The 110116-nt window shown below is 69.0% G+C and carries 108 protein-coding genes and 1 tRNA gene (1 of these 109 only partly in view); 64 read left to right on the top strand and 45 right to left on the bottom strand.

Annotated features, from left to right (window positions below):
* The 4 genes from ACSG06_RS11715 to ACSG06_RS11700 all read left to right on the top strand — a co-directional run.
* Positions 1-232, top strand: partial view of a winged helix-turn-helix transcriptional regulator gene (locus ACSG06_RS11715; RefSeq protein ID WP_440990466.1) — the final stretch only. It extends 281 nt beyond the left edge of the window; 232 of the gene's 513 nt are visible here — the last part of the coding sequence; its start codon lies beyond the left edge, outside the window; its stop codon occupies positions 230-232.
* A gap of 165 nt (positions 233-397) precedes the next feature.
* Positions 398-1696: a DUF7405 family protein gene (locus ACSG06_RS11710; protein ID WP_440990465.1), complete on the top strand. Its 1299-nt coding sequence runs from the start codon at positions 398-400 to the stop codon at positions 1694-1696.
* Positions 1697-1829: 133 nt separating this feature from the next.
* Positions 1830-2885 carry a DUF7350 domain-containing protein gene (locus ACSG06_RS11705; RefSeq protein WP_440990464.1) on the top strand — a complete coding sequence of 352 codons (1056 nt, stop codon included), beginning with the start codon at positions 1830-1832 and terminating at the stop codon, positions 2883-2885.
* Between the two features lie 43 nt (positions 2886-2928).
* A complete protein-coding gene (locus tag ACSG06_RS11700; protein WP_440990463.1) occupies positions 2929-3150 on the top strand; it encodes a DUF7472 family protein in 222 nt (73 codons plus the stop codon).
* On the opposite strand, the gene ACSG06_RS11695 is transcribed toward ACSG06_RS11700, so the two are convergent.
* Both ACSG06_RS11695 and ACSG06_RS11690 read right to left on the bottom strand, forming a co-directional pair.
* Positions 3151-4179, bottom strand: coding sequence for a DNA primase regulatory subunit PriL (locus ACSG06_RS11695; protein ID WP_440990462.1), 1029 nt, complete (start codon positions 4177-4179; stop codon positions 3151-3153). It lies immediately after the preceding gene.
* Positions 4180-4695: 516 nt separating this feature from the next.
* A complete protein-coding gene (locus tag ACSG06_RS11690) occupies positions 4696-5130 on the bottom strand; it encodes a MaoC family dehydratase (protein ID WP_440990461.1) in 435 nt (144 codons plus the stop codon).
* A gap of 87 nt (positions 5131-5217) precedes the next feature.
* On the opposite strand from ACSG06_RS11690, the gene ACSG06_RS11685 reads away from it, so the two are divergent.
* The 10 genes from ACSG06_RS11685 to ACSG06_RS11640 all read left to right on the top strand — a co-directional run bounded on the left by ACSG06_RS11685 (position 5218) and on the right by ACSG06_RS11640 (position 17403).
* Positions 5218-6063, top strand: coding sequence for an alpha/beta fold hydrolase (locus ACSG06_RS11685; RefSeq protein ID WP_440990460.1), 846 nt, complete (start codon positions 5218-5220; stop codon positions 6061-6063).
* Positions 6056-7735, top strand: a complete 1680-nt coding sequence (locus ACSG06_RS11680) for an AMP-binding protein (protein WP_440990459.1) — start codon at positions 6056-6058, stop codon at positions 7733-7735. The genes ACSG06_RS11685 and ACSG06_RS11680 overlap by 8 nt, the downstream gene beginning before the upstream one ends.
* 335 nt (positions 7736-8070) lie before the next feature.
* On the top strand, positions 8071-10065 hold the full coding sequence (locus ACSG06_RS11675) for a PKD domain-containing protein (RefSeq protein WP_440990458.1): 1995 nt from the start codon (positions 8071-8073) through the stop codon (positions 10063-10065).
* Positions 10066-10176: 111 nt separating this feature from the next.
* The gene (locus ACSG06_RS11670; RefSeq protein WP_440990457.1) at positions 10177-10881 is read left to right on the top strand and encodes a helix-turn-helix domain-containing protein; all 705 of its coding nucleotides are present in this window, start codon (positions 10177-10179) and stop codon (positions 10879-10881) included.
* A gap of 86 nt (positions 10882-10967) precedes the next feature.
* The gene (locus ACSG06_RS11665; RefSeq protein ID WP_440990456.1) at positions 10968-12371 is read left to right on the top strand and encodes an ABC transporter substrate-binding protein; all 1404 of its coding nucleotides are present in this window, start codon (positions 10968-10970) and stop codon (positions 12369-12371) included.
* A gap of 3 nt (positions 12372-12374) precedes the next feature.
* Entirely contained in the window at positions 12375-13211 is an 837-nt protein-coding gene (locus ACSG06_RS11660) for an ABC transporter ATP-binding protein (protein WP_440990455.1), read from the top strand.
* Positions 13208-13906 (top strand): ABC transporter ATP-binding protein, encoded by a 699-nt coding sequence (locus ACSG06_RS11655; protein ID WP_440990454.1) that lies wholly within the window; start codon positions 13208-13210, stop codon positions 13904-13906. The genes ACSG06_RS11660 and ACSG06_RS11655 overlap by 4 nt, the downstream gene beginning before the upstream one ends.
* Before the next feature lie 29 nt (positions 13907-13935).
* Positions 13936-14910 carry a branched-chain amino acid ABC transporter permease gene (locus ACSG06_RS11650; protein ID WP_440991427.1) on the top strand — a complete coding sequence of 325 codons (975 nt, stop codon included), beginning with the start codon at positions 13936-13938 and terminating at the stop codon, positions 14908-14910.
* 256 nt (positions 14911-15166) lie between these two features.
* A complete protein-coding gene (locus ACSG06_RS11645) occupies positions 15167-16345 on the top strand; it encodes a branched-chain amino acid ABC transporter permease (RefSeq protein WP_440991426.1) in 1179 nt (392 codons plus the stop codon).
* Positions 16342-17403, top strand: coding sequence for a 3-oxoacyl-ACP synthase (locus ACSG06_RS11640; protein WP_440990453.1), 1062 nt, complete (start codon positions 16342-16344; stop codon positions 17401-17403). The genes ACSG06_RS11645 and ACSG06_RS11640 overlap by 4 nt, the downstream gene beginning before the upstream one ends.
* Before the next feature lie 73 nt (positions 17404-17476).
* On the opposite strand, the gene ACSG06_RS11635 is transcribed toward ACSG06_RS11640, so the two are convergent.
* A complete protein-coding gene (locus tag ACSG06_RS11635; RefSeq protein ID WP_440990452.1) occupies positions 17477-17668 on the bottom strand; it encodes a hypothetical protein in 192 nt (63 codons plus the stop codon).
* Positions 17669-17854: 186 nt separating this feature from the next.
* Between ACSG06_RS11635 and ACSG06_RS11630 the strand changes: the two genes are divergently transcribed.
* The 4 genes from ACSG06_RS11630 to ACSG06_RS11615 all read left to right on the top strand — a co-directional run bounded on the left by ACSG06_RS11630 (position 17855) and on the right by ACSG06_RS11615 (position 23172).
* A complete protein-coding gene (locus ACSG06_RS11630) occupies positions 17855-18949 on the top strand; it encodes a TSUP family transporter (RefSeq protein WP_440990451.1) in 1095 nt (364 codons plus the stop codon).
* Positions 18950-19006: 57 nt separating this feature from the next.
* The gene (locus tag ACSG06_RS11625) at positions 19007-19441 is read left to right on the top strand and encodes a universal stress protein (protein ID WP_440990450.1); all 435 of its coding nucleotides are present in this window, start codon (positions 19007-19009) and stop codon (positions 19439-19441) included.
* A 74-nt stretch (positions 19442-19515) separates the two neighbouring features.
* Entirely contained in the window at positions 19516-21138 is a 1623-nt protein-coding gene (locus tag ACSG06_RS11620; RefSeq protein WP_440990449.1) for a tryptophan--tRNA ligase, read from the top strand.
* A gap of 69 nt (positions 21139-21207) precedes the next feature.
* The gene (locus ACSG06_RS11615) at positions 21208-23172 is read left to right on the top strand and encodes a hypothetical protein (protein ID WP_440990448.1); all 1965 of its coding nucleotides are present in this window, start codon (positions 21208-21210) and stop codon (positions 23170-23172) included.
* 18 nt (positions 23173-23190) lie between these two features.
* On the opposite strand, the gene ACSG06_RS11610 is transcribed toward ACSG06_RS11615, so the two are convergent.
* Positions 23191-23838 carry a class I SAM-dependent methyltransferase gene (locus ACSG06_RS11610; protein WP_440990447.1) on the bottom strand — a complete coding sequence of 216 codons (648 nt, stop codon included), beginning with the start codon at positions 23836-23838 and terminating at the stop codon, positions 23191-23193.
* Between the two features lie 138 nt (positions 23839-23976).
* Here ACSG06_RS11610 and ACSG06_RS11605 point away from each other — a divergent pair, with 138 nt between their 5' ends.
* Positions 23977-24732 (top strand): hypothetical protein, encoded by a 756-nt coding sequence (locus ACSG06_RS11605; protein ID WP_440990446.1) that lies wholly within the window; start codon positions 23977-23979, stop codon positions 24730-24732.
* Positions 24733-24750: 18 nt separating this feature from the next.
* On the opposite strand, the gene ACSG06_RS11600 is transcribed toward ACSG06_RS11605, so the two are convergent.
* Positions 24751-27105 carry an ATP-dependent DNA helicase gene (locus tag ACSG06_RS11600; RefSeq protein ID WP_440991425.1) on the bottom strand — a complete coding sequence of 785 codons (2355 nt, stop codon included), beginning with the start codon at positions 27103-27105 and terminating at the stop codon, positions 24751-24753.
* Positions 27106-27204: 99 nt separating this feature from the next.
* Positions 27205-27372 (bottom strand): hypothetical protein, encoded by a 168-nt coding sequence (locus ACSG06_RS11595; RefSeq protein WP_440990445.1) that lies wholly within the window; start codon positions 27370-27372, stop codon positions 27205-27207.
* 524 nt (positions 27373-27896) lie between these two features.
* Between ACSG06_RS11595 and ACSG06_RS11590 the strand changes: the two genes are divergently transcribed.
* Complete coding sequence (locus ACSG06_RS11590; protein ID WP_440990444.1) at positions 27897-30146, top strand: LamG-like jellyroll fold domain-containing protein; 2250 nt, start codon at positions 27897-27899, stop codon at positions 30144-30146.
* Positions 30147-30211: 65 nt separating this feature from the next.
* Positions 30212-30820 carry a DUF1684 domain-containing protein gene (locus ACSG06_RS11585; RefSeq protein WP_440990443.1) on the top strand — a complete coding sequence of 203 codons (609 nt, stop codon included), beginning with the start codon at positions 30212-30214 and terminating at the stop codon, positions 30818-30820.
* 21 nt (positions 30821-30841) lie between these two features.
* Here the strand turns inward: ACSG06_RS11585 and ACSG06_RS11580 are convergent, their stop codons facing one another.
* Positions 30842-31522: a class I SAM-dependent methyltransferase gene (locus ACSG06_RS11580; RefSeq protein ID WP_440990442.1), complete on the bottom strand. Its 681-nt coding sequence runs from the start codon at positions 31520-31522 to the stop codon at positions 30842-30844.
* Positions 31523-31568: 46 nt separating this feature from the next.
* Positions 31569-32768, bottom strand: a complete 1200-nt coding sequence (locus tag ACSG06_RS11575; RefSeq protein WP_440990441.1) for a hypothetical protein — start codon at positions 32766-32768, stop codon at positions 31569-31571.
* A gap of 156 nt (positions 32769-32924) precedes the next feature.
* Here ACSG06_RS11575 and ACSG06_RS11570 point away from each other — a divergent pair, with 156 nt between their 5' ends.
* From ACSG06_RS11570 to ACSG06_RS11560, 3 genes are all read left to right on the top strand, one after another.
* Positions 32925-33368 (top strand): DUF2391 family protein, encoded by a 444-nt coding sequence (locus ACSG06_RS11570; RefSeq protein WP_440990440.1) that lies wholly within the window; start codon positions 32925-32927, stop codon positions 33366-33368.
* A 135-nt stretch (positions 33369-33503) separates the two neighbouring features.
* Positions 33504-34082 carry a DUF7090 family protein gene (locus tag ACSG06_RS11565; RefSeq protein ID WP_440990439.1) on the top strand — a complete coding sequence of 193 codons (579 nt, stop codon included), beginning with the start codon at positions 33504-33506 and terminating at the stop codon, positions 34080-34082.
* 11 nt (positions 34083-34093) lie between these two features.
* Positions 34094-34405, top strand: coding sequence for a nucleoside triphosphate pyrophosphohydrolase (locus tag ACSG06_RS11560; protein ID WP_440990438.1), 312 nt, complete (start codon positions 34094-34096; stop codon positions 34403-34405).
* A 30-nt stretch (positions 34406-34435) separates the two neighbouring features.
* Here ACSG06_RS11560 and ACSG06_RS11555 read toward each other — a convergent pair whose 3' ends face one another.
* From ACSG06_RS11555 to ACSG06_RS11540, 4 genes are all read right to left on the bottom strand, one after another.
* Positions 34436-35218, bottom strand: coding sequence for a DUF7089 family protein (locus ACSG06_RS11555; RefSeq protein WP_440990437.1), 783 nt, complete (start codon positions 35216-35218; stop codon positions 34436-34438).
* 345 nt (positions 35219-35563) lie between these two features.
* On the bottom strand, positions 35564-36523 hold the full coding sequence (locus ACSG06_RS11550; RefSeq protein WP_440990436.1) for an OapC/ArvC family zinc-ribbon domain-containing protein: 960 nt from the start codon (positions 36521-36523) through the stop codon (positions 35564-35566).
* Positions 36523-36909, bottom strand: coding sequence for a divisome-positioning protein B (locus tag ACSG06_RS11545; protein ID WP_440990435.1), 387 nt, complete (start codon positions 36907-36909; stop codon positions 36523-36525). Before ACSG06_RS11545 ends, ACSG06_RS11550 begins: the two co-directional genes overlap by 1 nt.
* Positions 36910-36913: 4 nt before the next feature.
* A complete protein-coding gene (locus tag ACSG06_RS11540) occupies positions 36914-37561 on the bottom strand; it encodes a divisome-positioning GTPase DipA (protein WP_256401298.1) in 648 nt (215 codons plus the stop codon).
* Positions 37562-39305: 1744 nt separating this feature from the next.
* Between ACSG06_RS11540 and ACSG06_RS11535 the strand changes: the two genes are divergently transcribed.
* Complete coding sequence (locus ACSG06_RS11535; protein WP_440990434.1) at positions 39306-40829, top strand: Cdc6/Cdc18 family protein; 1524 nt, start codon at positions 39306-39308, stop codon at positions 40827-40829.
* 121 nt (positions 40830-40950) lie between these two features.
* On the opposite strand, the gene ACSG06_RS11530 is transcribed toward ACSG06_RS11535, so the two are convergent.
* The gene (locus tag ACSG06_RS11530) at positions 40951-42132 is read right to left on the bottom strand and encodes a S24/S26 family peptidase (protein ID WP_440990433.1); all 1182 of its coding nucleotides are present in this window, start codon (positions 42130-42132) and stop codon (positions 40951-40953) included.
* A 367-nt stretch (positions 42133-42499) separates the two neighbouring features.
* On the opposite strand from ACSG06_RS11530, the gene ACSG06_RS11525 reads away from it, so the two are divergent.
* Positions 42500-44233, top strand: a complete 1734-nt coding sequence (locus ACSG06_RS11525) for a DNA-directed DNA polymerase II small subunit (RefSeq protein ID WP_440991424.1) — start codon at positions 42500-42502, stop codon at positions 44231-44233.
* Between the two features lie 29 nt (positions 44234-44262).
* Here ACSG06_RS11525 and ACSG06_RS11520 read toward each other — a convergent pair whose 3' ends face one another.
* Positions 44263-44697 (bottom strand): hypothetical protein, encoded by a 435-nt coding sequence (locus ACSG06_RS11520; protein WP_440990432.1) that lies wholly within the window; start codon positions 44695-44697, stop codon positions 44263-44265.
* Between the two features lie 245 nt (positions 44698-44942).
* On the opposite strand from ACSG06_RS11520, the gene ACSG06_RS11515 reads away from it, so the two are divergent.
* From ACSG06_RS11515 to ACSG06_RS11500, 4 genes are all read left to right on the top strand, one after another.
* Positions 44943-46121: an aspartate kinase gene (locus ACSG06_RS11515; protein ID WP_440990431.1), complete on the top strand. Its 1179-nt coding sequence runs from the start codon at positions 44943-44945 to the stop codon at positions 46119-46121.
* Positions 46122-46193: 72 nt separating this feature from the next.
* A complete protein-coding gene (locus ACSG06_RS11510) occupies positions 46194-46409 on the top strand; it encodes a hypothetical protein (protein ID WP_440990430.1) in 216 nt (71 codons plus the stop codon).
* A gap of 198 nt (positions 46410-46607) precedes the next feature.
* Positions 46608-47948 carry a tryptophanase gene (locus tag ACSG06_RS11505; protein ID WP_440990429.1) on the top strand — a complete coding sequence of 447 codons (1341 nt, stop codon included), beginning with the start codon at positions 46608-46610 and terminating at the stop codon, positions 47946-47948.
* Positions 47949-47969: 21 nt separating this feature from the next.
* On the top strand, positions 47970-48608 hold the full coding sequence (locus ACSG06_RS11500; RefSeq protein WP_440990428.1) for a DUF2268 domain-containing putative Zn-dependent protease: 639 nt from the start codon (positions 47970-47972) through the stop codon (positions 48606-48608).
* Positions 48609-48722: 114 nt separating this feature from the next.
* Here ACSG06_RS11500 and ACSG06_RS11495 read toward each other — a convergent pair whose 3' ends face one another.
* Positions 48723-49382, bottom strand: a complete 660-nt coding sequence (locus tag ACSG06_RS11495; RefSeq protein ID WP_440990427.1) for a metallophosphoesterase family protein — start codon at positions 49380-49382, stop codon at positions 48723-48725.
* A 67-nt stretch (positions 49383-49449) separates the two neighbouring features.
* Positions 49450-50025 carry an IMP cyclohydrolase gene (locus tag ACSG06_RS11490; protein WP_440990426.1) on the bottom strand — a complete coding sequence of 192 codons (576 nt, stop codon included), beginning with the start codon at positions 50023-50025 and terminating at the stop codon, positions 49450-49452.
* 190 nt (positions 50026-50215) lie between these two features.
* Between ACSG06_RS11490 and ACSG06_RS11485 the strand changes: the two genes are divergently transcribed.
* The gene (locus tag ACSG06_RS11485) at positions 50216-51040 is read left to right on the top strand and encodes a hypothetical protein (protein ID WP_440990425.1); all 825 of its coding nucleotides are present in this window, start codon (positions 50216-50218) and stop codon (positions 51038-51040) included.
* 33 nt (positions 51041-51073) lie between these two features.
* On the opposite strand, the gene ACSG06_RS11480 is transcribed toward ACSG06_RS11485, so the two are convergent.
* A complete protein-coding gene (locus ACSG06_RS11480) occupies positions 51074-51961 on the bottom strand; it encodes a DUF7351 domain-containing protein (RefSeq protein WP_440990424.1) in 888 nt (295 codons plus the stop codon).
* A 74-nt stretch (positions 51962-52035) separates the two neighbouring features.
* Entirely contained in the window at positions 52036-54186 is a 2151-nt protein-coding gene (locus ACSG06_RS11475; protein ID WP_440990423.1) for a heterodisulfide reductase-related iron-sulfur binding cluster, read from the bottom strand.
* A 211-nt stretch (positions 54187-54397) separates the two neighbouring features.
* Between ACSG06_RS11475 and ACSG06_RS11470 the strand changes: the two genes are divergently transcribed.
* Positions 54398-54994, top strand: coding sequence for a conditioned medium-induced protein 4 (locus ACSG06_RS11470; RefSeq protein WP_440990422.1), 597 nt, complete (start codon positions 54398-54400; stop codon positions 54992-54994).
* 25 nt (positions 54995-55019) lie between these two features.
* On the top strand, positions 55020-55676 hold the full coding sequence (locus tag ACSG06_RS11465) for a hypothetical protein (protein WP_440990421.1): 657 nt from the start codon (positions 55020-55022) through the stop codon (positions 55674-55676).
* 18 nt (positions 55677-55694) lie between these two features.
* On the opposite strand, the gene ACSG06_RS11460 is transcribed toward ACSG06_RS11465, so the two are convergent.
* The 5 genes from ACSG06_RS11460 to ACSG06_RS11440 all read right to left on the bottom strand — a co-directional run bounded on the left by ACSG06_RS11460 (position 55695) and on the right by ACSG06_RS11440 (position 58481).
* A complete protein-coding gene (locus ACSG06_RS11460) occupies positions 55695-56159 on the bottom strand; it encodes a GyrI-like domain-containing protein (protein WP_440990420.1) in 465 nt (154 codons plus the stop codon).
* A 69-nt stretch (positions 56160-56228) separates the two neighbouring features.
* Entirely contained in the window at positions 56229-56813 is a 585-nt protein-coding gene (locus ACSG06_RS11455; protein WP_440990419.1) for an L-threonylcarbamoyladenylate synthase, read from the bottom strand.
* A 34-nt stretch (positions 56814-56847) separates the two neighbouring features.
* Positions 56848-57591 (bottom strand): M23 family metallopeptidase, encoded by a 744-nt coding sequence (locus ACSG06_RS11450; protein WP_440990418.1) that lies wholly within the window; start codon positions 57589-57591, stop codon positions 56848-56850.
* Between the two features lie 96 nt (positions 57592-57687).
* Positions 57688-58203 carry a redoxin domain-containing protein gene (locus tag ACSG06_RS11445; protein ID WP_440990417.1) on the bottom strand — a complete coding sequence of 172 codons (516 nt, stop codon included), beginning with the start codon at positions 58201-58203 and terminating at the stop codon, positions 57688-57690.
* Complete coding sequence (locus ACSG06_RS11440; RefSeq protein ID WP_440990416.1) at positions 58203-58481, bottom strand: glutathione S-transferase N-terminal domain-containing protein; 279 nt, start codon at positions 58479-58481, stop codon at positions 58203-58205. Before ACSG06_RS11440 ends, ACSG06_RS11445 begins: the two co-directional genes overlap by 1 nt.
* Positions 58482-58603: 122 nt before the next feature.
* Here ACSG06_RS11440 and ACSG06_RS11435 point away from each other — a divergent pair, with 122 nt between their 5' ends.
* Positions 58604-60010 carry a hemolysin family protein gene (locus ACSG06_RS11435; RefSeq protein ID WP_440990415.1) on the top strand — a complete coding sequence of 469 codons (1407 nt, stop codon included), beginning with the start codon at positions 58604-58606 and terminating at the stop codon, positions 60008-60010.
* 21 nt (positions 60011-60031) lie between these two features.
* Here the strand turns inward: ACSG06_RS11435 and ACSG06_RS11430 are convergent, their stop codons facing one another.
* On the bottom strand, positions 60032-61216 hold the full coding sequence (locus ACSG06_RS11430; protein ID WP_440990414.1) for an inorganic phosphate transporter: 1185 nt from the start codon (positions 61214-61216) through the stop codon (positions 60032-60034).
* Positions 61217-61328: 112 nt separating this feature from the next.
* Entirely contained in the window at positions 61329-62021 is a 693-nt protein-coding gene (locus ACSG06_RS11425) for a DUF5828 family protein (protein ID WP_440990413.1), read from the bottom strand.
* A 108-nt stretch (positions 62022-62129) separates the two neighbouring features.
* Between ACSG06_RS11425 and upp the strand changes: the two genes are divergently transcribed.
* The 3 genes from upp (at position 62130) to ACSG06_RS11410 (ending at position 66093) form a co-directional block, all read left to right on the top strand.
* Positions 62130-62807, top strand: a complete 678-nt coding sequence (gene upp, locus ACSG06_RS11420; protein ID WP_440990412.1) for a uracil phosphoribosyltransferase — start codon at positions 62130-62132, stop codon at positions 62805-62807.
* Between the two features lie 41 nt (positions 62808-62848).
* The gene (locus tag ACSG06_RS11415) at positions 62849-63058 is read left to right on the top strand and encodes a DUF7569 family protein (RefSeq protein ID WP_440990411.1); all 210 of its coding nucleotides are present in this window, start codon (positions 62849-62851) and stop codon (positions 63056-63058) included.
* 542 nt (positions 63059-63600) lie between these two features.
* Entirely contained in the window at positions 63601-66093 is a 2493-nt protein-coding gene (locus ACSG06_RS11410; protein WP_440990410.1) for a response regulator, read from the top strand.
* A gap of 6 nt (positions 66094-66099) precedes the next feature.
* Here ACSG06_RS11410 and ACSG06_RS11405 read toward each other — a convergent pair whose 3' ends face one another.
* Together ACSG06_RS11405 and ACSG06_RS11400 are read right to left on the bottom strand one after the other, a co-directional pair.
* A complete protein-coding gene (locus tag ACSG06_RS11405; RefSeq protein WP_440990409.1) occupies positions 66100-68190 on the bottom strand; it encodes a S9 family peptidase in 2091 nt (696 codons plus the stop codon).
* A gap of 128 nt (positions 68191-68318) precedes the next feature.
* A complete protein-coding gene (locus tag ACSG06_RS11400; protein WP_440990408.1) occupies positions 68319-68915 on the bottom strand; it encodes a cupin domain-containing protein in 597 nt (198 codons plus the stop codon).
* 146 nt (positions 68916-69061) lie between these two features.
* On the opposite strand from ACSG06_RS11400, the gene ACSG06_RS11395 reads away from it, so the two are divergent.
* Positions 69062-69601, top strand: a complete 540-nt coding sequence (locus ACSG06_RS11395; RefSeq protein ID WP_440990407.1) for a cupin domain-containing protein — start codon at positions 69062-69064, stop codon at positions 69599-69601.
* A gap of 61 nt (positions 69602-69662) precedes the next feature.
* Here the strand turns inward: ACSG06_RS11395 and ACSG06_RS11390 are convergent, their stop codons facing one another.
* Both ACSG06_RS11390 and ACSG06_RS11385 read right to left on the bottom strand, forming a co-directional pair.
* Positions 69663-70262 carry an IMPACT family protein gene (locus ACSG06_RS11390; RefSeq protein WP_440990406.1) on the bottom strand — a complete coding sequence of 200 codons (600 nt, stop codon included), beginning with the start codon at positions 70260-70262 and terminating at the stop codon, positions 69663-69665.
* Positions 70259-70798 carry a hypothetical protein gene (locus tag ACSG06_RS11385; RefSeq protein ID WP_440990405.1) on the bottom strand — a complete coding sequence of 180 codons (540 nt, stop codon included), beginning with the start codon at positions 70796-70798 and terminating at the stop codon, positions 70259-70261. The genes ACSG06_RS11390 and ACSG06_RS11385 overlap by 4 nt, the downstream gene beginning before the upstream one ends.
* A 338-nt stretch (positions 70799-71136) precedes the next feature.
* On the opposite strand from ACSG06_RS11385, the gene ACSG06_RS11380 reads away from it, so the two are divergent.
* The gene (locus ACSG06_RS11380) at positions 71137-71514 is read left to right on the top strand and encodes a hypothetical protein (RefSeq protein ID WP_440990404.1); all 378 of its coding nucleotides are present in this window, start codon (positions 71137-71139) and stop codon (positions 71512-71514) included.
* A 7-nt stretch (positions 71515-71521) separates the two neighbouring features.
* Here ACSG06_RS11380 and trpY read toward each other — a convergent pair whose 3' ends face one another.
* Positions 71522-72025 carry a TrpY family transcription regulator gene (trpY, locus tag ACSG06_RS11375; RefSeq protein ID WP_440990403.1) on the bottom strand — a complete coding sequence of 168 codons (504 nt, stop codon included), beginning with the start codon at positions 72023-72025 and terminating at the stop codon, positions 71522-71524.
* 48 nt (positions 72026-72073) lie between these two features.
* Positions 72074-72661, bottom strand: a complete 588-nt coding sequence (hisB, locus tag ACSG06_RS11370) for an imidazoleglycerol-phosphate dehydratase HisB (protein WP_440990402.1) — start codon at positions 72659-72661, stop codon at positions 72074-72076.
* Positions 72662-72996: 335 nt separating this feature from the next.
* On the opposite strand from hisB, the gene ACSG06_RS11365 reads away from it, so the two are divergent.
* Positions 72997-73254 carry a DUF8028 family protein gene (locus ACSG06_RS11365; RefSeq protein WP_502306429.1) on the top strand — a complete coding sequence of 86 codons (258 nt, stop codon included), beginning with the start codon at positions 72997-72999 and terminating at the stop codon, positions 73252-73254.
* 101 nt (positions 73255-73355) lie between these two features.
* Here the strand turns inward: ACSG06_RS11365 and hisA are convergent, their stop codons facing one another.
* On the bottom strand, positions 73356-74084 hold the full coding sequence (hisA, locus tag ACSG06_RS11360; RefSeq protein WP_440990400.1) for a 1-(5-phosphoribosyl)-5-[(5-phosphoribosylamino)methylideneamino]imidazole-4-carboxamide isomerase: 729 nt from the start codon (positions 74082-74084) through the stop codon (positions 73356-73358).
* A 102-nt stretch (positions 74085-74186) separates the two neighbouring features.
* Between hisA and ACSG06_RS11355 the strand changes: the two genes are divergently transcribed.
* The 4 genes from ACSG06_RS11355 (at position 74187) to ACSG06_RS11340 (ending at position 78036) form a co-directional block, all read left to right on the top strand.
* The gene (locus ACSG06_RS11355; RefSeq protein WP_440990399.1) at positions 74187-75422 is read left to right on the top strand and encodes an inorganic phosphate transporter; all 1236 of its coding nucleotides are present in this window, start codon (positions 74187-74189) and stop codon (positions 75420-75422) included.
* A 98-nt stretch (positions 75423-75520) separates the two neighbouring features.
* Complete coding sequence (locus ACSG06_RS11350) at positions 75521-76666, top strand: inorganic phosphate transporter (RefSeq protein ID WP_440990398.1); 1146 nt, start codon at positions 75521-75523, stop codon at positions 76664-76666.
* A 95-nt stretch (positions 76667-76761) separates the two neighbouring features.
* The gene (gene fer / locus ACSG06_RS11345; protein WP_440990397.1) at positions 76762-77151 is read left to right on the top strand and encodes a ferredoxin Fer; all 390 of its coding nucleotides are present in this window, start codon (positions 76762-76764) and stop codon (positions 77149-77151) included.
* Positions 77152-77328: 177 nt separating this feature from the next.
* A complete protein-coding gene (locus ACSG06_RS11340) occupies positions 77329-78036 on the top strand; it encodes a helix-turn-helix domain-containing protein (protein ID WP_440990396.1) in 708 nt (235 codons plus the stop codon).
* Here the strand turns inward: ACSG06_RS11340 and ACSG06_RS11335 are convergent.
* Positions 78019-79260, bottom strand: coding sequence for a M20 family metallopeptidase (locus ACSG06_RS11335; RefSeq protein WP_440990395.1), 1242 nt, complete (start codon positions 79258-79260; stop codon positions 78019-78021). The genes ACSG06_RS11340 and ACSG06_RS11335 overlap by 18 nt on opposite strands.
* Positions 79257-80552, bottom strand: coding sequence for a threonine synthase (thrC, locus tag ACSG06_RS11330; RefSeq protein ID WP_440991423.1), 1296 nt, complete (start codon positions 80550-80552; stop codon positions 79257-79259). Before thrC ends, ACSG06_RS11335 begins: the two co-directional genes overlap by 4 nt.
* A 536-nt stretch (positions 80553-81088) precedes the next feature.
* Here thrC and ACSG06_RS11325 point away from each other — a divergent pair.
* Positions 81089-82183: an A24 family peptidase C-terminal domain-containing protein gene (locus ACSG06_RS11325; RefSeq protein ID WP_440990394.1), complete on the top strand. Its 1095-nt coding sequence runs from the start codon at positions 81089-81091 to the stop codon at positions 82181-82183.
* On the opposite strand, the gene ACSG06_RS11320 is transcribed toward ACSG06_RS11325, so the two are convergent.
* The gene (locus ACSG06_RS11320) at positions 82180-82404 is read right to left on the bottom strand and encodes a hypothetical protein (RefSeq protein ID WP_440990393.1); all 225 of its coding nucleotides are present in this window, start codon (positions 82402-82404) and stop codon (positions 82180-82182) included. The genes ACSG06_RS11325 and ACSG06_RS11320 overlap by 4 nt on opposite strands.
* 169 nt (positions 82405-82573) lie before the next feature.
* Between ACSG06_RS11320 and ACSG06_RS11315 the strand changes: the two genes are divergently transcribed.
* From ACSG06_RS11315 to ACSG06_RS11295, 5 genes are all read left to right on the top strand, one after another.
* A complete protein-coding gene (locus ACSG06_RS11315; RefSeq protein WP_440990392.1) occupies positions 82574-83308 on the top strand; it encodes a DUF7504 family protein in 735 nt (244 codons plus the stop codon).
* A 66-nt stretch (positions 83309-83374) separates the two neighbouring features.
* A complete protein-coding gene (locus tag ACSG06_RS11310; protein WP_440990391.1) occupies positions 83375-84139 on the top strand; it encodes a DUF7504 family protein in 765 nt (254 codons plus the stop codon).
* Positions 84140-84214: 75 nt separating this feature from the next.
* Entirely contained in the window at positions 84215-86110 is a 1896-nt protein-coding gene (locus tag ACSG06_RS11305; RefSeq protein WP_440990390.1) for an SLC13 family permease, read from the top strand.
* Between the two features lie 55 nt (positions 86111-86165).
* Positions 86166-86238: transfer RNA gene (locus tag ACSG06_RS11300), tRNA-Pro, on the top strand.
* Between the two features lie 136 nt (positions 86239-86374).
* Positions 86375-87169 carry a group I intron-associated PD-(D/E)XK endonuclease gene (locus ACSG06_RS11295; protein ID WP_440990389.1) on the top strand — a complete coding sequence of 265 codons (795 nt, stop codon included), beginning with the start codon at positions 86375-86377 and terminating at the stop codon, positions 87167-87169.
* Here the strand turns inward: ACSG06_RS11295 and ACSG06_RS11290 are convergent.
* The gene (locus tag ACSG06_RS11290) at positions 87136-87990 is read right to left on the bottom strand and encodes an alpha/beta hydrolase (protein WP_440990388.1); all 855 of its coding nucleotides are present in this window, start codon (positions 87988-87990) and stop codon (positions 87136-87138) included. The genes ACSG06_RS11295 and ACSG06_RS11290 overlap by 34 nt on opposite strands.
* 84 nt (positions 87991-88074) lie before the next feature.
* Between ACSG06_RS11290 and ACSG06_RS11285 the strand changes: the two genes are divergently transcribed.
* From ACSG06_RS11285 to ACSG06_RS11260, 6 genes are read left to right on the top strand one after another with little or no spacing between them, the layout of a single operon-like run.
* Complete coding sequence (locus tag ACSG06_RS11285) at positions 88075-90171, top strand: minichromosome maintenance protein MCM (RefSeq protein ID WP_440990387.1); 2097 nt, start codon at positions 88075-88077, stop codon at positions 90169-90171.
* Entirely contained in the window at positions 90171-90467 is a 297-nt protein-coding gene (locus ACSG06_RS11280; protein WP_440990386.1) for a DUF7854 family protein, read from the top strand. Before ACSG06_RS11285 ends, ACSG06_RS11280 begins: the two co-directional genes overlap by 1 nt.
* A 38-nt stretch (positions 90468-90505) precedes the next feature.
* A complete protein-coding gene (locus ACSG06_RS11275) occupies positions 90506-90844 on the top strand; it encodes a DUF7855 family protein (protein ID WP_440990385.1) in 339 nt (112 codons plus the stop codon).
* Positions 90841-91713 (top strand): DUF7856 family protein, encoded by an 873-nt coding sequence (locus tag ACSG06_RS11270; RefSeq protein WP_440990384.1) that lies wholly within the window; start codon positions 90841-90843, stop codon positions 91711-91713. Before ACSG06_RS11275 ends, ACSG06_RS11270 begins: the two co-directional genes overlap by 4 nt.
* Before the next feature lie 25 nt (positions 91714-91738).
* Positions 91739-92236 carry a DUF7857 domain-containing protein gene (locus tag ACSG06_RS11265; protein ID WP_440990383.1) on the top strand — a complete coding sequence of 166 codons (498 nt, stop codon included), beginning with the start codon at positions 91739-91741 and terminating at the stop codon, positions 92234-92236.
* Entirely contained in the window at positions 92233-92922 is a 690-nt protein-coding gene (locus tag ACSG06_RS11260; protein ID WP_440990382.1) for a nucleotide-binding protein, read from the top strand. The genes ACSG06_RS11265 and ACSG06_RS11260 overlap by 4 nt, the downstream gene beginning before the upstream one ends.
* Here ACSG06_RS11260 and ACSG06_RS11255 read toward each other — a convergent pair.
* Positions 92876-93757, bottom strand: coding sequence for a transcription initiation factor IIB (locus ACSG06_RS11255; RefSeq protein ID WP_440990381.1), 882 nt, complete (start codon positions 93755-93757; stop codon positions 92876-92878). The genes ACSG06_RS11260 and ACSG06_RS11255 overlap by 47 nt on opposite strands.
* Positions 93758-93927: 170 nt before the next feature.
* Here ACSG06_RS11255 and ACSG06_RS11250 point away from each other — a divergent pair, with 170 nt between their 5' ends.
* On the top strand, positions 93928-94443 hold the full coding sequence (locus ACSG06_RS11250) for a DUF7858 family protein (RefSeq protein WP_440990380.1): 516 nt from the start codon (positions 93928-93930) through the stop codon (positions 94441-94443).
* A 6-nt stretch (positions 94444-94449) separates the two neighbouring features.
* Here ACSG06_RS11250 and ACSG06_RS11245 read toward each other — a convergent pair whose 3' ends face one another.
* Genes ACSG06_RS11245 through ACSG06_RS11235 form a run of 3 tightly spaced genes read right to left on the bottom strand, consistent with a single transcriptional unit; the run spans position 94450 to position 96585 of the window.
* Positions 94450-95298, bottom strand: coding sequence for a hypothetical protein (locus ACSG06_RS11245; protein ID WP_440990379.1), 849 nt, complete (start codon positions 95296-95298; stop codon positions 94450-94452).
* Positions 95299-95340: 42 nt separating this feature from the next.
* On the bottom strand, positions 95341-96111 hold the full coding sequence (locus ACSG06_RS11240) for a MinD/ParA family ATP-binding protein (RefSeq protein ID WP_440990378.1): 771 nt from the start codon (positions 96109-96111) through the stop codon (positions 95341-95343).
* Positions 96112-96159: 48 nt separating this feature from the next.
* Entirely contained in the window at positions 96160-96585 is a 426-nt protein-coding gene (locus ACSG06_RS11235; RefSeq protein ID WP_440990377.1) for an HIT family protein, read from the bottom strand.
* Between the two features lie 254 nt (positions 96586-96839).
* Between ACSG06_RS11235 and hisI the strand changes: the two genes are divergently transcribed.
* From hisI to ACSG06_RS11220, 3 genes are all read left to right on the top strand, one after another.
* Positions 96840-97211, top strand: coding sequence for a phosphoribosyl-AMP cyclohydrolase (gene hisI / locus ACSG06_RS11230; RefSeq protein WP_440990376.1), 372 nt, complete (start codon positions 96840-96842; stop codon positions 97209-97211).
* Entirely contained in the window at positions 97204-98307 is a 1104-nt protein-coding gene (locus ACSG06_RS11225) for a DUF7118 family protein (protein ID WP_440990375.1), read from the top strand. The genes hisI and ACSG06_RS11225 overlap by 8 nt, the downstream gene beginning before the upstream one ends.
* Positions 98308-98397: 90 nt before the next feature.
* Entirely contained in the window at positions 98398-99075 is a 678-nt protein-coding gene (locus ACSG06_RS11220; protein WP_440990374.1) for a hypothetical protein, read from the top strand.
* 12 nt (positions 99076-99087) lie between these two features.
* Here the strand turns inward: ACSG06_RS11220 and glmM are convergent, their stop codons facing one another.
* The gene (glmM, locus tag ACSG06_RS11215; protein WP_440990373.1) at positions 99088-100452 is read right to left on the bottom strand and encodes a phosphoglucosamine mutase; all 1365 of its coding nucleotides are present in this window, start codon (positions 100450-100452) and stop codon (positions 99088-99090) included.
* Positions 100453-100554: 102 nt separating this feature from the next.
* Here glmM and ACSG06_RS11210 point away from each other — a divergent pair, with 102 nt between their 5' ends.
* The 4 genes from ACSG06_RS11210 (at position 100555) to ACSG06_RS11195 (ending at position 104100) form a co-directional block, all read left to right on the top strand.
* Positions 100555-101439, top strand: a complete 885-nt coding sequence (locus tag ACSG06_RS11210; RefSeq protein ID WP_440990372.1) for an HVO_0234 family beta-propeller protein — start codon at positions 100555-100557, stop codon at positions 101437-101439.
* A gap of 489 nt (positions 101440-101928) precedes the next feature.
* The gene (locus tag ACSG06_RS11205) at positions 101929-102783 is read left to right on the top strand and encodes a ribose-phosphate diphosphokinase (RefSeq protein WP_440990371.1); all 855 of its coding nucleotides are present in this window, start codon (positions 101929-101931) and stop codon (positions 102781-102783) included.
* A gap of 69 nt (positions 102784-102852) precedes the next feature.
* The gene (locus ACSG06_RS11200) at positions 102853-103389 is read left to right on the top strand and encodes a heme NO-binding domain-containing protein (RefSeq protein WP_440990370.1); all 537 of its coding nucleotides are present in this window, start codon (positions 102853-102855) and stop codon (positions 103387-103389) included.
* A gap of 84 nt (positions 103390-103473) precedes the next feature.
* Positions 103474-104100 carry an FkbM family methyltransferase gene (locus ACSG06_RS11195; protein WP_440990369.1) on the top strand — a complete coding sequence of 209 codons (627 nt, stop codon included), beginning with the start codon at positions 103474-103476 and terminating at the stop codon, positions 104098-104100.
* Positions 104101-104135: 35 nt separating this feature from the next.
* On the opposite strand, the gene ACSG06_RS11190 is transcribed toward ACSG06_RS11195, so the two are convergent.
* The 4 genes from ACSG06_RS11190 to ACSG06_RS11175 all read right to left on the bottom strand — a co-directional run bounded on the left by ACSG06_RS11190 (position 104136) and on the right by ACSG06_RS11175 (position 110064).
* Entirely contained in the window at positions 104136-106250 is a 2115-nt protein-coding gene (locus ACSG06_RS11190) for a CARDB domain-containing protein (protein WP_440990368.1), read from the bottom strand.
* Positions 106251-106297: 47 nt separating this feature from the next.
* Positions 106298-109489, bottom strand: a complete 3192-nt coding sequence (ileS, locus tag ACSG06_RS11185; protein WP_440990367.1) for an isoleucine--tRNA ligase — start codon at positions 109487-109489, stop codon at positions 106298-106300.
* Between the two features lie 83 nt (positions 109490-109572).
* Positions 109573-109719: a hypothetical protein gene (locus ACSG06_RS11180; protein WP_440990366.1), complete on the bottom strand. Its 147-nt coding sequence runs from the start codon at positions 109717-109719 to the stop codon at positions 109573-109575.
* A 96-nt stretch (positions 109720-109815) separates the two neighbouring features.
* On the bottom strand, positions 109816-110064 hold the full coding sequence (locus ACSG06_RS11175; protein WP_440990365.1) for a DUF8151 family protein: 249 nt from the start codon (positions 110062-110064) through the stop codon (positions 109816-109818).
* Between the last annotated feature and the right edge of the window lie 52 nt (positions 110065-110116).

Raw genomic sequence — 110116 nt, 5'->3', positions numbered from 1 at the left:
GGCGACGGTCGCCGAAGCGGTCGGCATCGCCCGCTCGACGCTGGAGCACCACGTCGACAATCTGGTCGAGGCGGGGCTCGTGGAGAAGCGCCGGGACGCCCGGAACCGGGTCACGCTGGCGCTCGCCGCACCGGAACGCACCGGCGAGCTGCTCTCGGACGTGACGCCGACGCTGCCAGAGCGCCTCGTCGACCGATTCACGCTGCTGGTCGACGAGCTGCTCGCCGAGTGATTTATAGCGGAAGCCGCGGCCAGCCCCGGCGTGTCCTGACCGACGCGCGCCGGCGGCCTGGGCGGGAGTGCGACGACCCCCGGCGCGACGGCTGCTCGTCGCCTGCTCGCCCTTTCGACTCGTGCACCACGCCGTTTTTTGTCGGCCAGTGCCAACCGCAACGCAATGAGTCCCAGCGACAGCCGCGGAATCGACCGTCGCGAGTTCGTCAAGTCGGCGGTCGCCATCGGCGGCATGAGCGCCCTCTCCGCCTGCCTCGGCCGGTTCGGTGACGACGGCGAGTCCATCCCGGCGGGTGTCGACGACCCGGGCAGCCTGCCGGACCGACAGCACGCCTGGAACGCGGCCATGCCGAGCGACGACCACGGCAACCACGTCCTCGCCAGCCACCACGTCCTGCTGTACGCGGACTACGCCGGTGACGGGACGCCGACGGCCGACGAGCGCGAGACCGTCGAGTCCGCACTCCGGAGCCTCGAACGCGCCTTCGAGTGGTCGAACGAGGGGCTGCTGTTCACCGTCGGCTACTCGCCGCGCTACTTCGACCGGTTCGAGGAGTCCCTCCCCGACTCGGTGGACCTGCCCGAACCGGCGGCGCTCACCTCGTTCGAGGACCCCGAGCTCGACACGAGCGACGTCGTCGTCCACCTCGCGAGCGACAACGGGGCGGCACTGCTCGCGGCCGAGGAGGCCCTGAAGGGCAACAGCGACGTCGCAAACGGCGTCGAGATGTCGGCGCACCTCGGCGACGTGTTCGACCTGCCCGAGGAGTTCCCCGGCCGCCGGACCGGCTTCGTCGGTGCCGGGCTGCCCGCCGAGAACAGCGACGTGTCGGGCATCCCCGAGGAGGCCGACGTCCCCGAGGAGTCGCCGCTGTACATGGGGTTCAAGGCCGGGTTCGAGAAGACCCAGGCGACGGAGGACGACGTCACCATCGGCGAGGGGCCGTTCGCCGGCGGGACGACCCAGCACGTCTCGCGCATCCGGCTCCGGCTCGACGACTGGTACGTCGAGCAGGACCAGGAGGAGCGTGTGGCGGAGATGTTCTGCCCCGCCCACGCGGAGGAGGGAACCGTCGAAGGCGTCGGCGAGAACCTCGGTGACGACTCCGGCGCCGGCGCCTGTGCGGAGACGGTCAGAGAGGACGCCCGCTCGGCGGGCCGCGTCGGCCACGCACAGAAGACCGCCCGGGCACGCCGCGATGGGCGGCCGATCATCCTCCGGCGCGACTTCGACTCGACGGACCGCGGCGAGGCCGGCCTGCACTTCCTCGCGGTGCAGGAGAAGATCAGCGACTTCGTCGCGACGAAGAGCGCGATGGCCGGGGAGGACCTCACCGACACGCCGACCATCCGCCAGCGCGTGAACAACGGCATCCAGGAGTACACGTTCATCAAGCGGCGCGGCAACTTCCTGCTGCCGCCGCGTCGCCACCGCGCGCTCCCGACGTCGCGACCGGAGTAGGGCTCGCCGACCGGTTCGGCCCCCGATCGGCGGTGCCGACCCGGATCGGTTTCGACGCGTGAACCACCGCGAGACCGCCCGTTTCGACGGGTAAACCAGAAGCCGTTTTTCCGTCAGTCACCGAGGCACGCACATGAACAGACGCACGTTCCTCGCGGCGTCGGCTGGGGCCGCGAGCGCCGGGCTGGCTGGCTGTTCCGGGCTCCTGGAGACACAGACCGCCGGGCAGCCGCCGGTCCTCTCCGACAGACCAGACGCCGTCTACTATCCGACCCACGTCGAGGGCATGAAGATGGAGGACATGGGCATGTCCGGCGACTTCGCGGCGGGCGTGATGTACAGCTATCCGCACCGGTTCTGGACGGTCTCCGGAACCGACGTCACGAAGCAGTCCATCGAGTCGGGCGACTCGGCACACGTCATGGTCGCGGTCTGGGACCCCGAGACGCAAGTCGTCATCCCTGACGCCGGCGTCAGCATCGCCATCACGAACGCGGACGAGGTCGTCTCGGAGGAGGTCATCTACCCGATGCTCTCCCAGCCGATGGGCTTCCACTACGGCGCGAACTTCGGACTCGACGGCACCGCGAACTACACCGTCGAGGTCGACATCGGTGGCCTGAGCGGCGTCCGGACGACCGGCTCGTTCGAGGGGCGGTTCGAGGAGTCGACGAGCATCGACCTCGAACTCTCCTACAGCGAGAGCGAGAAGCAGAACATCTCCTACGAGAACACGCCCGACAGGGCGGGCGACAGGGCGGCCGTCGACGCGATGACGATGATGGACATGCCACTCGGCGTCGCGAAGTCGACCGACGAGCTGCCGGGGACGACCGTCGGGACGGCCAGCTCGGGCGACGCGCAGTTCGTCGTGCAGTCGGTCGAGGCGGAGCGGTTCGGGTCGGGGACCCACCTCGCCGTCTCGCCACGAACGCCGTACAACGGGATGCTCATCCCCCGGCTCGGGCTGGAGATGACCGTCACCCGGGACGGTTCGACCGTCTTCGACGAGGAGCTCGGTGCCGTCCTCGACCCCGAGCTCGGCTACCACTACGGCGCCGACCTCGAGACGCTGGCGTCCGGCGACGAGGTCGAACTCCGGGTGACCATCCCGCCGCAGGTGGCCCGCCACGAGGGGTACGAGACGGCGTTCCTGTCGTTCGAGCCGATGACGCTGTCCGTGGCGTAAGTACGACACGCTTTTGTCCCGGCCACTGAAACGCCGACACGAGATGGACGCTGATACCGTCAAGGAGGTCGTGGTCGCCGGCACCTCTGTCCTGGCCGTCATCGCTGCCATGGCCTACGTCGGGATGGCCTACGGGAGCGATACGGGCGTGCTGTCCACCCAGGGTGGCCAGATGCTCGCCTACGCCATCGCCGGCTTCGTCGTCCTGATGACCATCGTCGGCTACACGCGCCGCTACTGGCTCGACCTCGAAGACGAGGAGTGATCAGTCGTCGACCGTGAGCCGCGTCTCGTAGTACGATAGCGGGTGCGCGATGGTCTCGCAGGTCTCGTCCTTGTTCACGCAGTCACCGTAGGTCTGCATCGTCGCACACGATACCGGTGGGTACGCGATCTCGCCCTCCGACGTGCCGACGCGTTCGACGCCGTAGCGGATGCGTTCGGCGACCGTCTCGTCGTCCGGGTCGACGATGGCGACGATCTCCTCGGCGTGCATCCCGATCGTCGTACAGAACGACAGCAGCACGAACCACGAGTGGTCCGGCAGCTCGTCGCCGTCGCGGGCCCGCCCGAGCAGCGCGTCCATGCAGGGCGGGAACGCCGCCGGGTCGACGTCCGCGAACTCGGTCGGAATCGCGGGGTCCGAGAGCACGTCCTCGACGGCAGCGACGGCGTGGTCGAGGTGTCCGCCGATGGCATCGGGGACCGCGAAGGGGAGCCCAGCGGCGACGCGCTCCTCGATGGCGGCTCGGAGCAGTTCCAGCAGTTCCTCGCGGGTGACGGGGACGTCGCCGTCGGCGAGGCTCCGCCGTGGCAGCCGCCAGTCCGGATCGTCGAGGTCGCCCGCGAGCTGCAGATACCGGGTGACGGCGACCTCGTAGCCGTCCTCGGTCGGGGTCACCTCGCCGTCGAGGTCGAACTCCGTCAGGAGCCGCTCGACCGTGAGGTCGGTGTCGTTGCTGGTGAACTTCAGCCCGTCCCCGTCGTCGAGGTCCGCGAGCACCCGTTCGTGAGCGGTCGCGGCCTCCGCCTTCGCGTACGTCCGGGTGACGACCGGGTCGTCGACCAGCGAGACGATGACGCGGGCGACCGGGTACGAGAGCAGCTCCACCTCGTGCTCCCCGTGCGGGTCCCCGATGGTGTGGTCGGTGAGCGCCGACACCACCCGGTCGACAGCACGGTCGACCGCCGGCTCGTCGGGCCGGGCGACCAGCTCGCCGAGGTCGACGGCGGCCGCGTCGACCGCGTCGCGGGCGGCCGCGAAGAACGGGTACCGGGCGTGGAGACGCTCCATCGGCGTCACGTTCCCAGTGCGGGCGGATAAACGCGACGGTCGGTCTCAGGGAAGATTTTGGGCTCCGGGGTTTCGGGCTACGAAACGGCCATCAACATCTCGAATAAGCCTCTAGTCTGTGGGACTCAGCTGTCCCGACACCAGCCAGAAAGCCCCGAGTCGCTGGAGTCGGAGGCCTCGCTGCGTCCCCGGAAATCGGAGATTTCCGGTGGGCTCACGAGACGCTCGCGTCTCGTGACCGATGCTCGCTGGCGCTGCGCTTCTCATCCCTCGCACGTGTGCGGCTCGCGGCCTGGCGAGACTCCTCCGTCGTCTCGCTGCCCTCCGCTCGCAAGCTCGCGGAGACCTCGCTTGCGCTCGGCACGCTCGCCAGGGTGAGAGCGAGCTCTCACTGGCCATCGGAATCGCAAGCGATTCCGAGACAGCCGCGCGCCGGTCGGCTGGTCGGTCGTCGATTGCGGGCAAAAGTTTACAATAATTGTAAACCTTTCACGGTCGGACGTCGCCAGAAGAGCCTCAGTCCGCGCCGGCTTCGGCCTCGCAGCTGCCGTCGTCGGGTTCGTGGGCGAGCGAGAGGACGGTCGCCTCGCCGCCGAGGACGGTGGTGTCGTCGACCGTCGCGGTGGTGCGGACCCGGAGCTGGCCCTCCCCGAGATTCTCGACGACCTCGACGGTCGCTTCGACGGTGTCGCCGGGACGGACCGGGGCGCGGAACTCGAGGTCCTGGGAGACGTAGACGACGTCGCCGGGGAGCTCGGCGAGCGCGGCGCTGACGAGGCCGGCGGGGAGCATCCCGTGGGCGATGCGGCCCTCGAACATCGTCTCGGCGGCGTAGCCGTCGTCGACGTGCAGCGGGTTGTCGTCGCCGACGAGCGCGGCGTAGTCCTCGATTGCGTCGGTCGATACGGTCATGCGGGCCGTGGCGGAGTCCCCCACCGTCGCGACTGTCATATCGGTAGGGGCTGGCGGACCGGGTTCAAGCTAGGGGTTAACATGTAAAACGGGGTCTTTTCTATCCCGACAGGCGTTGTCACGGGTATGCCGACCGTGGACAACGACGGGGTGACCATCTCCTACGACGTGGACGGACCGCAGGATGCGACGGTGGTGGCCTTCTGTGAGGGGTTAGGCTACGCGCGCTGGATGTGGCGGTTCCAGCGCGAGCGACTGGCGGACTACCGGACCATCGCCTTCGACAATCGGGGGACTGGCGAGTCCGACGCCCCCAAAGACCCGGAGGCCTACAGCATCGACGCGTTCGCTAGCGACCTCGAAGCCGTGCTCGCCGCAGAAGAGATCGACGCGGCGCACGTCGTCGGCGCGAGCATGGGCGGGATGACCGCCCAGCAGTACGCCCGGGACTACGACCGGGCCATCTCGCTGACCCTGCTCTGTACCTCCCACGGGGGCGAGGACGCCGTGGAGACCCCGCCGGAGACACAGGAGTACATGTTCGACGTGCCCGAGGGCTACGACGAGCGCGAGGCCATCCGGTACAAGATGACGCCCGCGATGACCGAGGCGTTCGCCGACGAGAACGAGGCGCTGGTCGACCGGATCGTCGACTGGCGGCTGGAGTCGGACGCGCCGGAGGCAGCACGGAACGCACAGGCCGGTGCGGTCGCCGCCTTCGACAGCACGCCGTGGCTCGACCAGCTGACGCTGCCGACGCTGGTGCTCCACGGCACCGACGACCGCGTGCTCCCGGTCGAGAACGGCGAACGGCTGGCCGACGCGCTCCCGAACGCCGAACTCGAGCGCTACGAGGGGGGCTCGCACCTGTTCTTCATCGAGTCGGCGGACGCCGTGACGGCGAACATCCGGGGCCACGTGACGGTGCACGCCGGGGGCGCGCACGCGGGCGTGGAGGCGCACGATGGGTAGTTCCAGGGACGACAGTACAGGCGAGGGGTCCGACGGCCGGGACGTGACCGGTTCGCCGACCGGTCCGAGAGCCGGCGGCTGGGTCGGGGCGTGGTCCGAACGCCGGGCGTCGCTCTCGCCGGACCGCGTCGGTCTGCGAGACGCGACGACGGGCGAGGCGTACACCTACGCCGAACTCGACCGACGCGCGAACCGCGTGGCGCGCCTCCTGGGACAGCACGGCGTCGACGCCGAGGCTGCGGAGTCGATGTCGAACGTCGGCGGCGCCGGGCGGGCGACGCCGCGTGAGGGAGAACCGGGCGACGTGACCGTCGGCGGTCGGGTCGCCGTCGTCTCTCGGAACCGCCCCGAGCTCGTCGACCTGTTCTTCGCGACGGGCAAGACCGGCGGCGTGCTCGCGCCGCTGTCGCACCGGCTCGCCCCGCGCGAGCTGGGCGAGCTGCTCTCGGACGTGGCCCCGTCGCTGCTGGTCGTGGAGGAGCCCTTCGCGGACCTGCTGGAGGAGGCGATGGCCCACGACGCCTGCGACTACGACGGGCCGGTGCTCGGGGTGGGCGAGACGGAGTACGAGCCGTTCGAGGCGGCGGTGCCCGACGACGACGCTCCGGTCGACACGGTGACGGTCGACGAGGACCACGCCCACCTGTTCCTGCACACCGGGGGCTCGACGGGCACGCCGAAGGAGACGGTGCTGACCCACGGGAGCATCGCCTGGAACTCCGTCAACACCATCACGGCGTGGGGGCTGCGCCCGGAGGACGTGACGCCGATGGTGTTCCCGATGTTCCACACGGGCGGCTGGAACGTCATCACCGTCCCCCTGTTCCACCTCGGCGCGGAGGTCGTCATCGCCCGCGAGTTCGACGCGACCGAGGTGCTCTCCATCGTCGACGAGCGCGACGGGACCCTGCTCGTGGCGGTTCCAGCGGTCCTCCGGATGATGACCCAGGCCGACGCCTGGGACGACGCCGACCTCTCGACGCTCCGGTTCGTGAAATCGGGCGGTGGGCCCTGCCGCGCGTCGGTCATGCAGACCTGGTGGGACCGCGGCGTCGACCTCTCGCAGGGCTACGGCCTCACCGAATGCGGTCCGAACAACTTCACCATGCCGACGGACTGGCCCCACGAGAAGGCCGACAGCGTCGGCGTCCCCGCGATGCACGTCGACGTGCGCATCGTCGACGACGACGGGAGCCCCGTCGAACCGGGCACCGTCGGTGAGCTCGAACTCGCAAGCCCGCACGCCGCGGCGGGCTACTGGCGCGCCCCCGAGGAGACCGAGGCGACGTTCGGGCAGGGCTGGGTGTCGACCGGCGACCTCGCCCGGCGGGACGACGCGGGCTACGTCTACATCGAGGGGCGCAAGAAGAACATGTACGTCTCAGGTGGGGAGAACGTCTACCCCGCCGAGGTCGAGGACGTCGTCTCGGGCCACCCGAAGGTCGACGAGGTCGTCGTCGTCCCCGTCCCCGACGACCAGTGGGGGCAGGTCGGCAAGGCCGTCGTCGAGGGTGACGACTCCCTGACCCTGGCGGAGCTGACCGCGTTCCTCGACGGGAAGCTCGCCCGGTTCAAGCGCCCGCGCCACCTCGCGTTCGTCGACGAGATGCCTACCTCCGGCCCGTCGAAGATCGACCGCGAGACCATCACGCGGGAGTTCGGCGGGGAGTAGGCGGTGCCGGCGGCGCGAGTGCTCTTCTCTCCGTGGAACCGGGGTGCGCGGCCGCGGACATCGCGCACCGTCCCACCTCCTCACCGGAGAGAACGGGTCGGTGTCTCTGCCCGCGACACGGAGATCGGCGTCTGCCAGTGGTATGCTACACCACTCATAAATTTACTTTGCATACAATGGCGAAAGTTATTTTAATTCAAGCCCTAATCGGTAAGTAACTATACCGCGCGATCCGTGAGGCGACTCGCTGTCGGTGGTCTGGGGGCCACCGATGGCGCGGGGGGTGCGGTTGGGGGTCGATAATGACGATACGATACCGGAAGAGCGGGGGTAGCGTGGGGCAATCGAGACTGTGGCTCGTCTGTCTCGTCGTGCTGGCGGTGCTCGGTGCACCGCTGGCAGGCGCGGCGATTGGTGACGAGGCCACCAGCACCACCGGCCACGAGAGTGCCGGCGCAGATGGGCCGTCGGCACTGGCGAGTGCCGGCGCGGGCGGCACACCGACGCTTGTCGACGACGGCTCCCCCGTGGCGGGGATGACCGTCGGAGACGCCGAAGCCGGGCCGGACGGGACGGTGACCGTGAACATCACGACCGAGGGCGACGCCATCGCGGGCTACCAGGCGAACCTCTCCTGGGACCCGTCGGTGCTCCAGTTCGAGTCCGTCTCCGGCGTCGAGTTCGCCGACCCGGTGCGGAACGTGAACGACGAGGCGGGTTGGGCGTTCGTGACCCAGTCCCGCGCGAACGGGACGGCGTCGCCGACGGTGGCGGCGGTGACGTTCACCGTCGTCGGCAGTCTCGGGTCGACGTCGGCGCTGGCGTTCGAACCCGACGACAGCTCGGTCAACAACGAGTCCGCCCAGCTGACGACCGCCCTCGACAACGGCTCGGTGACCGTCGCGGACACCACCCCGCCGGTCGCCGACGCGGGCGAGGACCGCACGGTCGACGCGGGCACCGCGGTCGACTTCGACGCGAACGGCTCCACGGACGATGTCGGAATCGCCGCGTACGAGTGGTCGTTCGGCGACGGCACGAACGCGACCGGCGAGACGGTGGCCCACACCTTCGACGAACCCGGCACGTACGCGGTCACGCTCACCGCGACCGACGGGGCGGGCAACACCGACACCGACACCACGAACGTCACCGTCGAGGAGACCGATAGCGGCGGCGGCGGTGGCGGCGGTGGCGGCGGTGGCGGCGGTGGCGGTGGCGGCGGCGGCGGTGACGATGGCGACGACGGCAACGACGGCGACGACGGCAACGACGGCGACGACGGCAACGACGGCAACGACGACTCCGACGGCAACGACGGCAACGACGACTCCGACGGCAACGACGGCAACGACGACTCCGACGGCAACGACGGCAACGACGACTCCGACGGCAACGACGGCGACGACGGCGACGACGGCAGCGACGGCGACGACGGCGACGACGGCGGCGGCGCGGGCGACACGACGCCCCCCGTCGCAGATGCCGGTCCGGGCTACGTCGCGAACGTGAGCGAGCCGGTGGCGTTCGACGCCACGAACTCCAGCGACGACCGGGGCATCGCGAACGTCACCTGGCAGTTCGCGGACGGGGCGACGGCGAACGGCTCGACGCCGACGCACGCCTTCGAGGAGCCGGGCAGGTACAACGCGACCGTGACCGTCACCGACACGGCAGGCAACACCGACACCGATACGGCGAACGTGACGGTCCGGGCGGTCAACGTCGTCTCGACGAGCGGCTCGCTCGCCGACGGGCTGACCGTGCAGGTCGACCGGGCACGCGCCGGGTCGACGGTCACCGTGCCGCTCCCCGGGGGCGACCGGGCGGTGTCGATGTCGAACCTGACCCTCGCCGTCGAGCGGGCCGGGAGCTTCGCGCTGACGGTCCAGACCCACGAGGGGTCGGAGCTGAGCCTCTCCACGGGTCACCGGGCGCTGGGTGGACTCTCCGTCGATGGTGAGATGGACCACGTCGCGTCGGTCGACACCGAGCTCTCGGTCGAGGCAGGAGACGCGAACGGCAGCACCACGCTGCTCGAACGGAACGGGGACGGCTGGGACCGGGTGAACCAGTCCGTCCGGACCGGCGCGGACAACCGGACCACGGCCGAGGTAGCGATGGCCGAGGCGGGGACCGTCGCGGTCGCCGTCGAGCCGTCGCCTGCACCGGCCACGACGGCTGTCGACCCGGCACAGCCCCGGGAGCCCGGTACGCAGACGCCCGCCGGGTCGGACGCCGGTCCTCGGCCCTCGCTCGTTGGTATCATCGGCGCGGCGGCCCTGTTGCTGGGCTGCTTCGCGGTCGCGGCCCGTCTCGTGCGGGAGTGACGACAGCGCGTGAGTCGGCGGTTTTGTCCTGTTTCGGGCCGATCTGGGGCCACGGGACGGAAACGCTTATGAACTGACGTGCCGATGTGTGAACACTAGGCACGAACGAGTATGATAGATCTCTCGATGGACATGCAGCAGTACGACTGCCCGTTCATCGACACCACCGCGGACCACGACGTGGCGTTCGCGGCGGCGCACTGGGAGTTCCACCCGGTCGCGGAGGAGCTCGAATGTCGCATGGTCGTCGAAGGAGCGGACAGGGGGGCACTCGACAACGGCCTGCACGCACTGCAGGAGCACGACCACATGCACGACATCGACCTGCTGGCCAAGCGGGACGACGTGGCGCACCTGAAGACCGTGATGGGCCAGACGGACGCCATGGAGACGATCCGCCGCAACGACGGCTACATCACCGGCCCGTTCTACATCGAGGACGGCAGCGAGATGTGGCACGTCGGCTTCGACGACGAGGGGCGAGCCGACGGCACGCTCTCCGAGCTGGAGAAGGCGAACGAGTTCGACGTGGTCGAGCGCGAGACCGTCACGCTGCCGTCGATGAACGACATCGTCCAGAACGCGGGTGCCGCGATGACGCTCATCGGTGGCTGCCGCGACCTCTCCGACGTGGAGCGCAACACCCTGGAGACCGCGGCGAACGAGGGCTACTTCGAGAGCCCGCGGGAGACGACGCTGGGCGACCTCGCCGACGAGTTCGGCGTCTCGAAACCGGCCGTCTCGAAGAACCTGCGGCGCGGCCAGCAGAAGATGGTCGAGCGAGTCGTCGACGCGCTGTCGGACCTGGACGACTGACGGTTTAACATGTTAACCTCGTAATTCTTGCCGCTCTTGAGTCGATAGTGTCGAGTATGTCGCGCGTGAGCATCTCACGAAGACGAATGATGGCTACGTTGGGCGCACTCAGTTCCGGCGCACTGGCCGGATGCACGAGTGGTGGAGACGGCAACGGCACGGACACGCAAACGAACACAGCCACGGACGGGGGAACCACCGGTGGTGGACAGCAGACCACGACACAGGCCGACGTGTCGGCCTCGGGCACGGTCAAGGTCGGCATCATGCAGCCGATGTCGGGCGACCTCCAGTACTACGGGATGCAGTCCATCTGGGGCTTCCTCTCGGGGCTGGCCTACCGGACCGACTCGGACCCGCTGACCGACGTCCAGACCGGGACCCGGACCATCGAGGACGGCGACGTGAGCTGGGAGCTCATCTTCAAGGACACGCAGTTCTCGGCGGACGTCGCACAGACCGCCGCGACGGACCTCGTCCAGCAGGACGACGTCGACGTGCTGTTCGGCTGTTCCTCGTCGGGGTCGGCACAACGGGTCGCACAGACCGTCGTGAACACCTCCGGGGTCGACATCCCGTTCATCGCGGGGCCGGCGGCGTCGGCCGACATCACGGCGAACAGCGAGACCTGCTCCGCGCAGGTGTTCCGCGCCAACGAGAACACGGCGATGGACGCCCGCTCCGGCGGCACCTACGCCGCACAGGAGACCGACATCCAGCGCGTGTTCCTCATGGGTGCGGACTACTCGTTCGGCCGCGCCGTCGTGAACAACTACCGGACGGTGCTCGAGGCGAACGGTATCGAGATCGTCGGGGAGCGGTTCGTCCCGCAGGGCTACTCCGAGTTCGAGGGGCTGTTCGAGCAGGCCGTCAGCGCGAACGCCGACGCGGTCGTCGGCGGGTTCACGGTCGCGACGCTGCCGAACTTCATGACGACGGCGGCGAACTACGACCTGCGCATCTTCGGTGGCTTCGCCACGGAGATCACGAACGCGGTCGTCGGCCAGGTGCTGACGAACCTGCTCGGCGAGCCGCTGACCGCACAGAAGATCCGCGACGCCGAGATCGGGCCGTTCACGACGCGGTACCACTGGAACCAGTACGACAACGAGATCAACAGCTCGTTCGTCGACATGTACACGAGCGCCTACGGGAAGGTGCCGGACCTGTTCACCTCGGGGACGTTCACCGCAGCCTCCTCGGTCCACCAGGCCGTGCAGGCCTCGGGTTCGACCGAGGGCATCGACATCGCGGGCGCGATGCGCGGGATGACGGTCGCGGACACCCCGAAGGGGTCGGACGCGTACACCTACCAGGAGTACAACAACCAGGCGCGCTCCGAGATGACCGTCGCCTACCCCGTCCCGACCACGGACGAGTTCGCGGACAGCTGGGGTGCCGGCATCATGCCGGGCGAGCCCGTCGCCCGCGTCAGCAAGGACCAGACGACCATCCCGGCCGACGACCCCGGGATGGGCTGCGACCTGTAGGCGATGGCGGACCAGGTGTTACGCACCGACGGGCTGACGAAGCACTTCGGCGGCATCACCGCCGTCGACGGTGTCTCGTTCGGCCTCGACAGCGACGAGTGCTGCGCGCTCATCGGCCCGAACGGGGCGGGGAAGACGACGTTCTTCAACCTGCTCACCGGCGAACTCGAGCCCAGCGAGGGCAGCGTCGAGTTCCGAGACGACGGCGGGTGGCACGACCTCACCGGGCTCGCGCCGCACGAGACGGCGAGCGCCGGGCTCCACCGGTCGTACCAGATAACCAACCTGTTCCCGACGACGACCGTGCGTGAGAACGTCCGCGTCGCGGCACAGGCCCACGGGGACGCGACGACGCGCTTCTGGCGCAACGTCGACGCCTTCCCCGAGTACGTCGACGAGGCGGAGGCCATCCTCGAACGGGTGGGTCTCGCCGGGAAGGCCGACGACGTCGCCCAGAACCTCAGCCACGGCGAGAAGCGCCAGCTCGAGCTCGGCGTCGCGCTCGCGGGCGACCCCGACGTGTTGTTGCTCGACGAGCCCGCGGCGGGCGTCTCCTCGGAGAGCGTCGACGAGGTCGTCGAGCTCATCCGGAACGTCGCGGCCGACCACGCCGTCCTGCTCGTCGAACACAACATGGACGTCGTGATGGACCTCGCCGACCGCATCGCGGTGCTGCATCAGGGCGAGCTCATCGCCGACGGCCCGCCGACCGAGGTCCGGGACGACGACGCCGTCCAGGAGGCGTACCTCGGCGGCTACGACCCCGACGCACCGACCGCCGGCGACGACGGCGGTGAGGGCGCCGGGACCGCAGGCGAGGACGGGGGTGGCGTCGCGTGAGCCACCTGCTCGAACTCGAGGACGTGCACACGTACTACGGCGAGAGCCACATCCTCGAAGGGGTGTCGCTGCACGTCGACCCCGGCGAGACCGTCGCGCTCGTCGGCCGCAACGGCGTCGGCAAGACGACGACGCTGCGGACCGCACTGCAGCTGACCCCGCCGCGCGACGGGACGGTCAGCTACGACGGCGAGGACGTGACCGGCCGACAGACCCACGAGGTCGCCAAGGCCGGCATGGGCTGGATCCCCGAGGACCGCCGCATGTTCTCCCAGCTCACCGTCGAGGAGAACATCCAGGTCGCCGTGAAAGACGGCGAGGGCGTCGACGCGCATCTCGACCGCGCGTTCGAGGCGTTCCCCGACCTCCGCGAGTTCCGTGACCGGAAGGCGGGCAACCTCTCGGGCGGCCAGCAGCAGATGGTCGCCATCGCCCGCGGCCTCGTCGGCGAGAACGACCTGCTGCTCGTCGACGAACCCAGCGAGGGGCTCGCGCCGCAGATCGTCGAGGACGTGGCGAACGCGCTCCGTGCGGTCTCGGAGGAGGCATCGCTGCTGCTCGTCGAGCAGAACTTCCCGCTCGCGATGGACCTGGCGGACCGGTTCTACCTGATGGACCACGGCGAGGTGGTCCACTCGGACACGACCGAGGGCGTCAGCGCCGACGACGAGGAGATACGGAGGTACCTGACGTGATTCCGCTCGTCTCGCTCGTCGACGCGGTCATGCACTTCCTCGACCCGTCGGTGCTCGCGCGGGTGCTGTTCGACGGCCTCGCGAAGGCCTCGATCTACGTGATGATCGCGGCCGGCCTGACGCTCATCTTCGGCCTGATGGGCGTGCTGAACTTCGCCCACGGCTCGCTGACCGCCATCGGGGCGTACCTCGGCGGGCTCGTCATGGTGACGTTCGCGGCGAGCGCCGGCGGCAACGTCGGGCGCATCGCCCTGTTCTTCGTCGCCATCGGCGTCGTCTTCGCGCTGCTGACCGCGTTCGGCGGCGCGCTGGAGGTGTCGCTCATCCGGCCGCTGTACGACCGGCCGCCGCTGTACCAGATACTGCTGACGTTCGGCATCACGCTGGTCCTCGAGGAGCTGTTGCGCATGGTGCTGCTGTTCTACGACATCCAGCCGTCGACCGACTGGCTGGCGGCACAGGGCACCCGTCCGGAGATCATCTCGAAGACCCACGACGTGTTCGGTCTGGGCGTCGAGGGCCTGGAGGTGTTCCAGATACTGCTCGGCATCGCCATCACCGCCGGCGTCTGGATCTTCCTCACGCAGACCCGCTACGGGCTCTACATCCGTGCGGGCAGCGAGGACGGCGAGATGGCCCAGGCCCTCGGCGTGAACGTCCATCAGGCGTTCACCGTCGTCTTCGGCGTCGGCGTCGGCATCACCGGCGTCGCCGGGGCGCTGCTGATGTGGGACAGCGCGTGGGCGGCGAGCATCAACCTCGGTGCGGAGGTCCTGTTACCTGCGTTCGTCGTCGTCATCGTCGGCGGCCTCGGCACGTTCCGGGGCACCGTCGTCGCCGGCGTGCTGGTCGGCTTCGTGGACGCGTTCACGACGGAGCTGTTCACCAGCGACATCGTCGGCTTCTCCGCGCTGCCGGAGCTGTTCATCTTCCTCATCCTGGTGGGCACGCTCGTGCTGCGGCCGCAGGGCCTGTTCGGCGTCGAGGAGGTGGGCGGCCATTAGCGACCCCACCGACGCGCCCGACGAGGGTGCGACCGACGCAGACGGGTCGGAGAGCCAGGTGGCGGCCGGCGACGGCGCCACCGACGGCGGCACCGCGACCGCGGACTCCACCGACGTGGCGAGCGAGACCGCCACCGACGAGCACTACCTCGGCGAGTACCTCCGCGAGCACGTCGCCCACGCGTTCGTCGTCGCCTTCTTCGCGCTCTACCCGTTCGTCTACACGTTCCTCACCGGCTCGCTCGTCGCCGCGGAGATGGCGATGTTCCTGCCGCGCGTGCAGACGATGATAACCGTGTTCTACTTCGGCCTGTTCGCGATGAGCTTCGACTTCATCAGCGGCTACACGGGGTACCTCTCGTTCGGCCACTCGGCGTTCTACGGCCTCGGCGCGTACTTCGTCATCCTCGTCGCGAACGGGAAGGTGCCGCTGCTGGGGAGCGGGACGCCGTTCATGGTGCTGTTGCTCCTCGCCGGCGTCCTCGCGGTCGTCATGGCGCTGCTCATGGGGAGCGTCGCGTTCCGGCTCACCGGCGTCTACTTCGCGATGATCACGCTCGGGTTCGCACAGATCCTCTACGTGTTCTTCTCGAACTGGGACTACCTCGGGTCGAACCCGCGGGACGGCATCGCCGTCCTCGGCAGGCAGGACGGCTTCGCCATCGGCGTGCCGTACGTCGACTCGCTGAACATGACCATCGGCCAGCTCCAGGGCGACACGTTCACCTGGGGGATGGACTTCGTGCAGCTGACCGGCATCGGCGCGCTCTCGCCCATCAGTCACACCATCAGCCTCGGCCCCGGCGAGGTGTCGTACTACATGGTCGGGCTGGTCGTGCTCGTCTGCTACTTCGCGATGCAGCGCATCATCCACTCGCCGTTCGGACGGGCGATGATCGCCATCCGCGAGAACGAGGAGCGCGCCCGCGCCGTGGGCTACGACACCTTCCGCGTGAAGATGGGTGCGTTCGCCATCTCTGGCTTCTTCGGTGCCATCGCTGGCGGCCTGTTCACGGGCTACCGGACCTCCGTCGCACCGGAGAACTCCTTCTACTTCCTCACCGCCGGGGACGCGCTGCTGGCGTCCATCATCGGCGGCTTCGGCACCGTCGCCGGACCGCTGTTCGGCCGGCTGTTCCACGAGGGACTCCACGAGTTCCTCACGAAGGAGGGCGGCGGCCTGCTGCCGTACCTCCGCAACCACCTCGGCGAGGGGACGCTGAACACCGTCATCATCGACGGCTTCACCGTCGCCGAGGGCATCGAGGTGTTCCTCAACGGCCGGGCCGGGCTCTACATCGGCCTGCTGTTCGTCCTGTTCGTGCTGTACGTGCCCAACGGGCTGCTCGGGACGCTCCGGGGCTACCTCGGCGGGACCGTCGCCGGACAGGTCGCCGCGGCCGTGAAGGGCCGCGTCAGGGGGTGGAAGCTGTGAGCGGGCCCGGGCCCGACCGCGGCGGGCCCGACCCCGACGGCGGCTGCGTCGCGCTCACCGGCTACGGGACGTACGTCCCGGACGAGACCGTTTCGGGTGCAGAGATCGCCGCCGAGAGCGGCATCCCCGAGGACGTCGTCGTCGAGAAGATGGGCCTGCGCGAGAAGCACGTCTGTCCGCCCGACGGCGACCACGCCACCGACATGGCCGTCGAGGCGGGGCGCGAGGCGCTCGCCGACGCGGGGCTCGACGCCGCGGACCTCGACCTCGTGCTGTACCACGGCAGCGAGTACAAGGACCACGTCGTCTGGTCCGCCGCGGCCGCCATCGCCGAGGAGCTCGGCGCCGAGAACGCCTTCGCGAACGAGTCGTACGCGCTGTGCGCCGGCGCACCCCTCGCGATCCGGCAGACGAAGGCGCAGCTGCTCGCGGACCACGTGGACCGGGCGCTGCTCGTCACCGCCAGCCGCGAGGAGGACCTCGTCGACTACGGCAACGAGCGCTCGTCGTTCATGTTCAACTTCGGCTCCGGCGCGAGCGCGATGGTGTTCGAATCGAACCCAGACGCAGACCGCGTCCGCGCGACGGTCGGCGAGAGCGCGGCCGTCACCGACGGCTCGTTCGCCGACGACGTGGTGATGCCCGCCGGCGGCTCGAAGCGCCCGTCGAGCCACGACACCGTCGATTCGGGGCTGCACACGCTCGACGTGCCCGACCAGGAGGGCATGAAGGAACGCCTCGCCGAGGTGAGCCTGCCGAACTTCCGCGAGGTCGCCGAGACGGCGATGGACCGGTCCGGCGTCGACTCGGTCGACTTCCTCGCCGTGACGCACATGAAGCGGTCGTTCCACGAGTACCTCTGCGACGACCTCGGCTGCGACCCCGCATCGGACGCCTACTACCTCGACGACTACGGCCACGTCCAGTCCGCCGACCAGATATTGGCGCTGGACGAGGGGCTCCAGCGGGGGCGGCTCGAACCCGGCGACGACGTGCTCTTCCTCGCCGCCGGCACCGGCTACACCTGGGCCGCGACCTGTCTCAGCTGGCGGGGGTAGCGGCCACGACGGCGGCGGTCGCCGTCACGGCCGACGCTACTCGGGTCGAGAACTGCAGGAAGCGAGTCGACGGCTACTCCCGACGACCGGTTCGCGCCTCGACGCGCATCTCCACGTAGCGACCCGACCACGTCCGGAGGTGGCGTCGAATCGGTTCGAGCAGTCGCGAGAGCGGTCCGTCCGTCGGGGCAGGGTCGACTGCATCACCACTGTCGTCTACTGGCGTCCGCTCGCTCGGGTCGGGTTGCCCCTCTGGAAAACTCATACGTTACTCAATAGCACGACCCGTACAATAAATATTAGGAATTCTAGTATGTAACGGTGGTGGTGCCGTAACTTTTGGTCTCAGTCGCTCTCGCCCACGTCCTTCGAATTTCGCATTCCATCCAGTGGAATCGGCCGAGACGAAAATGCACTTATACCCCACTTCCTTACGTGGCCGGTACCCTCAATGACCGAACCGCCGTCGTCGTCCGCAGGAAGCATCCAGAAGACCTTCCTCAAGTACCAGCACGTGTTCGTGTTCCTCGCGCCGGTGCTGTTCGTCGTCGGTGTGTACCTCTTCGCGCCGACCGGCGGTGCCGGAACCGGTTACTGGCTCGAGTACTGGTGGATATTCTTCTTCTTCCTCACCGGTGCGACCATCGTCAACACGGTGGGTATCAGCGGCTCCGCGCTGTTCGTCCCGTTCCTCATCTTCATCTACCCGCTCATCACCGGCGAGGGACTCACACCCGAGACGCTGGTGAAGATCGGGCTCATCAGCGAGTCCTTCGGCCTGTCGAGCTCCTCGCTCGCGTTCATCCAGTACGGGCTGGTCGACCGCCGGCTCGCCACGTCGCTCGTCCTCGGCGCGGTACCGTTCGTCGTCGGCGGCGCGCTGCTCTCGTTCGTCATCCCCGAGCCGCTGTTCCACGCGCTGCTCGGTATCGCACTGCTCGCAGCCTCCTACCTCCTGTTCCGGGCCGACCTCGGCCACGAGGAACCGAGCGGCAGCACCGACGAGGCTGGGCAGGTGTCCGCCGACGGCGGCGCGGAGCTCCCGAACGACGACGACAAGCTCGGTCCGGCCGGCGTCGCCGTCGACGACGAGGGCACCGTCACGCGGGTCGACCGCGACGGCAACGACTACGAGTACTCCCGCGGCGGCTACGTCGAGCGGTTCGCGAACTACAGCATCGGCGGCATGTTCCAGGGCCTCGCCGGCTTCGGCATCGGCGAGCTCGGCATCATCTCGATGCTGCGGACGAAGGTGCCCGTCCGCGTCGCCATCGGCACCAACCACATCGTCGTCGCGACGACGGCCGTGCTCGCCTCCCTGGTCCACGTCTTCGGCGGCGGGCTCGTCCCCGGCGGCCACACGATGGACCTCGCGACCACCCGCTGGGACATCGTCGTCTGGACCGTGCCGGCGACGACGCTGGGCGGCCAGATCGCACCCTACGTCTCGGCGGCGCTGGACACGGGCACCATCAAGAAGGGCGTCGGCGTGCTCTTCGGGATCATCGCGGTCGCGCTGTTCATCATGGCGACCGGCGGGTTCTGAGCCACGACCGGCCCTCGCAATCCCGGGATTCAAGACGCTCCCGACGCGCCATCCGATATGTACGACGATATCCTGCTGCCGACCGACGGAAGCGACGGCATCGACGCCGCGGCCGAGCACGCTGCCACGCTCGCCGACCGGTTCGACGCGACCGTGCACGTCCTCTCGGTCGTCGACACGCGAAACCGCTTCGAGAGCCCGACGAGCGGTCTCTCGCCGGAGGCGTGGACGCAGGCCGAGCGCGAGCGCGCCGACACGGCCATCGACGGCACCCTGGCAGTGCTGCCCGACGACCTGCCCGTGGAGACACATCGACGCGAGGGCGTTCCCCGCAGGGAGATCCTCGGGTTCGTCGAGAACGAGCCCGTCGACATGATCGTGATGGGCACCCACGGGCGGACGGGGCTGGACCACTACTTCATCGGGAGCGTCGCCGAGCAGGTGGTCCGGAAGTCACCGGTGCCGGTCGTGACGGTTCGGCTCTCGGAGTAGCACAGCGCGAGACCCCGACGACGGCCCACAAGCGAACCTTTTTGCGCGCGCCACCGTCACCTACCGATATCAGAATGACGCGCGATACGGACGCACCCTCGACCGACGACGTGTTGCCGGACGGCGGCGACACCGTCGCGGAGGGGGCCGACGACGTGGCGCTGGACCCGTGGGGTTCCTCGACCGTCGCGGACTACCGGAAGCTGTTCGAGGAGTTCGGCATCGAGGAGTTCGACGAGCTGCTGCCCGAGATCCCGAAGCCGCACTACCTGATGCGGCGCGGGGTCATCTTCGGGCACCGCGACTACCGGCCCGTGGCGGCGGCGATGCGCAACGACGAGCCGTTCGCCGTGCTGTCGGGGTTCATGCCGACGGGGGACCCGCACATCGGCCACAAGCTGGTGTTCGACGAGATTATCTGGCACCAACAGCGCGGCGGCGACGCCTACGGCCTCATCGCCGACCTGGAGGCGCACTCCGCCCGCGGGCTGACCTGGGACGAGATCGACGAGCACTCGCGCGACTACCTGCTGAGCCTGCTCGCGCTCGGCTTCGACCCCGAGGAGGGCGAGCTCTACCGCCAGTCCGACAACCGCGAGCTGCAGGACCTCGCGTTCGAACTCGGCATCGAGGCGAACTACTCCGAGCTGCAGGCCATCTACGGCTTCGACGGCGAGACGGACGTGAGCCACATGCAGAGCGTCGTCACCCAGATGGCGGACATCCTCTACCCGCAGCTCGACGAGCCCAAGCCCACCGTCATCCCGGTCGGACCGGACCAGGACCCGCACATCCGGCTCGCACGCGACCTGGCGACCCGGATGCGCTTCTTCAAGGTGACCGAGGCGTACGCGAGCTTCGAGGCCGACGACGCCGAGCGCGAACTGCTCCGAGAGGCGTGGGACGCGCTCTCCGAACTCGCCGCCGACCGCGACGGCGACACGACCGTCCGCTGTGTCCACGCCGCGCAGTACCTCGCTCACGGCGAGAGCGCGGTCGACTTCGAGGCCGACCGCCCCAGCGTCGATGTGCCCGAGATCGAGGAGTCGGCCCGCGCCAGCGTCGTGAAGAAGCTCCAGTCCGCGGGCATGGAGCCGTTCCGGCCCCGCACGCGCTTCTTCGACCGGCAGGCGACCGACGAGGCGTTCGAGGCCCTCATCGACGCCGTCGAGGGCGAGAAGCGCGTCTACGAGGGCCACGTCGACTCGTTCGACCTCGCGCCCGAAGCGGCCGAGGAGCTGGCCCGGCAGGTCGAGGTCGACCACGGCGGCTACGGCTTCATCCCGCCGTCCTCGATCTACCACCGGTTCATGACCGGCCTGACGGGCGGGAAGATGTCCTCGTCGGTGCCGGCGAGCCACATCAGCCTGCTCGACGACCCCGAGGTGGGCTACGACAAGGTGAAGTCCGCGACGACCGGGGGGCGCGAGACCGCCGAGGAGCAACGCGAGCTCGGCGGCGAGGCCGACGACTGCCCCGTCTACGAGCTGTACGCCTACCTGCTCGCGAACGACGACGACGGCCTCGCGACCGAGGTGTACGAGGAGTGCGTCGGCGGCGAGCGGCTCTGTGGCGGCTGCAAGGAACAGGCCGCCGAGCTGATGCGGGAGTTCCTCGCGGACCACCAGGAGAAACGGGAAGAGGCGAGGGAGCTGCTGGCGGAGCTGGACATCGACCTCGACAGCGACCGCGCCTGACCAGGGCGAGCTATTTTCTTCAATAGCTAGCAAGAAATATTTAACCGCGTGCTCGGCCAACTCGGGACGATGACCTCCCGGTCCCGACGCGAGGACGAGCACGACGCGGTCGTCTGTGCCGACGTGCTCGGCTCGTTCGGCGTCTCGGTCGCCGACGTGCGCGCCCAGACGGACGTCCCGGACGCGTCGCTCGAGACCGCGCTCGCGAGCGCGCTCGAGGCGGCCGGCCACCCGACGGAGTTCCTGCGGGACGTCGTCGCGACCGCCGGGCGCGGCATCGACGCGCCCGCCCGCTACTGGAGCCACGCGCCGGCCACCCACCTCGCCGACGTCTTCGACGCCATCGACTGGTCGTTCTCGATGCGGGACGCCCACGGCAGCCCGGTCTCGGCCGACGGCGAGTCGCCCGGCCCGTACACCCTCTCGGTGACCGACGCGAACGGCATCACCCGCGAGGCACCGTTCGAGTACCCGGACACCCCGCTCGGCGACTACAACCTGCCCGCGCTCGTCGACGCGGTGAACGTCCGGCTGCTGTACGGGCTCGGCTGCGAGTTCGTCCAGCTCTCCGACGGCACCGACCGCTGGCGCTTCGCGCTCGTCGAGACCGACGAACGCGCGCGGCTCGACGAGTCCTACGGCCCCCGTGTGGAGGTGTTCGACCGGCCGTTGCTCGCGAAGTACCAGCCCGGCGCGTACGTCCCCGACGACGGCGACGACGTGCCGCTGCCGGACTGGGTCACCGAGACAGACGGCCCTTCGCTGGCCGAGCGCGCCCCCGACCGGGCGACGGGCGTCGCCGACCTCGAGGACCCGGTGGAGCCGGACCCCGACGCCGTGCTGGATGCCGAGGGCGGGTTCGTGGCGGACGACTCCGGGACGACGGACGACACGGCAGCGCTCATCGACTTCGTCGGTGACGATACGTCGGGAGCCGAACCCGGTGCCTCTGTCGACGTGGTCGAGGACGCCGACCCCGACTGGCTCGGCGCGGACGATGCGGGTGGCAACCATCCGGATGACGCGAGCGAGACGCACGACGACGGCCCGGGCGGGACGTCCGACGGCGCAGGCGAGGCCGACGATGACGACCGTCCGGACACCGACGACGACACGACGCCGTTCTGGGACGACGAGGACTGGGTGCTCGACCCGGGCGCGGACGACGACGCGGACGACCTCGGCGAGGACGAGTCCGGGGACGTCACGGACGACGACAGCCGACCGGACAGCGACGGTACGCCGGCGGACGGCAGTCGGACGGCCGACGAGCGCATGGCCGGCGACCCGGTGGCCGACGATGGCGTGACCGACGACCCGGTGGCCGACGATGGCGTGACCGACGACCCAGTGGCCGACGACGGCGTGACCGACGACCCGGTGGCCGACGACGGCTGGAGCGACGGGCTCCTGCCGGACATCGACGCCGGCGACGCCGACGACGAGCCGTCCGACAGCGACGACGGACCACGCACGGAGACCACGGCCGACACGGTGGCAGCGGGGAGCCGGGCTGCCGAAACGACGGGCGACGGCGGCGGTTCCGGGGGTTCGGGCACCGGCGGCTTCGAACTCCGCGGCGGCGGTCCAGCCGTCTCGCGGGCGGCCGACGACGCGCTCGGCGAGGTGTTCGACGAACTGGAGGAGGAGGCGGCGACCGAGTCCGTCGGCGACCCGGCCGACGAGGGCGCTGCAGACGACGGCTTCGACGTGGCCGAACTCGCCGGTGCCGACACGAGCCGCACCGAGGCCCGCATCACCGACGACGACTTTGGCGTCGACGTCGACTCCAGCGAGGACGACCGGCTCGCGGCCTACGGCGCCGCCATCCACGTCGGCGGTGGCATCTCCGTGAAGGGGCTGCTGGACGACGAGGAGTTCGTGCCGGAGTTCCCGGCGGCCGACCGCAACGAGGTCCGTATCGAGTTCGAGGAGACGTTCGACCCGGCGACGCCATCGCCCGCGAAGCGCCGGGAGACCGACGAGGGCTTCGTCTGGGTCAACGAGAACAAGCTCGCCGAGAACCGGCTCTGAGAACGGTCCCTGGGGCCCTCACGCTGGCTTCGTGACGTAGACCGCGGGACTCGACCGGCGGGCGTAGTCCGCGTCGCTCGCGCCGACGGCCGACCAGTAGCTCCGCGGCGTGCGGCCGAGCAGTTCCCGGATGCGCTCGTACGACAGCAGGTTCTCGCCGCGGCCGACCAGCTCGAACGCCTCGCGCCGCTGGTCGTCGGTGTCCTCGTTCACCCACGCCCGCGTGTGGCGGTTCGGGTAGTTGCAGACGAGCGTGCCGCCGGGCGCGACCAGCTCGTACAGTTCGGCGACGGCGCGCTCGGCGTCCGCGACGAAGTACAGCGTCGCCATGCAGTAGACGAGGTCGAACCGCCGGTCGACGCCGAGGTCGGGGAGTCCCGCGACCGAGAAGTGGAGGTTGTCGAGGTCCGCCTCGGCCGCGCGCTCTCGGTTCGCCGCCACGACCGACGGTGCCACGTCGTAGCAGTGGAAATCCGTCTCCGGGTACTCGGGCACGAGCTCGAACGGCACGAGCGCGGGACCACAGCCCACGTCCGCGACCGATCCGGGGACGCCGACGCGCTCGAAGAAGGTCTCCAGGTGGTCGGGCATCGCCTCGCCCCCGAGGTAGGCACCGCGGTCCCAGTCCGTGGCCGCGTAGAAGTCCCGCTCCCAGTCGAACGACATACCCGCGAGTGGCCGCCCTCGGCGGAAGTGCGTTCCGGTCATCCGGCCGGCGACCGTGCCACACGTTGACTGGCCAACAGGTTTCTGTTCGTATTCTGTTGGGAAAGAATTAACTGGAGCTGCTCCAGTATGAGATGTATGACCGTGGGCAGGTCCGATGGGCAGTCGACCGGCATCGGCGTCGTCAGTGCCGGACTCTCCGCCGTCTACGATGCGCTCGGGGTGGGGCGCGAAGACGGCGACGAGGAGGGGTCGGAGCCGTCCGACGACGACGCGACCTACATCGACGAGACCATCACCGACACCGACGACGAACAGACCGACGACGACCCGTTCGAGGACCTCGAACCGGACGCACTGTCGCTCCCGGCCGAGACTGACGCGAACCCGGACGAGGAGCCCGTCGCGGACGACGGCGCCGACATCGCCTGGGACGACGTCACCGACGACGAGGAGCTGGCGTGGTCCGAGGCCGATGACGACGACTGGAGCTTCGACGACGACGGCGCGGCGGAGACGTTCAGCTTCGGCGGCGAGAGCGAACCGGAGACGGTCCGCGTCGACAACGACTCCTTCGGGCTCGACGACGTGCGCTGTGACGACCCCGACGAGCACTACGAGACCGCCCACGACGAGTTCAAGGCCGTCGCCGAGGAGCTGGAGTTCTCCGGCACCGTCGACGACCTCGAGCTCGACGCGCTGACGCTCGGCGACTCCACGGAGATCCAAGAACTGGACGACGACATGGAGACCGTCGACCTCGACGATCTCACCCGCGAGGAGCCCGAGGAGCCCCCGACCGACGACCCCGACTGGGACCCCGGCTTCGACGGCGACGGTCCCGACATGGCCGGGTTCAACTTCGGCGTCGAGGAGTCCGACGGCTGGAGCTGAGTTCTTCGTCCGCCCCGGTTACCCCTGTTTCGACCAGAACCGGTCCAGCCCCAGGTCCAGCATGTCGGGGCTGACCGGCTGGAACTCCTCGCGCTCGGTCTCGGGGAAGAACTCGCGGACCGAATCCCAGGAGTCCCGGGCGTAGCGCGCGTCCACGAACACCCGGACGCCGACCTCCTCCGGGCCGCGGATGACCCGCCCGATGGCCTGTCTTGCCTTCCTGACCGCCGGCACCGTGAGGGCGTACTCGAAGCCGTCACCGAAGGTGTCGTCGTAGGCGCGCTTCAGGGCCCGCGTCCGTGGCGAGGCGGTGTTGATGAGCGGGACCCCGCAGACGACGGCGGCGGAGAGTCGGTCGCCGCGGTAGTCCACGCCCTCGGTGAGGGTACCTCGCAGACTCGTCACGAGCACCTTCCCGTCGCCGGAGAAGAACTCGTCCTTCAGCGACTCGGTGGTGCTGTCGGCGCTGGACTCGTCCAGCAGGACGGGCTTGTCGAGGCGCTCGTCGCAGACGCCCGCGATCCACTCCGCCTCACGGTAGTTCGGCATCCCGACGAGCACGTTGCCCGGCCGGCTCGCGACCGCACAGACCGCGTCCGCGTGCATCCGTCGCGTCTGGTTCTCCTCGCCAGGGTCGCCCCGGTTCTCGTAGGTGAACTTCGGCGCGTCGACCGCGAACGACTCGCGGTTCTCCTCGGGAAAGTGCAGCCCGTAGGTCCGTGTCTCGACGGGCCGTCCCTCGTTCTGGAGGTGTTTCAGACCCGTGACCTCCGCGAAGGCGTCGAGCGGTTCGAGCGTCGCGCTCATCAGCACGCCGCCGCCGAACTCGCCGAGGTGCTCGCCGATGACGCCCGAGGGCACGCAGTTCTGGATGGCCAGCCGGGCGTTGTACGCGCGTCGCCAGGAGTCCGCTGGCTCGGTGTCGTCCCAGGTGCGCTCGAGCTCGACCTCGCGGAAGTACTCGGTGTGCCCGCGGTGGTACCACGAGGCGAGCGTGCGTGCCATCCCCTCCACGGCTCTGGACTTCTCCTCGTCCTCGGCGTCGTTGAGCACTCTGGCGACCGCGGCCGCGACGCTCGGGAGGTTCGTCCAGTCCTTCGGACCGTAGCCCGCCCGTTCGGCCCACTCGGTGAGGTCGTCGGGCTGTGGCGTGTCGGGGTCCCGCAGCGGTATCTCGTCGTCGTGCAGCTCGGTGAGGTCCGCGCGCCAGGAGCGGTGCTCCCGGTCGAGGTGCGCGGTGACGCGGCGGTCCAGCTCCTCACGGATGTCGGTGACGAACGAGCGCGCGGCCTTCAGGTCCGAGAGGCCGACCTCGGCGTCGGAGAGCTCCGCGCGGACCAGCTCCGCGTCGGCGGTGGTGTGCCGGCTCGCCTCCCCACCGCCCTCGTCGAACTCCACGGGCTGGATGACCCGCGTCAGCTCGGCCTCGGCGTCGCGCAGCGTCGCGTCGGCCACGCGGTCGCTGACGAGGTCCCGGACGCGGGGTTCGAGCATGTGCGCCTCGTCGCAGACGACGAACGTGCTGTCGTCGAGCAGCGCGCCGGTGAACGAGCTCGTCGTCCGGGGGTCGAACGCGTGGTAGTAGTTGCCGACGACGACCTCGGCGTGACCGAGCAGCACGCCCATCAGCGAGTGCGGGCAGGAGCCGAACTCCATCCCCTTCGCGACGAGGTCGTCGGGACGCAACAGCCCGGTCTCGGTCAGGTCGAACGGGACCGCCTCGGCCGGGTCGCCGTCGTCGGGCAGGTCGGCGAGGAATCTGGCGTAGAACGGGCAGAACTCCACGTCCGCGCCGCCGGTGTCGTACTCGGGCATCGTCGGCGGGTAGGGCGACATCTCGCCCGCGCTCTCGAGGTAGGAGGCCGATGCGCCGCCCGGCCCCGAGCCCGCGAGGTCGATCTGCTGGCTGCGGGCCTCCGCGGCGAGTGCTTCGGCCGTCGTCGCACCGCCCTCACCGGCGAGGTCGCGGGTCCGTTCCCGCAGCGAGTCACACCGGTCGTAGACGTTCTCGTCGTCGATGCCGCCCGCGTTCTCGCGGTTGTACGGGCAGACGTCGGATTTGCCTACGAGGGTCAGCGCCGAGACGGGGTCCCAGTCGGCCGGCAGGTTCCCGTTGATCGTCTCGAGGTCCTGTTCGAACTGGCGGAGCTGTTGCTTGACGCTCGTGAGTACGAGGACGCGCTCGTAGCTGCTGTCGGGGTCCCTGACGAGGTGGATGCCCGCCGTCAGTGCGAGCATCGTCTTGCCAGTCCCGCAGGCCCCCTCGACGACCGTGAACCCGCCGTCGCGGGCGGTGTCGATGGCCGTCTCGATGCCGTCGACCTGCTCGTCGTACGGCGCCGCGTGTCCGAACACGTCCCGCCAGTCGTCCATCTGGATTGCGCTCATCGTCCCCCGTGCATAGACTTGTCGGAGGCTGGGTCGGCATCGGTTAAGAAGGGTGAGATTGGGGGTGGGTTCGGTGGTATCGTTTCACTCCCAGTCCGGGTCGAGGCGGTCGACGACGTAGCCGAGGAACGCACCGAGCCCGACCACGAGCGAGGACTGGGGCCACCACCCGAGCCCGGTGTGGGAACCGAGCAGCTGCCCGACGAGAACCGCCGGGACGACCGCCACGACGGTCCGGAGGAAGTCAGACATGATGCTTCGATGGACCGCGCCGCGGTTCCGCTCCCTCTGTTCCCTGCATGTCTCTATCGGGATGTGGGCCCTCACCTGATACAGGTTTTGATATATCGGCTGCCTGGTGGTGGAGCGGGGTTGCTGGTCCCACCGATGTCCGACGTTTCACCACCGGCGCACGGCCTGGCGAACGTGCCGAGTGCCAGCGAGGCCGTTCGCCGACGCTCGTGCGAGGGATGAGCACCGCAGCGGAGCGAGGAGCGCAAGAGGCTGGGGAGGCGTGAGGGCGGTTGCGGTGCTGTCGGGCGGGACTGAAAGGGGCGGCCGTCTCGACGAGCCCCGGCGAAGCAAGGACCGCAGGCACGAGGACCGCAGCGAGCCGCGGGAGTCGAGACGGCCGGGGCTTTCTGGCTGTTGCCGACACCAGCGAGTCCCACGAAACACGGAGAAGAAGCCCACGAACCGCAACAATCAGACCGAACAAAGATTTTCAGTAATCGGCCCGCACGCTCTTCTACCCCGATTCCGTACACGTCAACAGAATGAGGGGGGTCGTCGACCGAGGGAGCGACACGAACAGAGCAGCGACCAGCCCGATCGCGATCCTGCTCATCGTGGCGCTGACGCTGGTGGTCGCCGGTGCGGGCTTCGTCTTCCTCGGTGACGTGGTGGACATCGGCGAGACGACGCCACAGGCACGGATGACGGCGGACTACGACGCCGACAGGGGGCTCGTCCGCATCCAGCACGACGGCGGGGACACACTGACCCGGGCGAACACGGAGTCGCTGACGGTCCGCGTGCGTGACGCGAGCGACGGCAGCACCGAGGAGTTCGAGTGGCTCTCGGGGACGACGAGTCGCATCTCGGCGGGCGACGGGTTCGTGCTCGACGACGCGGGCGGGCTGCCCGTCGGCGACGCGGCGTTCTCGGGCCGGTTCGAGCCGGGCGACCGGGTACAGGTCGTCTGGCAGACCGACGAGCAGTCGACGATCCTGGCGGCGTACACCGTCGACCAGGCGGCCAGACCGTACCTCGGGTGGACCCTGGAGCCCCGCCGCGGGCTGCTCGCGCACTTCCCGCTGGACGAACGCGACCTGGTGGCCGAGGACAGCGTCGGGAACGGCGACGGGGAGCTGATGGGTGCGACGCCGGGGGCGAGCGGGCAGGTCGGAACGGCGTACAGCTTCGACGACGCGAACGACGAGTACGTCGCGCTGGGGCGCAGCTTCGACACGGACGGGGCGCTCCCGCAGGTGAGCGCCTGCGCCTGGTTCAACACCGACGAGTCCGGCACCGGGAACTTCGACAACTGGGCGCTGCTGGACTTCGACCGGTCGGAGTACTTCAACCTCTACGTCCGGGGCGACGACGGCCGGGTCGGCTTCTCCACGTCGGCGGAGCCGGGCACCGGGTCGCTCCACGACCAGTACTCGACCGGGAGCTACAACGACGGGAGCTGGCACCTCGCGTGCGGGGTGTACGACCGCAGCAGCAACGAGAAGCGCCTCTACGTCGACGGAACCCTCGAATCCACCGTCTCGGACCCCCACGACGGGAAGGCACTCGGGAGCGGCGCGACCCGGTACGGCTTCATCGGCGACGGCAGCGAGGCCACCAGCTTCGACGGGAGCCGGAACGGCTTCCACTACGACGGCCGCATCGACGACGTTCGGCTGTACGACGAGGCGCTCTCGGCGGGGGAGGTACAGGACCTCTACGACGCCGGCACCGGTGGGAGCGCGACCGCGCCGACGAGCGGGCTGGTCAACCACTGGCGACTCGACGAGCGCGACACCGGTGACGGCGACACCGTGCTCGGCGAGCGCGCGGACGGGAGCACCGTCGTCGCCGAGAACAACGGCGCGTTCGGCAACGCCAGCGGCGTCGACGGCACCGCGTTCGAGTTCCGCGACGGCGGCTACGTCGCCATCGACGACAGCTTCGACACCGCCGGCGAACTCCCCCAGATGACGGCCTGCTCGTGGTTCCGGACGAGCGAGAGCGGCGGCGGCGAGTTCGACAACTGGGCGCTCCTGGACTACGACCGCTCCGAGTACTTCAACCTCTACGTCCGGGGCGACACCGGCGGCGTCGGCTTCTCCACGTCGAGCCAGGGCAACTCGATGGCCGACCTGTCGACCACCGGCACGGACTTCGCCGACGGCAGCTGGCACTTCGCCTGCGGCGTGTACGACGGCTCGGAGAAGCGCATCTACGTCGACGGGTCGCTGGAGGCGAGCGCGAACCAGCACGGTGGGGCCCCGCTCGGCACCGGCACCCCCCGGTTCGGCTTCATCGGCGACGGCAGCGAGGCCGGCAGCTTCGACGGCGACCGCAACGACGAGTACTACGACGGCCGGGTCGACGAGGTCCGGCTGTACGACCGCGCGCTCGACCAGGCGGAGATCGAGGCGCTGTACACAGCCGACGGCGGCGGCTCGGGCAACCGCACCGTGACGACGGAGGCCCGGAGCTACCCGGCGACGTTCGACGCGGACGAACTCGTGCTCACGAACGTCGACGCGACGGTTCCCTCGGGGACGAGCATCACGGTCACCGTCGAGTCCGACCCCGACGGCGACGGCACGTTCGAGGAGTCCAGCGCACCGATAGCCCTGTCCGGTGCGACGGGCAGCGTCGACGTGACCGGGCTCGGCACCGACAGCGACACGTTCCGCCTGCGCATCGAGCTCGGAACCACCACGGGTACCCTCCCGACGTTCGGCGGCGCCGAGCTGACGACGGGCAACGCGACGGCGACCGCGGCCGCCCTCCCCGGGGTGGCCTGAGTCCAGCAGTCGGGACTGGATACCGGAGCGCAACAGCTACCCATCTCCACACGAAATCGAGGGGTATGACCGACAGCGAAGCCGATGCCGACGCCGGAACAGTCGCCGACTTCGACGTCGATACCTGGCGGGCGGAGCTCGAGGCGAAGCGCGCCGAGAAGGACGAGTTCTTCGCGAACCACCCGCACTCCCCGGTGCCGGAGCCCGACCGGGACGAGTTCGACGGGCTGGACTACTTCGAGCCGGACCCCGACTACCGCGTGACGGCGACGCTGCACCTCGTCGACGGTGACGACGACGAGATCGCCCGGATGGAGACGACGACCGGCGGCGAACAGCGCTACCGGAAGGTCGGCGAGCTGACGTTCGAGCTGCACGGCGGGACGCACGCGCTGGCGGCGTACCGGCCGACGGGCGAGGACCGCGAGACGCTGTTCGTCCCGTTCCGCGACAAGACGACGGGGCAGCAGACCTACGCTGCGGGCCGGTACATGGACCTCGAGGCCGAGCAGGAGCTGGCGGACGGGGAGTCGGTCGTCGTCGACTTCAACCTCGCGTACACGCCGTTCTGTGGCTTCAGCGACGCCTACGCCTGCCCGCTGCCGCCGGAGGAGAACTGGCTGGAGACCGTCGTCGAGGCCGGCGAGCAGAAGCCCGAGCTGGACGAGCACTGAGGACGAACGGGCGCGGCCGCGCTACGGCGCGACGCCGACGGTCAGCAGCGTCCCGTACGTGCGGTAGCGCTCGACCATGTCTTCGCGGGTCTCCCAGTCGTCGGTCGGGAACGCGTCCGCGTCGGGGATGTCGATGTCGTCGTCGGGGATGTTGTCCTGGGCGCCGACGTGGAGTCCCGCATCGCGGAACGCCTGCCGGTACTCCGACGCGCTCCAGCGGGTCATCTCGATCTCGATGAACTCCTGCCACTCGTGGGAGTGGACGTTCTCCTCGTAGTAGTTCACCGCGCAGAATAGCGTCCCGCCCGGACGGAGGATGCGGGCGATCTCCTCGAGGGTGTGTTCCGGATCTGCGGCGTAGTAGAACGCCTCCATCGACCAGACGTGGTCCACCGAGTCGGTCGCGAACGGGAGCGAATCGAAGTCGCCGACGAGGTAGTCGACCGCGTCGTCGTCGGTGTACGACCGTGCGTTGGCGACCATCTCCGGCGAGCCGTCCAGCCCCCAGACCCGGCCCGCATCCTTCGTGTCCCGCAACGCACGACCCGCGTAGCCGGAGCCACAGCCCAGGTCGACGACCGTGTCCCCGGCCTCGACGGGGATCCGCGCCAGCGCGTGCTTCGCGGTGTGCCAGTGGCGTTCCTCCATGCCGCGGTCCCGGCCGTCCTCGGCCCAGGCGTCGAACTCTGCTCTGACGCTCATACCCTGTGACTCGCGGGCGGGTACCCAAACGCTTGTGGATTCCAGGTCAGTTCGTGAACTCTGTCGTCCACTCCCGGCCGATGAACGGTGCCAGCCGGTAGTAGAACGTGCCGCCCACCTCGGACTGACTGGTCGACACCGACACCGCGACCGTCTCGTCCACCCCGATCTCCTGCTCGATGAACTGCTCGGAAGCCAGCGGTGTCCAGTCGTCGTTCCGGAACTCGGCCGACTGGGGCACGGCCTTCAGCGTCCCCCCGGCGTCGCCCTCGTTGTGCAGCCGGAACGTGATATCGTACTCCTCGCCCTTCGGAACGGTGGACGGCGCGTCGACCGACTCCAGCCTGAACGCCGGGAACGTCCGCTCTGAGGACGCGGTGAACTCCCACCGGTACTCCGGATCGCTGTCCGGCCGTCCCGTCCGGAGCGTGAGGGGTGCCTCCGTCTTCGCGACGTCCCGCGGGAACTGTGCGACCAGGTAGCCGGGCACCGCCTCGCTCGGTGTGAGCGTCCGTCGGATCCCGAGATACTGCGACTCCGGGATCCGTGGCCCCGAGCCGCCGTACAGCTCGCCGCCCTCCGCGCTCATCTTCGACGGTCGCCACCGCTCCTCGACCGTCCCGACGTTCTCCACACGAATCTGGTACACAGCGAGTACACGGCCGGTCGGGGCCGTGAACGCGCCCGAGACGTCGGTCCGACCGGTGAACACGACATCACGGAACTCGACGTCCTGGACGGTGAGCCTGAGGTTCTCGGACACCGCCACCGTGTCACCGGCGCTCCCCACGGCTGAGGTGACGGGGACGGTCGACGAGTCGATGGTCGTCGGTTCGGCGTCGTCGTCCGACGAGTCGTCCGGTTCCGACACCAGCTCGAACGTGTACTCGCCGACGCTGCCGAACGAGATGGAACGGCTCTCGACGGTCACGCTCTCACCCCCGGCGACGGTCTGGTCGATCCGCTGTTCGTACTCGAGGTCCGACGACGTCGCTCGTAGCTGCCCGGTGAACGAGCCCTCCCTCTCGCCACCGTTGCTCACCGTCACGGTCAGCGTCGCGGTGTCGCCGTAGGTGACCTCACCGGGACCCTCGACCGAACTCTCCTCGAAGTTCGGAGCCACGCTGTCGGTCGGCGTTCCGTCGCCACCCGAACCGTCGCCCCCCGCGCCGAGGAGACTGCTGCAGCCGGCACTCCCGGTGACCCCCATCGTTGCTGTCAACGCGAGAACCTTCCGCCTGTCCATATTCTGTAACACATTCTCGTCTTCAAATAAGTTTCGGGAGAGAAACATTTGGGACCGTTTGTGGGGATTTCTACCCCAGGAGCCGATACAGCCACCCTGCCGCCGACTGACCACGGGAGCGCAACCGTTTACTTCGGTGCCCGATTCACCCAGGGTATGGTCGGCACGCGACGGCGCTTCCAGGTCGCGGACAGCGCGCAGCAGGTCGTCGGCGGCTTCCTGCTCGCGGGCCCGTTCGTCGTCACCGAGGAGGTCTGGGTGCTCGCAGCGAGCATGAGCACCGCCCACGCCATCGTCGTCGTCGCCATCGTCTTCGCCATCGGCTACGGTGCGCTGTACAAGGCCGACGACGACCGCAACCCCGACCGCGAGGCCGAGGTCGGCGGCATCCCGCTCCGCTTCGTCTCGCTGATGGTCGTCTCCTTCGGCTCCGTCATCATCCTCGCGCTGGCGTTCGACGCGCCGACCACGTTCCTGGTCGACAACGAGATACTGACCGACCCCACGACGATGGACGTGGCGGAGACGACGCTCAAGGCGACCGCCGTCGGCGCCATATTCAGCGTCGTCGGGGCAGCGACGGCCGACTCGCTGCTGTAACGGACCCGGCCCAGACCCGATTTCGGCTCTCGCCAGCGGGTTCGAATCGACACCGCACAGGAACGAGTGTCCCCCGCTACCGTACCGCAATCGGCCACCCGCACGCTTAAGTTTACGCCACCGGTTCCCGCGTGTATGGACTACACGCTCGGTATCGATGGGAGCGACCGAACCGTCGCGGGTGGAACGAGCATCCTGCTGGTCCATCCATCGACAGGGGAGACCGACCGCATCGACACCAACTTCCTGCGCGACGACACCGACCACTTTCTCGTCATCTCGACACGAACCACTGCCCGCGAGGTACGCCAGAAGCTCGACTACTACGACGTCGACGACTCCAAGGCGGTCATCCTCGACACGCTGAGCGTCGAACGCGGCTACTCGCGCCGGTCCAGCGACCGCGTCCACTACGTCTCCGCGCCCGACGACGTCGCCGGCATCGTCGAACAGGCCGAGCGCTTCTTCGAAGACCACGACGGGAAGCTCCGCGTCAGCTTCGACTCCATCACCGAGCTCGCCTACTACGCCGGCGAGGACGAGGCCCGCGAGGCGGTCGAGCGGCTCGTCGCGCTCGTCGACGACCACGACGCCGTCGCCCTGTTCCACCTCTCCGACGAGGTCCACGACGACGACACCGAGACCGGCTACCGCGACCTGTTCGACGTGGTGGTCGACCTCGACGTCGACGGCAACGTCGAGATCAGGGGCTGACCGGCTCCGAGATGCGAGAGTACGACAAGCTCGTCCGCGACCGCATCCCCGAGGTGATACGCGAGAACGACGAGACGCCCGTCACGCACACCGTCGCGGGCGAGGCGTACCGGGAACGATTGCGCGAGAAGCTCGTCGAGGAGGCCACTGAGTTCCGCGACGACCCGAGCGTCGCGGAGCTTGGCGACGTGCTCGACGTGGTCGCGGCGATCCGCGAGGCCGAGGACATCGACCGGGAGGATCTCCAGCGGAAACGAAGGGCCAAACGCGCGGCCCGCGGCGGGTTCGAAGACGGTGTCGTCCTCGACCGGGTCGAGGAGTGACCCGCGTGCGAGCTGCCGAACCTGGGTCTGCTACTCGTCCAGTTTCTCGAACGTCTTCTCCGCCCAGCGGACCGCGTACGGCGCCCCCCGGTCGCGGTAGGCCTCGGCGTCGAGTGCACCGAACGGTGCCGGGAGCTCCAGCGCGTGCTTGATGGCGCTGCAGGCGAGCTCCGTGGCGTCGGCGAAGTCCGTCTTTCCCAGCGCGACCTCGCGTGAGAGCCCGTCCAGCCGCCCTTCGAGCCGGTTCCCCGCGTCCTGCCAGGCGTCGCCGAGTCCCGGCTCCGTCTCGAGCCAGCCGGCGAAGACGTCCCTGGTGTGCAGGCCCACCCAGCCGTCGTACAGCGCGGCCGCGACCTGATAGGTGGCGTTCGGGTCCAGCGAGACCGCGGCGTCGAGCTCGCGGTAGTGCTCCCGGAAGAAGCCGAGGAAGTGCTCCGGCACGTCGAGACCGACCTCGACCAGCGCCTCCGCGACGAGGAAGTCGATGAACTCGGTCGGCGACCCCTGCACCCGCGGTTTGACGATGACGACCGGTGGGTCGGTCTGGTGTGTCCACGCGACGCTGCCGTCGCCCGGTGCACCGATGGTGAACGTGGAGCCAGCGAGCCTGTCGAGTACGGCCGGGGCGTCCCCGGGGAGCCACTCCCGCGGGTACGTCTTCGGGTCCAGCGCGTCGACGAGCAGACCGAGATCCTCGGCCTGTGCGGGCGGCAGCGTCTCGAAATCGTTCGCCGCGTCGAGAACCAGTGCGTCGGGTGCGTGTCGCTCACGGACGGCGGCGACCTGCGGAGAAAGCTCCCGTTCTGTGAACATCAGATTCCGAGGCTGGCAGCGACCAGCGCGATCGACAGTGCCCCGGCGATTCCGACCGTCGCGAGTACGATCTTCGTGGCTTCGCTCATGTTCGTCACGAACGGGTGGGAGTGCTTAAAACTATCAGTTCCGGCCCTCGCCGAACACCATCGTTTCGACTGCAGCAGAAGAACGTCGTCGAGAGGACTTTCCACGGGTGGTTTGGCGTTCCAGAGTGGAAACGAAGGGGTGTGGTATCTGTCCCCACTCTGGGCGCCGTTCCGATACCACCCGCATCGGCGTCGTGAACGAGAGGATGGGACTGGACCCGCCCAGCGGTGGACGGGACTCGCTCGCGAGCCGAACTCAGTCGTCGCCGCGCCAGGAGTCCGGCACGTCGATGACGTAGCGACCGTCCTCGCGCAGCGAGATGATGTACTCCTCGCGGTCGTACAGCTCCATCAGGTTCAGCTCGTACTGACCCGGGTTGAGGATCTTGATGCTCTCGAACTGCTGGTTCAGCTCCTCCCGCAGCTCGTCGAGGTCCGGCCGGTCCTCGATCTGGGTGTCGGCCGGGTCCGCGACCTCGTGACGGCCGTCGGCGGCCTCCGGCGACGGGGCAGCGACGTCGGCCGCGCCGGCCTCCGCAGTCGAACCACCACGCCCGCCTGCAGCCGCCTCCGGTTCGGGTGCGCTCCCTGACTCGTCGGCCACCTCGGACGACTCCGCCGGCGGCGTCGCGGTACCGTCAGGGAGCTCGTCCGGCGAGACCACGTCCGACCGGGCGCTCGCCTGTGCGTTGTCCTCGTCACCCGTCGTCTGGCCCTGGATGGTCCCGTCGTCGCTGGACGGGTCGGTGTGGGTCGTGGACGCTGCCTCCGACTGAGCGTCGGCGGTCGAGGCACCGGCACTCGATGCCTCTGCTGTCGACGCCTCCGCGGAGGCGTCAGCCGTCGCCGCATCCGCACCCTCACCGCCGGACCGGGCGGCTGCCTTCTCTGCGGGCGTGTCGTAGTCCTCGGTGGCGGATTTGGGCCACTCGCTGGACGGCCGGTCACCGGTCGGTCGGTCTCCACCCGACGGCCGGTCGGCGTCGTCGCTCCCGCCACCGACCCAGTCGCGGACGGTGGTGGCGGCCTTGCTCACCGCGCCCGCCGAGGAGCTCCGGCTCGGTGGGTCCCCCGGCGAGTTGGCCTCGACCGACTCGTCGACGGCGTCGGCCGGGATGAACTGGAACTTGTTGCCGCCACAGTCCGGACAGCCCGACAGCATCTCCTTCGAGCCGTCCTCGAACGTGCGCCCGCAGTCGGTACACTGGTGGGGCATTATTTCCGGGAGACGAGTGCGCTGATGAGCGTTTCGTCCTTGTGCAACGTCTCGATCTGGTTCGCCGGACCGATGACGGTGAGCTTCGCCGTCTCCTCCTTGCCCATGATGCGGTCCAGGATCGAGGCGTCGTTGGTCTGGGAGCGTGGATAGGTCTCGATCTCGATGCCGTTGAACTCGTCCGGACTGATCTCCGTCATCGTCACCTCGATGAGCTTGGACTCCTCGTCGGGGGAGAGCCCCTCCTCGAGGATGACGATGTTCCCGTCGCGAACCCCGTCGAGGATGACGCGGATCTTCTCCATGCTCGCGAGGTTCTCCATGCGCTGCCCGCTGATGAGGTCGATCTGGACCCCGTCGTTGTCTGAGGTTTTTGCTTCCGGCATCTGATCACCCAAAGTACTCCGCTATCTTGTCGTACACTTCGTCCATGTTCTCGCCCTCGAGCGCCGAGAGTGGCACCGTCTCGTGTTGCGGGAACGCGTCTTCGATTCGCTTGATACTCGAGTCGTCGAGGTCGATCTTGTTAGCGAAGATGAGCACGGGCAGGTCCCGCGACTCGATGATGCCGATGAGCATCGTGTTCACCTGCGTGAAGGGGTCGGTCGTGCTGTCGAGCACGTAGATGACCCCGTCGACGTCCTCCCGAAGCCAGTGCATGGCCTCGGCGACGCCCTCGGTCGCCTCGCGAGACCGACGAACGGCCTCGTCCTGGTCGAACTCCTCGTAGTCGAGGAACTCCTCGTAGTCGACCTTCGTCGTCACACCGGGCGTGTCGACGATGTCGATGTTGACCGAACTGCCGTTGCGCTTGATCTCGACGTTCTCCTTCCGGCGGGCCCGTCGTGTCTCGTGTGGCACGTGGCTCTCCGGGCCGACGGCGTCGCCGGTCCAGTCACGGGCGATCCGGTTCGCGAGTGTCGTCTTCCCCGCGTTGGGTGGGCCGTAGATGCCGATCCGCTTCTGTTGATCCTCCTCCGCGAACAGCGTCTCTCGTACCTGCTGAAGACTGTCTTTGAGTCCTGAAATGAGTCCCATCCTATTCTGTCCTCCCACACGCGTCTCGAAGCTCCGATTCGCGTGCGTCTGGCAGTAGTACCGCACTCGATTCACTTAAGCGTACGTCAGACATGGGGTTTTGGGCCCCTCGCGCTGACCGTCCTCCAGTCGAAATGCGGGGGTGTTCTCAGGATGCTCTGTCCGCGCTAATGTAGATTTTGGCCGCCGAGAAGCTCGATTCAGACATTGATGGTCGATTCCTGAACCGTTTCACGTGGAGGTGTGATCTGGAATCGAACCGCGAGGAAGGAGACGAATATCGAGGCGAACGACCCCCCACGTCGGGCGATGGAGAGACGGAACTGGCTGTCACTTCGTCCGGTCACACACCGGGCGAATTTAGCTGCTCTTCGCACGTGCGGGTGGACTGACCACAGAGCACTGGCCCGAACGGGCGTCGCACAGAGCACCGGCCCGAACCCGAACGGTCGTCGTGCCTGGTCGATCGTCCCAACCGAGCCGGACCACCCAACCTCCACTGGCACACCTGGTCCCGGGCTGCGAGCTCCCGACCGACGGGGCGGACCACTGGAGAAGCACAGCACGTGACGTGCGGCTGTTAACAGTCATCATGTGGCGTGCTATCGTTGGCGGTCTTCTCGGGAGCCCCCCACCCCTTCGTTTCAACTGGAACGGGTGGCGACGGTGGGTGGGAGGGTTGACGAACTGGCGGTTTCGTTCTAGAAGGCGGACAGGAATGGACGAACGTCTAGTAATCAATATAGCTAGTAACTAGTAGAAGTTGGTTTTTCTCTGGTTCGCGGATACTGTTTCAGGAGAGTTGTATTAAAGATTGCCATGGCTAGACGGCCCCCTCCCCCACCCACCCATCGCCCGTTCCACCCGAAACGAAGGGGTGGGGGGGTTCGGGTGGTCGTGATAGCACACCACACGACACTCGTCGGGAACACCAGGACAGCCGCCATGGCGGCCTCTCGCCGACCCCTCGGCACCCCACCTGTGGCGCAGACCCCCCTCCGATTCGGGTCGAACGTGAACCATCCCGAAAACACCCCGACGCAGTCTGCCATTTCGAGACGTCCCGCCCGACCTCCACCCCCACCATTTCACGTCGACAGCCGAACGCCCGTGTCGAGTGTTCGCTGGATTCCCCGATGATCGGCACCGCTTCGACGACACCCGGCGTCGAGACGGACGGACTCCTCCTCCGCAGTGCAGCTGCGGGGGTCGACGCTGGCCGATCGGTGAGTCCACCGGTCAGTACGGGGTCCCGTGGGTGGAAACGTCTCCCATAGAGGTCTCCCATAGAGTCGAATCGTCCAAGCTCCGCGTCGGAAGTCTCCCCCCGTCGTACCGTCCACCCTCAGATCGGATCGTCCAGGTCCCAGGTCGGAACGTCCAGGCCCCGAGACGTATCGTTCACCCCCGAGTAGAACTACGACGGCTCTCCCTTGACAGCTCACCCGCGGGTATCGAGGTGAAACGGGCCTGTCCCGTACTTTTCGAGACCCGACTCCCGTCCGATGAACGGCGAGAAACCGCCAGAACGGCTTTCTCGCCCTCCATCGCGCGATGTAGTACTACTGACCGCTATTGCTGAAGGGCAACTATTATTACCCTCCTGTTCATCTGCTTCGTTTGCATCAACTGGACGGGGTATCGTCGAGTCGTTCGTCTCAGGTCCGACGTACGACGGGTACACGTCCGCTTACACGGGACCTCGTATCGAGTTCCAATCGAAACGAGGGGGTGAACCAAAGGGATGACAGACAACGATGACGACGACGCGGATACGGACGTAGCCGAGGGCGCAGGGCGATCGCCCCCGAAATCCTCGCGGGACTTCGAGGTCGACCTCGACGACGTCGTACTCGACGAATCTGACGACGAGGGAGCGTCACAGGGACTGTTCGACGACCTCATGAGCGGGGAGCCGATCTTCGAGAACAAGGAGGTCCTGCGACCGTCCTACACACCGCACGAACTGCCGCACCGGAAGGAACAGATCAACAAGATGGCGACCATTCTGGTCGCCGCGTTGCGTGGTGAGACCCCGTCGAACATCCTCATCTACGGGAAGACGGGGACCGGCAAGACCGCGAGTGCGAAGTTCGTCTCGAACGAACTCGAGAGCACCTCCAAGAAGTACGAGGTACCCTGCTCGGTCGAGTACATCAACTGCGAGGTGACGGACACGCAGTACCGTGTCCTCGCCCAGCTCGCGAACAAGTTCATCGACGAGAACCGGGCGTACATCGAGGACCGCGTCGAAGAACTCGAGACCCTCCTCGACGATATCGACGGCGACGCCGAACCCGACCCCCTCGCCGAGACCGAGTTCGAATCGCGCGGGGCGGTCTGCGAGCGCATCGACGACCTCGAGGCCGATGCCGAGGAGTTCGAGGACGTCCCGATGACCGGGTGGCCGACCGACCGCGTCTACAGCGTCTTCTTCGACGCGGTCGACTACGAGGAACGGGTCGTCGTCATCATGCTCGACGAGATCGACAAGCTCGTCGAGAAGTCCGGCGACGACACGCTGTACAACCTCTCGCGGATGAACTCCGAGCTGGAGAACTCCCGCGTGAGCATCATGGGCATCTCGAACGACCAGAAGTTCACCGACTTCCTCGACCCCCGGGTCAAGTCCAGCCTCGGCGAGGAGGAGATCGTCTTCCCGCCGTACGACGCGAACCAGCTGCGGGACATCCTCCAGCATCGCTCCGACGTGGCGTTCGAGGAGGGTGCGCTCACCGAGGACGTCATCCCGCTCTGTGCCGCGTTCGCCGCCCAGGAGCACGGCGACGCCCGGCGTGCGCTCGACCTCCTCCGCACGGCCGGCGAGCTCGCCGAGCGCTCGCAGTCCGAGGTCGTCGACGAGGAGCACGTCCGCCAGGCCCAGGACAAGATCGAGCTCGACCGCGTCGTCGAGGTCGTCCGCACCCTCCCCACGCAGAGCAAGCTCGTCCTCTTCGCCATCATCCTGCTCGAGAAGAACGGCGTCCACAACATCAACACGGGCGAGGTGTTCAACATCTACAAGCGGCTCTGCGAGGAGATCGACGCCGACGTGCTCACCCAGCGCCGTGTCACCGACCTCATCTCCGAGCTCGACATGCTCGGCATCGTCAACGCCGTCGTCGTCTCGAAGGGTCGCTACGGCCGCACGAAGGAGATCAGCCTCTCGGTCCCCATCGAGGAGACGGAGGCGGTCCTCCTCAGCGACTCCAGGCTCGGCGACATCGAGGAGGTCCAGCCGTTCGTGCAGGCCCGGTTCAACAACTGAGGCGGCCGTCTCGCTGCGACCCGACTGGTCGCGAGCGATCCCTTCTGCAGCAAGCGATTCCCGAACCCACTCGACGTGAAACGGGGGGCGACCGTCGAAACGACAAACGACCCCTGACAGCTTACAGCACGCCGCGTCGCCGCGCCACGACGGTCCCGACGCCTGCCAACACGACGCCGAGTTGGAGCCGAAGCATCCCGAGCGCGGTGGGGCCGGTCCCGCCGAACGTGGTGGCGAGCTGTGCGAACTGGAGGCGGATCCAGCCCAGCAGGGGGACGCGGACCTTCGCCTTCCCGCGGACCCAGTCCGGTTCCACGACGTCGCTGTTCATGCTCGCACCGACCTGGTCGTACCGTTCGTTCGCGTCCCCGAGCGTGACGAACCCGTCGTGGGGTGCGGGACAGGTCCGGACCTGCGAGCAGCTCTCCGCGCCGCCGAGGTACTGCTGGTCCGCCTTCCCGGTCCCGCCCTCGGAGGGCGGGTCGACCCAGTTCTCGTCCTCCGCGACCCAGAAGCGGGCCCGATGGATGATCGGGACCCGCTGGGGGTCGTCGTTGGGCTGGTAGACGATGACGTTGCCGTAGTCGCCGAAGCTCCAGTAGCCCTCGTTCTGCTGGGCGGCACGGTGTGTCACGACACCGGTGCCGGGCTGGGCGCTGTCGCCGACGAAGCGGCCCTCCTCGACGATGAAGACGAGGTCGTTCCGGTGCATGTGCGGCTCCATGCTCCCGCTCTCGACGGCGACGAGGGGCGGCCAGATGCCGCTGACCGCGAACAGCACGATGCCGATGAAGGCGACGGTGAGGAGACTGTTCCCGACGTCCCGAACCGTCACGACGAACGCGTCGTCGGTGTGGAGGAACCAGTCGACGGGGCCGTCGAACTCCTCGCGTCCCTCGTCGCCACCGGGGATGGGTGGTCCCTCGCTGTCCTGGGTGGTGCCGGCATCGACGTCGGTACCGGGTCCGCCCCCACCCTCCGTTTCGACTGGACCCAATTCGGCCACATCGACAGCGTCAGGAGGAGACGTGACCGAGTCGTGGGGGTCATCTCGACTCGAACCGAAGGGGGTCGGTTCGTCGGTGTCGGCGGCGCGCTGGCCGCGCTCGGGGCGCTCCCCGTCACTGTCGGCAGGAGTTCCCTCGCCCGGTGGTCCGTTCTCACCGACAGGTGGGTCTTCGTCGACCGGCGCGGTGGTCTCCGCGTCGTCGGCACCGGACCGGCCACGGTCGGTGTCGTGTGGGGGGGCGGCCCGCTCGTCGCGATCGTCGTCCGACTCGTCGTCACTGCCGGGTCCGCTCATCTGCGCGTCGATTGGACTCCCCCACCAATCAACTTTCTGATGCGGGGAACGGGGCCGTCGCGGATGCTGTCGGTCGGTTCGGCACCTGAGAGGTGGTTCGAGAACTGCGGGGGCGCTCACGGGTCCTGGGGAGACAGGCTCCGTGGGTGTCGTGGGCCGTGGCGGGGTCGGCCAGTGGCGGGTTCGGTCAGTAGCAGGGTCGACCGGTGGCGGGGGCGTGGTTGGAGAGAACCGCGATCTACCTCGACGGCGAACGAAGGTGGCAGGACGAACGGTCCAGGTCCCCTGTCGGCGGACCGACGCGACCACCGACGGCATCGGGGTCCCGTCCGGTACCCTTTTCTTGTCCGGGACGAACTACCGGTCCGTGCCACAGGAGGCGACCGCGCGTATCGTCGGTGAACTCGCGAGCCGCGGCTACAACGCCGAACGGGAGGCGGTGACGCTCATCGCGAGTTCCGAGGACCCGGACGCGACGCTCGCGGCGGTCGTCGACGCGACGGCAGCGGACGCGCTGAAGGTGACCGCCGACGACGTGCGTGCGGTCCAGGACGACACGGCCCCCCGTGGAGCGTCGGCTCGCGGGCGCGAGGACGACGGACAGCCATCCTCGACGGCCGACCCGGGCTCGCCTCCGCCCGGGGCGGAATCGCAGGACGAGGCGCCGGCCGACGCCGACGAACACCCCTCTGTTTCAACTGGAGAACGGAGCTCCCAGACGAGTTCGACGGGTTCTGATTCCGACGGTGTATCTCCAGTCGAAACAGAGGGGTCTGTAGCGTCGGCGGGCGACGCCGGGACGGACGCCGGAACCGTGCAGCGCTCCCGGGACGACGGGGCGGACCGTTCGGCTGACCAGCGCTCCCGGGACGGGACCGCGGACCGCTCGACGGACCAGCGGTCGGTGAGCGTCGAGAACGACATGACCGGCCGGAGCACCGGCACCGGCGAGTACAGCGATTTCGTCTCGGTGTTCCGCGACCGATACGACAAGCTCGCCTCGAAGCTCCGGGGCCGGGTGAACCACCGACCGACCGACGCCATCGAGTCGATGGCCGGCGGGAGCGAGGTCGCACTCGTCGGCATGGTCAACGACATCCGGTCGACGGCGTCGGGCCACTGGCTCGTCGAGCTCGAGGACACCAAGGGGACGTTCCCCTGTCTGGTGATGAAGGACCGGAACATCGCCGAGCTGGTCGACGAGCTGCTGTACGACGAGGTCATCGCCATCGAGGGGACGCTGGCCGACGACGCGGGCATCGTCTTCGTCGACTCGATGCACTTCCCGGACGTGCCCCGGACCCACCAGCCGAGCTACGCCGACCGGCACGTGCAGGCCGCGCTCATCTCGGACGTCCACGTCGGCAGCCAGGAGTTCATGCACGAGGAGTGGGACGCCTTCGCGGACTGGCTCTACACCGAGGAGGCAGAGGCCATCGAGTACCTCCTCATCGCGGGCGACATGGTCGAGGGCGTCGGCGTCTACCCCAACCAGGACGAGGAGCTGGACGTGGTGGACATCTACGAGCAGTACGAGACGTTCAACGAGAAGCTCAAGCAGATCCCGGGCGACATCGACGTGACGATGATCCCGGGCAACCACGACGCGGTCCGGCTCGCAGAGCCACAGCCAGGATTCGACGAGGAGCTCCGGGACATCATGACGGCACACGACCCGCGCATCGTGAGCAACCCGTCGACGGTCACCGTCGAGGGCGTCTCGGTGCTGATGTACCACGGCGTCTCGCTCGACGAGGTCATCGCGGAGACGCCCGAGCACACAGCGAGCTACGACGAGCCGCACAAGGCGATGTACCAGCTGCTGAAGAAGCGCCACGTCGCCCCGCAGTACGGCGGCCACACCCGGCTCGCACCCGAGGAGAAGGACTACCTCGTCATCGAGAACGTGCCCGACATCTTCCACACGGGCCACGTCCACAAGCTCGGCTTCGGGAAGTACCACAACGTGCTCGCCATCAACTCGGGCTGCTGGCAGCGCCAGACCGACTTCCAGAAGTCCGTCAACATCCAGCCCGACGCGGGCTACGCGCCCGTGGTCGACCTCGACACGCTCGACGTGACGGTCAGAAAGTTCTCCTGAGAACCACTCGTCTCCGGGCCGCTCCGCGGTCAGTCGCTCGTCGCGTAGCGGTACCGAACCGTCTGCTGGCGGTCGAACCGTGGCCCGGCCCCGGTCTGTTCGAAGCCGACCCGCTCGGCGGCGACGCCGGCCGGCTCGCCGGGGTCGGTGACGAGCAGCTCCACGTCCATCGATTCGTTGCGGGCGAAGCGGAGCGGCTCGGCGAGCAGCCGCTCGCAGGCGTCCGGTGTCCCGTCGAGCTGGGTCACGTAGACGACATCGGTCGCGGCGTCGAAGCTGACGAACCCGAGGAGTTCGGGCATCTCGGGCTCCTCGACGTCGACGTTCGGGTCGTTGGTCTCGTCCTCGGTCTCGGCGACACGGACCGTCCGGTCGTGGATGAGGTTGCGCATCACGTCGACGTGACCGTCGGCGATGGCGGCCATCGCGTCGGCGTCGGCTTCGACCGCCTCACGCACGTGCATCGGCCGACCATTGGCTCTCCGTAGGTATAAATCCAGCCCGGAAGACGGGCGTAGCGGGCCGAACGGCCGGCCGGGTCCGTCTGTCCAGGGTGTCGAACCCACCACGGCCACCGTGCCACCGACCCCGAAGCCCGGCAGGTATTTCCACTGGGGGACATAGTTATGGCCCCGAGTCGGCTACGAGGGGGTATGAGTGACGTCAGTATCGACGGGACGAGCGCGAACGGGACCGATGCGGTGGTCGGATGCGCGTAGTCGCGAAGTTCGGGGGGACGAGCCTCGGCAGCGGCGACCGGATCAACCGGGCCGCCGACTCGGTCGCGAGCGCGGTCCGCGAGGGCCACGAGATAGCCGTCGTCGCGAGTGCGATGGGGAACACGACGGACGAACTGCTCGACGACATCACGTTCGAGGCCGACGACGGCGACCGGGCGGAGATCGTCAGCATGGGCGAGCGCACGTCGGTGCGGATGCTGAAGGCCGCGCTGACGGCGCGGGGCATCGACGCGGTGTTCCTCGAACCCGGCCACCCGGACTGGCCGGTCATCACGGACGAACACGGCGAGGTCGACGTCGCGGAGACGACGAAGCGCGCGGCGAAGCTCGCCGCCGAACTCGACGGCGTCGTCCCGGTCATCACGGGCTTCCTGGCGGAGACGCCGGATGGCTCAATCGCGACGCTCGGTCGCGGCGGCAGCGACACGACCGCCGTCATGCTCGGCAAGTACATGGACGCCGACGAGGTCGTCATCGTCACCGACGTCGAGGGCGTCATGACCGGCGACCCGCACGTCGTCGAGGGTGCCCGGAACGTCGGCCAGATCTCGGTCGACGAGCTCCGCAACCTCTCGTTCCGTGGGGCCGAGGTCGTCGCCCCGTCCGCGCTCAGCTACAAGGACGACGAGCTGGCGGTCAGGGTCGTCCACTACCAGCACGGCGACCTGCTCTCCGGCGGGACGAGCATCACCGGCGAGTTCCGGCACCTCGTCGACCTGCGGGAGGAACCGCTCGCCTGCGTCACCGTCGCGGGACGGGCCATCCGCAACCAGTCCGGCGTGTTCCACCAGCTCGCGGCGTCGCTGGCGGAGTCGGGAATCAACGTCGACGCGGTCGCGAGCGGGATGGACACCGTCACGTTCTACGTCGACGAGAGCGAGTCCGAGCGCGCCGAGAACATCCTCCATCGCGAGGTCATCGACGACGAGAGCCTCTCCTCGGTCACCGTCGAGGACGACCTCGCCGTGGTGCGTGTCACGGGCGGCGAGCTCCCCAACGAGCCAGGCGTCATCGACGAGATCGTCTCGCCGATGGCCGAGGCGGGCATCAACATCCACGAGCTCATCACCTCCGCGACGAGCGTCGCCATCGTCGTCGCCTGGGACGACCGCGAGGAGACGCTGGAGATACTGCAGGAGCTGTACTGAACCGCGACCGCCCTCCCAGCCGAACTGACATTCACGTAACATTCTTGCCGCGGTAGTGTCGACGGTACAGACATGGCTGGAACCGAGCGCCTCGGCCCGTTCCGGCGCGGTACCGAGCGGTTCAGACTGGTCCTCGTCCTGCTCGCCATCGCGAGCGCGTCGGTGGCCTACGAGGCCGGGAGCGTCCTCGCAGGTGCCCCGCTCGAACTCGCGTGGCTCCTCCCCGTCGTCGGCTGCTGTCTCGCCTGTGTCGTGGCACTCGCGACCGTGGAGTACGCCGACGACTGAGGTAGGTCGGGACGCCACACGCGGGCTGTCGGACTCGTCAGCGACACCGCGAGACGCGTCCATCGCACGTCGGCCGGGAGCGGCGTCGGATAGACCTGTCTGCCGGTGCCCGTATCCGTACACTCTCCCTGCGTTCTGTCGTCCGACTCGCAGACAGCGCCACCTAGGACTTTCACGCTCTCGGCCCTCTCGTTGCCCATGACAACGTACAAGTCGAAGATGGTGGAGCGCATCCACCTGCCGGCACGCGAGGAGCGAGCGGCCAACCTCGAGGACGCGGGCTACAACCTGTTCAATCTGGACGCCGACGACGTGTTCGTCGACCTGCTCACCGACTCCGGTACCGGGACGATGTCCGACGAGCAGTGGGCCGCGATGTTCCGCGGCGACGAGTCCTACGCCGGCAGCTCGAGCTTCGCGAAGCTGGAGGACGCCGTCGCCGACGTGATGGGCTTCGAGCACGTCGTCCCCGCCCATCAGGGCCGCGGCGCGGAGAACGTGCTCTACGGCACCATCCTGGAGGAGGGCGACGTGGTGCTGAACAACACCCACTTCGACACGACCCGGGCGCACGTCGCCAACCAGGGCGCCGAGGCCGTCGACTGTCCCGTCCCCGAGGCCAGCGAGTTCGACAGCGAGGGCGACTTCAAGGGCAACTTCTCCGTCGACGAGGCCCGGCGCGTCGTCGACGAGGTCGGAGCGGAGAACGTCCCGGCGGTCATCCTGACCATCACGAACAACTCCGCCGCGGGCCAGCCCGTCTCCGTCGCCAACACCCGGGCAGTCCGGGAGTTCTGCGACGAGATCGACGCGATGTTCGTCCTCGACGCCTGCCGGTTCGCCGAGAACGCCTACTTCGTCAGCCAGCGCGAACCGGAGTTCGCCGACGCGAGCGTCGCCGAGGTCGCCCGCGAGCAGCTCTCCTACGCCGACGCCGCCGTCATGTCCGGGAAGAAGGACGGCCTCGTCAACATCGGCGGCTTCGTCGCCTGCAACGACGAGACGCTGTACGAGCACGCCAAGCAGCGCGGCATCCTCTACGAGGGCTTCTCCACCTACGGTGGGATGTCCGGCCGCGACATCGAGGCCATGGCGGTCGGCCTCCGCGAGGCCGTCGAGGAGGCGTACATCGCGGACCGCGTCGAGCAGGTCCGGTTCCTCGGCGAGCGCATGGCCGAGCAGGGTGTCCCGGTGTTCCAGCCGGTCGGCGGCCACGCGGTCTACCTCGACGCCGGCGCGTTCCTGCCGCACATCCCCGCCGAAGAGTTCCCCGGTCAGGCCCTCGCCGTCGAGATCTACCGCGAGGGCGGCGTCCGCTGTGTGGAGCTCGGCAGCTTCGCGTTCCCCGACAGCGACCGCCCCGAGCTCGTCCGGATGGCCGTCCCGCGCCGGATGTACCACAAGGAGCACATCGAGCACGTCGTCGACACCGTCGCGGGTGTCTGGGACCGTCGCGAGGAGATCGCCGGCTACGAGGTCGTCGACGAGCCGCCGATGAAGGAGATACGGCACTTCTCGGCCGAGCTGGCGCCGCTTTGAGCCGAGGGTCCGTCGACTCGCATGGCTCACGACATCCACCCCACACAGGAGGAGTTCGACGCGGCGCGAGCGACGGTCGCCGACGCGCTCGACCGTGCCGGCGAAGCGTTTCCACTGGAGCGAGAAATCGACGTGGAGCTCCGGTGGGACGGCGCCGCGTTCGTCACCGAGCAGGTCGACGGCGCGGCCGGGTTCGCCGACTACCCCGCGACCGTCGAACTCCGGTTCAACACCACTCCGGACGGGTGGCGGGACTCGCTGGCCTCGTCGGCGGTCCACGAGCACGCACACTGCTGGTTCTTCGACCGTCGCGGCCGCGAATCCGACCGGAAGTGGGAGTACGTGCTGGAGGAGGCGTTCACACAGACCGTCGCCGAGGCGCTGGTGCCCGAGTACGAGTCGCCCTGGTGGACGAGACACGACGACGCGACGCTCGCCGACTGGTGGCCGCAGGTCCGCGACGAGGAGTTCGACGCCCCGAGCGAGGACGCCGGCCCGGTGTTCATCGACCCCGAGGACGGCGGTTATCCGCACGGGCTCGGGTACTCGCTGTCGTACCGACTCGGGACCGAGTTGCACGAGGAGTACGAACTCGCCGCGTTCGTCGACGTGTCCCGGAACGAGCTCGCGACGGTCGGGAATCGGCTGTTCGGGCCGTAATCGGGGTTCTGTCTGCCGGGTGTTGGTTAACGAACCGCTTCGAAGTCGCGCGTGTTGGTTAACACTGGTGAGGGAGCCCCCGCCAGCCGGACACCGGTCGTGAGAAACGCGGCCTTACCGCCCGTCTTCGAGCCGGCTCCCGATGCGTTCGGGCAGGCCGGCCTCGCGAACCTGCTCCTGCACCCGCCTGATGTCGTACTCGACCCGTCGCTCCTCGACGGTGCCATCGTCCATGTCGAGCACGGCGTAGGCTGCCCGTGAGTCACCGTCCCGCGGCTGGCCGACGCTCCCGGGGTTCATGACGACGCCCTCGTCGTAGGTCTCGTGGTGCTGGACGTGGGTGTGGCCCATGACGAGGACGGCCTCGCCGCGGAGCAGGGTCGGCGAGAACTCGTGGGTCCGGGTGTAGTGGTCCGGGTCGTCGGGGTGACCGTGGACGAGCTTGACGTAGCCGTCGCACTCGCGCCGCTCGGTCGGGAGGTCGGCGAGCCAGGAGAGCTGGGCGTCGGTGAGCTGCTCGCGGGCGTACTCCACGCCGGCGCGGGCCATGTCGTTGAACCGGAACGCGGTGTCGGTGACGACCGCGCGGTCGTGGTTGCCCGACACGCTCGCCACGTCGCGGCCGGCGAGCTCGTCGACGCACTCGCCGGGTGCGGGCCCGTAGCCGACCACGTCGCCGGCACAGAGCAGGCCGTCGACGGGCGGCATGTCGTCGAGGACGGCGCGCAGGGCGACCGCGTTCGCGTGCACGTCGGAGATGACGCCGAAGCGCATGTCACGATGGGTGTGCCTCGCGACCGTTCAATCCTGCGGTGGTGTGGGAAGGGAGCCGGGAGTCGACTCAGGCGTCCAGACTCGCCAGCGAGAAGCCGTCACCGTCGCGGACGACGCCGGCGGCACAGACCGCGTGCTCGAACTCGGCGTCGAGCACCTCGCGGGCGGCGGCCTCGGCGTCGGTCGCGTCGAACTCGTACGCCTCGGGCGTGTCCTTCTCGTACGTCGCGACGAGCGTCGGCTCGCTGACCTCGTGGACGAGCAGGGCGTCGCGGCGGACGATTCCGACGTACGCCGATTCGTCGCCGACGACGCCGGCGATGCGGGGCGTGTCGTAGTCGTCCTTCTCGTAGTCCAGCGAGAGCAGCGCGGTCGCGAGCGCGTCGCGGGCCGGGTAGCCCATCGCCAGCTTCTCGGCGACGGGGTCGACGTGCGAGCCGTTGCCCAGCACCGCGCCGGCGTCGGTGACGCGGACGCAGTTGTACGCCACGTAGGGGTTGTCCGTCTCCGGTGCGTCCGCGGTGGGACCGACGGTCAGCGTGTCGTCGTCGCGTCGCGAGATCGTCCGGTTCGGGAACGAGCGCGAGGAGACTCGGTACGCGCCCACGTCGGGGCCGACCACCAGGAATCGTCCGATGTACATACACGGACGTGTGCAATTCGGCGGTAAGAAGGCGTCGATGTATGCACGAACCGTGCCATCTCCGCCACTCGGCGTCGGCACCCGCTGCTGGCCGACTAAGCTCAGCTTACCTGATGCGGCCGTCCGAACCTGTCACGTAACGCCCGAGTACTATTCTCGCCGGTTCTCGATGCCACGAGTCGTCCCACCCATGCCCACTCCACCCCCCTACGACGGTGGTCGACTCTCCCGTCGCCGCCTGCTCCAGCTCTCGGGTAGCACGGTCGCCGTGGCCGGCCTCGGCAGTGCCGGCGCGGCGACAGCCGGTCGGACGGACGCCGCGGCGACCGCCGCGACGGACACCCGTGACACGGTCCGCTGTCCGGACGCAACGTACCGCCCGAAGATGGTCCACTACGACGACTCGATCCACGGGACGTGTGGCGACTCCGAGGCGACGCGGCTGTTCCAGCGCTCGGTCCGGCGGTCGTTCGAGCGGAACTTCCCGACGGTCGGGGCGCTCATCGACGCCGGGTTCATCCCGTACTTCGACTTCTTCGCCGACAACGGTGCCTCGCACTGGATCAACCCGCGCTGGATCGGTAACGGCGGCATCATGGACGCGAGCCGCCCCGAGTCCGTCATCGTCGACCACGAGTACTGGCGGCCCGTCGGCGCGATGTTCATCGCGACCCGGAACGGCGACCGCATCGACCCGCCGCCGTCGGTGTACGACGACGACGGCCGGGAGTGCCGCCCGTGGCACACCCACGTCGGCTTCCCCGGCCGCTACGCCTGGTGGAAGTACCGGCTCGTCTACGACGACTACATCCGGTTCCCCTGCGACACGCCGTGGATGATGCACGTCTGGCGGTACGGCGACCCCGCTCGGGCCTACGACCACGCACCGCCGGCCGACGGCGGCCCGCCCGCCGAGCCGGCCGGCTTCGACACCGACGCCGACCCGCGCGAGGAGACGCTGGGCCCCGAGCACCTGCCGGACGCGGTCCGGCAGCTGGCCGAACGGCTCTGGTGACCAGCCGCCCCCGGAACCGCTCGACTCGGCTGGTCACTCGGCCGAATCGCCCGCGACGACCTCGGTCCGGACCACGTCGAGGTCGCCGTCGAGTTCCACCAGACACGTGTCGCCGTCGGCATGGAAGCGCACCCGAACACGCCACGGGTCGCGGGAGACGTACTCGACGTGCTCGTCGGTGACGTACTGGCTCACCTCCCAGTACGGCCGGTCGCGGAGCGAGGCGTCGCGCTCCCGGTGGAACCGTTCGACCGCCGGGTGTCGGTTCGCCAGCGCGCCGAAGGAGGTCATCGTCCGGCGACCGCAGACCGTGCAGTCGAAGACGGCCAGCGCGTCGTACCGGATCGACTCGTGGACGTCCTCGGTGACCGACGGCTCGACGACGCCGCCGCAGTCCGCACAGAGCCCCTGGGCCGCCAGTTCGGTGCCGAGGCGGGACCAGCGGTCGAACGCGTCGACCACCTCGTCGGGGTCGCGGCCGCGGACGACCGTCGGCGGGACCCGAACCGCGAGCACGGTCGCGTCGCAGTCGTCGCAGGTGACCGTGAACCGCTCGTCCTCGTAGGCCGCCGACAGCGCGGCCGCGCCGCAGTCGATGCAGTCGCCGTCGATGTCGAACGGTTCGAGGCGCTGCTCGTCCGTGTACGTCCCGGCGGAGACCGCCCGGGCGAGCCGTCGCCCCGCCGCCGTCAGCTCGTAGCCGTCGTCTCCCTTCGCGACGAACCGCGGCCGGAGCTGCTTGAGGTGGTAGTTGAACTTCGCGCTGTCGCGCACGTCGACCCGTCGGTGCAGCTCGGCGAACGCGAGCGGCGTGCCACGCGCCTCGTGGAGCGCGTCGAGGATCGCCAGGCGGCTCGCGTCGCCGAGCAGCGAGAACGCCGCTGCGGCCGCCCCTGTCTCGTCGGGGTCCTCGCCAGTCATCGGCTCACGTTGCCGCGGGAGCCACAAAAAACTCCGCCGGCGTCGGTCGCACGACGCCGCGAGCGCCGGGGCCGCTACAGCCCGGCCGTCTCGCTCTCGCCGATGGCCTCGACGACCAGTTCGGCGACGTCGACGATCTCGATGTCGTCCTCGTAGCCGCCGGTCTTCCGGCCGTCCTCGTACATCGTCATGCACATCGGGCAGGCGACGACGAACTTCTCGATGCCGTGGCCGGCCTCGGTGTCCTCCAGGGCCTCGCGGAGGCGCTCCTCGCTGGGTTTGGACTCCTCCTCCAGCTCCATCCAGAGGCCGCCGCCGCCGCCACCGCAGCAGAACGAGTCGTCGCGGTTGCGGGGCATCTCGTGGAGCTCACAGCCCGTGGCTTTCACGAGCTCGCGCGGCGCCTCGTACTCGTCGTTGTACCGGCCGAGGTGGCAGGGGTCGTGGTAGGTGACCGTGTAGTCGAGCTCGTTGCCCGACAGGCCGAGCTGCGGGACCAGCTCCTCGACGACCTGCGTCCAGTGGTAGACGTCGATCTCGCCGTCCTCGTTCCAGGTGTCCTCGTAGTCGAACGGCATCACGGGGTCGTCGGCGAACTCCTCGAAGTCGACCTCGGGGTACTCGTTCTTGATGGTGTTGTAGGAGTGCGGGTCGGTGCAGACGATCTTCTCGAACTCGCAGTCCTCGAACGACTCGACGTGGTGGCCGGCCAGCTCGATGTAGAGGAACTCCTCGCCGACGCGGCGGATGTCGTTGCCGTCGTACTTCTCGTCGTCGAACAGGATGCCGAAGCTCACGTCGGCGGCGTCGAGGATGGTCGCCAGCGAGCGCGCGACCTTCTTGTTGCGGTCGTCGAAGCTCGGATAGTCGCCGACGTACCAGAGGTACTCGACCTCCTGCTCGCGGGCGTCGGGCACGTCGACCTCGACGTCGTCGGCCCAGTCGCCGCGCTTCCGGTTGGGGTCGCCGAACGTGTTGCCCTTCTGCATCACGTTCTGGAACACCTCCTGCATGGAGGGCTGGATCTCGCCGGCGTCGGTGAGCTCGCGGTTCATCCGGGTGAAGCTCTTGAGGTGCTCTATCTCGACGGGGCAGGCGTCCATGCAGGCCATGCAGGACATGCAGGACTCCATCGTCTCGGCCTGGATGACCGAGGAGCCGCCGTCGGCGACGATGGTCCGCTCGTCGCCCCCGGCCTCGAGGTTCTCGCGGTACTGTTTGAGGTCGAGGATGACGTCGCGCGGGTCGAGGTTGCGCCCGGAGGCCTTGGCCGGGCAGACCGACGAACAGCGGCCGCACTTCGTGCAGGCGTCCTGGTCGAGCATCTCCTTCCACGAGAAGTGGTCGATGCTCGCCGCGCCGGTCTCGGCGTCGAGCGCCGCCGGCACCGAGGGGAGGCGCTTGCCCGCCTTCTCGTCGCGGGTGACGACGTTGGCGAAGCTCGATATCATGTGGAACGGCTTCGCGAACGGGATGAGGGCGATGAACGCGAACGCCAGCAGCGCGTGGCTCCACCACACCGCTACGTAGACGTCGGCGGCGAGGCTCGGGGAGACGCCGGCGGCCTGGAACGAGCGGGCGGTGAACCAGCCGACGAAGCTGACGATCTCGTACTCCGGCATCGACGTGCTGCCCGCGCCGTCACCGAGGATGCGCAGGCCCTCGACGACGTAGCCGCCGACGCCGAGCAGGAACAGCGTCCAGACGAACAGGGTGTCCTCGGTGCTGGTGTGCTTGCCCCAGAGGCGCTCGTTGCGCACCCAGTAGCGTCGGTAGATGGCCATGCCGACGCCGACGACGAACAGCAGGCCCATCGCGTCCATCACGAGGGAGTAGGAGAGGTAGAACGCCCCCGAGAGGAACGGTTCGTTGCCGAGCGCCTTCTGCCAGAGGTCGATGTCGATGCCGATGATGATGGTCCCGATGAGCAGGGTCAGAAAGCCCCACATGATGAACGTGTGCATCAGGCCCCCGTACAGATCGCGGTTGAACTGTTTCTCGTTGGTGGCGACGATCTTCGTCGCCTCGACGACGCGACTCACGATGTTGTCCGTCCGGTCGAACCAGTCCTCCGCGCCCCGCGTGTATCGCGTGAACCGCCGGTACACGCCCCAGCTGAACGTCAGCAGCGCCATCGCAGCGAAGAAGTAGAACAGTATCTCCTGGACGTGCCCGATCTGCCAGAACGTCTCCCGTCCGGGGGTCTGTAACGGCGGAACTGTCATAGTCTATCACCCGGACGACGACGGCTTAAATCTTGCCACACCTCCCGGAGGTAACCCCGACGGTGTCTTGCGAGAATCTCGAACCCGTTTCCAGTTTACCAGCGGCCTGTCTGCCGTCCTGCGATTCCGGGCGACCAGCGCGTCGGCCGCCCGGACCCCAACCAGTTGACCGCAGTCTTTTATAGTTCGTCCGCGTTATCGTCCTGTCACGATGGACAGAAAGACGGAGGAACTGCGCGACATCTTCATGTCCGTGGCCGAGGGTGAGACGGTCACCGAGACACAGGAGGAGTCGCGCGGCTCGCTCGCCGACAGAGGTGACGTGGACGAGCGCCTGTCGGACGTCGTAGACCGGATGCGCGAGCGGTACGCGTTCCGGACCGACCTCGACGACGAGGGGCTGTCCGCGCTGGTTCGGGGCTTCTACGACGGCGAGACCGACGCCGACCTCGCGCGCGAACTCGACGTCTCCCGACACACCGTGTTCCGGGCGCGGATGGACCTGCATCTCCTCCGCGAGAGCGACCTCGACGCACCGTTCGACATCGACGTGCTCCGGGACCGGCTCGACGACGACGATCCGCTGACGGACGTGGCCGACGACCTCGAGGTGAGCGCCTCGACCGTGCGCCGCTACCGCGACGCGCTCGCCGCGCGCAACGAGTCCCGCGGCGCGAACGACCGCTACCGCGACGAGTTCGACAGCATCCTCGCCGACAGCGACCTGACAGGCGGGCTCACGGACGACGTGAAGGACGATGGGCTGCAGGACGCGACGGAGGACGCCGAGGTCGACGTCTCGTTTTAAGTAGGATGACGGGCCCAGACGGGGCGTGCTCGCGTTCAGCGACCTCCGTGAGGCGACCTACTGCCCGCGCAAGCTGTACTACGCCCGCCGCCGCGACGACCGGACGGTCCCCGAAGCGGTCGACGCGGTGCGTGGGCTGGCGCACCGGTACGACGCCATCCTCGCCGGCGGCTGCGACGACGAACTCGCGGAGCTGGCCGCGCTGCCACCTGCGACGTACCGCGAGCAGCTCCGGCGCACCGCCGACACCTGTCCCCGGTTCGACGGGCTGTGCGACCCCGCCGACCGCGACGTGCTGCTGACCGGACGCGACTGTCGCGGTATCGCCGGGAAGGTGCTCACCGACCCGCCGGTTCCGTCGGTCGTCTCCCCCGGAAAGCCGCCCGAGAACGGCGTCTGGGAACCACACTCGGTGTGGGCCGTCGCGGCCGCCAAGGCGCTCGCGTGGGAGCGCGAGACCCCGGTCGAGCGGGCGTTCGTCGAGTACCCCGCCCACGGCGTCGTCCGCACCGTGGCCATCACCGCACGGCGCACGGCGGCCTACCGGCGGGCGATGCGCACGGTCGAGGCGCTCGACGGGCCGCCGCCACGGCTCAGGAACAGCTCGAAGTGCGGACCCTGCGAGTACGCCGACACCTGCGGGGTGAAGACCCGGTCCCTGAGCTCGTTGCTTGGGCTGTAGCCCCCCGATACCGGTCGCTCAGCCCTCGACCGGGACGTACACGTCGAGTGTGGCCTCGGTGTCGCGGGGGTCGAAGTCGGGACCGTAGTACTCGAACTCGGGGTCGTCGGTTCGTTCGTACGCCACCGACGGGAACCACTCGTCGTACACGTAGTCCATCAGCGTCCCGATCTCGTCGAGACCGACGGTGAACACCGCGTAGTTCCCGCCGGGGACCTCGACCCGGTCGAGCGTCGGTGGGACGTCCGTCTCGGTCGACGGTTCGACGCCGGCGAGGTACGTGAAGGAGCCGGTTCCGTCGTCGAAGTCGAACAGGACGCCGAACGCCTCGTCGGAGTCGATGCGGTCGGTGTACGAACTGTGGCGGCTGTCGAACTCGCTCCAGTGCGCGCCGAGGTCGGTATCGCCGGTCGCTCGTGTCGAGAGCCCGACGACGGTGAACTCGTCACGGTGGACCATCCGGGGATCGTCGATGCTGGTCATGCGATGGCTACGAGGTCAGTCGCCTTGACGGTTACCTGCCACGGCCGGTGAGTGCGGGGGTGTGCCTCGTCACACATCGTCCAGCCAGTCCTCGATGCGGTCGGCGAGCGTGCCGCGGCGGTGAATCTCGCCCGTCTCGACGTCGACGACGGTGCTCTCGGTGCCCTCGGTCGGCCCGGCGTCGACGACGTGGTCCACGCGCGCCAGGAACTCCTCGTCGAGGTCGGCGGGGTCGGTGACGCTCGGCCGGCCGCTCAGGTTCGCGCTCGTCGCGGTGACGGGCGTCCCGGCGGTCCGGTACAGCGCCAGCGCCGTCTGGTGGTCCGGCACCCGGACGCCGACCTGCTCGCGTCCGGCAGTAAGCACGTCGGGGACGTGCTCGCATCGCTGGCAGAGCACCGTCACCGGACCGGGGAGGAACTCGTACATGAACGCCTCCTCGCGCTCGGTCGCCAGCACGTGCTCCATCGCGGCCTCGACGTCTGGGACGCCGAGGGAGACCGGCTTGCTGCGGTCTCGACCCTTCGCCTCGAACACGCGTTCGACTGCGTCGGGGTCGAGCGCGTCCGCGCCGAGCCCGTACACCGTCTCGGTGGGGTAGACGACGAGGCCGCCCTCGCGGACCACCTCGCCGGCCTGTGCCACGTCGGTCATGGCGGGAGCTACTCCCGCAGGGGGGAAAAGTCTGTCAGAAGAACGAACGCGGGACGCCGGTGCCCGCGACCGTCGTCTCGCCCACGTCGTAGTACGAGCGGTACTTCCCGCCGCCGGGGGCGTGGACGCTGAAGTCGAGGTGGGCGCCGCCGACGCCGGTCGCGCCCTCGATGGCGATGACCTCGCCGCGGTCGACGTACTCGCCCTCGACCACCTCGAAGTCGCGGAGGTGCCCGTACCACGTCTCCCAGCCGTTCGGGTGCTGGAGGATGAGCCAGTTGCCGTAGCCACCGTCGTCGTACGGCGGGATGACGACGCTGCCCTCGCGCGCCGCGACGACCTGGCCGCCGCCGGAGGGGCTGGTCGAGATGTCGACCGCGCGGTGGTACCGACTGCCGCCGTCCCGGGTGTCCCAGTACGTCGAGGTGACGGTGCCCGAGAGCGGACAGATGAAGTCGCTCGCCGTCAGCCCGTAGTCGAGCACCCAGCCGGTGACGGGTCCACCGCCGGAGTCACCCGAGAACTGCACGTACCACCAGTCACGCCCGTCGTGCTGTTCGGGGCCCTGGAAGATCCGCCCGCCGGTGCGTTCGTCGAGGATCGTGATGCGGTCGCTGCCGACGTTCTCGTACACGCTGAGCGGCGCGTTCGTGAACACGGGGTCGAGGTAGTCGAACCGCGCGTCGGCGGCCGCCACCGACGAGAGGCCGACGGCACCGACGACCGCGCTCGCTGTACCTTGCAGGACGTCACGCCGCGAGGGGGAATCGAAGCCCATAGCGAACGGTAATACTCGGCGAAGGGGCATAAATTTGAACGTAAACGCATTGAAAATAATCTCGGGCTACCTGCATCCGCCGTCGTCGGTTCGGGGCTACAGCTCCGCCAGCGCGCCCTCGACCGCGTCGTAGTCGGGGAAGTCGGGCCACTCCTGGGCGGCCCAGGCGTACTGGACCGTGCGGTCACCGTCGACGAGGAACACCGCGGGTCGGAACTCCGTGACCCCGGCCATCCCGTCGAGGTCGTGTTCGATACCGTACTCGGCGGCGACGTCGGCGGCGGGGTCCGAGAACAGCGCGTGGTCGATGCCGCGCTCCTCGATGAGGCGCTTGTGGGCGTAGGGGTCAGAGATGGACAGCCCCACGACCTGCACGTCGAAGCGCTCGCCCCACCCGCGGTCGCGGATCTCGTTCCACATGTACGTCGCCGGGAACGCACCGTTCATGGTGTGTGCGACGAGGAGGACGGGCCCCGCTGCGACCAGCTCCGACAGCGACGCGTCCCCCCAGTACTCCTCGTTCACGAGCGGTCGGGTGAAGTCGGGTGCCGTCTCCCCGACGTCGACGTGGTCGGTCTCGGGCAGGTCGACGACGTCGAAGTCGAGCGCCATCAGGCCGCACCTCCATCGGCCGCGTGGTCGCCGTACGTCGCGTGGAGGTAGTCGACGATGTTCGCGCTCTCGGACATCGTGACGCCGGTGTTCTCGTCGACGATGGCCGGCACGGTGCGCTTCCCGGAGACGCGCTTGACGACGTTCCGCCGTGAGTGCAGCGGCTCGACGAACCGCGAGCGGTAGTCGAGGTCGTACTCGTCGAGCACGCGGACGACGCGCTCGCAGAACGGGCACGCCTGGAGTCGGTAGAGCGTGATGGGTGGCGTCTCGGACATGGGCGCGGGTACGCACGACGGCGCTGAAAGGCCTTCGCTCGCGGCAGCGCCCTCGATTCCGACGAACCGGTCAGGAAACAAGAAAAGAGTTAATCCCGGGGGGGACCAAGCCTCACTGTCGAATGGGTTCATTGCCTAGTCTCGCGTCCGTGGAGCCCCCCGCACTGTACGAGGTTCCGATTATCGGTATCCATCTCTCGGAGCCCGTCATCACGGTGCTCGGTGTCGTGACCATCGGGATCCTCATCGGTCTCTCCGCCTTCTTCTCCTCCTCGGAGATCGCGATGTTCTCGCTGGCGAAGCACCGGATCGAGTCCATGCGCGAGGAGGGGAAGCCGGGCTCGGCGATCGTCGCCGAGCTGAAGGACGACCCGCATCGCCTGCTGGTCACCATCCTCGTCGGGAACAACCTCGTCAACATCGCGATGTCCTCCATCGCGACGGGGCTGTTCGCCATCTACCTCGACCAGGGGCTGGCGGTCGCGGTCGCGACGCTCACCATCACCGCGCTCGTCCTGCTGTTCGGCGAGAGCGCGCCCAAGAGCTACGCGGTCGAGAACACCGAGTCGTGGGCGCTCCGCATCGCCCGCCCGCTGAAGTGGTCCGAGTACGTCCTGCTCCCGCTCATCCTCATCTTCGACTACCTGACCCGGGTGGTCAACAGTGTCACCGGCGGCCGCTCCGCCATCGAGAGCTCCTACGTCACCCGGGACGAGATCCAGGACATGATCGAGACCGGCGAGCGCGAGGGCGTCATCGAGGAGGAGGAGCGCGAGATGCTCCAGCGCATCTTCCGGTTCAACAACACCATCGCCAAGGAGGTGATGACGCCGCGGCTCGACATGACCGGCGTCCCGAAGGACGCCACCATCGACGAGGCCATCGAGACGGCCATCCACTCCGGCCACGCCCGCGTGCCGGTGTACGAGGGCAGCCTCGACAACGTCATCGGCGTCGTCCACATCCGCGACCTCGTTCGCGACAACAGCTACGGCGAGACCGAGCCCGAGGACATCGAGCTCGAGGACCTCATCCAGCCCACGCTGCACGTCCCCGAGTCGAAGAACGTCGACGAGCTGATGGCCGAGATGCGCGAGAACCGCATGCACATGGTCATCGTCATCGACGAGTTCGGCACCACCGAGGGGCTGGTGACGATGGAGGACATGATCGAGGAGATCGTCGGCGAGATCTTAGAGGGCGAGGAGGAGGAGCCCATCGAGTCCGTCGACGACGATACGTTCGTCGTCAAGGGCGAGCTCAACATCGAGGACGTCAACGACGCGATGGGCATCGACCTCCCCGAGGGCGAGGAGTTCGAGACCATCGCGGGCTTCATCTTCAACCGCGCCGGCCGGCTCGTCGAGGAGGGCGAGCAGATCACCTACGACGGTATCCAGATCACCGTCGAGCAGGTGGAGAACACCCGCATCATGAAGGCGCGGCTCGCCCGCATCGGCGACGGCGAGAGCGAATCGGGCGACGGCGAGGACCCAGACGCGGAACCGGGCGAGGTCCAGCCCGAGTAGCCGACTCGCCTCCGCCCCCGCTCAGAGCAACAGTGCGTCGATCACCGTGAAGCCGACGTAGGCGAGGGTGAACGAGAGCGCCAGCGAGCCGACCCACGCGAGCACCGTCTTCACCATCTTCTCGCGGCTCACGCCGCTGCCGCCGGCCGCGTAGCCGCTGCCAATGATGGCGCTGACGATGATCTCGTTGAACGAGACGGGGATGCCGAAGAAGATGGCGACCTGTGCGATGGCGAAGCTCGGGATGAGCGCGGCGATGGAGCGGCGCGGCCCGAGCGAGGAGTAGTCCTGCGAGAGCGCCTTGATCATCCGCGGGGCGCCGGTCCACGACCCGACGAGCAGGCCGAGCCCGCCGCCGACGAGCACCGCGACGAGCGGTACCTCGAACTCCGAGAGCAGCGGCGCGAGCGGGCCGACGGCGAGGCCGACCTGACTCCCACCCGCGGAGAACGCGACGAGCCCCCCGAGGGCGAGCAGGAACCGCCGCTGTGCCGCCGCCTGGTCACGGGAGACGTCCCACGCGAGCGCCAGGGCGATGCCGGCGGCCACGGCCAGCGTGACACCGACCGTCGCGACGAGCTGCGAGCCCGGAAGCGACGGGGCGACGGCCGCAGCCAGCGACGCGCTCTCGCCGGGCGGGCCGAGCAGCACGAACTCCACGTTCGCGAGGATGGCGCCGACGACGCCCGCGAGGATGGGCACGAGCCATCCCTCCTCCAGTGCGTCGCCGCGCAGCGCACGGGCGGTCGCGTACGCCGTCCCGCCGCCGACGAACGGCACCAGCACCCACAGCGTCACGATCTCGGTGTACTTGCCGAACTCCGGCGTGCCGCCCATCGCCAGCCCGACGCCGACGACCGCGCCCGTGACGGTGAACGCGGTCGCGATGGGGTAGCCCGCGAAGATGCCGATGGCGACGAGCGCCGCGGCGACGAGCAGGCCGACGGTGGCCGCCTCGGCCGACAGCGTCACCCCGCCGATGAGCTCCTTGCCCACGGCCTCGGTGACGCCCTGGCCCTGCAGCACGGCGCCCGCGAAGCCGAGGATACCGACGAAGAAGCCCGCCCGCATCACCGAGATGGCGTTCGCCCCGACCGCGGGTGCGAACGGCGTCGAGCCGGAGGAGCCCGCGCCGATGGACCACGCCATGAACAGACTCGCCAGTCCCGCGACGAGGACCGTCGCGACCGTCGCGGCACCTACCATTGGTGGGAGGGTTGGCTGGGTGCTATAAGTGGGTGTCGCCTCCCGTGCGTCGCTGCTGGTTCGTGTCCGTCGGTGAGAGTGACGATTCAGCCGGAACGGTCGCCGCAGGCAGTCAGTTCGTCGACGGCTTCGACCGGTCCTCCGACGGCGGCGGTTCGACGCCCTCGGCGGCCTCGACCTGCGCGGTGTCCTTCTCGACGTCGACGTGCCAGCGGTCGACGGTGTCCTCGTACTCGTAGAGGCGGTCGCCCACCTCGCCCTTGAGGTCCTCGTCGTTGACGTTCACCTCGAAGATGAACTGGTCGTCCTCGCCGGCGGACTGCTGGAGGTTCGCGCTGACGAGCTCGTTGTCGAAGTAGTACGGGGCGAGCTGGGTCATCACGCGCTGGTAGACGGTGTCCTCGACCTTGCGGAGGGCCTTCCGTCCCACGGAGTCGGCGGCGCGCGCGACGTACTCGATGGACTCGTTCCACTTGTCGACAGCCGTACCGGTGTCGCCGTTCTCGAGCTCCTCGTAGGACTGCGAGAGCTTCTCGCCGGCGGTCTGGACGTCCTCGTTGGGGTCCTTGCCGGCCTTCTCGCCCTCGCCCTCGTCGACGCTGGCCTGTTCTGCGGTCTTCTCGCTGACGTCCGCGTCGATGTCCTCGGTGGCCTTCGGTCGCCACTCGTTCCACTCGACGAACGCGTCGGCGTGCTCGCCATCGTTCACGTCGAGGTCGCGCAGGGCGCGGGTGATGCGCTCGCCGTGTTCGACGACCTCGGGCCAGGTGCCGCGGACCTTGAACCCGGAGATGCTCTCTTCCATCGGCTTGCACCGGCCTATGCCCCCGTTCGTGATAAACTTTCCAGGGAGTCACGAGCTACCAGGGCGCGAATCGAACGATTTTACAGGTTCGCCCGCGCTGGTGGGTGTATGACAATCGAAGACCGTGGCGACGCGTACCTCGTCACCCACGCACTGGCGACGGACACGCTCACGAAGCTCCGCAGCGTCGAGACCGAGCAGGTCGCGTTCCGGAAGGGCCTGGTCAAGCTCGGCCGCATCTGTGGCTACGAGATCATCGACGGCCGGATGGAGACCCAGTACGTCGAGGTGCAGACGCCGCTGGAGAAGACGATGGGCGAGCGCGTGAAGGGCCTCGACGACGTGGTCATCATCAACGTCCTGCGCGCCGCGACGCCGTTCGTCGAGGGGCTGCTGAAGGCGTTCCCGCGCGCCCGCCAGGGCGTCATCTCGGCCTCGCGCGACGAGGAGGCGGGCCGCAACGAAGAGGGCGAGTTCCCCATCACCATCGACTACGTGAAGCTGCCGGACATCAACGAGGAGGACACCGTCATCGTCGCCGACCCGATGCTCGCGACGGGTTCGACGATGAACGCGGTGCTCGACCACGTCACCGAACAGGCGCCGGACCCGGAGCACCTCATCGTGCTCTCGGCGGTCAGCGCGCCCGACGGGCTCATCCGCGTCGGCGACCAGTTCCCCGAGGCCGACCTGCTCACCGTCGCCATCGACGACCACCTCGACGACAACGGCTTCATCGTCCCCGGGCTGGGCGACGCCGGCGACCGTGCGTTCCGCACGACGTGAGGACCTGAACGTCTTTAACTGCCGAGTGCGACGGTCCGCCCATGACCGAGGATCCGTGTGACGACTGCGGCGAGTCAGTCAGCGACGCACTCTCGCGGACCGTCCAGCTGGCGGTCGACCGCACGCAGATCGACGCCCAGCGGCTCTGCCCCGAGTGCTTCGCCGACTGGATCGACCGCTACCAGCGCGAGATGGGGACCGACGACGGTTCGTCGGTCGACATCGACGACGACGATATCATCGTGGATTAGAACCCCTTCGCTTCGCGTCGAATGCGCAGTCGGACGTCCGGGTGACGCTGCGATATCTCCGGGTGAAACGGCCCCTGGGAGCGCTCCAGAGTGCTCCCGAGGACTCCCGTGACCCGTGAGCACCGAGTGTGGAGTCGGCGCGATGCCCCAGCACCCGACGAGGAACCCCTTCGTTTCGTCTCCGGTCCGCATGCAGGCGGCGCCCTCGTCCCGGGGACTCTCGGGACGAAACGGACCCGGTGAGTGCTCCCGAGGTGTCGGGACCGCTACTGTGACGTTCTGACTACTGTGTCGTGGGCCGAGCTGAACCCCCTCGTTTCGGCTCCGAACCGATGGACGGGACGGGTGTAGGCCGGAATAATCTCCGGTCGAAACGCACCTCCGTATGTCAACTGTTATCACTTTCCGAGAGCGGTCGGACCCTGCTATCGTGGACGAGGACCTGCCGTCGGTGGCTCACTGCGGAAGGCCACGAGCTCCCGCATCGGCGGGTACCTCTTTAGTAGTCCCGCCCCGAGATACCTCACGGAACGCTGGTCCACATGTCAGGGACACCCGCCTCCATCGACGTTCTCCACGTCGACGACGACCCGGAGTTCACCGACCTCGTCTCGACGTTCCTCCACGAGGAGGACGAGCGGATGACCGTCGAGACCGCGACGAGCGCCGCCCAGGGACTGGCGCTGCTCGAGGACACCGACGTGGACTGCGTCGTCTCCGACTACGATATACCCGGCACGAACGGTATCGAGTTCCTCGCGGCGGTTCGCGAGCGCCACCCGCGGCTTCCCTTCATCCTCTACACGGGCGAGGGGTCGGAGGAGGTCGCCAGCGAGGCCATCTCCGCGGGGGTGACTGACTACCTCCAGAAGGGGACCGGCAGCGACCAGTACGCACTCCTCGCGAACCGCATCGAGAACGCCGTCGCGGCCCGTCGATCGGCGGGCGAGGCGGACCGGCGCCGGCACCGGCTCGAGGAGACCAGCGCACGTCTCGAGGTGCTGTTCGAGGACTCGCCCGACATGGTCAACATCCACGACGCCTCGGGCGCCATCATCGACCCGAACGCGAAGCTGTGCGAGGCGACGGGCTACGACCACGACGAGCTTACCGAGATGAAGGTCTGGGAGCTCGACCGGACACTCACACCCGGGGAGGCGGCCGACATCTGGAACGGGATGGCCGTCGGCGAGAGCCGTCGACTGGACGGGGTGTACGAGCGTCGCGACGGCTCGACGTTCCCGGTCGAGGTCCACGTGAAGCGGCTCGACCTGGAGGGTGCGGACCGCTTCGTCGCCATCAGCCGCGACGTCTCGGAGCGGACCGAACGAGAGCGGAAGCTGGAGCAGCTCCGCGAGCGGACACAGGAGCTGATGTACACCGAGACGATCGAGGCGAGCACCAGCCACGCGGTCTCGGCCGCCGACGAGATCATCGGCGCCCCGTTGAGCGGTGTCCACCTGTTGAACGACACGAGGGACGCACTCGTCCCCAGCGCCGTCGCGGAGTCCCTCCCCGAGGTGTTCACCGAGGTGCCGCGGTTCGAGCGGGACGGGCCACCGGGTTCGCGGGCGGCGCTCGCCTGGGAGGTCTTCCGGAGCGGCGAGCCTGTCTACCTCGGGTCGCTCTCGGCCGCAGACAGGGTCACCGAGGAGAGTCCGGCCGAGAGCGTCGCGATCCACCCGCTCGGCGAGCACGGGGTGTTCATCATCTCCTCCCGGGACCGGCAGGCGTTCACCGACACGGACCGGCTCCTCGCTGAGATACTGGCGAACAACCTCGAGGCGACGCTCGACCGGGTCGTCCGCGAGCAGACCCTTCGGACGCGAGAGAACCGCCTCCGGCTGCTCCACGAGGCCACGCGCGACCTGATCCGTGCGGACTCGACGCGGGAGGTGACCGAACGCATCGCCGAGGCCGCAGAGGAGATACTCGGGTTCTCGCTCACGGTGGTCCGGCTGTACGACCCCGACGAGGGCGGACTGGTCCCGGTCGCACAGACGGAGCAGGTCGCGGCGGTTCTGCCGGAACGACCCGTGTTCACCCCCGACGACGAGAGCCTCAACTGGGACGCCTACGCGTCGGAGACGGTGCGGATCATCGACGACATCGAGGATCTCGACGACGTGGCCGACCAGGGGACCGGCCTGCGGAGCCTCATGCTGCTGCCGATGGGCGAGTTCGGCACCATCTCCGTCGGGGAGACGGTCCCGCGGGCGCTCGACGACACCGACGAGTTCCTCGCGCGCATCCTGGCGACGGCGGGGGAGACGGCGCTCCAGTCCCAGGAACAGCGGGCCGACCTGGAGGAGCGACAGGCGGCGCTCGAGCGCCAGAACGAGCGGCTGGAGGAGTTCGCGAGCGTCATCAGCCACGACCTCCGCAACCCGCTGAACGTGGCGAGCCTGAACCTCAGCCTGGTCGCAGAGGAGTGCAGTAGCGAGTACATCGACGGGGTCGAGCGCGCACACGACCGGATGGAGGCGCTCATCGAGGACCTCCTCACGCTCGCACGGAAGGGCACGACGCCGACCGCCGTCACCGACGTCGCGTTGCCGTCGGTCGTCCCGTCCTGCTGGGCGACCGTGGACACGCGCGGAGCGACCCTCGTCACGGAGACGGACCGGACGATCCGCGCCGACGAGGGGCGGCTCCGGCAGCTGTTCGAGAACCTGTTCCGGAACTGCGTCGAGCACGGTTCCACGGGGAGCGGGTCACGGTCCGGCGACGCCGTCGAGCAGGGCTCGACGGACGGCGGGACGGAGTCGGACGACGACGAAGCGGGCGAGGCGACCGTCACCGTGGGCGACCTGCCGGACGGCTTCTACGTCGCCGACGACGGCCCGGGGATCCCGCCCGACAAGCGCGAGCAGGTGTTCGAGGTGGGCTACTCGACGAGCGACGACGGCACCGGATTCGGGCTCGGCATCGTCCAGCAGGTCGCCGAGGCGCACGACTGGGACGTGCGGGTGACCGAGGGCGAGGACGGCGGTGCGCGCTTCGAGTTCACCGGCGTCGATATCGTCGCGGCGTAGCCGGGGTCAGTTCTCGTCGCCGTCCTCGCCGACCGACAGGCCGGCGGCTGGTTCGCGCTCCAGTGCGGGCGGTGCGTCGTGGTGGTCGCTGTAGCCGTCGAACCAGCGGCGGATGCGCTCGATGCGGTCGACGACGTGGCCGGGTTCGCCGGACCGGGAGAGCTCGTGACCCTCGCGCGGGTAGCGGACGAACCGGGTCGGCGTGCCGGTCTTCCGCAGCGCACGGAAGAGGAACTCGGCGCCGTCGACGGGCACCCGGAAGTCGTTCTCGGCGTGCATGACCAACATCGGTGCGTCGATGTCGTCGGCGCGGGCGACCGGCGAGTGCTCCCAGAGGAACGCCGGGTCGTCCCAGGGGTCGGTGCCGAAGTCGCCCTCGACGAGGTGGTAGGCGACGTCGGTCGAGCCGTAGAAGCCCAGCAGGTCGTAGACGCCGCGCTGGGTGACCGTCGCGTCGAAGCGGTCGCTGGTGGCGGCGAGCCACGCGGTGAGGTAGCCACCGAAGGAGCCGCCAGTGAGGAACACGTTGTCACCGTCGACGCTCTCGCGCCCGGTGACGTGGTCGACGCCGGCCAGCACGTCCGCGCCGGTCACGTCGCCCCAGTCGCGCTCGATGGCCTGCATGAACGCTGCCCCGTAGCCCGCAGACCCGCGCGGGTTGCAGAAGAACACGGCGTAGCCCGCCGACGCGAGCGACTGGAACTCGTGCCACATCGTCCCCGAGTCGGACCACATGATGTGCGGGCCGCCGTGGACGTTCACCACGAGCGGACTCGGACCGTCGGCGTCCGGCGGCGTCAGCAGCCAGCCCTGTATCTCGTCGCCGTCGTCGTTCTCGAACCAGAGCTCCGCCGGCTGTGGCACCGCCACGCCCGCCAGTACGTCAGCGTTCACCCGGGTGAGCCGCGTCCCCTCGCCGCCACCGGGCGTGGAGATGAACACGTCGCCGGGGTGGTCCCACTCGCTGGCCGAGTACGCGAGCACGTCCCGGCCGACGTGGGCCGCGTCGACGTCCATGCCCTCGCCCGCGACGACCGTGGAGGGGTCCGGCGCGTCGTCCCCGTCGTCGGCGTCCCAGGGGAGCCGCCGGAGCACCACGGAGCCCGCGTCGGGCGTCGTGACGTACAGCCGCTCCTCGTCGGCCCCCCACTCCAGCACGGCGTGGTAGGCCATCGTCCGGTCCATGCCCGCGGTCGGCGTGTGCGTCTCGTCTGTCGCCGGGTCGTACACCCGGACCTCGGTCTGCTGCAGCGTGGAGCGCTCCTCGGGCGACCGGAAGTACGCCACCCGCCCGTCGCCCGCCGCACGGACGAGCCCACCCCAGCCCTCGTCGCGCGTGAGCAGTTCGTCGCCGTCGGGCGCGGTCGGGTCGCACGCCCGGACCTCGAGCCGGATCGCGTCGTCGGCGTCGACCTCGCCCTCGCGAGGGACCCGCCGACCGTAGTACAGCGTCTCCGCGTCCACCCACGTCGGCGAGAAGTGGTCGGCCTCGGCGTCGGTGACGCGCGTGACCGCCTCGCCCGCGCGCTCGCCGTCGCTCCCGACGTCGTCCACCGCGTCCACGTCCACGACGTACACCTGGGGCCGCTGCCGGTCGAAGTACCGCCCGTCGGCCCGGTAGACGGTCCGGTCGATGACCCGCGGGTCCGGCTCCTCGGGTTCGTAGTCGGCGTCGACCCACCGGTCCCGGTCGGCCCCACGGTCCTCGGGCGACACCTGCTGGATGAACGCGACATGGCTCCCGTCCGGGCTCCAGGTCGGCGTGGCGACCCCGCCCGCGACCGACGTGACCTGCCGGGCCTCCCCGCCGTCGGTCGGCACGACCCAGAGCTGGCTCCGGTCGTCGTCGCCCCGGGTGCTCGTGAACGCGATGCGGTCGCCGGACGGCGACCAGCGCGGCGCCGCGTCGATGCCGTCGCGGACGGTGAACCGCCGCGGCTCGTCGCCGCCGACCGGTGCGACGTACACCGCCGACTGGTACTCCTCGTCGTCCTCGGGGACCGTGCGGACGTACGCCACCCGTTCGCCCCCCGGCGCGACCCGCGGCTCCGAGACGCTCGCGAGCGCGTGGAAATCGCTCGCCTCGATGGAATCCATGGCCGCGAGTTTGGGTGGGTGTGGGTTAGGCGTTCGGTTCCGAGAGATGGCAGGTGTATCGCGGGTGGCAGTGGCGTCGCCAGCGTTCCCAGCGGCCGTCGCTGAGCCGTCCCCGATACTCTCCGGACCTACACTCGATGCCTGGCGGCCGCGTCGACCGGGTCTGCACGATAGCCGAGCACTCTCGCCAGCGGAGCCAACCCCCCGAACACCACCTTCTGGACGCGAACCGGTGGCGTCGCCAGGTGGAGCAGGTCGTAGCCGTAGGCATCGTAGAGGGCAGCGACCTGAAGCAACGACGGTGCCCCGTCGCCCCCGACCGCGCCCCGTCGAGCGAGCGTGGCGAGGTCGCGGAGGAGGGCTTCGGTCCGCAACCCCGGCTGAAAGCGGACTGTCAGGTGGAGGCGCGTCGCACCGGCATTCGTCCACGTATGTGGTGTTCCGGCCTCGATCGTCACCTCCGCACCGTCACGATACTCGGCCCGGACGCCGTCTCTGACCACCGCTATCGTGCCGTCGTTCACGACGAACGTCTCGTCCTGTCTCGCGTGGACGTGCTCGGCAAGTGGTGACATCTCTGGAGTCGCCCAGAGATCGAACTCCAGCGGGTCCGTCTCCGGGTCGGTGGGCCTGGAGTGGAACCGGAACCGTTCGCCTGTGACCGGGTTCTCGACGTAGGCCGGGTCGTCCGAACGCACGCCATCGGGGACGGACAGTTCAACCATGTGTAGTGGTACCTATTGACAATTATTAGCTGTGTGGGCCTCCCGGGGGAATATCCCGCCGTAACCGGGCAGTACCGGCGATTCCGCGCCGAATACCCGGTTGAACGACCGAGTCATTTTCGTCGATATCTGTGGAACACTCGTGTATGTCAGCAGCTCACACAGATGCTGATGCGGGTCGGATTCTCGATTTCGAGGGGTTCCCGGGCCGGTGGGAGATCCTCGAGACAGCCGGCGAGACCGGTGGGGAACGGTTCAAAACCCGCATGGAACTCGAAGAACGGTCCGAGTTGCCCCCGCACCGCCACCCGAACGCCGAGGAGAGTTACGAGGTCCTCGATGGTGAACTGGAGGTGCAGGTCGAGGGCGAGTGGTCGACGCTCTCGGCGGGAGAGAGATGCGTCATCCCTCCGGGAACGGTGCACGCGTTCCGGAACCCGGGGCCTGCGGAGGTGGTCAACGTCCATCGGCCCGCGATGCGGTTCGAGGAGTTCTTCCGTGACTTCCACCAGCTCAAGACGGAACGCGGGGTTTCGATGCCGCCCGAGGGACTCGAATCGACAATCTTGCTGGCGATGCTACTCGTGGAGTACGATGCGGAACTGACCACCACCTCCCCTCCGTATCTCGTCTGCAGGCTCCTGCGTGGTCTCGGACGGTTGCTCGGGTACCGGCTCCCGAGCTGATCGGCTGGTCTCATCGGCCGGCACTGGACGGGGCAACGAGCCCAGTGTCGCTCCCGAGAACCTACGACAGCTCCACGCGCCCGCTCGTCGCGCTGCGGAGGCGGTCACGGAGCGCCTCGGCCTCCGCGACGGGCACCCGCACGTCGAAGCTGACGCGTTCGGCGTAGTCGGCGTCGAACTCGCAGTCGGCGCTCTCGAGGATGCCCCGGACGGTGCCGGAGTCGTCGTAGTCGACGGTGACCGCGACGGACTCGTGGGGGCGCTCCTCGACGATGCCCGCCGCGTCGAGCGCGTCCTTCACCGACTGGCCGTAGGCGCTGACGAGGCCGCCGACGCCGAGGTTCGTGCCGCCGTAGTAGCGCGTGACGACGACCACGACGTTCTCGACGTCCTGGCCCTGCAGTACGTTGAGGGCGGGTTTCCCCGCGCTGCCGGAGGGTTCGCCGTCGTCGCTCGACCACTCGCGGAACGGGTCGGCGCGGACCCGGTAGGCGGGGACGTTGTGGGTCGCGTCGTCGTACGCCGCGCGGATGTCCCCGATGAATGCTTCGGCGGTCTCGACGCTCTCGGCGGGGGCGACGTGGCCGATGAACTCGGAGCCCTGCACGGTGAAGGAGGTGCGGGCGGGCTCGGCGACGGTCAGGTAGGTGTCCCCGGTCACGGGGCCGCCTCCGCGTCGTCGTCGCGGGCGGCGTCGTCGTCGGTCGCACCGTCGGCCGTGTCGTCGGTGGTCCCGTCGCCGAAGCGCTCCTGGTACAGCAGCACCGCGAGGATACCGAGCAGCAGGGCCTCGATGGTCTTGGTCGTCACGAGCCGCCAGTCGCCGAGCAGGTGCTCGCCGAGCGTCGACAGCGCCGAGCCGTGGCTGTGCCCGGCCGACTCCCAGGCGAAGGCGATGACCTGGTTGCCCTCGGGGTGGCCGCCGAGCAGCAGCCAGCCGACGAGATACGAGAGCGCGAGGAGGATGCCCATCCCGTAGACGTAGTCGCGGCGGAGACCGGAGGCCGCGAGGCCGATACCGACGAGCACCGCGAGCGAGGAGAGCACGAAGAGCGTCTGCCGCGGGTCGGTGAACGGCGTGCCCGCCTGCAGGTAGTAGTACTGCCGCGGGAGCCCGATCCAGAGGTGGATGCCCGCTGTCGCGGCCGCGAGCTGCGCTGCGGTGAAGCGCAGGGCGACCTCGACGTTCTCGTCCATACCGCGTCTCGGGTCGCCGGACCCAATAGCCCGTCGGTTCGAGCTGTTTCCCCCGCAGGAATGGTCTGTAGGGTGACACACACTGGCATACCATCCGGCATGGCCGGTAATACAAGGATATGGATAATTTGCTCCAGTTGAAACAAGGGGGTGGGTAATGGGTGACGTAACAGATATTTTATCGTTAGAAGCTCGGTAGGAGGCTTCTAACACCGGTTCAGAATCGAACTAGTTAGGGTGCAGACCACACCCGCCAGCCACCTTTATAGTATTCCAATTGATATTTTCAGATTCACAGCGTTAGGTTTACTATAATACGCTGAGGTGGTAGGCAACGCATGGACGGTGCTCCCCCCACCAATCGACCCTGCGTTACCTGCGGGTCCCGGCACGCGCTCGACTACGTCGTGCGAGACCGTGGGAGCGGACTGACCGTCGGGGGATTCTGTCGGTTCTGCGCACTCGACGAGTTCGGCGAGTCGCTCAACCGGGGACTCTGGAAGCACAGCGACGGCTGTGCGGTCTGTGAACGGGACGGCTACATCGCGATCCTGGAGAACCGACCACACCTCGTGAGCGACGGTGGCCGGGAGGTCATCAAACACGAACCCGCCGCAGAGCCGTCGATGCTCCTCTGCGACGAGCACGCACACGGCGTGCTGCAGGTGGTCCGCTCCCCGACACCCGAGGGCCAGGGTCGCGACGGCGCGGACTGACTGCCCGTTACTGGAGCTCTATCTTCCTGACGAACGGGAGCGAACGGATCTCGTTGATGAGGTCGCCCGGGAGCGGCTGGTCGGTGACGAGGTGGAGCTTCGGGTCGTCGGTGAACTCGGGGTCCTCGCTGATGGTCTGGCGGATGGAGATGTCGTGCTCGGCGAGCAGCCCGGTCACCTGCGAGACGATGCCCTTCTGCTCGGCGTCGGAGACCTCGACGGTGAGCACGGTCAGGTCGAGGACGGGCGCGAGGTCCATCAGGCTCGGCACCTGCGAGATGTTCTGGAAGATCCGTCGCAGCTCCTCGTCCGCGAGGATGGCGTCGGTCGTGGAGTCGACGACGCGCCGGTCGACGCCGATCTCGCGGGCGATTCCCGTGTTGGGTATCTCGATGCCGCCGGAGACCACCCGCCCCTCGTCGTTCACGGAGAAGCCGCGCTCGAGCAGCAGCCGGATGACCGCCTGCTGGCTGGGAGAGCCCTCGAACTTCTCCATGATCTCGTCGAACATGCCTGTCCGAACCGACGACAGGCGACGCGAAAGAACTGTCGACTCCGCCTACAGCTCGCCCTTCGTGCTCGGCGTGTCGCTCCGGCGCTCGTCCAGCCGCGTCGCGTCGTCCAGCGCCCGCGCCAGCGCCTTGAACAGCGCCTCTACCTCGTGGTGTGCGTTGTCGCCGTCGACCTCGCAGTGCAGCGTCAGGCCGGCGTTCATCGCCAGCGACATCGCGAAGTGCTCGGCCATCTGGCTGGTGAACTCGCCGACGGAGGGCTGGGAGAACGCCCCGTCGAACGCGAAGTACGGTCTGCCGGAGACGTCGACGACGACGCCCGCGACCGCCTCGTCGAGCGGTACCTTCCGGTCGGCGTAGCGGACGATGCCCCGCTTGTCGCCGAGCGCCTCGGCGAACGCCTCGCCCAGGACGATGGCGACGTCCTCGACGGTGTGGTGGTCGTCGATCTCCAGGTCGCCGTCGCAGTGGACGGTCAGGTCGAACAGCCCGTGCCTGGCGAACGAGGCGAGCATGTGGTCGAAGAAGCCGACGCCGGTGTCGACCTCGCTGTCGCCATCGCCGTCGACGACCAGGGTCAGGTCGATCTCCGTCTCGGCGGTCTCACGCGAGACGGCCGCGCTTCGGTCGCTCATACCGCAACCCAACCACCGGGCGGCCAAAGCCGTTGCGCTCGCCGCAGGCCGACCCTACGGCTGCGCCGCGAGGTGTCGCGCGACGGTTGGGCGTGCGTACTGCACCGGGCAGCGTGGCAGCGGGGCGCTCCACCCCCCGTGAACGAGGGCCATACGTGGCGGGAGTCTGGACACCGAGTTACGGCCTCAGAATCGGTTGTAAAAGATTAAAACGTCTCTCGAGCCTTCGAAAAACGTCAGTATTCACGATAAAACGGGTCGAAATAGACGAAAGGCTCGGCCCGTTATATGATGGTCCCGGTTGTAGGAGTGAATGCGAATCAGGTGTCCCCGACATGGCCCCCGCAACTCCAAACCAACTCCCTTCGATCCCGACCCCCGTCAGCGAGCGACTGAGCGTGAGCGCGTTCGTGGCACAGCTCCAGATGGCGAGCTTCTGGCTCGCCATCGTCCTGCCCTTCGCGTACCTCTCGCTGCTCGCGTCTGGCATCGACTCGACCGCAGAGGTCCAGGCGTTCCTCGTACTGCTCGGGCTGAACCTCGGGACGCTCGTCGTCGGTCACGGTCACCGCAGCGACCGGAGCGACGACTGACCGAGCACGTCCCGGGGCCGCCCTGAACCACCCGCCCTCCTCCCACACCACACCACGTTGCCACCGCTCGACAGCGGTGATTCTCGTTCCTGCGGTGTCGCCTACGACGACTCCACGGCGGCCATCGCCTCGCGTAGCGTGAACCGACCCTCGTACAGTGCACTCCCGACCACGACAGCGGCCGCGCCGGCGTCCCGCAGCGCGCGCACGTCGTCGAGCGTGGCCACGCCGCCGCTGGCGACGACCGGGATGTCGACGGCCTGGACCAGCCGCCGGACCGGTTCGGTCTGGACGCCGTCGAGGCGACCCTCCACGTCGACGTCGGTGAACAGGATGCCGGCCGCGCCGAGCTCCTCGTACCGGCCGGCGGCCTCGGCCGGGTCGAGTCCGGTGCCCTCGGTCCAGCCGGAGACGACGACCTCGCCGTCCTTCGCGTCGAGGCTCACGAGCACGCCGTCGGGGTACTCCGCGGCGATCTCGGCGACGATGTCGGGGTCCTCGACGGCGGCGGTGCCGAGGATGACCCGGTCGACGCCGCGGTCGAGCAGGTCGATGGCGTCGGCGGCGGTGCGGATGCCGCCGCCGAGCTGGACGGTCACGTCGACCGCGTCGAGGATGGCGTCGATGGCCGGCGCGTTCGCGCGCTCGCCCTCGAACGCCCCGTCGAGGTCGACAAGGTGGAGGGTTCCTGCGCCCTGGTCGACCCATCGCTCGGCCGCCTCGACGGGGTCGCCGTAGGTCTTCTCCGTGCCACGCTCGCCCTGGACCAGCTGGACGACCTCGCCGTCCTGTACGTCGACCGCGGGGACGACTTCGAATGACGGGAACATGCCCGCAGGTGGGCGACGGCGCGAGGTAAGTGCGACGGTCCCGGGACGACGCTGTCCACCGCGAAGCGACCCTTCAAGTGGCATCGAGTCCCAGATGCTCCCGTGGTAGAAGCACTGCTCGCCGTGGGCCTCGTCGTCGCGGCGTTCGTCGGCTTCAACATCGGTGGCTCGTCGACGGGCGTCGCGTTCGGTCCGGCCGTCGGGAGCGACGTCGTCAGCAAGGCCGGTGCCGCCGCCCTGATGAGCGTCTTCGCCCTGCTCGGCGGGCTCACCGTCGGGCGGAACGTCGTCGACACGATGGGTGGGCGCATCGTCCCGTCGTCGGCGTTCACCCTGGAGGCGAGCATCGCCGTGCTCTTCTTCATCGGCTTCGCGCTGTTCCTCTCGAACCTCGTCGGCGTCCCGGCGTCGACGTCGATGACCGGCGTCGGGGCCATCGCAGGCCTCGGGCTGGCCCAGGGGAACCTCGACTGGGACGTGATGGTGACCATCGTGAGCTACTGGGTGGTCGCCCCGGTCGCCGCGTTCTGGGTCAGCGCGGTCGTCGGCCGCTACCTCTACCCCTCCCTGGTCGAACGTTTCGCCGTCGCCCAGACGGAGGGCTCGCTGCTCGCGCTCGACCGGTCCGGTGCGGTCCCCCGACCGGGGCTCGGACCGGGAACGACCCGGCGCGAGCTCGCCGGCACCGCCCTCGTCGTCGTCATCGGCTGTTACATGGCGTTCTCGGCGGGCGCGTCGAACGTCGCCAACGCCATCGCGCCGCTCGTCGGAAGCGGCTACATCGACATGACGCCCGGTATCCTGCTCGCGGGGGCAGCTATCGGCGTCGGCGCGTTCACCATCGCACGGCGCACCCTCGATACGATGGGCAACGACCTCACCCAGCTGCCGCTGCTGGCAGCGCTCGTCGTCGAGGTCGTCAGCGCGAGCATCATCACCGCGCTGTCGGCCATCGGCATCCCCGCGAGCTTCGTCGTCGTCGCGACCATGAGCATCGTCGGGCTCGGCTGGGGGCGGGCGACCCGGACGGTCCGGCTCGCCGACACCGTCGAGGGGGACCGCCCGGAGCGCCCTCAGCGCCCCAGCGTCGGCGCACTCGCCGCCGAGGCCGAAGACGAGAGCGTCCCGACGGTCGCCGACCCGCGACCGAAGGGCATCGAGGAGGGGAAGACCGCCGAGGTCCCGCCCATCGGCGACGAGGACCCGGACGACCTCCCCGCGACGAGCGACCTGTTCGAGCCCAGAGAGACCGCCCGCGTCATCGCCATGCAGAACATCGTCCCGGTGCTGGCGACCGTCGCGGCGTTCCTGCTGTTCCGGTTCGTGCCGTCGCTCTGAGTGCGGCTCCCGCTTCGGGCACCAGGGTCGGGAATCACCGGACTCCGCCAACACATGGACCACCCTTTTAGGACGGGTGGCCATACGACGTGGTAGATATGGTCGAGCTACTCCTCGTCGTCGGTGTCGCCGTCGCCGTGTTCGTCGGCTTCAACATCGGTGGGTCGTCGACGGGCGTCGCGTTCGGCCCGGCAGTCGGGAGCGGGACGCTCTCGAAGCTGCTCGCGGCCGGCCTGATGACCGGTTTCGCGCTGCTCGGTGGGTGGACCGTCGGTCGGGAGGTCGTCAACACGATGGGCGGCGAGATCGTCCCCGAAGCCCGGTTCACCCTGGCGGCGAGCGTCGCGGTGCTGTTCTTCGTCGGCTTCGCGCTGCTGATCTCGAACCTCTCCGGTGTCCCGGCGTCGACCTCGATGACGGCCGTCGGTGCCATCGCCGGCCTCGGCGCGGCGAGCGGCAGTCTGAACATGGAGAAGATGGGCGAGATCATCTCGTGGTGGCTCATCGCACCGGTCACCGCCTTCTGGATCTGTGCCGTCGTCGGCCGGTACCTCTACCCGTACCTCGCGTCGAGCATCGACCTCGAACCCGACGAGGACGGGAACGTGACCACGAAACAGCGGGTCGGACAGACGATGGTCGTCGTCATCGGCTGTTACATGGCGTTCTCGGCGGGCGCGTCGAACGTCGCGAACGCGGTCGCACCGCTCGTCGGCAGCGGCGAACTCGGCATCGACGCCGGCATCCTGCTCGCCGGCGGGTCCATCGGCCTCGGCGCGTTCACCATCGCGCGCCGGACCCTCGATACGGTCGGCAACGACCTCACGGACCTGCCGCTGCTGGCCGCGCTCATCGTCGAGGTCGTCAGCGCGAGCATCATCACGTTCCTCTCCGCCATCGGCATCCCCGCGTCGCTCGCCGTCTCCGCGACGATGGCGATCGTCGGGCTGGGCTGGGGACGGGCGACACGGACGACGACGCTCACCGAGGCCGCCGGGAAGGCCGTCAGCGGCGAGGCACCCGAGCAGGTGACGCCGGACAAGAGCGTCAGTGCGGCGCTCAGTGCCGACCAGCCCGGCGGCGAGGTCGCCCGCATCGGCGAGGAGGAGCCGAACGATCTCAGGGCGAGCGACCTGTTCAACCCCGGGACGACCGCCCGGGTCATCTCGCTCTGGATACTCACGCCAAGCATCTCGGCGGCCGCATCGTTCCTGCTGTTCTCGGCGTTCCCCATCTACGGGTAGTGACCGACGGCGGGACGGTCTGTCAGGAATAATCCACATGTTCGAGAGGGGCAGAACAGCAAGTTCTTAGGGTAGGGGGAACCAACCGTCGGGTGATGCCCACGGTAGAATACCTCAACTACGAAGTGCTGGACGACAACGGCTGGGACATGGACGACGACGACCTCTTCGAGAAGGCGGCCGACGCGGGCCTCGGTGACGAGGACTACGGCTCCCTCGAGGTCAACCAGGGCGAGTACATCCTCGAGGCCGCAGAGGCCCAGGGCTACGACTGGCCCTTCTCCTGCCGCGCTGGCGCGTGTGCGAACTGCGCAGCCATCGTCAAGGAGGGCGACATCGAGATGGACATGCAGCAGATCCTCTCCGACGAGGAGGTCGAGGACAAGAACGTCCGCCTGACCTGCATCGGCTCCCCGACCGCCGACGAGGTCAAGATCGTCTACAACGCGAAGCACCTCGACTACCTCCAGAACCGCGTCATCTGAGGTCACGACCGACGTTCGACCGTCGATCCGACCTCGAACGTCGTACCCGGCCGTTTCTCTCTCCGTTGCAGTCTCCGGCTGGTCGAACCACGACTCGCTTCGGGACGGACGGGGTTCGACCGTCCTCACCCCGAGCGGTAGCTATACGGTCCGTGCCGTCCACTCGTCGGCAGAGCCATGAGTGCCGAACCGGCACCGCTCCGGGTGACGCTGTCGGTCTGGCATCCGGGCTGCTGGACCATCGAGACCACCGAACGGACCGACGTCGGTGTCCTCGGCCGCGTCGTCGCGACGACGACCGGCGACCGGACGACCTCGCTCGTCACGCTCTACGCCGACCGGCGGAGCGACCTCGACGACGGCGAGGCGACGATCCGGTCGTTCCCGCAGGTCCACGCCGTCACGCCCGTCCCGGCGACGACGCCCGGGTCGGCGGCACGGACCGCGGAACCGGGGAACGCGACCCGCGACCTGCTCATCGACCACGACGCGGGCGCCCAGATCAGCGGTGCGTTCCTCTCGCGGGAGTTCGTCACCGCGCGTCCGGTCGACACGCACGACGGCCGCGAGCGGTGGACGCTCCTGACGACCCGGAGCCGCGAGGCGGTCCACGACGCACTGGAGCAGATCGCAGCCGAGCAGGACGCCGACATCTCCGTCGAGGGGCTCACACGCACCAGCGACGCGGCGGGCGAAGCCCCGTTCTCGCTCACGTCGCTCTCGGCCCGCCAGCGCGAGGTGTTCGAACTCGCCCGCGCCAGGGGCTACTACGAGTGGCCGAAGCAGGTCACCGGCACGGAGCTCGCCGACGAACTGGGCATCGCGACCGCGACGCTCCACGAGCACCTCCACAAGGCCGAGGCGAAGCTACTGGGGTCCGGCTGAGTCGGCGGCACCGCGGTCGGACAGGAGCTCTCGAGCCGCCCGTTCCAGCACCGCGAGCCCCGTCTCCGCCTCGTCGAGGTCGACGAACTCGTCGACGCTGTGGGCCTGGTCCAGGCTCCCGGGCCCCCAGGTGATCGCCGGGACGTCGAACTGCTCGACGAACTCGCGGACGTCCGTCGAGGCACGGATGCCCCACGGCTCCGTCGGGGCGTCCGACAGCGCCGCGGTGTGTTCGCGGACGACCCTCGCCAGCTCGTGGTCGACCGGAATCTCGGCGGAGGCGTACGTCTCGTGGCGCTCCCACGTCGCCCCGATGCCGTGGTCGCGTTCGAGCTCGGCGACGAGTTCGGCGACCTCCCCGTCGACGTCCTCGATGCGTTCGTCCGGGAGGATGCGGCGGTCGAGGGTCACGAACGCGCGCTCGGGCAGCACCGCCTTGTTCGAGTCCGCGCCGGAGACGACCTGCGTGACGGTGCCGTACGCCCGGCCACAGAGCGGGTCGGTCCGCTCGCGGAGGTCGGCGTCGTAGTCGGCCAGTGCCGCGAGCACCGCGGGGATGTGCTCGTTCGGGTTCACGCCGTTGTCGGGGCGGCTCGCGTGTGCTGGCTCGCCCGGCCAGGAGAGCTCGTACCAGGCCATCCCCTTCTCGCTGGTCGCGACGCGCAGCTCGGTCGGTTCGAGGACCACCCCGTAGTCGCCGGTGAAGCCGGCTTCGAGGAGGGCTCGCGTCCCGGGCTCGGCGGTCTCCTCGCCCATCGCGGCGTGGACGACGACGGAGCCGTCGAGCGTGCCGTCCGCGATGTCGGGACGCAGGCGGAGCGCGGCGAGCATGGCGAGGGCGACCCCCGTCTTCATGTCGACGCTCCCGCGCCCGTAGAGCCGGCCGTCGTCGATGGTGCCCTCGTAGGGCGGGTACGTCCACTCGTCGTGGTCGCCGGCGGGGACGACGTCGAGGTGCCCGTTCAGCACGAGGGTGGGGCCGTCGTCGTCGACACCCCCGCCATCTCCGTCACCCCCGACGCGAGCACCGACCTGCGGGCGCTCCGGGTCCGGTTCGTCGACGAGGGTCGCGTCGATGTCGTGGTGGGCGAACCAGTCGTGGACGTACTCGGCGCAGGCCCGTTCGTTCCCGGGTGGGTTCTCCGACTCGATCTGGACCAGCACGGACGCGAGTTCGGCGAGCTCGGTCGGGTACTGGTCCGGGCCGTCCTCGAAGGGGCTCATGCGCCCCGCCCCGTCACAGAGGACCCCTCGGGGCCACCGTCGTCGCCAGCGCCGTCCGCGTCGTCGGTCCCGTAGAGCGCGGCCACGTCGTCCAGCGACGGCGCGACCTCGGTCACGTCGCCGACCGCCTGCTTCGCGCCCTGGGTGTCCTTCAGCCCGAAGCCGGTGACGACCGCGACGACCGACTCGTCGGGCTCGATGATGCCCTGCTCTCGCGCTTTCTGGATGCCGGCGACGGGTGCCGCGCCCGACGGCTCGGCGTAGATGCCCTCGGTCCGGCCGAGCAGCGTCTCCGCGTCGAGGATGGCCTCGTCGGTGACCGTGAGTGCCGTGCCGCCGCTCTCCTCCAGCGCGCGGCAGGCCTTCACCGTGTTCCGGGGCCGCCCCACCGCGACCGCGTCGGCGAGCGTCTCCGCGACCATCTCGTAGTCCTCCGCGCCGTGGAAGGCGTCGTGGATGGCGCTCGCGCCCTCGGGCTGCACCCCGAGCATCTTCGGCGTGTCGTCGACGTAGCCCAGCTCGGCGAACTCGCGCAGGCCCTTCCAGCAGCCCGCGATGGTGCAGCCGTCGCCCATCGAGAACACGACCCAGTCCGGAATCGCGTCGCGGGTCTGCTCGGCGAGCTCGTGGCCGACCGTGCGCTTGCCCTCGATCTGGAACGGGTTGATGGCGGCGTTCCGGTTGTACCAGCCGTAGGCGTCGGTCACCTCCAGGCTCAGGTCGTACGCCTCGTCGTAGCTCCCGTCGACGGCGAGCACGTCCGCGCCGTACACCCGTGGCTGGACGAGTTTGCCCTCCGGCGCGGCGGCCGGGACGAAGATGCGACAGTCCAGGCCGGCCCGGGCCGCGTAGCCCGCGAGCGAGGCCGCCGCGTTGCCCGTCGACGCGCAGGTGACCACGTCCTGCCCGGCGAACCGGGCCTTCGTCGCGGCGACGCTCGTCGCGCGGTCCTTGAAACAGCCGGTCGGGTTCAGCCCGTCGTTCTTCACCCGGAGGTCGACGCCCAGCTCGTCGCCGAGCCGTGGCGCGTCGAGCAGGTCGGTGCCGCCCTCGTCGAGCGTCACCGGTTCGGCCTCGGTGTCGACGGGCAGGAACGCCCGGTACTTCCACTGGCTCGGGATGTCGCCGTCGAGGTCGGCGTCGAAGCGCTCCTCGACGACGTCGTAGTCGTAGACGACCTCCAGGATGCCCGCCACTCCCTCGTGGTTCGGGCAGGTGTAGACGACCTGTTCCGGGTCGTAGGTCGCGCCGCAGAGCGTGCATTCGAGCGTCTCGACGTGGTCGAGGGTCATGCTTCGACGGTGGACGTGCTGGTCCATGGTGGTACCCCCGGCTATTGTCGGGGGTACGACCGTGTCCACCGGAAAAGTTTACGAATATTGTGAACTTTCCACCGTGGCGCGCGGCTGGCGAGCGTGCCGAGCGAAGCGAGGTCTCCGCGAGCTTGCGAGCGGAGGGCAGCGAGACGACGGAGGAGTCTCGCCAGGCCGCGAGCTGCACTCGTGCGAGGGATGAGCACCGCAGGGAGCGGTCACGAGACGCGGAGCGTCTCGTGAGCCCACCGGAAATCTCCGATTTCCGGGGACGCTAGCGACCGAGGAGCGCAGTCGGCTGGGGAGGTGTGAGGTGCGGGGCGGGACTGAAAGGGGCGAGGTTTTCGGCGAACCCCGACGAAGCAAGCACTGCAACGAAGTGAAGCGCGCAGCGAGTCGCGGGAGCCGAGAACCTCGGGGCTTTCTGGCTGTTCGGAGTCCAAGCAGCGTCCAATTCAGCATTCCGTCCGAACACCACCGGAACCTCTAATTGCCTCGGCGCGGGGTAGCAATCTGTGGTAGACGTTGGCCCCATCTCCGGGACGCTGCCGGACCTGTTGCGACTGGCGACCGTGCCCGTCTTCGGCGTGCTCGCGTACCGGGACATCCAGACGCGGCGCATCGACAGCATCACCTGGGTCCCGCTCACGCTGCTCGGCGTGCTCCTGCTGGGCGTGGAGTGGCAGCGTGCGGCGGCCGCGGGTGGGACCGACGTGCGCGTGTTCGTCCTCACGACGGCCATCAGCGTGGGCTTCGTCGTCTCGATGGCGTACGTGTTCCACTTCCTGGGTGCGTTCGGCGGGGCGGACGCCCGGGCGTTGATGACCATCGCGGTGCTGTACCCCAGCTATCCGGGCTACGTCGGTGGCGAGGTGCTGTCGGTCGCGGGCGTCACGCTGCCGGTCTCGGAGCCGGCACCGGTCGCGGTGCTCTCCTTCACCATCCTCACGAACGCGGTCGCGTGGGGCATCGCGTACCCACTGTTGCTCGCGGCCCGCAACGGGGCGATGGGCCACGTCTCGAAGCGGATGTTCGTCGGTGTCCCGGTGCGCTGGGACGCGATCCCCGAGACCCACGGGAAGCTGCTCGACGACGGGAGCAAGGGCATCGGCGAGCGACTCCGCGCCCTCGCCTACCCGCGCGGGACGGGACTGGACCTCGACGCGGTCCGGATGTACCTGCGCTGGCGCGGGGCGACGCTGGACGAACTCCGGGCGGATCCCGATCGCTTCCGGGACCCGGACTCGCTCCCCGACGAGGCGAACGACCCGACCGACGGCGCGGTCGACCTCGACGTGGCGACCGACGGCGGGGAGCCGGTGGACGGGAGCGAACCGGTTGCGGACGCCGCGGCGATCGAGGACGAGGCCGAGCCAGAACCCGACGACGACCCCTGGGGCGCGTCGGCGTTCCTCGCCGACATCGAGGGCGACGCCTACGGGACCTCGCCCGCCCGACTGCGCGAGGGGCTCGACCGGCTGACGACGGCGGAGCGGCTCTGGGTCACACCGGGAATCCCGTTCCTCGTCCCGGTGTTCCTCGGGCTGGTCGCCGCGTTCGTCTACGGCGACCTGCTCGTCGGACTGCTCCGGGCGCTCGGACTCGTCTAGGCGAGGTACGCGTCGTAGAGGGGGTAGCAGACGTTCCAGAGGACGGTGACGGCGATACCGACGACGATGACGGCGAGCCACAGCGGTCGCGTACCGTCGGTGTAGCCGAGCGCGAGCAGCGCCATCGTACCGAAGAAGAGCCCGACGCAGGCGAGGAGGCTGCCGAGCGAGAGCGAGACGAGCACGGGAGCCGCCCTGAACTGGTCGGCGAGACTGGCCATGTGCGGTGGTCCGTCGCCGCCGTGATAACCGTATCGCCCCGTTCCGTCGCCGTCGGAATCGCACGTGGGCCACAACGTTCATCACCAACCTTTCAATCGGCCGAAACTACCTTTAGGCGACGAGTCATCTCACCAACAACGACAGGGGGTGGGGCCTCTGCGACCTACCATGACCGACCTACAGACCATCGAGGATGCTGGAAACGTCCTCGTGACCACCGAATCGACGACGCACGACAACTGCAGCGACCTGCTGGAGTCGGGTGACCCGAACACGCGAGCCGAGCTGACCATCTCTCTCCCCGAGGCACAGGCCGAACAGACCGGCTTCGGGAGCACCTCGAACACCCAGCCTGCACGCAAGGGGCTCATCTCCGTCGGCGACGTGCTCCGGTCGGCCGCCGCGGGCGGGCCGGACTTCGGCGCCCCGGTGGTGATGGACGCCGTCGAGGACGCCAACGACCTCCAGGGAATCGGCACCTCCGTCAGCCGCTACTGCCAGCGCTGGGACGAGGAGGGGTACGACATCGTCGTCTGCTTCGACTCGCTGACCGAGCTGCTCGACCACGCCAGCCCCGAGGTCGTCTTCCAGTTCTGTCACGTCCTCACCAGCCGTCTCAGCTCCGTCGACGCCCTCGCCCACTTCCACCTCGACCCCGACGCACACAGCGACGAGACCGTCGCAACCTTCCAGTCCATCTTCGACGAGACGGTCGGCGAGACGACCGAGGCCGAGGCCATCGAGGAGTTCGCCGAGGCGACCGACGACGACATCGCTGCCCTCACCGAGGGCTGGAGTGCCGAGGCGAACTACTCCATCGTCGGCGACGACGACTACGCCCGCCCCGACGAGGTCACCGAGGCCTCCGACGACGACATCGCGGACTCGCTGCCGGTCGAGTAACCCGAAATGATTTACGTGGAGGTCAAGTAACATGTTAGCAATCCCGGGGGGTCGGGGTGGATACACATGAGTGAACACGGCACAGACGGCGGCGCGAGAACAGTCCTGCTTCTCGACGAGATGGCCGAGGACGAGGTCGGCGAGCACTGCGACGGTCTGATGGGGGGACCGGCCGCGGAGCACCGCGCCGAACTCGTCGTCTCCTTTCCCGAGGACGTAACCGACAGGCTCGACTTCAGCTCGCTCTCCGGCGGGCGACAGCCGAAGAAACGCGGCATCGTCACCGTCGGCGAGACCATGCAGGCCGCCGGCGCGGGCACGCCGGACTTCAGCGACCCGCTCGTCGAGCAGACGGTCGCCGACCCGACGGACCTCCAGCGACTCGGCGAGGTCGTCAGCCAGTTCTGCAGCGTCTGGGACGACGCCGGCTACGACATCGTCGTCTGCTTCGACTCGCTGACCGACCTGCTCGCGGCCAACGATCCCGAGGTCGTCTTCCAGTTCTGTCACGTGCTCTCGGCCCGGCTGCAGTCGGTCGGCGCGGTGGCGCACTTCCACCTCGACCCGAACGCCCACAGCCAGCAGCTCCAGCTCACCTTCGAGCAGATATTCGACGAGACGCTCGTCGAGGAGATCGACGTCGAGCACCTCGTCCCCGGCGGGAGCAGCCGGGCGAGCGACGCCGACGTCGCCCGCGAGACCGAGACCGTCGAGCTCGACGACCCGAACGACGTGTCGGCCGCGAACGAGTCAGCCCCGGAGACGTCGGTGCCTGCCGGCCGGTCCGGCGAGGCGTCCGACGACGACATCGCCGACGCGCTGCCCGACTGAGACGGCACCCGTCGACCGCCGGACCGCTGTCCGGAGACCGTAGTCTTTTCTTCCGGGCAACCCTCTTGCGACCCTGTGGCCGCGCTCACACCCGAGATACTGCTCGTCTTCGCGCTCGTCACCGTCGTGCTCGTCCTGTTCGCGACGGAGCCGGTGCCCGTCGACATCACGGCACTCGGCCTGATGGTCGCGCTCATGGTCCTCGGGCCGCTCTCCCAGCAGCTCGCGGCGCTCGGTCTCGTCGGCGGACCCGTCGAACTCCTGCCGGACTCGCCGACCGACGGACTCGCCGGCTTCGCGTCGACCGCGACCATCACCGTGCTGGCGATGTTCATCCTCTCCGACGGCGTCCAGCGCACGGGCATCGTCCAGATACTCGGACGCAAGCTCGCCGCGCTCACCGGCGACTCCGAGTCGCGCCAGCTCGGGGCGACGATGGGCGTCGTCGCCCCGCTCTCGGGCTTCATCAACAACACCGCGGCCGTCGCCATCCTCCTGCCGATGGTCACCGACATCGCCCACGAGGGCAACACCTCGCCGTCGAAGCTGCTCATCCCGCTCTCGTACGCCTCGATGTTCGGCGGCACGCTCACGCTCATCGGCACGTCGACGAACATCCTCGCCAGCGAGGTCGCCGCCGACGTGGCCAGCGGCGTGGCCGACCCCAGCCCGGCCGTCGTCGACCTGCAGGACGGCTTCTCGATGTTCGAGTTCACCTCACTCGGCGTCGTCGTCACCCTCGTCGGCTTCGCGTACTTCCTCGTCGTCGGGCGCTACCTCCTGCCGTCGCGCATCGAGCCAGAGGACGACCTCGCCGCCGAGTTCCGCCTCTCCGAGTACCTCACCGAGGTCGTCGTCCGCGAGGACTCCCCGCTCGTCGGCCAGACCGTCCGGAACGCCCTCGTCGAGACCGAGTTCGACGTCGACCTCGTCCAGCTCATCCGGGACGACGAGGTGTTCCTCGAACCGCTCGGCCCGAAGACCATCCAGGCCGGCGACCTGTTCACGGTCCGGACCGACCGCGAGACCCTCGTCGAACTCCTCGACGTCGAGGGGATGGACGTCGTCCCCGAGTTCGAGGTCACCGAGGACGAGCTCGAACGCGCCGAGCCCGCGTCCGAGAACCTCGTCGAGATCGTCGTCGCGCCCGGCTCCCACGTCGTCGGCGAGTCCATCTCCTCGGTCAACTTCCGCCAGCGATACGACGCCACCGTCCTCGCGCTCCGCCGCGGCGGCGAGCTCATCCGCAAGCGCATGGACGACATCGTCCTCCGGGTCGGCGACACGCTGCTCGTCCAGGGCACCGCCGACAGCATCCAGCGCCTCGACGACAACCGCGACTTCATCGTCGCCCAGGAGATCGAGCGCCACGACTACCGCGAGGAGAAGATCCCCGTCGCCATCGGCATCATCCTCGCCGTCGTCGGACTCGCCGCCGTCGACCTCCTCCCCATCGTCGTCTCCGCGCTCGGCGGCGCCGTCGCGATGGTCCTGACGGGCTGTCTGAAACCCGGCGAGGTGTACGACGCCGTCCAGTGGGACGTCATCATCCTCCTCGCCGGCGTCATCCCGCTCGGCACCGCCATGCAGCACACCGGCGCGGCGCTCTACCTCGCCGACCTGCTCGTCGCCACCGAGGATGTCCTGCCCGCCATCGCCGTGCTCGGGCTGTTCTACATCCTCACCGCGGCGCTGACGAACGTCGTCTCGAACAACGCCAGCGTCGTGCTCATGATACCGGTCGCGTTCGACACCGCCGCCCAGCTCGACGCCTCGCCGTACGCGTTCGTCCTCGCGGTCACGTTCGCCGCCTCGACCGCGTTCATGACGCCAGTCGGCTACCAGACCAACCTGTTCGTCTACGGTCCCGGCGGCTACAAGTTCTCGGACTACACCGTCGTCGGGACGCCGCTGCAGCTGGTGTTCGCCGTCGTGACGACGCTGGGGATCGCGACCATCTGGGGCGTGTGAGTCGGGCGGGGCGGAACGAAACGTTTTACCCGTAATGGGACTGATTTATATGCGCGGGCCGGTGGGGTAGCTTGGTAACCTTCAGCGTTTGGGACGCTGTACCCCCGGTTCAAATCCGGGCCGGCCCACTCCCTCCGATTTCAAAAGCTGACTGGCGTTCTGGGTTAGCGAATCACACTTCGTAGAGTCTTGCCAGAGGTGGCACTCGAGAGTTCTCGTCGGCCGATGTCCGCATCTAAATCGTATCGGGAGACAGAGAGGGCGATGGAGACACATCGGAAGGGCGACCTCACGGAAGCCATCGTCCTAGTCGAGCTGCAACGACGCGGAATCGCGGTCTCCCGTCCGTTCGGTGACAACGAGCGATACGACCTCATCGCGGAGCGTCGGGACGGCTCGCTCGTCACGATTCAGGTCAAGACGGGGTGGGTTGCGGACGGCCGCGTCCAGTTCAGCACCCAGTCGACCCACACGAACTCGCAGGGGAACGTCCGGAAGCGCTACGATGGCGATGTCGACGTGTTCGTCGTGTACTGTTACGAAACGGAGACGCTGTACCTCGTCGGCGAACAGGAGTTCGACACGAGCATCTCACTCCGCATCGAGGAGCCAGCGGTGAACCACGGGACCATCAACTGGGCGAGTGACTTCGAGTTCGACGAGCGGTGGCCGCTCGACGTGGCCACCGAACACTCGCACGGGACGACCGACCCGACCACGGTCGCCTGCCTCGACGCACTCGAAACGGTCGACGACCCCGTGTGGCGGCCGGGGCCCGGATGGAGCGAGCGCAACGTCGTCACCGAGTTCGACGGGGAACTTCGACATCTCCGGCTCGAAACGGGGTTCCTTCGGAACGGCCGCATCAAGGTCAACCCGGACGAGACGGAGACGGACTGCTACCTCGTCTACTGCGACGACCTCGACACCGTCTACGCGGTCGATGCCGACGAAGTTGCAGACTCGTTCTCTCTCCGTGTGAGCGACCCGGACCGGGTACGCTCGGACACCAAACTCGCCGAGAACTACGAACTCGCCACGAACTGGCCACCTGCCTGAGTCCCACAGCCGACAGCCTCGCCCGCGGCACAGAGCCACTCCACCAGCGCAGCCACCACCCGCTCGTGCGCGGTCGCCGTCGAGATGGTCGCCTCGTCGTCGCCGTCCTGGGTACCGTAGTTGCCGAACTGGGCGTGGTTCATGCCCTCGACCGAGACGACCGTCGCGTCGTCGGGGAGGAACCGGCGGTTCGACTCGAAGCGCTCCCGATTCAGCACGCCGTCGCGGGTGCCGGTGATGGCGAGGGTGGTCAGCCCCGTATCGCTGACGTCCACGTCGCAGTACGACGCCGCCAGCACCAGCCCGTCGACCCGTCCCGGGTTCCCGTTCGCGTACCGGCAGGCCATCGCGCCGCCCAGCGAGTGCCCACCGACGTACCAGGAGTCGACGCCGTCCTCGCCCGCGATGACCGGGCTGGCGGCGTCGCTGTCCAGCACGGCGAGGTTCAGGGGGGTGCCGGGGACGACGACGGTGACGCCGCGTTCGGCCAGCGGCGCGAGCGTGTGCACGTACGCGCCGGGCTCGACCCGGCCACCGGGGTAGAACACGAGGCCGACTCGCTCGCCGGCGGGCGGCTGGTCGGCGGGTCGGACGACGTAGCCCCCGTAGCCCGACTCGACGGTCACGTCGTACTCGGACTCGACCGCCGACGGCGACTCGGTCGGGCCGTACGCGAGGTAGTCGAAGTACACCCACGCGCCGACGCCGAGGAGAAGCCCGGCGAGGACGACCAGCCCGACCGCGTACGGCGCGAGCCTGCGAGCCCAGTCCCGGTACCGTTCCTCGTCGGCCGGCGTGAGCCAGCGCAGCCGGTCGCGCATACCGACACCTCCGGCGGGGAGCACGTACCACTTTCGCCTCGCTTTGCCAAGCTACTTACCCGATGCCGGCCTAAGTCCGTGCCGATGGCCGCAGGGGACAACGCCGAGCTCGTCGACGCCTTTCTGGAGTTCTACAGGAACTACTATCGTGACGAGATCGGGAGGCTCGCCCAGGAGTACCCCAGCGAACGCAAGTCGCTGTACGTCGACTGGGACGACCTCTTCACGTTCGATCGAGATCTGGCCGACGACTACCGCAACCAGCCCGAGCAGCTCCAGGAGTACGCCGAGGAGGCGCTGCGGCTGTACGACCTGCCGGTCGACGTCAGTCTCGGGCAGGCCCACGTCCGCATCGAGCCCCTGCCCGACGCGACCGAGATCCGGGCGATCCGTTCCCGCCACGTCAACACGCTCGTCACCGTCCGTGGCATCGTCCGCAAGGCGACCGACGTCAAGTCGAAGATGCAGGTCGCCGCCTTCGAGTGCCAGCGCTGTGGCACCCTCACCCGCATCCCGCAGTCCACCGGCACCTTCCAGGAACCCCACGAGTGCCAGGGCTGCGAGCGCCAGGGCCCGTTCCTGCTGAACCACGACCAGAGCGAGTTCGTCGACGCCCAGAAGATCCGCGTGCAGGAGTCGCCGGAGGGCCTGCGCGGCGGCGAGACGCCGCAGGCGATCGACGTCCACATCGAGGACGACATCACCGGCAACGTCACCCCGGGCGACCACGTCGCCGCCACCGGCATCCTCCGGCTCGAACAGCAGGGCAACCAGCAGGAGAAGACGCCCCTGTTCGACCACTACCTCGAGGGCGTCTCGGTGCGCATCGACCAGGAGCAGTTCGAGGACATGGAGATCTCCGAGGCCGACAAGGAGGAGATCGTCGCGCTCTCGAACGAGCCCGACATCTACGAGCAGATGGTCGGCTCCATCGCGCCCTCGATCTTCGGCTACGACCAGGAGAAGCTCGCGATGATCCTCCAGCTGTTCTCCGGCGTCACGAAGTTCCTCCCCGACGAGTCGCGGATTCGTGGCGACCTGCATATGCTGCTGATAGGGGACCCTGGCACGGGTAAGTCGCAGATGCTATCATATATCCGACATATCGCTCCTCGCTCCGTCTACACCTCCGGCAAGGGCTCCAGCTCGGCCGGTCTGACCGCTGCCGCCGTTCGCGACGACTTCGGCGACGGCCAGCAGTGGACCCTCGAAGCTGGCGCGCTCGTGCTGGCGGACCAGGGCATCGCGGCGGTGGACGAGCTGGACAAGATGAACCCGGACGACCGGTCGGCGATGCACCAGGCGCTGGAGCAACAGGAGATCTCGGTGTCGAAGGCGGGCATCAACGCGACGCTGAAGTCACGGTGTTCGCTGCTCGGGGCGGCGAACCCGAAGTACGGGCGGTTCGACCAGTACGAGCCCATCAGCGAGCAGATCGACCTGGAGCCGGCGCTCATCTCGCGGTTCGACCTCATCTTCACGGTGACCGACCAGCCCGACGAGGAGCACGACCGCGATCTGGCGGAGCACATCCTGACGACGAACTACGCAGGGGAGCTGAACACGCAGAAGATGGAGCTGACGAACGTCGGCGTGGACCAGGCGGAGATCGACGAGATGACCGACACGGTGGACCCGGTCATCGACCCCGAGCTGATGCGGAAGTACATCGCGTACTCGAAGCAGAACTGCTATCCCCGGATGACGGAGGACGCACGCGGTGCCATCGAGCAGTTCTACGTGGACCTGCGCTCGAAGGGGATGGAGGAGGACGCGCCGGTACCAGTGACCGCGCGCCAGCTGGAAGCACTGGTGCGGCTGGCGGAGGCGTCGGCGCGGGTGCGGCTCTCCGATACGGTCGAGGAGTCCGACGCGGACCGGGCCATCACCATCGTGCGGGACTGCCTGAAGGACATCGGCGTGGACCCGGAGACGGGCGAGTTCGACGCGGACGTGGTCGAGACGGGCACGTCGAAGACCCAGCGCGACCGCATCAAGAACCTCAAGCAGCTCATCGGCGACATCGAGGAGGACTACGACGACGGCGCGCCGGTCGACGTGGTGCTCGACCGGGCCGACGAGATCGGGATGGACCCCTCGAAGGCCGAGCACGAGATCGAGAAGCTCAAACAGAAGGGCGAGGTGTACGAGCCCCGCACCGACCACCTGCGGACGACCTGATGGACCGAATCTCCGCGCTCCGGAACGTCGAGGACGCGCTGGCGTCGTTCGAGGAGGGCGACTGCGACCTGGGCGAGCTCGAACGGCGCGTTCAGACCATCCTGCGGACGTACGTCAGCGAGTTCGACGTCGGGGAGTCGCTGGCGGTGTACCGGGTCGCGCCGGCCGGGGTCACCGAGACGGACACGGACGGACTCGTCCTCGTCGCCACGGGGCCGAACGAGGCACGGGCACAGGCCCGCGAACTCGCCGACGGGCTCCCGGAATCGCTGTCGGTCGAGCGTGTCTCGGACTGACCGATGACTTTTTTACATCGCGTTTCGCACGAAATGACGTGTTCCTCGTCATCACGTACTCGACGGCGGCGCGGGAGACGCTCCGGAACGTCTGCCGATCGCACGAGGACTCGGTCGTGCGGCGGTTCGGGCAGGCGGCGCTGTTCGACCGGAGCGAGTTCGGCGCGTTCTGTGCGCTGCGGCTCCGGGCGAAACACGGCGGCGACGTGCAGGTCGAGCGGACCGAGCCCCTGAACGAGTTCGAACCGACCTACGAGCGCGTCCGTGCGGCGGCGGCGGCGTACGAGGAGCGGGACTCGCCGTACACGCCGTACGAGCGGTTCGCGACCGGAACCGACCATCCATCGCCCGGCGAGATGCGGGCACGGGAGCTGTGAAGGTCGTCTACGGTGCGTGGACGGCGACGGGCTCCGCGATCGACCTCCGGAACCGGGGACTGACTGCCGAGACGGTGCTGCGTGCGGTCCGGTCCGACGGCGCCGTCGGCACCGGCGCCAGCACGGAGGGTGGCGGGCCGACGCTCCGCGTCGACTGTCCGGAGCCGGGGTCGGTCCACGAGGCAGTCGGCGTGGTCGGCACGGACGGCGTCGTCGACACGCGCCGCGCGCTCGCCGCGGCGGCTCGCCGACGGGGACTGGAACCGCCGCAGGCGGACCGCATCGAGGAACTGGAGCGGGAGCTCGCGACGGTCGAGGCGAGTATCACCCCCGCCAGCGACCGCCGGCAGGCACGCAGGCGCGTCTCGGAGGCGGGGACCCGGGAGGCCGAGCTCAGAGAACGCGTCGCGACGCTCCGGGGAGCGCTGCGAGAGCGTCGTCGGCTCGACGAACCGACCGAGGAGCTGGCAGCGTCGCTGCGCGAGGCCGCACGCGAGCTGACCGACGTGGAGACCGACCGCATCGCGGCGGAGGAGTCACTGGCCGCTGCTCGACGTGCAGCCAGGGACGCCCGCGACGCCCGGGAACGACGACTCGCAGTCGAGGACGACCTGGCGAACGCTCGCCGGGCGGCGCGTGCGTGGCTCGTGGAGCGGGTGGAAGACGAGTTCGCGGACGCGCTGGCGGCGATGCCGGGGGCGGCGGCCCCGGGAGAGACGGCCGGGACGTACGAGGGTGACGACGTGACGGCGGCGCTCGCGGTCGTCAGACTCGCCGACGTGGCAGCGCCGGTCGTCCTGTCGGCCGACCTGTTCGGGTCGGCGGGGGCCGCGGCGGCAGCACTCGACGCTCCTGTTCTCACGGTTTAAGCCCGAACACGGGGCCAGAGGGGGCATGGTCGAACTCGACGTGGAGACGGAACGACGTGACTGCGTGACCTTCGTCGCTGCGACGGTCCACAACGACGGACACACCGCCCGACGAGTCACGCTCGAACCCGCCTGTCGACCGGTCTGGCCGCCACGGCGACAGGGCGTGCCGGCTACGGGGTGGGACGGGGATGCGGTGACGCTGACCGTGCCCGCCGGCCGGACAGCCGGAGTCGGCTTCGCGACCCCCGCTGCACCCGACGAGCCGGTGCTGACGGTCGCTGCGGTGGGCGTGGTGGACGGCACGAGGGGTGAGAACGCCGAGATGGACCCGGCCCCCGAGCACGTCGTCCGCGCGCTCGGCGACCCCACGCCGCCCGCGGACGCGGTGCCGGTCGCGGCCGAGAACGGGACGGTCGCGGCCGAGAACGGGACGGTGACGGCCGAGAACGGGACGGTGACGGCCGAGAACGGGACGGTGACGGCCGAGAACGGGGCGGCGGCCGAGGAGGGGCGGCGATGAGGGTCGCCGTGACCGGCGGGAAGGGCGGCGTCGGCAAGTCGACGGTCGCGTACAATCTCGGTGCGGTGGCCGACGCGGTCGTCGTCGACGGCGACCTCGGGATGGCAGACCTCCCCGGCGGTACGGGCCCGGACCTCCACGACGTGCTCGCGGGACGGGCGGACCCGGTGGAGGCGGTTCGCGAGGGGGGGCCGGTCGACCTCCTCCCCTGTGGCCGGTCGCTCGCCGGTGCCCGGGCGGCCGACGTCCGGGGACTCGTCGACGCGGTACAGGCGGTCGAACGTGCCTACGGCGACGTGGTCGTGGACTGCCCCGCTGGCCTCGCGGCCGACGCGGGGATGCCGTTGCTGGCGGCGGATCGGACGGTGCTGGTGGCGCTCCCGGACGCGTTCGCGCTGCCAGACGCGCTGCGGACGCGGGCGCTGGCCCGGGAGCTCGACGCCGGACTGGCGCAGGTCGTGCTGAACCGGACGGGGACGAACCCGCCGCGTGCGGCCGTCGAGCGGGCGCTCGGCGCGCCGGTGACGACGGTGCCGGAGTCCGACGCACTCGCCCGGGCGACGGCGACGGGCCAGCCGGTGACGGCGACGGTGCCCGACTCGACCGCCGCCGAGTCGTTCCGTGCGCTCGCGGCGGCGATCACACCGCCTCGTCGCGGAGCGCGTAGAACCCGGACCGGACGGTGACAGACGACACGTCGGCGACGTCGGCGGCGGCCGCCTGGGTGAGGTCGCGGCCGTGCTCCCGCGCGGCGAGGTAGAGACACGCCGCGGCGAAGCCGCCCGGATTGCGACCCGACGCGGTGCCGTCCTCGACCGCCTCGCCGGCCAGCTCGCGGGCACGGGACTCGACCGCCGTCGGGAGGCCGAGCTCGGTCGCGTAGCGTGCGAGGTACTCGCGAGGGTCGATGGGGCCGGTCGGCAGCCCGAGCTCGCGGTTGAGTGCGTCGTACGCGGCCTTCAGCTCGTTCGCGGTCGCACGTGACGGCTCGACCACCTCCTCGATGGTGCGCGAGATGTTCTGCACGCGGCAGACGGCGTACACCGTCGCGGCGGCGAACCCCTCCAGCGACCGGCCCTGGAGCAGGTCCTCGTTCTGGGCGGACTCGAACAGCGTACACGCCTGGTCGCGGACGTGAGCCGGGAGCGACAGGGCGCCGACGACGCGGCGGATCTCGGTGAAGGCATACACCTTGTTGCGCTCTCGCTTCGAGCCGGTGCGTGCGCGGTTGTGCTGGCGGCGCATCCGGGCAACGGAACGGCGCTTCCGGCCGGTCAGCCGCGTCGTCTCACCGCGCCCGTAGCCGATCTCGGTGGAGAGTCCGCGGTCGTGCCGAGAGCGCGTGAGCGGGGCACCGGTGCGTTTCTTCGACGATTCGCCCTCGCTGGTCGAGCGCCACTCCGGCCCGTGGTCGATGCGGTCGGCGCCGACGACCAGGCCGCACTCGCTACAGACCGTCTCGTCGCGCTCGCGCTGGAGGTGACCGCTGCATTCGGGACAACTCGTCTGAGCCTTGCTCATACCTGAAGGTTCGTCCCGACCGGTTATTTAAACGGGTGTGGCTGGTGGATGGAACCGGGTGAGACGGCGCCCCTAACCGACCGGTGACCGGTGGGTAGACTCCCCGGACTGCGGCGCCTGCTGGCGCTCGACCCGCACCCTTTTATTCAGTCGCGCACGAACCGATAGCTATGGGGCTGGCGGACATCGCCGAGGGCTTGTGTGTGACGACGGAGCAGCGCGACCGCGGCGTCGCCGTCGCCGACGGGACCGCGGGCGACCTGCCCGAACGACTCGCCGACTACGCCGACGACCTGCCGTGTTCGGTCGAGGCCGCCGCGGCCGTCGTCGACGCCTACGTCGGTGGGAGCGCCGTCGACGCGGCCGGCCACGAGGCCGGTGTCGCACCGACGACGGCCGCGAAGGTGCTCCACCTGCTCGGGCTCGAGGGCGTCTCGCCCGTCTCACCGCAGGGCCGCGAGCTGGTGCGTGACTGGCTCGCCGGCGAGCTCTCGCGGGTCGACGCCAGAGCACTCAGCGGCGCGAACGAGCGCGAGTTCGCGCTGGCGGCGTTCGTCGAGAGCCACGAGCCACTCCCCGGTGCAGAGGACGTGGTCGCGGACGCTTTTTCGCGGTCGGACGACGCCTCGGTCGCGAAACGCGACGCGCTCGCGGAGACGATGAGCGGGACGGACGACTTTCTGTGATACGGTTCAGGCCGTCATCGGCGTCTCGACGCCCTCGTCGTCGAACAGCCGGTACATCACCGCCTGCGAGCTGTAGTTGAGCGCGGTGAACAGCCCGCCGACGATGGAGTACCCGAGCAGGAACTCGGGGCCGGGGATTGTCGCCGAGACGGTCGACGAGCCGACGGCGGTGTACCGGAGCACCATCGCGGACTGCGAGACGAGCTCCCGGCTCTCCGCCGAGGAGCCGAACACGCTGCCGGTCTCGACGGTGCCGGGGAACGGGATGCCGAAGGCGTACGCGATGAGGAACGCGCCGACAGCCGAGAGGAGCCCGGTGACGAGCTGGACGCCGAACACCGTCCAGACGTTGCCGCCGGCACGGTCCCAGCTCCGGCGCACCGCGTCGGTCGCCGTCTCACCGTCGAGGAACGCGGCGGGGAACGCGAGGTGGAGACGCAGCGCCACGTACAGCACGGGGATGACGACGCCGACGACGCCGACGAGGACGGCGAGCACCAGCAACGGTGGGAAGACGAAGCCGGCGACGGCGACGATTCCGACGAGCATGAAGCCGGCGAGGACGATCGAGACGGCGATGATGGCGACGACGATGGTCGCGCCGATGGCCGAGAGGGTGCGGCGGAGGTAGCTCCGGTCCGTGGCGGGCGCTCCGGCGAGCGCCTGGTGGGTCAGCACCACCGCGAGGCCGCCGATGAGTGGTGTGGTGACGTTCGAGACGTAGGGGACGAACCCCAGCGCCACCACCGCGACGCCGGCGAGGAGGATGCGAGGGTCGGCCGAGAGGGCGTCGGCCGCACGCGAGAGCACGCCGACGGTCCCGACGTCGGTCGTGCGAGCGGGTTCTGCTGCCATACGAGAACAGATATGTAACTTCCCGTAAAATTTTTTCGTCTCTCAGAAGCGTGACGAGAGGCGGGTCCGCAGTCCCTCCTTCGGGAAGTCCACGTCGAGCTGTGTGTCGAAGACGGCCTCGGCCGTGGTGGCGACGCTACGGGCGAACGGTCCCGTCGCGCCGTCGACACAGACCGGGGCGCCCGCGACCCCGCCCACCTGGCTCTCCGGGACGGCGACGTCGGCGGACTCGACGGGGGTGGAGTCCGTCGTCGCCGGCTCTGCGGCGCGGTTGGCGACGACGCGGTGCGGCTCGACGCCGATGTCGGCCAGCCGGTCCCGGGCACGGGCGAACGTGTCCACCCCGCGCTTCGAGGACGGCACGATGCAGGCGACGTTGTCCGTCGCGTTGACCGCCGCGATGGAGGGGTTGTCCGCCACCGGTGGCGTGTCCACGAGCACGTGGTCGTACGCGACCGTCGCGTCCCGGAGCTCCTGCCCGAAGCGCTCGGCCGCCGCCCCCGACTTCGCCCGGGCGATGCGCTCGAACGGCGCGTACGTCGGGCAGACGCTGACGTCGCCCGGCGTGTCCACCCGCAGGTCCACCATCGCCTGTTCCGGCGTCACGTCCGCGTCGGTGAGCAGCCGCGTGAGGTCCGCGTCGATGCGCCCGTGGACGTACTGGCTCAGCCCCTGCGTGGCGAACGCCGCGTCGAACACCGCCACGTCCCGTCCGTCCCGTGCCAGCGTCGTCGCCAGCTCGACCGTGAGTCGCGTCGCCCCGGCACCGCCGGCGACGCCGACGACGGCCGCCGACCGGTCATGTTCGAACATACAAATTCCTCGTCCGGTACGGGTTAAAAAATGTCCGAATCCACCCGGTCAGTCGAGTGCGGCCCCGATGTCGTCGGCGATGTCGTCGAGCTCGTCGTCGCTCACGTCCGTCGGGCCGTCGAACAGCGCGTGGATGGGCCCGTAGCCGTCGCCCTCGTAGCGCGGCACGACGTGGTAGTGGACGTGGGGCACCTCCTGGCCGGCCGCCTCGCCGTTGTTGCACGCCACCGTCGTCGCGTCGGCGTCCATCCCTGCCTCCACCGCCGGCGCGACCTCGTGGACCGCCGCCGCCAGCGCCGCGCTCTCCTCGGCGGGCAGGTCCCCCAGCGTCTCGTGGTGCGACTTCGGGATGACCAGCGTGTGCCCCGGCGCCAGCGGGTTCACGTCGAGGAACGCGAACGCGTGCTCGTCCTCGTAGACGGTGCGGCTCGGGATGTCGCCCGCGACGATCTGACAGAAGATGCAGTCCTCCATACGTGTGGGGTCTGTTCGGTTGCTCAAGAAGGTTTCCCGCCAGTGGGTGCGTGCTGTGTGTTTTTGCCGATCCCCGACCCCTTCATTTCGGGTCGAGACACGGTGGACGCAAACTGGTCTGTAACTGGTCAGTACCGACCGGAGTGGCCCTGTCGTCTGGCGGTCGTGCGTTCGGTGAGGCCCTCGGAGTCCCGAATCGACCCCGAACTACCCACAGGAAAAGACCCATATCCGCCACGGCCGAGGCTCCGACAATGACAGATGCGCTGTCCGAACTCGACTTCGGCGACGACGGCCTGATCCCGGTCGTCGCGCAGGACGTCGATTCCGGGGAGGTGTTGATGCTCGCCTACGCGAACGAGGAGGCGGTCGAGCGCACCGTCGACACGGGGCGGGCGCACTACTACTCGCGGTCGCGCGACGAGCTGTGGGAGAAGGGCGCGACGAGCGGGCACACGCAGGCCGTCGAGTCGGTCCGGCTGGACTGCGACGGCGACGCGCTCCTCTACCGGGTCGCACAGGAGGGCGGCGCGTGCCACACGGGGTATCGGTCGTGCTTCTACCGGACCGTCGAGGGGGAGACGGTCGGCGAACGGGTGTTCGACCCCGACGACGTGTATGAGTGAGGCGGTCGAGCGCCTGCGACAGGCGCGCGAGGCGGTGGCGTCGGCCGAGGCGGCGGTCGAGCGTCACGGACGGGACGAGCTCGAGACGGTCGAATCGGCACACGAGACGGCGACTGAGCTGCTGGACCGGTACGAGGAGACGGCGACCGGCACCGGGGACTTCAAGTCCTTCGTGCAGTTCCAGGACGAGTTCGCGACGACCGTCGAGGGGCTCGACGACGACCTGCCGCGCAGCGAGGCGTTCGAGGAGGCGCTCGACGTGGTCGACCAGCGCCGGCTCTCGGAGTCGGACTTCGCGTCGGCCCGGCAGGCGCTCGGTCCGGCGGCGGAGCTGGCCGACGTGCTGGCGCGCGAGCGCGAGGCCCACGCGGAGCTGCGGGAGGCCGAGCGCGAGGCCAAGCGCCGGCTGCAGGCGCTCGAGGACGCCATCGCGGAGCGCGAGCGACTGCTCGAACTCGGCGAGGCGGACCTCGACGCGCCGGTCGAGCGGCTCAGGGGGCCGATCGAGGAGTACGACGACGCGGTCGTCGCTGCGTTCACGGCGTACCGGACCGACGTGAGCGCGCGCGAGCTGCTGGAGTTCGCGGCGAGCGCGGCGCACTACCCGCTGGTGGACGTCCAGGCGCCACCGGCCGACCTCGTGGAGTACGTCGAGTCGCACGAGGCCGGCACGGAGACGGTCCCACGACTGCTCGAGCTCGCGGACTACTCGCGGTCGAAGCTCGACCACTACGTCGAGGACCCGACCGCGCTGAAGCGGGCGGTGGCGACCCGACAGACGTACCTCGACCGGCTCGACGGCTCGGCGCTCCAGCTCGACTGGCCGCCCGGTCCCGCGGCGGCGCTTCGTCGGCAGTGCGAGGAGCGCATCACGCTGGTCTCGCGGATCGCCGACGAGGACGTGGTCGCGACGCTGCGGACGGTGCGCGAGCTGACCTGGGACGACGAGTACGAGCGCCTGCGGACGGCGGCGGTCGCGCTCGACGAGCTCGACGCCGAGGGGCGCGAGCGGCTGGCCTCGGGCTCGGTCACGGAGGAGATCGAGCGGCTGCGGTCGGAACGGGACGAGCTGCAGACGGCGCTCGACGACGCGTAGCGGCTTCCAGAAGCGACCGTCACCGGCCAGTACTTTTCTGGACTCTGATTGGTAATAATGGTTTCATCTCAGCCGAGCGTAGCCACGATCATGCGTCGAAGAACTGCACTCAAGCTGATCGGGGCGGCCGGCGCACTCGGGCTCGGCGCGACCCCCGGTGCCGCGAACGAGTACGGCCGCGACCGACGGAACACGGACAAACAGCGGCTCGTCATCCAGAACCGGACCGACGAGGTGTGTCGGACGGAGGTCCTCGTCGACGGCGAGGTGAGCCTCCCCGGTGGCCGCAGCCACGCCGGACGCGACTCGGCGGTCGACGGGCGCATCATCAGCATCACCGACCCGCACGGGACGGACCGGTTCGACATCGACGGCGAGATCAGACGCATCCGGTGGGACTGCGACGAGCCGCCGCGCATCACGCTCGACGGCCACCGCATCGACCCACGGGACTACGACGGCGACCACGACGATGACGACGACGACGACGACGACCACGACGGCCGGCGCCCCAGCCGGCTCGTGCTGACCTCGCGCGACGACGACGCCCGCTTCCGGGTCCGGTTCACCGGGCGGAGCATCGGCCGCCGCGGCACCCGGACGGAGACTTACGGGCCGAACGAGACCATCAGCACGCGGGTCCGCGGGCGCACCGAGTTCCGCTACGCGGGACGGCTCGCGCTGCTGGAGCTCCAGGGTGCGGTCGACGTGGACGTCCGACAGCGGACCGGCGACGAGGACGACTGGTGGGACGACTGGTGGTACTGAGGGAGGACTGACTCAGGCGGACTCCTTCGCCGCGAGGAGCGCCTCGTACATGCCGTCGGCGAGGTCGTTCGCGCGGGCTGCGTCGTGTGCCTCGGCGTAGACGCGTACGAGCGGTTCCGTCCCGGAGGGGCGCGCGAGCAGCCACGCGTCGCCGTAGTCGAGCCGGTAGCCGTCCTTCGTGTCGAGCTCGGCGTCCGCGTTCCCGGCGCGCTCCTCGGCGGCCGCGAGCATCGCGGTCCGTTCCGCCTCCGTCTCGTACTCGACGTTCCGGCGGACGTTGTGGTAGCCGCCGTAGGGTGCGACGACCTCGCTGACGGGTGCGTCGGCGAGCAGTTCGAGGAACCGCGCGGCGGTGTAGGCCCCGTCGCGGGCGATGTGGTAGTCCGGGAAGAAGATGCCCCCGTTGCCCTCGCCGGCGAGCGGGACGTGCTCCCCCTCGGCGAGGAGCTCGCGGACGCGGGTGATGATGTTCGTCGAGCCGATGGGTGTCAGCTCGAGCTGTGCGCCAGTCTCCTCGACGACGTCGACGAGCCGCTGGGAGACGTTCACCGCGGAGACGGTCACGTCCGAGGCGTCGAGTTCGGCGGCGGCGAGCGCGGCGAGCGTGGCGTCGCCCTCGACGTACGTGCCGTTCTCGTCGTAGAAGATGGCCCGGTCGGCGTCGCCGTCGTGTGCGATGCCGACGTCGGCGTCGGTCGCGCGGACGAGGTCGCCGAGGTCGCCGAGGTTCTCCGGGACGGGCTCGGGGTCGCGCCCCGGGAAGTGGCCGTCGGGCTGTGCGTTGACCGTGACGACGCGACAGCCGAGTCGCCGGAAGAACTCGGGCGAGGTGAGCGCGCCAGCGCCGTGGCCGGGGTCGAGCGCGACCGTCAGTTCGGCGTCGGCGATGGTCTCGCGGTCGACCGCAGCGAGCACGCGGTCGACGTAGCGGTCCGTGGCGTCCTCGACACGGCGGCTCCGGCCGACCGCGTCCCACGAGGCGTGTTCGAACGTCTCGCCGAGGAAGATGTCCTCGACACGTTCGAGGTCGGGAACGGCGAGTTCGACGCCGTCGTCGCCGACGAGCTTGACGCCGTTGTACTCCGCCGGGTTGTGGCTGGCCGTTATCATCATCGCCGGGATGCCCTCGCTCTCGGCGTAGGCCTGCGTGCCCGGCGTCGGGACGCGCCCGAGGCGGTCCACGTCGACCCCGACGCTGGTGAGCCCCGCAGCCGCCGCGTCGGCGAGCATCTCGCCGGTCGCCCGTGTGTCCCGCGCGATGGCGACCCGGTCGGCACCCCAGGCCGTGCCGGCCGCCTTGGCCACGCGGAGGACGAACGTCGGCGTCAACGCCTCGTTGGCGACGCCGCGTGTCCCGCTGGAACCGAATACCTTCATTCAGGTGCGTCTGGGTGCGGTGGCGTCAAATGGATTCCGAAGCTGACCGGGCTCGACGCGTCGACCGCATCGTTTTCGACCCCGGCGCACCCATCCCCGAGTATGAGCGCCGAGAAGGACATCAGCCTCGACGAGAAGCGGGTCTACGACGGCGACGAGCGCAAGGCGACGCTGTACGTCGCCTCGGGGGTCGGCTGCGTCGCGGTCGACGTGGTGGACGAGCGCGTCGGCGGCTTCGAGCTGGCGACCCGGGGCGCGGCGTACGACGTGGCCGCCCGCGACGGCGTCGTGGCGGTGGCGACGGACGAGGACGTGCTGGTCGGCCGGGTCGGCTCGGGTGGGGAGGACACCCACGTCGGCGAGTTCGAGGCAACCGGCCACGGCGGGGCGGTCGCGGTCTCCGTGGTCGACGGCCCCGAGATTCTGGCGGCGAGCCCCGAAGGTGACCTCTCGCGGCTGGCGGTCGGTGGCGGCGATGCCGACGGCGACTGGACCGGCTGTGGCTCCGTCGACGCGGAGGTTCGCGCCCTCTCCAGCGAGCTCTGTGCGGCCGAGGACGGCGTCTACCGCGTCGGCACCAGCCTCACCCACGTGGGCCTCGACGACGCCCACGACGTGAGCGCGACCGGCACCCCGCGAGCCGCCACCGGGGACGGCCTCTACCGGCTGGGCAACGGCTGGCTGGACGAGCTGACGGGCGACGCGACCGTCGTGGAAAGCGACGGCGGCGAGACGGGCACCGCGGACGCCGACGAACCGGAGCGCGCCCACGCCGTCGTCGACGGCGAACTCGTCGCGCTCTCGGCCGGGGAGTGGTTGACGTATCCGGACCAGCCCGAGGGCACGGTGGTGGGCGTCGCCTACGACCGGACGACGTACCTCGTGACCGGCGAGGGCCGGGTGTTCGCGGCGGCCGACGACGGCTGGCGCTCGCAGTCGCTCGGGGTGCCCGACGTTGCCGGTGTGGCGACCGTCGGGCCGAATTGAGGGGCCTCTCTGATTCTGTCGACAGTTTCGAACCAGCCGGCAGGCGCGCGGCTGGCGAGCGTGCCGAGCGCAAGCGAGGTCTCCGCGAGCTTGCGAGCGGAGGGCAGCGAGACGACGGAGGAGTCTCGCCAGGCCGCGAGCCGCACTCGTGCGAGGGATGAGCACCGCAGGGAGCGCTAGCGACTGAGGAGCGCAATCGGCTGGGGAGGCGCGAGGTGCGGTGCGGTTGCTGGGTGGGACTGAAAGGGGATGCCTGCTCGGCGAACCCGGACGACGCAAGCACCGCAGGCACGAGGAGCGCAGCGAGTCCCGGGAGCCGAGCAGGCAGGGGCTTTCTGGCTGTTCTCGTTACCAACAGCTCCCACGATAGACCGGACCTTCGAGCCGTTCTCAGTTCTCCCGAGAATAGTCGAACCGCCATCCGAACCGCACACTCGAGATTCCCGCCGTAACGAAAGTGGAATTAGGCAGGCCGGCGAGCACTCCCACATGATACTCCCAGGCTCGGCCTCCCAGTCGCTGGCGGCCGAACTCGCGGCCGAACTCGGCGAGCCCATCGCGCCCGTCGAGTACGAGCGGTTCCCGGACGGGGAGCTGCTGGTCCGGCTCGGCGACGTGACACCGGAGCGTGCGATCGTGGTCGCCTCGACGGCGACGAGCGACGCGTTCGTGGAACTGCTCCAGTTGCAGGACGCCGCCCGCGAGGCGGGCGCGAGCGAGGTCGTCACCGTACTGCCGTACATGGGCTACGCGCGGCAGGACGAGGCGTTCAACCCGGGCGAGCCGGTCTCCTCGCGGGCCGTCGCGCGAGCCATCTCGACCGGCGCGGACCGGGTGCTGACGGTCAATCCCCACGAGGAGGGCGTCTGCGAGTTCTTCGACCCGCCGGCGGTCGCGCTCGACGCCGCGCCGCGGCTGGCCGAGCCGCTGCCCGACGACCTGTCCGAGCCGCTCTTCCTCGCGCCGGACGAGGGGGCCTGTGACCTCGCCGCGTCGGTCCGGGACGCCTACGGCCGCGGCGAGACGGACTACTTCGAGAAGGTCCGGCGCTCGGGCACCGAGGTCGAGGTGACGCCGAGCGATGCCGCCGTCGCCGGCCGGGACGTGGTCGTCGTCGACGACATCGTCGCCACCGGGTCGACGATGAGCGAGTCCATCGGCGTGCTGAACGAGCGCGACGCGGCCCGGGTGTACGTCACGACGGTCCATCCGCTGCTCGCCCGGAACGCACCGACGAAGCTCGCCCGGGCCGGCGTCGAGGCCGTCTTCGGCACCGACACGCTCGAACGCCCGGTCAGCGCGGTCTCCGTGGCACCGATTGTCGCGGACGAAATATCGGAATAAAAACACGGATTCTTTATACCTCGTCTCGTTCGTACAGTACGTAGCCCTTGACGGGGCGGTGGTGTGGCCATGCACGGGATACTACATAAATCACTGAAGGGGTACGTCGGGGAGCACGTGCCGGGGACGACCTGGGACGAGGTACTGGAGGCGGCCGGCATCGAGCCGAAGCTCTACCTCCCGGTGTCTCGATACCCGGACGAGGAGTTCACGGGCGCGATCGCGGTCGTCGCCGAACAGACGGGCACCGCGGAGGCGGTCGTCCAGCGCAACGTGGGCGCCTATCTCGCGCCGGAGCTGCTCAACACGTTCAAGGCGCACGTCAAGCGCGGCTGGGGGACGAAGGAGGTCGTCGCCAATCTCGAGGGCATCTACCGGCAGATCGAGACCGGCGACAAGGACGCCGAACTGCCGACGATCTCGACCGACCGCATCAGCGAGGACACCTACATCGTCCAGTACCAGTCCGAGCGTCGGCTCTGCCACCTCGCGAAGGGCATCATCGAGGGCATCGCCGACGACTTCGACGACGCGGTCACCATCTCCGAGGGCGCCTGCATGCACGACGGCGACGGGCACTGCGAGCTGACCGTCGAGTTCGCGTAGAGTCGGCGCGACGCGGGCGGTGTGGATGCTCTCTGTTATCGTTTCACAACAACCGGGAAGTGGGTACGTCGGGTAGCCCGTGCCATGCTCGACGCGACCGAGGAGCCAGAGGACCGCACACTCGTCCTGAACGGCGTCGCCGTCCCGAGCGAGGAGCTCGAGGCGGACCGCGACCTGTACCCGAATCACGAGGGCCGCGTGGTCGACGCGCTCCGCAGGCACGTCCACCGCGGCGACCGTGTGGTCGTCGTCGGTGGCGGCTGGGGTGTGACCGCTGTCGTCGCCGCCCGGATGACCCACTTCGAGGGCGCGGTGACCGTCTACGAACCCAGCGAGAAGATGCTCGGCTACCTCCGGCGGGCGGTCGAGGTGAACCGCGTCGCAGACCTCGTGACCGTCGAACACGCCGCCGTCGGCTCCGTCTCGGACACCAGCGAGCGCATCTTCGGCGACCCGTCCGGTGACGTCGTCGCCCCGACAGCCCTCCCCGAGTGCGACGTGCTCGACCTCGACTGCGAGGGCGCCGAACTGGAGATACTCCGGGACCTCCGGTTCCGTCCCCGACTGCTGACCGTGGAGGCGCACCCGCACCTCGGCTGTCCGGTCGACGAGGTCGTGACCGAACTCGAGGCGATGGGCTACGACATCGTCGACAGGGAGCCCATCCGCCCCGGGAACGACATCGAGAACGTCGTGGCGCTCCGGGAGTAGCAGGGAGCCGCCGCCGGTCTCCCGCCGATGCCCGACTACCGGCGCAGCAGCCCGGCTCCGGCGAGCAGGCCGACCAGCGCGCCAACCGCGGCGGCCATCCCGAAGCCGGGCATCGGCAGTGAGCCACCGCCCACGCTGTCGGTGCTGCCGCCATCCCCGCCGTTCGCCGCGTCACCGCCACTCCCGGCGGTCGTCTCCGGTTCGACGGCCGTGACGGTCACCTGCTCGCCGCCGACGCGGACGACGTGCTCGCCGGCCTCGCTGATGGTCACCGTCCCGGTGTACGTGAGTCGGCTCGACGGCGGGAGCCTGACGCTGTCGGTGCGGCTCTCCTCCCCGTCGAGCGACAGCGACACCTCGCCCGCGGCGGGCCAGGCCGCCTCGTTGTCGACGGTCGCCCGGACGGTGAACGCCTCGCCGACCGTCACCGACTCTGGCGCCTCGACACCCGTCACGCGGGGCGTCGCCGGCTCGCGCACGGTCACGGTCAGCTCGCGGTTGGCGACCTGCACGTCGTAGGTGCCGGCCTCGTCGAACGACCGTTCGAACGCGATCGTCTCGGTCTCGCCCGGTTCGAGCTCCCCGGATTCGGTCGCCTCGACCGTCCCGTCGACGACGAGCTCCGTTCCGTAGCTCCCGACGCCCCCGCCGACGTTCTCGACGGTCGCCTCGATCTCGAGCGTCTCACCGACCGCCAGCGTCGGCGACATGCTGACGGTCGCGTTCCGGTACGGCCCCGCGACAGCCGGCGACCCGTCACCGAGCATGTACGCGAACGAGGCCGGCACCGGCCCGAACAGCTCCGAGTGGGTCTCCCGCGACCAGGAGTCCGGCGTGCCGGACCCGGTCGTGTACCGGTCGGCGTACGAGCGCGTCTCCGACCCGGAGACCGCCTCGACCGCCGCCAGGATGTCGCTGTTGTCGACCCGGTCCTCCTGACCGTTCAGCCGGCGCCACACCCGCTGGAACGTCGCCTCGCCGTCGGTCGCACCCCGGAGCCGACGGTCGATGGCGCCCGTGACGAGCGCCCCCTTGAGGTAGTTCGCGCTGTTGCTCCACGTCGCCGGCTCGGCGAGCACCGCCGTCGACTGCGGGTCCTCCGCGCCACTGTCGAGCTTCTCGCGGAACGCGTCGAAGCCGACGTGGCCCTGCTCGTAGGCCAGCAGCGCGGCGTAGTAGTCAGCCGACGCCTCGGTGAGCCAGCGCCCCGAGCGGTTCGTCCGGAACTCCTGTCTCGTGTGGACGTACTCGTGGAGCCAGACGTTGTTCGCCCGGTCGAGCCGCGCGTCGGCGACGACCCACGCGTCGGTGTCGCCGTACTGCAGCCCCGCCGAGGACCAGTCGACAGCCCGCGGTGCGGCGATGACGAGCGCCGTCTCGTCGCGCTGGCCCACCCGGAGCCGCTCGCTCGCGTTCACGAGACTCGCCAGCACGGCCTCGGGCGACTCGCGCATCTCCGCGGCGTCGGGCACCGCGAGCGTGATCTCCTGGCCCTCGACGGTCTCACTGTAGGTCCGCATCGGCCCGAGGTAGGCCATGTAGCCGCCCGTCGTCCCCTCGCCGGCGACCGTGACCCGCTTCTCGAGGTCGATGTCGTCCGCCCCGCGCCAGCGCCACGAGCTGCCCAGCCCCGGCACGCGGGTGATCGCCCAGTCGCCCGTGTCGGCGAAGGCGTACTCCGCCGCCTGCACGCCGTCGGTGGCGCCCAGCCCCTCGGCGAGCGCCGCACGCCCGCCGGTGTCGCTGGTCTCGTTCGCGTCGTAGGTGAACGTCACCGAGCCACCCGAGCCCTCGCCGGTCCAGGCGTACTCCCGGTCACCGTCGCGCTCGAAGTGCTCGGTCGACCGGACGTCCGCGTTCGACTGCAGCTGGAGGCGGAGTTCGGTCACCTCCTCGGGGACGTCGAAGCTGACCACCGCCCGTATCTCGCCCGGCCGGTCAGGCGTCAGGTGGAGCGTGAGCGCCCGCGTGATCGTCGGAACGGACTGCTGTGAAGCCGCGTGAACGCGGTCGTTCGTCGCGATTGCGTCCGACGCCGACCCGGACGCACCGGTCGTCGCCGGGTCGGACGGTCCGGCCATCGGCGTCCCCGCGGGCGCGGCGACGAGCGAGACGAGCACGACTGTGAGAAGCGCGACCCGACGGTCCATCGATAGAAACTGACGGTCGGCGAAAAGATGTGTCTTGTGCCCGGGTGTCAGTCGTCCGCGGTCGCCTCGGCGACGGGTTCGACGGCGAGGGTCATCGTGACGCCCTCGACCGCCCACTCCTTGCGGTGGCCGTCGTCGACGGTACCGAACTCGGCGCGAGTCTCCTCGGCGATGAGGGCCTCGTGGCGGCGCACGAGGTCGGCGACGCGCTCGTCCGCCACGTCGACTTCGAGGCGGATCTCGGCGTCGATGTCGAGTTCGAGGTCCTTGCGCATCTCCTGGACGCGGCGGACGACCTCGCGGGCGTAGCCCTCGCTCTCGATCTCCTCGGTGAGGGTGGCGTCGACGTAGACGACGCCGCGCTCGTCGCCCGACACGTCGAACCGGCTGCCGGTGACGCCCTCGGGCGTCTCGCTGACGAACTCGACCATCGACGCCTCGAGGTCGGGTTCGCCGACGGCCTCGCGCAGTGCGTCGAGGTCCGGCGCGTCGATGCGGGCCTCGTTGAGCGCGTTCATGACCTCGGGCGCGCGGTCGCCGAACGCCGGGCCGAGCTCACCCATGTCGGCGCGGGCGGCGTAGGCGAGCTCGCCCCAGTCCGTCTCGGGTGCGACGAGTTCGATCTCGCGCGAGTTCAGCCGGTCCGCGAGCAATGCGCGGTGACGCTCGACGGCCGCGTGGGCGCGCTCGTCGTCGGGGACGACCACGACGCGCTGGACGGGCCAGCGGAGCTTCCGGTCGGCCTGCTGGCGGGCGTTCGAGCCGGCCTCCTCGACCGCGCGGAGCAGCTCCACGTCGGTCTCCAGCTGCTCGTCCGCCCAGAACTCGTCGGGCTCGGGCCAGTCGCACATGTGGACGGTGTCGAAGCCGTCGTCGCCGGTCAGCGCGTTGTAGATGCGGTCGCTGATGAACGGCGCGTACGGTGCGAGCAGCTTCACGACGTCCGAGAGGACGGCGTAGAAGGTGGCGTAGGCCGCCGTCTTCGACGCGCTGTCCTCCTCGTCCCACATCCGCTCGCGGACGACCTGGATGTAGAACCGGGAGACGTCCTCGACGACGAACGAGAGCAGCGCGTCCAGCGCGCGGTCGGGACGGCGCTCGTCGAGCCACTGCTCGCTCATCTCCGCCTTCACGGACTGGAGGCGCGCGAGCACCCACTCGTCGACGAGGTCGGTCTCGGCGTCGACGGGGTCGACGTCGTCGGGGTCGAACCCGTCCATGCGCATGTACGGGAGCGGGAACCGGAACACGTTCCAGAGGATGTTCAGGTCCCGGGTCATGTTCTCCATCTCGTCCCACGAGAAGCGCATGTCCTCCTCCTGCGGGTTGCGCGAGAGGAGGAACAGCCGCATCGGGTCGACGCCGTACTCGTCGATGACCTCCTTCGGGTCGACGAGGATGCCCTTGGACTTGGACATCGTGCGGCCGTCGGGCATGAGCGCCCAGCCGTGCATCAGCACCTCCTCGTAGGGGATCTCGCCGAGGGCCGCGCTGCCCATGCCGAGCTGGGACCAGAACCAGCCGCGGGTCTGGTCGTGAGCCTCCATGATGAGGTCGGCCGGCCACAGCTCCTCGAAGTCCTCGGTCTCGCTGGGGTAGTCGAGGGTGCCCCACGAGGCGACGGAGGAGTCGAGCCACACGTCGAACACGTCGGGGACGCGGGTGGCCTCGGCACCGCAGCCGCCGCAGTCCATCGTGAGGTCGTCGACGGTCGGCTTGTGCAGGTCGACCTCGCTCGGGTCGACGTCCTGGTGGACGCGGTCGGCGAGCTCCTCGCGCGTGCCGACGACGTTCAGGTGGTCGCAGTCCTCGTCGTCGCAGGTCCAGATGGGGATGGGGATGCCCCAGTAGCGCTGCCGGGAGACGTTCCAGTCCGGCGAGCCCTCGACGAAGTCGCGGAACCGGTTGTCCCGTGCGTCGGGCGGGTGCCACTCGCTGTCCTCGATGTTGGCGAGCAGCTCGTCCTTGATGTCGCTCACGGTGATGAACCACTGGTCGGTGACGAGCCGGACGATGTCCGTATCGCAGCGCCAGCACTTCCCCTCGCCCTCGACGAGGTAGTTCTCGTCGTGTGCGAGCAGGAAGCCCTTCTCGTCGAGGTCGGCGATGACGTTCTCGTTGGCGTCGCGGACGAACTGGCCGGCGTAGGCGCCGCCCTGGTCGGTGTAGCGGCCGTCGCTCCCGACGGGGCAGAAGATCTCCAGGCCGAGCTCGCTGCCGCGCTCGAAGTCCTCCTCACCGTGGCCGGGCGCGGAGTGCACCATCCCGGACTTGTCGCCGGCGTCGGCGTACTCGGCGGTGTACACCTGACTCGCGCCCTCGCCCTGCGGATGCTCGGGGACCTCCTCGGCGAGCGGGTGCTCGTAGCGCTTGCCGACGAGGTCGTCGCTGTCCAGCTCTTCGAGGACCTCGTAGTCGTCGTAGCGCCCGGCCTTCAGGACGGTCTCGACCTGGCTCGCGGAGACGTACAGCACCTCGCTCTCGCCGTCGCGCTCGGCGCGGACTTTCGCGTACTCGGCACCGTCCTCGACGGCGACGAACGTGTTCGCGGGGATGGTCCACGGCGTGGTGGTCCAGATGACCAGCGAGCCCTCCTCGCCGACGAGGGGGAACGTCACGTAGATGGCGGGCTTGTGGACGTCGTGCCGTTCGACCTCGTTGTTCGCGATGGCGGTCTCGCAGCGTGGACACTGGTTGATGGAGCGCTGGCCCTGCTCGACGAGGCCGCGGTCGTGGGCCTGGTCGAAGCCCCACCAGGCGGCCTCCATGTACTCGGGGCTGACCGTCCGGTACGGGTTCTCCCAGTCCATCCAGACACCGAAGGACTGGAAGTCGGACTGGAGGCCCTCCAGCTGCTCGTTCGCGAACTCCTTGCAGGCCTCGATGAAGGCGTCCTCGCCGAACTCCTCGATGTCCTTCTTGTTCTCGAAGCCCAGCTGTTCCTCGACGCGTGTCTCGATGGGCAGGCCGTGCATGTCGTAGCCCGGCCGGTCGGTCACGTCGTAGCCCTGCATCCGGTAGAAGCGGATGAAGGCGTCCTTCAGGGACTTGTTCCACGTCGTCCCCATGTGCGCCGCACCGGAGGTGTACGGCGGGCCGTCCACGAAGAAGAACCGCTCACCGTCGGCCCGGTGCTCCTTCGTCTGCTCGTAGGCGTCGACGTCGTCCCAGTACGAGAACATCCGGTCCTCGACCGCGTCAGGGTCGTACTGGTCCGACACCTCCCCGAATCGTTCCATGTCGGAGGTGTGTCGCTCCGACATTAAAGGACAATCGGTCCTGCAGACGGCGTCGCGCTACCGGGCGGCGACCCCGACAGTTCTCAGCCGTCGTCGGTGAGCCGGTACGCCCGGCCACCGTCGATGACGACCATCTCGCGTTCGGGCTCCCGGAAGATGCTCTCCGGATACTCGTGTGTCTGTTCCCCCTGGTCGGTGGAGAAGATGCTCTCCTGGCCCCCTTCCCGCATACGCGACGCTTTGCGGTACGTTGACATTAGTCTGGTGGCCGCCGTCCCGTGGTTCCCTTTCGTTGTCAGGGTCGGGGGTCGACGGCTGCCGACCGGTCACTCGACGACGACGCGGCGCACGCGCGGCAGGAGCTGCTCGTAGCCGACGAGGTATATCGCCGCGTAGAGGATGGCCGCACCCATGAACGCGTACCAGAGCGTCATCACGGAGAGCCCCTCCGCGAGGAAGGTGTGCCAGCTCTCGAGTTCCGCCCCGATTCCGAGCACCGTCAGCAGGCTCGCGACGACCGAGTAGCCCGCGATGGGAAGCAGTTCCGGCAGCAGTTCCAGCAGTGTCCACGACATGGCTGTGGGAAGCCGTCTGGTACTCATCTATCTTTCGGGGCCGCGAAAGAGC

The organism is Haloarchaeobius baliensis, assembly GCF_052060055.1.
GTDB lineage: Archaea > Halobacteriota > Halobacteria > Halobacteriales > Natrialbaceae > Haloarchaeobius > Haloarchaeobius baliensis.
The sequence above is the reverse complement of the archived record's forward strand: the minus strand, read 5'-3'. Positions and strand labels throughout refer to the sequence as shown.

Excerpts from the sequence above, each read along its gene's own strand:
- ACSG06_RS11710 (WP_440990465.1), top strand. The coding sequence starts at position 398 with ATGAGTCCCAGCGACAGCCGCGGAATCGACCGTCGCGAGTTCGTCAAG.
- ACSG06_RS11705 (WP_440990464.1), top strand. The coding sequence starts at position 1,830 with ATGAACAGACGCACGTTCCTCGCGGCGTCGGCTGGGGCCGCGAGCGCC.
- ACSG06_RS11700 (WP_440990463.1), top strand. The coding sequence starts at position 2,929 with ATGGACGCTGATACCGTCAAGGAGGTCGTGGTCGCCGGCACCTCTGTC.
- ACSG06_RS11695 (WP_440990462.1), bottom strand. The coding sequence starts at position 4,179 with ATGGAGCGTCTCCACGCCCGGTACCCGTTCTTCGCGGCCGCCCGCGAC.
- ACSG06_RS11690 (WP_440990461.1), bottom strand. The coding sequence starts at position 5,130 with ATGACAGTCGCGACGGTGGGGGACTCCGCCACGGCCCGCATGACCGTA.
- ACSG06_RS11685 (WP_440990460.1), top strand. The coding sequence starts at position 5,218 with ATGCCGACCGTGGACAACGACGGGGTGACCATCTCCTACGACGTGGAC.
- ACSG06_RS11680 (WP_440990459.1), top strand. The coding sequence starts at position 6,056 with ATGGGTAGTTCCAGGGACGACAGTACAGGCGAGGGGTCCGACGGCCGG.
- ACSG06_RS11670 (WP_440990457.1), top strand. The coding sequence starts at position 10,177 with ATGATAGATCTCTCGATGGACATGCAGCAGTACGACTGCCCGTTCATC.
- ACSG06_RS11665 (WP_440990456.1), top strand. The coding sequence starts at position 10,968 with ATGATGGCTACGTTGGGCGCACTCAGTTCCGGCGCACTGGCCGGATGC.
- ACSG06_RS11660 (WP_440990455.1), top strand. The coding sequence starts at position 12,375 with ATGGCGGACCAGGTGTTACGCACCGACGGGCTGACGAAGCACTTCGGC.
- ACSG06_RS11650 (WP_440991427.1), top strand. The coding sequence starts at position 13,936 with ATGCACTTCCTCGACCCGTCGGTGCTCGCGCGGGTGCTGTTCGACGGC.
- ACSG06_RS11645 (WP_440991426.1), top strand. The coding sequence starts at position 15,167 with ATGGCGATGTTCCTGCCGCGCGTGCAGACGATGATAACCGTGTTCTAC.
- ACSG06_RS11635 (WP_440990452.1), bottom strand. The coding sequence starts at position 17,668 with ATGAGTTTTCCAGAGGGGCAACCCGACCCGAGCGAGCGGACGCCAGTA.
- ACSG06_RS11630 (WP_440990451.1), top strand. The coding sequence starts at position 17,855 with ATGACCGAACCGCCGTCGTCGTCCGCAGGAAGCATCCAGAAGACCTTC.
- ACSG06_RS11625 (WP_440990450.1), top strand. The coding sequence starts at position 19,007 with ATGTACGACGATATCCTGCTGCCGACCGACGGAAGCGACGGCATCGAC.
- ACSG06_RS11620 (WP_440990449.1), top strand. The coding sequence starts at position 19,516 with ATGACGCGCGATACGGACGCACCCTCGACCGACGACGTGTTGCCGGAC.
- ACSG06_RS11615 (WP_440990448.1), top strand. The coding sequence starts at position 21,208 with ATGACCTCCCGGTCCCGACGCGAGGACGAGCACGACGCGGTCGTCTGT.
- ACSG06_RS11610 (WP_440990447.1), bottom strand. The coding sequence starts at position 23,838 with ATGTCGTTCGACTGGGAGCGGGACTTCTACGCGGCCACGGACTGGGAC.
- ACSG06_RS11605 (WP_440990446.1), top strand. The coding sequence starts at position 23,977 with ATGACCGTGGGCAGGTCCGATGGGCAGTCGACCGGCATCGGCGTCGTC.
- ACSG06_RS11600 (WP_440991425.1), bottom strand. The coding sequence starts at position 27,105 with ATGGACGACTGGCGGGACGTGTTCGGACACGCGGCGCCGTACGACGAG.
- ACSG06_RS11595 (WP_440990445.1), bottom strand. The coding sequence starts at position 27,372 with ATGTCTGACTTCCTCCGGACCGTCGTGGCGGTCGTCCCGGCGGTTCTC.
- ACSG06_RS11590 (WP_440990444.1), top strand. The coding sequence starts at position 27,897 with ATGAGGGGGGTCGTCGACCGAGGGAGCGACACGAACAGAGCAGCGACC.
- ACSG06_RS11585 (WP_440990443.1), top strand. The coding sequence starts at position 30,212 with ATGACCGACAGCGAAGCCGATGCCGACGCCGGAACAGTCGCCGACTTC.
- ACSG06_RS11580 (WP_440990442.1), bottom strand. The coding sequence starts at position 31,522 with ATGAGCGTCAGAGCAGAGTTCGACGCCTGGGCCGAGGACGGCCGGGAC.
- ACSG06_RS11575 (WP_440990441.1), bottom strand. The coding sequence starts at position 32,768 with ATGGACAGGCGGAAGGTTCTCGCGTTGACAGCAACGATGGGGGTCACC.
- ACSG06_RS11570 (WP_440990440.1), top strand. The coding sequence starts at position 32,925 with ATGGTCGGCACGCGACGGCGCTTCCAGGTCGCGGACAGCGCGCAGCAG.
- ACSG06_RS11565 (WP_440990439.1), top strand. The coding sequence starts at position 33,504 with ATGGACTACACGCTCGGTATCGATGGGAGCGACCGAACCGTCGCGGGT.
- ACSG06_RS11560 (WP_440990438.1), top strand. The coding sequence starts at position 34,094 with ATGCGAGAGTACGACAAGCTCGTCCGCGACCGCATCCCCGAGGTGATA.
- ACSG06_RS11555 (WP_440990437.1), bottom strand. The coding sequence starts at position 35,218 with ATGTTCACAGAACGGGAGCTTTCTCCGCAGGTCGCCGCCGTCCGTGAG.
- ACSG06_RS11550 (WP_440990436.1), bottom strand. The coding sequence starts at position 36,523 with ATGCCCCACCAGTGTACCGACTGCGGGCGCACGTTCGAGGACGGCTCG.
- ACSG06_RS11545 (WP_440990435.1), bottom strand. The coding sequence starts at position 36,909 with ATGCCGGAAGCAAAAACCTCAGACAACGACGGGGTCCAGATCGACCTC.
- ACSG06_RS11540 (WP_256401298.1), bottom strand. The coding sequence starts at position 37,561 with ATGGGACTCATTTCAGGACTCAAAGACAGTCTTCAGCAGGTACGAGAG.
- ACSG06_RS11535 (WP_440990434.1), top strand. The coding sequence starts at position 39,306 with ATGACAGACAACGATGACGACGACGCGGATACGGACGTAGCCGAGGGC.
- ACSG06_RS11530 (WP_440990433.1), bottom strand. The coding sequence starts at position 42,132 with ATGAGCGGACCCGGCAGTGACGACGAGTCGGACGACGATCGCGACGAG.
- ACSG06_RS11520 (WP_440990432.1), bottom strand. The coding sequence starts at position 44,697 with ATGCACGTGCGTGAGGCGGTCGAAGCCGACGCCGACGCGATGGCCGCC.
- ACSG06_RS11515 (WP_440990431.1), top strand. The coding sequence starts at position 44,943 with ATGCGCGTAGTCGCGAAGTTCGGGGGGACGAGCCTCGGCAGCGGCGAC.
- ACSG06_RS11510 (WP_440990430.1), top strand. The coding sequence starts at position 46,194 with ATGGCTGGAACCGAGCGCCTCGGCCCGTTCCGGCGCGGTACCGAGCGG.
- ACSG06_RS11505 (WP_440990429.1), top strand. The coding sequence starts at position 46,608 with ATGACAACGTACAAGTCGAAGATGGTGGAGCGCATCCACCTGCCGGCA.
- ACSG06_RS11500 (WP_440990428.1), top strand. The coding sequence starts at position 47,970 with ATGGCTCACGACATCCACCCCACACAGGAGGAGTTCGACGCGGCGCGA.
- ACSG06_RS11495 (WP_440990427.1), bottom strand. The coding sequence starts at position 49,382 with ATGCGCTTCGGCGTCATCTCCGACGTGCACGCGAACGCGGTCGCCCTG.
- ACSG06_RS11490 (WP_440990426.1), bottom strand. The coding sequence starts at position 50,025 with ATGTACATCGGACGATTCCTGGTGGTCGGCCCCGACGTGGGCGCGTAC.
- ACSG06_RS11485 (WP_440990425.1), top strand. The coding sequence starts at position 50,216 with ATGCCCACTCCACCCCCCTACGACGGTGGTCGACTCTCCCGTCGCCGC.
- ACSG06_RS11480 (WP_440990424.1), bottom strand. The coding sequence starts at position 51,961 with ATGACTGGCGAGGACCCCGACGAGACAGGGGCGGCCGCAGCGGCGTTC.
- ACSG06_RS11475 (WP_440990423.1), bottom strand. The coding sequence starts at position 54,186 with ATGACAGTTCCGCCGTTACAGACCCCCGGACGGGAGACGTTCTGGCAG.
- ACSG06_RS11470 (WP_440990422.1), top strand. The coding sequence starts at position 54,398 with ATGGACAGAAAGACGGAGGAACTGCGCGACATCTTCATGTCCGTGGCC.
- ACSG06_RS11460 (WP_440990420.1), bottom strand. The coding sequence starts at position 56,159 with ATGACCAGCATCGACGATCCCCGGATGGTCCACCGTGACGAGTTCACC.
- ACSG06_RS11455 (WP_440990419.1), bottom strand. The coding sequence starts at position 56,813 with ATGACCGACGTGGCACAGGCCGGCGAGGTGGTCCGCGAGGGCGGCCTC.
- ACSG06_RS11450 (WP_440990418.1), bottom strand. The coding sequence starts at position 57,591 with ATGGGCTTCGATTCCCCCTCGCGGCGTGACGTCCTGCAAGGTACAGCG.
- ACSG06_RS11445 (WP_440990417.1), bottom strand. The coding sequence starts at position 58,203 with ATGGCGCTCGACTTCGACGTCGTCGACCTGCCCGAGACCGACCACGTC.
- ACSG06_RS11440 (WP_440990416.1), bottom strand. The coding sequence starts at position 58,481 with ATGTCCGAGACGCCACCCATCACGCTCTACCGACTCCAGGCGTGCCCG.
- ACSG06_RS11435 (WP_440990415.1), top strand. The coding sequence starts at position 58,604 with ATGGGTTCATTGCCTAGTCTCGCGTCCGTGGAGCCCCCCGCACTGTAC.
- ACSG06_RS11430 (WP_440990414.1), bottom strand. The coding sequence starts at position 61,216 with ATGGTAGGTGCCGCGACGGTCGCGACGGTCCTCGTCGCGGGACTGGCG.
- ACSG06_RS11425 (WP_440990413.1), bottom strand. The coding sequence starts at position 62,021 with ATGGAAGAGAGCATCTCCGGGTTCAAGGTCCGCGGCACCTGGCCCGAG.
- upp (WP_440990412.1), top strand. The coding sequence starts at position 62,130 with ATGACAATCGAAGACCGTGGCGACGCGTACCTCGTCACCCACGCACTG.
- ACSG06_RS11415 (WP_440990411.1), top strand. The coding sequence starts at position 62,849 with ATGACCGAGGATCCGTGTGACGACTGCGGCGAGTCAGTCAGCGACGCA.
- ACSG06_RS11410 (WP_440990410.1), top strand. The coding sequence starts at position 63,601 with ATGTCAGGGACACCCGCCTCCATCGACGTTCTCCACGTCGACGACGAC.
- ACSG06_RS11405 (WP_440990409.1), bottom strand. The coding sequence starts at position 68,190 with ATGGATTCCATCGAGGCGAGCGATTTCCACGCGCTCGCGAGCGTCTCG.
- ACSG06_RS11400 (WP_440990408.1), bottom strand. The coding sequence starts at position 68,915 with ATGGTTGAACTGTCCGTCCCCGATGGCGTGCGTTCGGACGACCCGGCC.
- ACSG06_RS11395 (WP_440990407.1), top strand. The coding sequence starts at position 69,062 with ATGTCAGCAGCTCACACAGATGCTGATGCGGGTCGGATTCTCGATTTC.
- ACSG06_RS11385 (WP_440990405.1), bottom strand. The coding sequence starts at position 70,798 with ATGGACGAGAACGTCGAGGTCGCCCTGCGCTTCACCGCAGCGCAGCTC.
- ACSG06_RS11380 (WP_440990404.1), top strand. The coding sequence starts at position 71,137 with ATGGACGGTGCTCCCCCCACCAATCGACCCTGCGTTACCTGCGGGTCC.
- trpY (WP_440990403.1), bottom strand. The coding sequence starts at position 72,025 with ATGTTCGACGAGATCATGGAGAAGTTCGAGGGCTCTCCCAGCCAGCAG.
- hisB (WP_440990402.1), bottom strand. The coding sequence starts at position 72,661 with ATGAGCGACCGAAGCGCGGCCGTCTCGCGTGAGACCGCCGAGACGGAG.
- ACSG06_RS11365 (WP_502306429.1), top strand. The coding sequence starts at position 72,997 with ATGGCCCCCGCAACTCCAAACCAACTCCCTTCGATCCCGACCCCCGTC.
- hisA (WP_440990400.1), bottom strand. The coding sequence starts at position 74,084 with ATGTTCCCGTCATTCGAAGTCGTCCCCGCGGTCGACGTACAGGACGGC.
- ACSG06_RS11350 (WP_440990398.1), top strand. The coding sequence starts at position 75,521 with ATGGTCGAGCTACTCCTCGTCGTCGGTGTCGCCGTCGCCGTGTTCGTC.
- fer (WP_440990397.1), top strand. The coding sequence starts at position 76,762 with ATGCCCACGGTAGAATACCTCAACTACGAAGTGCTGGACGACAACGGC.
- ACSG06_RS11340 (WP_440990396.1), top strand. The coding sequence starts at position 77,329 with ATGAGTGCCGAACCGGCACCGCTCCGGGTGACGCTGTCGGTCTGGCAT.
- ACSG06_RS11335 (WP_440990395.1), bottom strand. The coding sequence starts at position 79,260 with ATGAGCCCCTTCGAGGACGGCCCGGACCAGTACCCGACCGAGCTCGCC.
- thrC (WP_440991423.1), bottom strand. The coding sequence starts at position 80,552 with ATGACCCTCGACCACGTCGAGACGCTCGAATGCACGCTCTGCGGCGCG.
- ACSG06_RS11320 (WP_440990393.1), bottom strand. The coding sequence starts at position 82,404 with ATGGCCAGTCTCGCCGACCAGTTCAGGGCGGCTCCCGTGCTCGTCTCG.
- ACSG06_RS11315 (WP_440990392.1), top strand. The coding sequence starts at position 82,574 with ATGACCGACCTACAGACCATCGAGGATGCTGGAAACGTCCTCGTGACC.
- ACSG06_RS11310 (WP_440990391.1), top strand. The coding sequence starts at position 83,375 with ATGAGTGAACACGGCACAGACGGCGGCGCGAGAACAGTCCTGCTTCTC.
- ACSG06_RS11295 (WP_440990389.1), top strand. The coding sequence starts at position 86,375 with ATGGAGACACATCGGAAGGGCGACCTCACGGAAGCCATCGTCCTAGTC.
- ACSG06_RS11290 (WP_440990388.1), bottom strand. The coding sequence starts at position 87,990 with ATGCGCGACCGGCTGCGCTGGCTCACGCCGGCCGACGAGGAACGGTAC.
- ACSG06_RS11285 (WP_440990387.1), top strand. The coding sequence starts at position 88,075 with ATGGCCGCAGGGGACAACGCCGAGCTCGTCGACGCCTTTCTGGAGTTC.
- ACSG06_RS11280 (WP_440990386.1), top strand. The coding sequence starts at position 90,171 with ATGGACCGAATCTCCGCGCTCCGGAACGTCGAGGACGCGCTGGCGTCG.
- ACSG06_RS11265 (WP_440990383.1), top strand. The coding sequence starts at position 91,739 with ATGGTCGAACTCGACGTGGAGACGGAACGACGTGACTGCGTGACCTTC.
- ACSG06_RS11260 (WP_440990382.1), top strand. The coding sequence starts at position 92,233 with ATGAGGGTCGCCGTGACCGGCGGGAAGGGCGGCGTCGGCAAGTCGACG.
- ACSG06_RS11255 (WP_440990381.1), bottom strand. The coding sequence starts at position 93,757 with ATGAGCAAGGCTCAGACGAGTTGTCCCGAATGCAGCGGTCACCTCCAG.
- ACSG06_RS11250 (WP_440990380.1), top strand. The coding sequence starts at position 93,928 with ATGGGGCTGGCGGACATCGCCGAGGGCTTGTGTGTGACGACGGAGCAG.
- ACSG06_RS11245 (WP_440990379.1), bottom strand. The coding sequence starts at position 95,298 with ATGGCAGCAGAACCCGCTCGCACGACCGACGTCGGGACCGTCGGCGTG.
- ACSG06_RS11240 (WP_440990378.1), bottom strand. The coding sequence starts at position 96,111 with ATGTTCGAACATGACCGGTCGGCGGCCGTCGTCGGCGTCGCCGGCGGT.
- ACSG06_RS11235 (WP_440990377.1), bottom strand. The coding sequence starts at position 96,585 with ATGGAGGACTGCATCTTCTGTCAGATCGTCGCGGGCGACATCCCGAGC.
- hisI (WP_440990376.1), top strand. The coding sequence starts at position 96,840 with ATGACAGATGCGCTGTCCGAACTCGACTTCGGCGACGACGGCCTGATC.
- ACSG06_RS11225 (WP_440990375.1), top strand. The coding sequence starts at position 97,204 with ATGAGTGAGGCGGTCGAGCGCCTGCGACAGGCGCGCGAGGCGGTGGCG.
- ACSG06_RS11220 (WP_440990374.1), top strand. The coding sequence starts at position 98,398 with ATGCGTCGAAGAACTGCACTCAAGCTGATCGGGGCGGCCGGCGCACTC.
- glmM (WP_440990373.1), bottom strand. The coding sequence starts at position 100,452 with ATGAAGGTATTCGGTTCCAGCGGGACACGCGGCGTCGCCAACGAGGCG.
- ACSG06_RS11210 (WP_440990372.1), top strand. The coding sequence starts at position 100,555 with ATGAGCGCCGAGAAGGACATCAGCCTCGACGAGAAGCGGGTCTACGAC.
- ACSG06_RS11205 (WP_440990371.1), top strand. The coding sequence starts at position 101,929 with ATGATACTCCCAGGCTCGGCCTCCCAGTCGCTGGCGGCCGAACTCGCG.
- ACSG06_RS11200 (WP_440990370.1), top strand. The coding sequence starts at position 102,853 with ATGCACGGGATACTACATAAATCACTGAAGGGGTACGTCGGGGAGCAC.
- ACSG06_RS11195 (WP_440990369.1), top strand. The coding sequence starts at position 103,474 with ATGCTCGACGCGACCGAGGAGCCAGAGGACCGCACACTCGTCCTGAAC.
- ACSG06_RS11190 (WP_440990368.1), bottom strand. The coding sequence starts at position 106,250 with ATGGACCGTCGGGTCGCGCTTCTCACAGTCGTGCTCGTCTCGCTCGTC.
- ileS (WP_440990367.1), bottom strand. The coding sequence starts at position 109,489 with ATGGAACGATTCGGGGAGGTGTCGGACCAGTACGACCCTGACGCGGTC.
- ACSG06_RS11180 (WP_440990366.1), bottom strand. The coding sequence starts at position 109,719 with ATGCGGGAAGGGGGCCAGGAGAGCATCTTCTCCACCGACCAGGGGGAA.
- ACSG06_RS11175 (WP_440990365.1), bottom strand. The coding sequence starts at position 110,064 with ATGTCGTGGACACTGCTGGAACTGCTGCCGGAACTGCTTCCCATCGCG.